The sequence below is a fragment of the Aeromonas popoffii genome (assembly GCF_037818705.1).
GTDB lineage: Bacteria > Pseudomonadota > Gammaproteobacteria > Enterobacterales > Aeromonadaceae > Aeromonas > Aeromonas popoffii.
In genome coordinates, this window is record NZ_CP149129.1 from 85,001 (window position 1) to 198,701 (window position 113,701).

At 59.2% G+C, this 113,701-nt stretch carries 102 protein-coding genes, 1 tRNA gene, 3 rRNA genes and 3 pseudogenes; 58 read left to right on the plus strand and 51 right to left on the minus strand.

Annotated features, from left to right (window positions below):
- Positions 1-117: 117 nt before the first annotated feature.
- The 8 genes and pseudogenes from WJM78_RS00420 (at position 118) to WJM78_RS00455 (ending at position 7,038) form a co-directional block, all read left to right on the plus strand.
- Positions 118-3,007, plus strand: a 23S ribosomal RNA gene (locus WJM78_RS00420).
- Between the two features lie 122 nt (positions 3,008-3,129).
- Positions 3,130-3,244, plus strand: a 5S ribosomal RNA gene (gene rrf / locus WJM78_RS00425).
- Between the two features lie 106 nt (positions 3,245-3,350).
- Positions 3,351-3,426, plus strand: a tRNA-Thr gene (locus WJM78_RS00430).
- Positions 3,427-3,453: 27 nt separating this feature from the next.
- Positions 3,454-3,568 (plus strand): 5S ribosomal RNA (gene rrf, locus WJM78_RS00435).
- Between the two features lie 170 nt (positions 3,569-3,738).
- The gene (gene ebgR, locus WJM78_RS00440; protein WP_339012548.1) at positions 3,739-4,704 is read left to right on the plus strand and encodes a transcriptional regulator EbgR; all 966 of its coding nucleotides are present in this window, start codon (positions 3,739-3,741) and stop codon (positions 4,702-4,704) included.
- Positions 4,705-4,763: 59 nt separating this feature from the next.
- A pseudogene (locus WJM78_RS00445) lies at positions 4,764-5,548 on the plus strand (glycoside hydrolase family 2 TIM barrel-domain containing protein); the annotation flags it as partial.
- A gap of 3 nt (positions 5,549-5,551) precedes the next feature.
- Positions 5,552-5,797, plus strand: a pseudogene (locus tag WJM78_RS00450) (YhcH/YjgK/YiaL family protein); the annotation flags it as partial.
- A gap of 290 nt (positions 5,798-6,087) precedes the next feature.
- Positions 6,088-7,038 (plus strand): bile acid:sodium symporter family protein, encoded by a 951-nt coding sequence (locus tag WJM78_RS00455; protein ID WP_339012551.1) that lies wholly within the window; start codon positions 6,088-6,090, stop codon positions 7,036-7,038.
- 79 nt (positions 7,039-7,117) lie between these two features.
- Here WJM78_RS00455 and ovoA read toward each other — a convergent pair whose 3' ends face one another.
- On the minus strand, positions 7,118-9,319 hold the full coding sequence (ovoA, locus tag WJM78_RS00460; protein ID WP_339012554.1) for a 5-histidylcysteine sulfoxide synthase: 2,202 nt from the start codon (positions 9,317-9,319) through the stop codon (positions 7,118-7,120).
- Between the two features lie 310 nt (positions 9,320-9,629).
- Between ovoA and WJM78_RS00465 the strand changes: the two genes are divergently transcribed.
- Positions 9,630-10,352 carry a head GIN domain-containing protein gene (locus WJM78_RS00465; protein ID WP_339012557.1) on the plus strand — a complete coding sequence of 241 codons (723 nt, stop codon included), beginning with the start codon at positions 9,630-9,632 and terminating at the stop codon, positions 10,350-10,352.
- A 66-nt stretch (positions 10,353-10,418) separates the two neighbouring features.
- Here the strand turns inward: WJM78_RS00465 and fghA are convergent, their stop codons facing one another.
- The gene (fghA, locus tag WJM78_RS00470) at positions 10,419-11,255 is read right to left on the minus strand and encodes an S-formylglutathione hydrolase (protein ID WP_212514058.1); all 837 of its coding nucleotides are present in this window, start codon (positions 11,253-11,255) and stop codon (positions 10,419-10,421) included.
- Positions 11,256-11,303: 48 nt separating this feature from the next.
- The gene (locus WJM78_RS00475) at positions 11,304-12,431 is read right to left on the minus strand and encodes an S-(hydroxymethyl)glutathione dehydrogenase/class III alcohol dehydrogenase (protein ID WP_339012566.1); all 1,128 of its coding nucleotides are present in this window, start codon (positions 12,429-12,431) and stop codon (positions 11,304-11,306) included.
- Between the two features lie 120 nt (positions 12,432-12,551).
- Between WJM78_RS00475 and WJM78_RS00480 the strand changes: the two genes are divergently transcribed.
- A complete protein-coding gene (locus WJM78_RS00480; protein WP_042033979.1) occupies positions 12,552-13,457 on the plus strand; it encodes a LysR substrate-binding domain-containing protein in 906 nt (301 codons plus the stop codon).
- 122 nt (positions 13,458-13,579) lie between these two features.
- On the plus strand, positions 13,580-14,020 hold the full coding sequence (locus tag WJM78_RS00485) for a TM2 domain-containing protein (RefSeq protein ID WP_339012570.1): 441 nt from the start codon (positions 13,580-13,582) through the stop codon (positions 14,018-14,020).
- A 162-nt stretch (positions 14,021-14,182) separates the two neighbouring features.
- Here WJM78_RS00485 and WJM78_RS00490 read toward each other — a convergent pair whose 3' ends face one another.
- The 4 genes from WJM78_RS00490 to WJM78_RS00505 form a co-directional block, all read right to left on the minus strand.
- Complete coding sequence (locus WJM78_RS00490; protein WP_042033977.1) at positions 14,183-15,148, minus strand: ABC transporter permease; 966 nt, start codon at positions 15,146-15,148, stop codon at positions 14,183-14,185.
- Between the two features lie 2 nt (positions 15,149-15,150).
- Complete coding sequence (locus tag WJM78_RS00495; protein ID WP_339012574.1) at positions 15,151-16,269, minus strand: ABC transporter permease; 1,119 nt, start codon at positions 16,267-16,269, stop codon at positions 15,151-15,153.
- Positions 16,266-17,852, minus strand: a complete 1,587-nt coding sequence (locus WJM78_RS00500) for an ABC transporter ATP-binding protein (RefSeq protein WP_339012577.1) — start codon at positions 17,850-17,852, stop codon at positions 16,266-16,268. The genes WJM78_RS00495 and WJM78_RS00500 overlap by 4 nt, the downstream gene beginning before the upstream one ends.
- Before the next feature lie 83 nt (positions 17,853-17,935).
- Positions 17,936-18,934, minus strand: coding sequence for a BMP family ABC transporter substrate-binding protein (locus WJM78_RS00505; protein ID WP_339012580.1), 999 nt, complete (start codon positions 18,932-18,934; stop codon positions 17,936-17,938).
- A gap of 432 nt (positions 18,935-19,366) precedes the next feature.
- Between WJM78_RS00505 and uvrD the strand changes: the two genes are divergently transcribed.
- Positions 19,367-21,538: a DNA helicase II gene (gene uvrD / locus WJM78_RS00510; protein WP_339012583.1), complete on the plus strand. Its 2,172-nt coding sequence runs from the start codon at positions 19,367-19,369 to the stop codon at positions 21,536-21,538.
- 123 nt (positions 21,539-21,661) lie between these two features.
- On the opposite strand, the gene WJM78_RS00515 is transcribed toward uvrD, so the two are convergent.
- The 4 genes from WJM78_RS00515 to WJM78_RS00530 all read right to left on the minus strand — a co-directional run bounded on the left by WJM78_RS00515 (position 21,662) and on the right by WJM78_RS00530 (position 24,387).
- Entirely contained in the window at positions 21,662-22,618 is a 957-nt protein-coding gene (locus WJM78_RS00515) for a hypothetical protein (RefSeq protein ID WP_339012586.1), read from the minus strand.
- Position 22,619: 1 nt separating this feature from the next.
- Entirely contained in the window at positions 22,620-23,594 is a 975-nt protein-coding gene (locus WJM78_RS00520) for a DGQHR domain-containing protein (RefSeq protein ID WP_339012589.1), read from the minus strand.
- A gap of 133 nt (positions 23,595-23,727) precedes the next feature.
- Positions 23,728-24,165 carry a DUF2846 domain-containing protein gene (locus tag WJM78_RS00525; RefSeq protein ID WP_339012592.1) on the minus strand — a complete coding sequence of 146 codons (438 nt, stop codon included), beginning with the start codon at positions 24,163-24,165 and terminating at the stop codon, positions 23,728-23,730.
- Between the two features lie 9 nt (positions 24,166-24,174).
- Complete coding sequence (locus tag WJM78_RS00530; protein WP_339012595.1) at positions 24,175-24,387, minus strand: hypothetical protein; 213 nt, start codon at positions 24,385-24,387, stop codon at positions 24,175-24,177.
- 188 nt (positions 24,388-24,575) lie between these two features.
- Here WJM78_RS00530 and WJM78_RS00535 point away from each other — a divergent pair, with 188 nt between their 5' ends.
- Positions 24,576-24,857: a hypothetical protein gene (locus WJM78_RS00535; RefSeq protein ID WP_339012597.1), complete on the plus strand. Its 282-nt coding sequence runs from the start codon at positions 24,576-24,578 to the stop codon at positions 24,855-24,857.
- A gap of 205 nt (positions 24,858-25,062) precedes the next feature.
- On the opposite strand, the gene WJM78_RS00540 is transcribed toward WJM78_RS00535, so the two are convergent.
- Positions 25,063-25,410, minus strand: a complete 348-nt coding sequence (locus WJM78_RS00540) for a NirD/YgiW/YdeI family stress tolerance protein (RefSeq protein WP_339012600.1) — start codon at positions 25,408-25,410, stop codon at positions 25,063-25,065.
- 153 nt (positions 25,411-25,563) lie between these two features.
- Here WJM78_RS00540 and WJM78_RS00545 point away from each other — a divergent pair, with 153 nt between their 5' ends.
- On the plus strand, positions 25,564-26,700 hold the full coding sequence (locus tag WJM78_RS00545; RefSeq protein ID WP_339009338.1) for an ISAs1-like element ISKpn31 family transposase: 1,137 nt from the start codon (positions 25,564-25,566) through the stop codon (positions 26,698-26,700).
- 116 nt (positions 26,701-26,816) lie between these two features.
- On the opposite strand, the gene WJM78_RS00550 is transcribed toward WJM78_RS00545, so the two are convergent.
- Positions 26,817-27,137, minus strand: a complete 321-nt coding sequence (locus WJM78_RS00550) for a hypothetical protein (RefSeq protein ID WP_339012603.1) — start codon at positions 27,135-27,137, stop codon at positions 26,817-26,819.
- On the opposite strand from WJM78_RS00550, the gene WJM78_RS00555 reads away from it, so the two are divergent.
- A complete protein-coding gene (locus WJM78_RS00555) occupies positions 27,138-28,397 on the plus strand; it encodes a DUF4397 domain-containing protein (protein WP_339012606.1) in 1,260 nt (419 codons plus the stop codon).
- A gap of 199 nt (positions 28,398-28,596) precedes the next feature.
- Here WJM78_RS00555 and ydfZ read toward each other — a convergent pair whose 3' ends face one another.
- Both ydfZ and WJM78_RS00565 read right to left on the minus strand, forming a co-directional pair.
- Positions 28,597-28,794, minus strand: a complete 198-nt coding sequence (ydfZ, locus tag WJM78_RS00560) for a putative selenium delivery protein YdfZ (RefSeq protein WP_042033966.1) — start codon at positions 28,792-28,794, stop codon at positions 28,597-28,599.
- A 293-nt stretch (positions 28,795-29,087) separates the two neighbouring features.
- Entirely contained in the window at positions 29,088-29,549 is a 462-nt protein-coding gene (locus tag WJM78_RS00565) for a hypothetical protein (protein WP_052449290.1), read from the minus strand.
- A gap of 380 nt (positions 29,550-29,929) precedes the next feature.
- Here WJM78_RS00565 and WJM78_RS00570 point away from each other — a divergent pair, with 380 nt between their 5' ends.
- Complete coding sequence (locus WJM78_RS00570) at positions 29,930-30,430, plus strand: DUF1993 domain-containing protein (protein WP_042033965.1); 501 nt, start codon at positions 29,930-29,932, stop codon at positions 30,428-30,430.
- A 95-nt stretch (positions 30,431-30,525) separates the two neighbouring features.
- Here the strand turns inward: WJM78_RS00570 and WJM78_RS00575 are convergent, their stop codons facing one another.
- Both WJM78_RS00575 and WJM78_RS00580 read right to left on the minus strand, forming a co-directional pair.
- The gene (locus tag WJM78_RS00575) at positions 30,526-30,975 is read right to left on the minus strand and encodes an SRPBCC family protein (protein WP_339012610.1); all 450 of its coding nucleotides are present in this window, start codon (positions 30,973-30,975) and stop codon (positions 30,526-30,528) included.
- 74 nt (positions 30,976-31,049) lie between these two features.
- Positions 31,050-31,427, minus strand: a pseudogene (locus tag WJM78_RS00580) (cupin domain-containing protein); the annotation flags it as partial.
- A gap of 171 nt (positions 31,428-31,598) precedes the next feature.
- Here WJM78_RS00580 and WJM78_RS00585 point away from each other — a divergent pair.
- A complete protein-coding gene (locus tag WJM78_RS00585) occupies positions 31,599-32,282 on the plus strand; it encodes a chromophore lyase CpcT/CpeT (RefSeq protein WP_181364842.1) in 684 nt (227 codons plus the stop codon).
- Between the two features lie 361 nt (positions 32,283-32,643).
- Here the strand turns inward: WJM78_RS00585 and WJM78_RS00590 are convergent, their stop codons facing one another.
- Positions 32,644-33,753 carry a YeeE/YedE thiosulfate transporter family protein gene (locus WJM78_RS00590; RefSeq protein WP_244462995.1) on the minus strand — a complete coding sequence of 370 codons (1,110 nt, stop codon included), beginning with the start codon at positions 33,751-33,753 and terminating at the stop codon, positions 32,644-32,646.
- Positions 33,754-33,877: 124 nt separating this feature from the next.
- The gene (locus WJM78_RS00595; protein WP_339012616.1) at positions 33,878-35,413 is read right to left on the minus strand and encodes a methyl-accepting chemotaxis protein; all 1,536 of its coding nucleotides are present in this window, start codon (positions 35,411-35,413) and stop codon (positions 33,878-33,880) included.
- Positions 35,414-36,804: 1,391 nt separating this feature from the next.
- On the opposite strand from WJM78_RS00595, the gene mgtA reads away from it, so the two are divergent.
- Positions 36,805-39,567, plus strand: a complete 2,763-nt coding sequence (gene mgtA, locus WJM78_RS00600; RefSeq protein ID WP_339012619.1) for a magnesium-translocating P-type ATPase — start codon at positions 36,805-36,807, stop codon at positions 39,565-39,567.
- A gap of 136 nt (positions 39,568-39,703) precedes the next feature.
- On the opposite strand, the gene WJM78_RS00605 is transcribed toward mgtA, so the two are convergent.
- From WJM78_RS00605 to WJM78_RS00630, 6 genes are all read right to left on the minus strand, one after another.
- Complete coding sequence (locus WJM78_RS00605; RefSeq protein ID WP_339012622.1) at positions 39,704-40,351, minus strand: LysE family translocator; 648 nt, start codon at positions 40,349-40,351, stop codon at positions 39,704-39,706.
- 116 nt (positions 40,352-40,467) lie between these two features.
- Positions 40,468-41,286 carry an AraC family transcriptional regulator gene (locus tag WJM78_RS00610; RefSeq protein WP_275929424.1) on the minus strand — a complete coding sequence of 273 codons (819 nt, stop codon included), beginning with the start codon at positions 41,284-41,286 and terminating at the stop codon, positions 40,468-40,470.
- A 67-nt stretch (positions 41,287-41,353) separates the two neighbouring features.
- Positions 41,354-42,256 carry an EamA family transporter RarD gene (gene rarD / locus WJM78_RS00615; protein ID WP_212514041.1) on the minus strand — a complete coding sequence of 301 codons (903 nt, stop codon included), beginning with the start codon at positions 42,254-42,256 and terminating at the stop codon, positions 41,354-41,356.
- Between the two features lie 125 nt (positions 42,257-42,381).
- Positions 42,382-42,555 carry a hypothetical protein gene (locus WJM78_RS00620; protein WP_209418464.1) on the minus strand — a complete coding sequence of 58 codons (174 nt, stop codon included), beginning with the start codon at positions 42,553-42,555 and terminating at the stop codon, positions 42,382-42,384.
- Positions 42,556-42,680: 125 nt separating this feature from the next.
- Entirely contained in the window at positions 42,681-44,177 is a 1,497-nt protein-coding gene (locus WJM78_RS00625) for an aldehyde dehydrogenase (RefSeq protein WP_339012628.1), read from the minus strand.
- Positions 44,178-44,379: 202 nt separating this feature from the next.
- Positions 44,380-44,922, minus strand: coding sequence for a cupin domain-containing protein (locus WJM78_RS00630; protein WP_042033953.1), 543 nt, complete (start codon positions 44,920-44,922; stop codon positions 44,380-44,382).
- 185 nt (positions 44,923-45,107) lie between these two features.
- On the opposite strand from WJM78_RS00630, the gene WJM78_RS00635 reads away from it, so the two are divergent.
- The 6 genes from WJM78_RS00635 (at position 45,108) to WJM78_RS00660 (ending at position 51,706) form a co-directional block, all read left to right on the plus strand.
- Positions 45,108-46,439: an aspartate aminotransferase family protein gene (locus WJM78_RS00635; protein WP_339012631.1), complete on the plus strand. Its 1,332-nt coding sequence runs from the start codon at positions 45,108-45,110 to the stop codon at positions 46,437-46,439.
- Positions 46,440-46,549: 110 nt separating this feature from the next.
- The gene (locus WJM78_RS00640; protein WP_339012634.1) at positions 46,550-48,046 is read left to right on the plus strand and encodes a CoA-acylating methylmalonate-semialdehyde dehydrogenase; all 1,497 of its coding nucleotides are present in this window, start codon (positions 46,550-46,552) and stop codon (positions 48,044-48,046) included.
- Between the two features lie 83 nt (positions 48,047-48,129).
- Positions 48,130-48,885: a glutamine amidotransferase-related protein gene (locus tag WJM78_RS00645; protein ID WP_108537366.1), complete on the plus strand. Its 756-nt coding sequence runs from the start codon at positions 48,130-48,132 to the stop codon at positions 48,883-48,885.
- On the plus strand, positions 48,882-49,997 hold the full coding sequence (gene ald / locus WJM78_RS00650) for an alanine dehydrogenase (protein ID WP_212514037.1): 1,116 nt from the start codon (positions 48,882-48,884) through the stop codon (positions 49,995-49,997). The genes WJM78_RS00645 and ald overlap by 4 nt, the downstream gene beginning before the upstream one ends.
- 118 nt (positions 49,998-50,115) lie before the next feature.
- Positions 50,116-50,955: a PfkB family carbohydrate kinase gene (locus WJM78_RS00655; RefSeq protein WP_042033942.1), complete on the plus strand. Its 840-nt coding sequence runs from the start codon at positions 50,116-50,118 to the stop codon at positions 50,953-50,955.
- Positions 50,956-51,253: 298 nt separating this feature from the next.
- On the plus strand, positions 51,254-51,706 hold the full coding sequence (locus tag WJM78_RS00660) for an Rrf2 family transcriptional regulator (protein WP_042033941.1): 453 nt from the start codon (positions 51,254-51,256) through the stop codon (positions 51,704-51,706).
- Positions 51,707-51,784: 78 nt separating this feature from the next.
- Here the strand turns inward: WJM78_RS00660 and WJM78_RS00665 are convergent, their stop codons facing one another.
- Positions 51,785-52,297 (minus strand): ferredoxin-type protein NapF, encoded by a 513-nt coding sequence (locus WJM78_RS00665; RefSeq protein WP_275929416.1) that lies wholly within the window; start codon positions 52,295-52,297, stop codon positions 51,785-51,787.
- A gap of 138 nt (positions 52,298-52,435) precedes the next feature.
- Here WJM78_RS00665 and WJM78_RS00670 point away from each other — a divergent pair, with 138 nt between their 5' ends.
- Positions 52,436-52,651 carry a hypothetical protein gene (locus WJM78_RS00670; RefSeq protein WP_042033938.1) on the plus strand — a complete coding sequence of 72 codons (216 nt, stop codon included), beginning with the start codon at positions 52,436-52,438 and terminating at the stop codon, positions 52,649-52,651.
- Entirely contained in the window at positions 52,648-53,988 is a 1,341-nt protein-coding gene (gene rmuC, locus WJM78_RS00675) for a DNA recombination protein RmuC (RefSeq protein WP_339012641.1), read from the plus strand. The genes WJM78_RS00670 and rmuC overlap by 4 nt, the downstream gene beginning before the upstream one ends.
- A 116-nt stretch (positions 53,989-54,104) precedes the next feature.
- On the opposite strand, the gene WJM78_RS00680 is transcribed toward rmuC, so the two are convergent.
- The 5 genes from WJM78_RS00680 to def form a co-directional block, all read right to left on the minus strand.
- Positions 54,105-55,547, minus strand: coding sequence for a TrkH family potassium uptake protein (locus WJM78_RS00680; RefSeq protein WP_339012644.1), 1,443 nt, complete (start codon positions 55,545-55,547; stop codon positions 54,105-54,107).
- A gap of 96 nt (positions 55,548-55,643) precedes the next feature.
- On the minus strand, positions 55,644-57,020 hold the full coding sequence (trkA, locus tag WJM78_RS00685) for a Trk system potassium transporter TrkA (RefSeq protein WP_042033934.1): 1,377 nt from the start codon (positions 57,018-57,020) through the stop codon (positions 55,644-55,646).
- A 157-nt stretch (positions 57,021-57,177) separates the two neighbouring features.
- Entirely contained in the window at positions 57,178-58,470 is a 1,293-nt protein-coding gene (gene rsmB / locus WJM78_RS00690; protein WP_339012648.1) for a 16S rRNA (cytosine(967)-C(5))-methyltransferase RsmB, read from the minus strand.
- A 45-nt stretch (positions 58,471-58,515) separates the two neighbouring features.
- Positions 58,516-59,460 carry a methionyl-tRNA formyltransferase gene (fmt, locus tag WJM78_RS00695; RefSeq protein WP_287145827.1) on the minus strand — a complete coding sequence of 315 codons (945 nt, stop codon included), beginning with the start codon at positions 59,458-59,460 and terminating at the stop codon, positions 58,516-58,518.
- Positions 59,461-59,472: 12 nt separating this feature from the next.
- The gene (def, locus tag WJM78_RS00700) at positions 59,473-59,985 is read right to left on the minus strand and encodes a peptide deformylase (RefSeq protein ID WP_339012653.1); all 513 of its coding nucleotides are present in this window, start codon (positions 59,983-59,985) and stop codon (positions 59,473-59,475) included.
- Between the two features lie 108 nt (positions 59,986-60,093).
- Between def and WJM78_RS00705 the strand changes: the two genes are divergently transcribed.
- From WJM78_RS00705 to WJM78_RS00745, 9 genes are all read left to right on the plus strand, one after another.
- Positions 60,094-61,143 (plus strand): LysM domain-containing protein, encoded by a 1,050-nt coding sequence (locus WJM78_RS00705; RefSeq protein WP_339012656.1) that lies wholly within the window; start codon positions 60,094-60,096, stop codon positions 61,141-61,143.
- A gap of 1 nt (position 61,144) precedes the next feature.
- The gene (dprA, locus tag WJM78_RS00710; protein ID WP_339012658.1) at positions 61,145-62,260 is read left to right on the plus strand and encodes a DNA-processing protein DprA; all 1,116 of its coding nucleotides are present in this window, start codon (positions 61,145-61,147) and stop codon (positions 62,258-62,260) included.
- Entirely contained in the window at positions 62,253-62,726 is a 474-nt protein-coding gene (locus WJM78_RS00715) for a DUF494 family protein (protein ID WP_040070089.1), read from the plus strand. The genes dprA and WJM78_RS00715 overlap by 8 nt, the downstream gene beginning before the upstream one ends.
- A 55-nt stretch (positions 62,727-62,781) precedes the next feature.
- Positions 62,782-63,339, plus strand: coding sequence for a DNA topoisomerase family protein (locus WJM78_RS00720; RefSeq protein ID WP_339012663.1), 558 nt, complete (start codon positions 62,782-62,784; stop codon positions 63,337-63,339).
- A 72-nt stretch (positions 63,340-63,411) separates the two neighbouring features.
- The gene (gene purE / locus WJM78_RS00725; protein ID WP_065403696.1) at positions 63,412-63,918 is read left to right on the plus strand and encodes a 5-(carboxyamino)imidazole ribonucleotide mutase; all 507 of its coding nucleotides are present in this window, start codon (positions 63,412-63,414) and stop codon (positions 63,916-63,918) included.
- A gap of 138 nt (positions 63,919-64,056) precedes the next feature.
- Positions 64,057-64,617, plus strand: a complete 561-nt coding sequence (locus WJM78_RS00730) for a Sua5/YciO/YrdC/YwlC family protein (protein WP_339012668.1) — start codon at positions 64,057-64,059, stop codon at positions 64,615-64,617.
- A gap of 110 nt (positions 64,618-64,727) precedes the next feature.
- Positions 64,728-65,636, plus strand: coding sequence for an oxygen-dependent coproporphyrinogen oxidase (gene hemF, locus WJM78_RS00735; RefSeq protein ID WP_339012671.1), 909 nt, complete (start codon positions 64,728-64,730; stop codon positions 65,634-65,636).
- 103 nt (positions 65,637-65,739) lie between these two features.
- Entirely contained in the window at positions 65,740-66,561 is an 822-nt protein-coding gene (gene aroE / locus WJM78_RS00740; protein WP_339012674.1) for a shikimate dehydrogenase, read from the plus strand.
- Entirely contained in the window at positions 66,558-66,818 is a 261-nt protein-coding gene (locus WJM78_RS00745) for a DUF1488 domain-containing protein (RefSeq protein WP_275929404.1), read from the plus strand. The genes aroE and WJM78_RS00745 overlap by 4 nt, the downstream gene beginning before the upstream one ends.
- Before the next feature lie 795 nt (positions 66,819-67,613).
- Here WJM78_RS00745 and yihA read toward each other — a convergent pair.
- On the minus strand, positions 67,614-68,267 hold the full coding sequence (gene yihA, locus WJM78_RS00750; protein ID WP_042033919.1) for a ribosome biogenesis GTP-binding protein YihA/YsxC: 654 nt from the start codon (positions 68,265-68,267) through the stop codon (positions 67,614-67,616).
- Positions 68,268-68,409: 142 nt separating this feature from the next.
- Between yihA and WJM78_RS00755 the strand changes: the two genes are divergently transcribed.
- The 4 genes from WJM78_RS00755 to hemN all read left to right on the plus strand — a co-directional run bounded on the left by WJM78_RS00755 (position 68,410) and on the right by hemN (position 72,285).
- A complete protein-coding gene (locus WJM78_RS00755) occupies positions 68,410-69,027 on the plus strand; it encodes a c-type cytochrome (protein ID WP_042033918.1) in 618 nt (205 codons plus the stop codon).
- A gap of 826 nt (positions 69,028-69,853) precedes the next feature.
- Positions 69,854-70,432 carry a Der GTPase-activating protein YihI gene (gene yihI / locus WJM78_RS00760; protein WP_275929403.1) on the plus strand — a complete coding sequence of 193 codons (579 nt, stop codon included), beginning with the start codon at positions 69,854-69,856 and terminating at the stop codon, positions 70,430-70,432.
- 11 nt (positions 70,433-70,443) lie between these two features.
- Positions 70,444-70,884, plus strand: a complete 441-nt coding sequence (locus WJM78_RS00765) for a DUF2489 domain-containing protein (RefSeq protein WP_108535466.1) — start codon at positions 70,444-70,446, stop codon at positions 70,882-70,884.
- A 27-nt stretch (positions 70,885-70,911) separates the two neighbouring features.
- Entirely contained in the window at positions 70,912-72,285 is a 1,374-nt protein-coding gene (gene hemN, locus WJM78_RS00770) for an oxygen-independent coproporphyrinogen III oxidase (protein WP_339012680.1), read from the plus strand.
- A gap of 77 nt (positions 72,286-72,362) precedes the next feature.
- On the opposite strand, the gene add is transcribed toward hemN, so the two are convergent.
- The 5 genes from add to glnA all read right to left on the minus strand — a co-directional run bounded on the left by add (position 72,363) and on the right by glnA (position 78,177).
- Positions 72,363-73,364 carry an adenosine deaminase gene (gene add / locus WJM78_RS00775; RefSeq protein ID WP_339012683.1) on the minus strand — a complete coding sequence of 334 codons (1,002 nt, stop codon included), beginning with the start codon at positions 73,362-73,364 and terminating at the stop codon, positions 72,363-72,365.
- Between the two features lie 141 nt (positions 73,365-73,505).
- Positions 73,506-74,924 (minus strand): nitrogen regulation protein NR(I), encoded by a 1,419-nt coding sequence (gene glnG, locus WJM78_RS00780; protein ID WP_339012686.1) that lies wholly within the window; start codon positions 74,922-74,924, stop codon positions 73,506-73,508.
- 9 nt (positions 74,925-74,933) lie between these two features.
- Positions 74,934-75,989 (minus strand): nitrogen regulation protein NR(II), encoded by a 1,056-nt coding sequence (glnL, locus tag WJM78_RS00785; RefSeq protein WP_212514022.1) that lies wholly within the window; start codon positions 75,987-75,989, stop codon positions 74,934-74,936.
- Between the two features lie 80 nt (positions 75,990-76,069).
- Complete coding sequence (locus WJM78_RS00790) at positions 76,070-76,651, minus strand: DUF4124 domain-containing protein (protein ID WP_275929399.1); 582 nt, start codon at positions 76,649-76,651, stop codon at positions 76,070-76,072.
- A gap of 116 nt (positions 76,652-76,767) precedes the next feature.
- Positions 76,768-78,177: a glutamate--ammonia ligase gene (gene glnA, locus WJM78_RS00795; protein WP_042866924.1), complete on the minus strand. Its 1,410-nt coding sequence runs from the start codon at positions 78,175-78,177 to the stop codon at positions 76,768-76,770.
- A gap of 351 nt (positions 78,178-78,528) precedes the next feature.
- Between glnA and typA the strand changes: the two genes are divergently transcribed.
- From typA to dtd, 3 genes are all read left to right on the plus strand, one after another.
- Positions 78,529-80,340 (plus strand): translational GTPase TypA, encoded by a 1,812-nt coding sequence (typA, locus tag WJM78_RS00800; protein WP_042033909.1) that lies wholly within the window; start codon positions 78,529-78,531, stop codon positions 80,338-80,340.
- A 173-nt stretch (positions 80,341-80,513) separates the two neighbouring features.
- The gene (locus WJM78_RS00805; protein WP_275929398.1) at positions 80,514-81,386 is read left to right on the plus strand and encodes a virulence factor BrkB family protein; all 873 of its coding nucleotides are present in this window, start codon (positions 80,514-80,516) and stop codon (positions 81,384-81,386) included.
- A 93-nt stretch (positions 81,387-81,479) separates the two neighbouring features.
- Positions 81,480-81,917, plus strand: a complete 438-nt coding sequence (gene dtd, locus WJM78_RS00810; protein ID WP_042033906.1) for a D-aminoacyl-tRNA deacylase — start codon at positions 81,480-81,482, stop codon at positions 81,915-81,917.
- 37 nt (positions 81,918-81,954) lie between these two features.
- Here dtd and WJM78_RS00815 read toward each other — a convergent pair whose 3' ends face one another.
- Positions 81,955-82,623, minus strand: a complete 669-nt coding sequence (locus tag WJM78_RS00815) for an SAM-dependent methyltransferase (RefSeq protein ID WP_339015709.1) — start codon at positions 82,621-82,623, stop codon at positions 81,955-81,957.
- Positions 82,624-82,796: 173 nt separating this feature from the next.
- Between WJM78_RS00815 and WJM78_RS00825 the strand changes: the two genes are divergently transcribed.
- On the plus strand, positions 82,797-83,711 hold the full coding sequence (locus tag WJM78_RS00825; RefSeq protein WP_339012695.1) for a bifunctional GNAT family N-acetyltransferase/hotdog fold thioesterase: 915 nt from the start codon (positions 82,797-82,799) through the stop codon (positions 83,709-83,711).
- 54 nt (positions 83,712-83,765) lie between these two features.
- Here WJM78_RS00825 and WJM78_RS00830 read toward each other — a convergent pair whose 3' ends face one another.
- The 4 genes from WJM78_RS00830 to gntU form a co-directional block, all read right to left on the minus strand.
- Entirely contained in the window at positions 83,766-85,835 is a 2,070-nt protein-coding gene (locus WJM78_RS00830; protein ID WP_339012698.1) for an AsmA family protein, read from the minus strand.
- A gap of 254 nt (positions 85,836-86,089) precedes the next feature.
- Positions 86,090-88,159 carry an ATP-dependent DNA helicase RecG gene (gene recG, locus WJM78_RS00835; RefSeq protein ID WP_042033900.1) on the minus strand — a complete coding sequence of 690 codons (2,070 nt, stop codon included), beginning with the start codon at positions 88,157-88,159 and terminating at the stop codon, positions 86,090-86,092.
- Positions 88,160-88,349: 190 nt separating this feature from the next.
- Positions 88,350-89,699 (minus strand): CDP-diacylglycerol--serine O-phosphatidyltransferase, encoded by a 1,350-nt coding sequence (pssA, locus tag WJM78_RS00840; protein WP_212514019.1) that lies wholly within the window; start codon positions 89,697-89,699, stop codon positions 88,350-88,352.
- 146 nt (positions 89,700-89,845) lie between these two features.
- Positions 89,846-91,186 (minus strand): gluconate transporter, encoded by a 1,341-nt coding sequence (gntU, locus tag WJM78_RS00845; protein ID WP_339012702.1) that lies wholly within the window; start codon positions 91,184-91,186, stop codon positions 89,846-89,848.
- Between the two features lie 245 nt (positions 91,187-91,431).
- On the opposite strand from gntU, the gene WJM78_RS00850 reads away from it, so the two are divergent.
- From WJM78_RS00850 to WJM78_RS00865, 4 genes are all read left to right on the plus strand, one after another.
- Positions 91,432-91,941, plus strand: coding sequence for a gluconokinase (locus WJM78_RS00850; protein WP_108536511.1), 510 nt, complete (start codon positions 91,432-91,434; stop codon positions 91,939-91,941).
- Positions 91,938-93,734 carry a phosphogluconate dehydratase gene (gene edd / locus WJM78_RS00855; protein WP_339012707.1) on the plus strand — a complete coding sequence of 599 codons (1,797 nt, stop codon included), beginning with the start codon at positions 91,938-91,940 and terminating at the stop codon, positions 93,732-93,734. The genes WJM78_RS00850 and edd overlap by 4 nt, the downstream gene beginning before the upstream one ends.
- A gap of 9 nt (positions 93,735-93,743) precedes the next feature.
- Positions 93,744-94,385, plus strand: a complete 642-nt coding sequence (locus WJM78_RS00860; protein WP_339012710.1) for a bifunctional 4-hydroxy-2-oxoglutarate aldolase/2-dehydro-3-deoxy-phosphogluconate aldolase — start codon at positions 93,744-93,746, stop codon at positions 94,383-94,385.
- A 139-nt stretch (positions 94,386-94,524) separates the two neighbouring features.
- Positions 94,525-95,217, plus strand: coding sequence for an AraC family transcriptional regulator (locus WJM78_RS00865; RefSeq protein ID WP_339012713.1), 693 nt, complete (start codon positions 94,525-94,527; stop codon positions 95,215-95,217).
- Here the strand turns inward: WJM78_RS00865 and WJM78_RS00870 are convergent.
- Positions 95,206-95,595, minus strand: a complete 390-nt coding sequence (locus WJM78_RS00870; RefSeq protein ID WP_339012715.1) for a nuclear transport factor 2 family protein — start codon at positions 95,593-95,595, stop codon at positions 95,206-95,208. The two genes, WJM78_RS00865 and WJM78_RS00870, sit on opposite strands and share 12 nt — an antisense overlap.
- A gap of 113 nt (positions 95,596-95,708) precedes the next feature.
- A complete protein-coding gene (locus WJM78_RS00875) occupies positions 95,709-96,716 on the minus strand; it encodes a substrate-binding domain-containing protein (RefSeq protein ID WP_339012718.1) in 1,008 nt (335 codons plus the stop codon).
- A gap of 89 nt (positions 96,717-96,805) precedes the next feature.
- On the opposite strand from WJM78_RS00875, the gene WJM78_RS00880 reads away from it, so the two are divergent.
- Positions 96,806-97,456, plus strand: a complete 651-nt coding sequence (locus WJM78_RS00880; RefSeq protein WP_108536507.1) for a Qnr family pentapeptide repeat protein — start codon at positions 96,806-96,808, stop codon at positions 97,454-97,456.
- Between the two features lie 114 nt (positions 97,457-97,570).
- Here WJM78_RS00880 and WJM78_RS00885 read toward each other — a convergent pair whose 3' ends face one another.
- Positions 97,571-98,971: a peptidoglycan DD-metalloendopeptidase family protein gene (locus WJM78_RS00885; protein WP_339012721.1), complete on the minus strand. Its 1,401-nt coding sequence runs from the start codon at positions 98,969-98,971 to the stop codon at positions 97,571-97,573.
- 9 nt (positions 98,972-98,980) lie between these two features.
- Positions 98,981-100,510 (minus strand): 2,3-bisphosphoglycerate-independent phosphoglycerate mutase, encoded by a 1,530-nt coding sequence (gpmM, locus tag WJM78_RS00890; RefSeq protein ID WP_275929387.1) that lies wholly within the window; start codon positions 100,508-100,510, stop codon positions 98,981-98,983.
- A gap of 324 nt (positions 100,511-100,834) precedes the next feature.
- Between gpmM and WJM78_RS00895 the strand changes: the two genes are divergently transcribed.
- Genes WJM78_RS00895 through gpsA form a run of 3 tightly spaced genes read left to right on the plus strand, consistent with a single transcriptional unit; the run spans position 100,835 to position 102,790 of the window.
- The gene (locus WJM78_RS00895) at positions 100,835-101,266 is read left to right on the plus strand and encodes a rhodanese-like domain-containing protein (protein WP_108536652.1); all 432 of its coding nucleotides are present in this window, start codon (positions 100,835-100,837) and stop codon (positions 101,264-101,266) included.
- Positions 101,267-101,312: 46 nt separating this feature from the next.
- Positions 101,313-101,783, plus strand: coding sequence for a protein-export chaperone SecB (secB, locus tag WJM78_RS00900; RefSeq protein WP_005319808.1), 471 nt, complete (start codon positions 101,313-101,315; stop codon positions 101,781-101,783).
- A 2-nt stretch (positions 101,784-101,785) separates the two neighbouring features.
- Entirely contained in the window at positions 101,786-102,790 is a 1,005-nt protein-coding gene (gene gpsA, locus WJM78_RS00905; RefSeq protein ID WP_275929386.1) for an NAD(P)H-dependent glycerol-3-phosphate dehydrogenase, read from the plus strand.
- A 107-nt stretch (positions 102,791-102,897) separates the two neighbouring features.
- On the opposite strand, the gene nfuA is transcribed toward gpsA, so the two are convergent.
- Entirely contained in the window at positions 102,898-103,476 is a 579-nt protein-coding gene (nfuA, locus tag WJM78_RS00910; protein WP_042033882.1) for a Fe-S biogenesis protein NfuA, read from the minus strand.
- 149 nt (positions 103,477-103,625) lie between these two features.
- Positions 103,626-104,354 carry a ComF family protein gene (locus WJM78_RS00915; RefSeq protein WP_275929385.1) on the minus strand — a complete coding sequence of 243 codons (729 nt, stop codon included), beginning with the start codon at positions 104,352-104,354 and terminating at the stop codon, positions 103,626-103,628.
- A gap of 38 nt (positions 104,355-104,392) precedes the next feature.
- On the opposite strand from WJM78_RS00915, the gene bioH reads away from it, so the two are divergent.
- The 4 genes from bioH to WJM78_RS00935 all read left to right on the plus strand — a co-directional run bounded on the left by bioH (position 104,393) and on the right by WJM78_RS00935 (position 106,638).
- Positions 104,393-105,157 carry a pimeloyl-ACP methyl ester esterase BioH gene (gene bioH, locus WJM78_RS00920; RefSeq protein WP_212514011.1) on the plus strand — a complete coding sequence of 255 codons (765 nt, stop codon included), beginning with the start codon at positions 104,393-104,395 and terminating at the stop codon, positions 105,155-105,157.
- A gap of 71 nt (positions 105,158-105,228) precedes the next feature.
- Entirely contained in the window at positions 105,229-105,462 is a 234-nt protein-coding gene (locus WJM78_RS00925) for a flagellar biosynthesis protein FlgE (RefSeq protein WP_275929384.1), read from the plus strand.
- 1 nt (position 105,463) lies between these two features.
- The gene (locus WJM78_RS00930; protein WP_339012729.1) at positions 105,464-106,264 is read left to right on the plus strand and encodes a putative metalloprotease CJM1_0395 family protein; all 801 of its coding nucleotides are present in this window, start codon (positions 105,464-105,466) and stop codon (positions 106,262-106,264) included.
- A gap of 95 nt (positions 106,265-106,359) precedes the next feature.
- Positions 106,360-106,638 carry a hypothetical protein gene (locus tag WJM78_RS00935; RefSeq protein ID WP_275929382.1) on the plus strand — a complete coding sequence of 93 codons (279 nt, stop codon included), beginning with the start codon at positions 106,360-106,362 and terminating at the stop codon, positions 106,636-106,638.
- A 56-nt stretch (positions 106,639-106,694) separates the two neighbouring features.
- Here the strand turns inward: WJM78_RS00935 and WJM78_RS00940 are convergent, their stop codons facing one another.
- Positions 106,695-109,007 (minus strand): Tex family protein, encoded by a 2,313-nt coding sequence (locus WJM78_RS00940; protein WP_339012732.1) that lies wholly within the window; start codon positions 109,005-109,007, stop codon positions 106,695-106,697.
- Positions 109,008-109,338: 331 nt separating this feature from the next.
- Positions 109,339-109,812: a transcription elongation factor GreB gene (greB, locus tag WJM78_RS00945; RefSeq protein WP_042033872.1), complete on the minus strand. Its 474-nt coding sequence runs from the start codon at positions 109,810-109,812 to the stop codon at positions 109,339-109,341.
- Between the two features lie 238 nt (positions 109,813-110,050).
- On the opposite strand from greB, the gene ompR reads away from it, so the two are divergent.
- Together ompR and envZ are read left to right on the plus strand one after the other, a co-directional pair.
- Positions 110,051-110,770: a two-component system response regulator OmpR gene (gene ompR, locus WJM78_RS00950; protein ID WP_042033870.1), complete on the plus strand. Its 720-nt coding sequence runs from the start codon at positions 110,051-110,053 to the stop codon at positions 110,768-110,770.
- The gene (gene envZ / locus WJM78_RS00955) at positions 110,767-112,077 is read left to right on the plus strand and encodes a two-component system sensor histidine kinase EnvZ (protein WP_339012734.1); all 1,311 of its coding nucleotides are present in this window, start codon (positions 110,767-110,769) and stop codon (positions 112,075-112,077) included. Before ompR ends, envZ begins: the two co-directional genes overlap by 4 nt.
- Before the next feature lie 37 nt (positions 112,078-112,114).
- Here the strand turns inward: envZ and WJM78_RS00960 are convergent, their stop codons facing one another.
- Complete coding sequence (locus tag WJM78_RS00960) at positions 112,115-113,029, minus strand: DMT family transporter (RefSeq protein ID WP_108536196.1); 915 nt, start codon at positions 113,027-113,029, stop codon at positions 112,115-112,117.
- Between the two features lie 355 nt (positions 113,030-113,384).
- Between WJM78_RS00960 and rpsJ the strand changes: the two genes are divergently transcribed.
- Positions 113,385-113,696 (plus strand): 30S ribosomal protein S10, encoded by a 312-nt coding sequence (rpsJ, locus tag WJM78_RS00965; protein ID WP_005307944.1) that lies wholly within the window; start codon positions 113,385-113,387, stop codon positions 113,694-113,696.
- Positions 113,697-113,701: the final 5 nt, after the last annotated feature.

The window sequence follows — 113,701 nt, forward strand, 5'->3', positions numbered from 1 at the left end:
TCTCAAACATTTGTTACAAGTGCTTTGGAAACTTCTTGGCGAAAACCAAAATTTATTTTGGTCCTTGTTGTACTTCAACAAGACGCGTTGTTTCGACGACACTTCTTGGGGTTGTATGGTTAAGTGACTAAGCGTACATGGTGGATGCCTTGGCAGTCAGAGGCGATGAAGGACGTACTAACCTGCGATAAGCTGTGAGAAGTCGGTAAGAGACGCTATTACTCACAGATTTCCGAATGGGGAAACCCACCCAGCATAAGCTGGGTATCTATTACTGAATACATAGGTAATAGAGGCGAACCGGGAGAACTGAAACATCTAAGTACCCCGAGGAAAAGAAATCAACCGAGATTCCCTCAGTAGCGGCGAGCGAACGGGGATTAGCCCTTAAGTTTCTTGGAAGTTAGTGGAATGGTCCTGGAAAGGCCAGCGATACAGGGTGATAGCCCCGTACATGAAAACGACCTTGAAGTGAAATCGAGTAGGGCGGGACACGTGACATCCTGTCTGAATATGGGGGGACCATCCTCCAAGGCTAAATACTCCTGACTGACCGATAGTGAACCAGTACCGTGAGGGAAAGGCGAAAAGAACCCCTGTGAGGGGAGTGAAATAGAACCTGAAACCGTGTACGTACAAGCAGTGGGAGCCCTTCGGGGTGACTGCGTACCTTTTGTATAATGGGTCAGCGACTTACATTTTGTAGCGAGGTTAACCGTATAGGGGAGCCGTAGGGAAACCGAGTCTTAACTGGGCGTCTAGTTGCAAGGTGTAGACCCGAAACCGGGTGATCTAGCCATGGGCAGGTTGAAGGTTGAGTAACATCAACTGGAGGACCGAACCCACTAACGTTGCAAAGTTAGGGGATGACCTGTGGCTGGGGGTGAAAGGCCAATCAAACTCGGAGATAGCTGGTTCTCCCCGAAAGCTATTTAGGTAGCGCCTCGGACGAATACTACTGGGGGTAGAGCACTGTTTGGACTAGGGGGTCATCCCGACTTACCAACTCCATGCAAACTCCGAATACCAGTAAGTAATATCCGGGAGACACACGGCGGGTGCTAACGTCCGTCGTGAAGAGGGAAACAACCCAGACCGCCGGCTAAGGTCCCAAAGTTCTGGTTAAGTGGGAAACGATGTGGGAAGGCTCAGACAGCTAGGATGTTGGCTTAGAAGCAGCCATCATTTAAAGAAAGCGTAATAGCTCACTAGTCGAGTCGGCCTGCGCGGAAGATGTAACGGGGCTCAAACCAGGCACCGAAGCCGCGGATTCACACTTATGTGTGAGTGGTAGGGGAGCGTTCTGTAAGTCTGCGAAGGTGTATCGAGAGGTATGCTGGAGATATCAGAAGTGCGAATGCTGACGTAAGTAACGATAAAGGGGGTGAAAAGCCTCCTCGCCGGAAGACCAAGGGTTCCTGTCCAACGTTAATCGGGGCAGGGTGAGTCGACCCCTAAGGTGAGGCCGAAAGGCGTAATCGATGGGAAGCAGGTTAATATTCCTGCACGACTTGTAATTGCGATGGGGGGACGGAGAAGGCTAGGTGGGCCAGGCGACGGTTGTCCTGGTGAAAGTGCGTAGGTGGTGTTTCTAGGCAAATCCGGAGACACAACACTGAGACACGAGACGAAGCCACTACGGTGGTGAAGCCATTGATGCCCTGCTTCCAGGAAAAGCCTCTAAGCTTCAGATTACAAGTCATCGTACCCCAAACCGACACAGGTGGTCGGGTAGAGAATACCAAGGCGCTTGAGAGAACTCGGGTGAAGGAACTAGGCAAAATAGAACCGTAACTTCGGGAGAAGGTTCGCTCCTGACAGTGAAGTCCCTTGCGGATGGAGCAGTTGGGAGTCGCAGTGACCAGATGGCTGGGACTGTTTATCAAAAACACAGCACTCTGCAAACACGAAAGTGGACGTATAGGGTGTGACACCTGCCCGGTGCCGGAAGGTTAATTGATGGGGTTAGCGCAAGCGAAGCTCTTGATCGAAGCCCCGGTAAACGGCGGCCGTAACTATAACGGTCCTAAGGTAGCGAAATTCCTTGTCGGGTAAGTTCCGACCTGCACGAATGGTGTAACCATGGCCATGCTGTCTCCACCCGAGACTCAGTGAAATCGAATTCGCCGTGAAGATGCGGTGTACCCGCGGCTAGACGGAAAGACCCCGTGAACCTTTACTACAGCTTGGCACTGAACATTGAACCTACATGTGTAGGATAGGTGGGAGGCTTTGAAGGCGTGACGCCAGTTGCGCTGGAGCCGTCCTTGAAATACCACCCTTGTATGTTTGATGTTCTAACGCAGGGCCCTGAATCGGGCTCGCGGACAGTGCCTGGTGGGTAGTTTGACTGGGGCGGTCTCCTCCCAAAGAGTAACGGAGGAGCACGAAGGTTGGCTAATCCTGGTCGGACATCAGGAGGTTAGTGCAATGGCATAAGCCAGCTTAACTGCGAGACGGACAGGTCGAGCAGGTACGAAAGTAGGTCATAGTGATCCGGTGGTTCTGAATGGAAGGGCCATCGCTCAACGGATAAAAGGTACTCCGGGGATAACAGGCTGATACCGCCCAAGAGTTCATATCGACGGCGGTGTTTGGCACCTCGATGTCGGCTCATCACATCCTGGGGCTGAAGTCGGTCCCAAGGGTATGGCTGTTCGCCATTTAAAGTGGTACGCGAGCTGGGTTCAGAACGTCGTGAGACAGTTCGGTCCCTATCTGCCGTGGGCGTTGGATGATTGAAGGGAGTTGCTCCTAGTACGAGAGGACCGGAGTGAACGAACCTCTGGTGTTCGGGTTGTCACGCCAGTGGCACTGCCCGGTAGCTAAGTTCGGAATCGATAACCGCTGAAAGCATCTAAGCGGGAAGCGAGCCCTGAGATGAGTCATCCCTGACCCCTTGAGGGTCCTAAAGGGCCGTTGGAGACCACAACGTTGATAGGTGGGGTGTGTAAGCGCAGTGATGTGTTGAGCTAACCCATACTAATTACCCGTGAGGCTTAACCATACAACACCCAAGAAGTGTTTCTGGCCTTGTAGCGAATGAACGAACTACTTACCTAATTCAGTGATAGTGATAAGCCAAGCGCAACATCATTACTCACGTCAGCTTTCTGGATTAAGAATTTGCCTGGCGGCCATAGCGCCGTGGAACCACCTGATCCCATGCCGAACTCAGAAGTGAAACGCGGTAGCGCCGATGGTAGTGTGGCATTCGCCATGCGAGAGTAGGACACTGCCAGGCTTCAATTAAGCAACTACAGCGATGTGGTTGGTCGCGATACAACGTCAGGTTGTGTTGGACAGAAGATTTAGATAACGCACGCAGTGCGGTCTTTACCGGTTAGTGTGCTGATATGGCTCAGTTGGTAGAGCGCATCCTTGGTAAGGATGAGGTCCCCAGTTCGACTCTGGGTATCAGCACCAGTTTTAAGTTAGTTTTAACGCTTTTTGCCTGACGGCAATAGCGCCGTGGAACCACCTGATCCCATGCCGAACTCAGAAGTGAAACGCGGTAGCGCCGATGGTAGTGTGGCATTCGCCATGCGAGAGTAGGACACTGTCAGGCTCCTATTTAGAAGAGGCCTCCCATTCGGGAGGCCTTTTTGCATTTGTGCGTTCCAGAATCTGCCTTGGCTCTGCTCCCGGCATTTTAGTAAAAATGCTGGGCTATCAAGGGATTGCCCGTTACTCTTTAGCCGTTACTGATTAACACGTGATGCTGCCAGAGAGGTATTGATGGCTACGTTGAAGGAAATTGCACAGGAGGCGGGGGTGTCGCTCGCTACGGTATCCCGGGTACTGAACGAGGATCCCAGCCTGAGCGTCAAGGAAGAGACCAAGCAGCGGATCTTCGAGATTGCCGAACGGCTGGAGTACAAGACCAGCAGTGCTCGCAAGGGGGTTCACAAGAGCAAGCTGCACTTTCTGGTGGTCTACTCCTATCCGCAGAGTACCGAGGTCAACGATCCCTACTATCTCGCCATTCGCTATGGCATCGAGACCCAGAGTGCCCGCCTCAATATCGAGCTGACTCACCTCTACAACAGTGGTGAAGGGCGCGAGCTGACCGAGGTGGACGGCATCCTGGTGGTGGGAAGCCTCTCTGCCGAGCGTCTGGCGCAGCTGCGAACCTGCTCTAACATGCTGGTCTTTGTCGATGGCCGGGCAATGGAGGAGTTCGACTCGGTCGACGTGGATCTCGCCCTGATCAGCCAGCAAGTGGTTGATTACTTTATTGCTCAGGGGCACCAGCGTATCGGCTATATCGGCGGACAGGATGAGAATCCGGACCTGCGTGAGCTGGCTTTCCGGGATTATGGCAAGCGACTGGGCGTGGTGCAGGAGAGCGATCTCTATCGCGGCGATTTCTCCAGTGCTTCCGGCTATCGGTTGGCAAAAGAGATGCTGGCAGGGGATTGGCCCAAGGCGTTGTTTGTCGCCTCCGACTCCATTGCCATCGGCGTGCTGCGTGCCATCCACGAGAGGGGATTGGCCATTCCCCAGCAGATCGAGCTGATCAGCGTCAACGATATTCCCACTGCAAAGTTCACCTTCCCGCCGCTCTCCACGGTGCGGATCCACTCCGAATTGATGGGCTCCCAGGGAGTCAATCTGCTGGTCGAACGGCTGCGTGACGAGCGTGATATTCCCCTCCGGGTACTGGTGCCGAGTCGCCTGACCCTGCGTGGCACTACACGCTAACTTTAGTAAAATAACGTCTGTTTTAGCGGCACCATCTCGCGGTGGTGCGGCACCTTTCCTTCACCATCCGCACCGCTCTGGCCGATGGCAATCAGATTGCCAGCCAGAGCGCCACTCTGAGCTGCGACATCCAGCTAGAAAATCTGGGGGCGGCTGCCGGTGATCACCGTCTGGTCTGGTCGCTGCTGGATCAGGACAGAGAGATCGCCAGCGGCTCTCTCGATCATCTTGCCATCGACAGCAAGTGCGACTGCCGCTTCACATTGGATCTGGCCAATCCCCATCTGTGGAGTGCCGAGGATCCTTACCTCTATCAGCTGCAACTCTCCCTCTACAACGGTCAGGGCGAGCTGCTGGAAGTGATCTTGCAGCGGGTCGGGTGCGTGAAATCAGGGTCAAAGATGGCCTCTTCTACGTCAACGGCCACTACCTCAAGCTGCACGGGGTGAACCGTCACGACAACGACCACCTCAAGAGCCGCGTGGTCGGTATGGACCGTGTTGAACGCGACATCGTGCTGATGAAGCAGCACAACCTCAACTCGGTGCGCACCGCCCACTACCCGAATGACCCGCGCTTCTACGAGCTGTGCGACCAGTACTGTCTGTTCGTGATGGCGGAGACCGACGTGGAGACCCACGGTTTCGCCAACGTCGGCGCTCTCAGCCGTATTACCGACGCCCCCTTCTGGGAGCCGGTGTTCGTGGATCGCATCGAGCGCCACGTGCACGCCCAGAAGAACCACCCCTCCATCATCATCTGGTCGCTGGGCAACGAGTCCGGCTACGGCTGCAACATCAGAGCCATGTACCCGCGCTGCAAGGCGATCGGCCCGACCCGGCTGCCCATCGCCCGTGGCAACCTCAAGCCCGGTATCTGCCACTCCATCGGTGATTCCCTCACCTACCGCTTGCAGGAGGGGGCCAGCCCGGCCACCTCATTGTTCGAGGGGCAGCGTCGTTACTTCGACGTTCACTACTACCTGGAAGGGGAAGAGACGGTGGAGTGGGCTGCCAAGAACGAGCTGCAGGTCGAGCAGGGCTACGACGACACCACAGACCGCGAGTGGCTGGTTGGCGAGGTGCGTGAGCGCATGTTGCTCTGCGCCGAGACCCCGGACGAGAGCCAGGGTGTGCTGTTGCAGCCCCGTGTGCCGATGGCGCCAGCTATTCTACCCGATCGTCAACATCAACCTATCGCAGGCCCCTGGTATCAAACGTTGATGAACAATTTACCAACGCTCAACGTTGCGCCTCTCTGTTATCGGGGTAAGCTCGAGGTTCGTTTCAACGGGGGGTGCCAGACACCTCCTGTTGTGTTTTTTGTCCTCCCCGCTCCTGACTTCCGCCACGGAGGCAGGATGCCCTCTGACGGAGACTCCCCGTGCGTCTGGATCCCTTTACTTCTGTGCTGATTGCGGTGGTCGCCCTGGCCTCCTTTTTTCCCTGCGAGGGGCAGGTGGCCGTCTGGTTTGGTCTGCTGACCAAGCTGGCGGTGGCGCTCTTGTTCTTCATGCACGGCGCCAAGCTGTCGCGCCAGAACCTGCTGGCGGGGCTGGGCCACTGGCGGCTGCATCTGGTGGTGATGCTCAGTACCTTTGTGCTGTTTCCGCTGCTCGGGTTGCTGCTCACTCCGCTGGTGCCACAGTGGTTGAGCCCCGCTATCTACCTTGGCTTCCTCTACCTCTGCGCCCTGCCTGCCACAGTGCAGTCGGCTATCGCCTTCACCTCGATGGCAGGGGGAAATGTGTCGGCGGCGGTATGCAGCGCCTCGGCCTCAAGCATCCTCGGCATCTTCCTCTCGCCGCTGCTGGTAGGGATGATGATCCATGTGCAGGGGGAGGGGATCGACACCTGGCACTCCATTCAGGCCATCATGATGCAGCTGATGCTGCCGTTTGTGGTGGGCCATTTGTCGCGCCCGCTCATCGGCGGCTGGGTCGACAGCCATCGTCCGCTGATTGGCAAGCTGGATCAGAGCTCCATCCTGCTGGTGGTCTATGTTGCCTTCAGCGAGGCGGTGGTGCAGGGGATTTGGCACAAAGTAGGCTGGTACGATCTGGCCAGTATCGTGCTGCTGAGCTGCGTCTTGCTGGCGCTGGTGCTCTGCTGGAATGTCTGGGTCAGCCGCCGGCTCGGTTTCGACAAGGCGGACGAAATCACCATCGTCTTCTGCGGCTCCAAGAAGAGTCTCGCCAACGGGGTGCCGATGGCCAACGTCATGTTCCCGGCTGCCAGCGTCGGCGTCATGGTGTTGCCGCTGATGATCTTCCACCAGATCCAGCTGATGGTGTGCGCCGTGCTGGCCCGCCGCTACCACGCGCAGGGGCGTTGATACACTCGCCGTTTTTGCAGCCATAACCAGAGGGAGGCCAGTTGGCCTCCCTCTTTTCATCTGCTTGCCTACGCGCGAGCTAGCGCTTACGCCAGACGGTCAGTTGCGCCACCGTATGCTGGTATTTGCGGGCTGTCTCGCGGATGACGAAGGGGACATCCCGGGGCGGGCAGAGCTCCTCGAACTCTGCCGCGAGCAGCCGTTGCAGCGCTTGATAGGTGCTGAGGGCCTCGCCATTTTCACGGATGCCACCGAGCCAGTTGGCCTTGGGGGTGTAGTCGGCCAGCCAAGTGTAAGGGCTGGTGAGTACCAGCAGGCCGCCGCTGCGCAGCCGGGGGGCTATGTCGCGCAGGAAGCGGGCCGGTTCGCGCAGCCGGTCGATCAGGTTGGCGGCGAGCACCAGATCGTAGTGGTCGTACTTGGGCTTGAGGTTGCAGGCATCCCCCTGACTGAAGTGGATGCGTTCGATCTCGCTCGCGCCCAGGCCATGGCTCGACAGGCGCGCCTCGCAATACTCCACCAGTTCGCCCTCCAGTGGTACCGCATAGCGGAAGCTGTCCTGGCTGGCGAGGGTGAGTGCCACGTCGATGAAGCGGGCCGAGTAGTCCACCCCGTCTACATGCTGGAAGTGGCGGGCCAGTTCGAAGCTGGCGCGGCCGGTGGCGCAGCCGATATCCAGCGCCCGCTGGTGGTTGCCGCACAGCTCACTGGCAAGATCGGCCAGGGTTTTGGCGTAGTTGGCGACCTCGAAGTGGGGCGGGCCGTACTGGAAGTCGAGGTATTGTGCTACGAGCGTGTCGGTTTCGTAAGGATTCACTATGACGGATTCCTGATAACGTGAGACCAGATAGCGGAAGCCCGCATGCTGGAAGAAGTGGCGGCGAAAGGCATAACGGGACGATTTGAGCGCTTCGTTGCCTGTGCTGATCCAGCTACCGCCCTTGATGAGGGTGTGTTTGCCATCAAAGGTCGGGGTGGAGAAATCATCGTAGAGCGGGTGGATGTGAAAGCCGTCGAAGCCATCGATGGCGGTGCTGGTCCACTGCCAGACGTTGCCTACCAGATCGAAGAAGTCACCCTGTGGACAGGTATCTACCGCACAGGGGGAGGCAAAGCGGGCCAGATTGATATTGCCGGGCGCATCGATCCAGTCCGGCTGATCCCCCGCCAGCTGATTGCGCAGCAGGGCCCACTCCCCCTCGCTCGGCAGCTGGATGGGCAGTCCGCTCTGGGCCGCTTTCCAGCGACAGAAGGCGGCGGCTTCCAGCTGATTGACCTCGGCGGGCCAATCCCAGGGCATGGCCACCCGCTCCGTCATCAGCCGCAGTTGCAGTTGCTCGGGCTCGGCGGGATCGCCGACCCAGAAGGTGGGCATACGTGCTTTGGCATACTGGCACCAGCCCCAACCTCCCTCATCCCACCACTGCTGCTGGTCATAACCCCCCGCCTGCACGAACGCGAAATACTCGGCATTGCTGACCAGCATGCGGCTGGCCTTGAAGGGGGGGATTTCTAGGTGGCGCTCACCATATTCATTGTCCCAACCATAGGTGGCATCTTGCTTGCCGAGGCGCACCTGACCCCCTGCCATGGGTATCAGGCTGTTGGCAGGCACGTCCGCCATCTGATGGCGTCCCCGGGGGCAGGCGGGCCAATAGGGGCGGGGTCGTACCCAGGCCAGTGGCAGCTGGCGGATCAGCACGCTGGAAGTTTCGAGGTGGATACGCTCGTGCTCTATCCCCATCAAGATGACCCAGGCCGGGCTCTGCCAGTCGATGGGCAGGCTTAGCGGCATACGATGAATGAAGTCAATGACACGGGCACGCACCTTGGCACGGTAGCTTCTTAGCTCGGCGACTTTGGGCCAGTCGTAGTGGGTCTCGTCCAGATCGTCCCAGCTCATCTCGTCCACCCCGATGGCGACCATGGCCTCGATGCGTGCATCAATACGACAGTCAATGAGTCGCGCGGCCAGCAGCTTGTTGATGCAGAAGGCGGCGGTGTGGCCGTAATAAAAGATGAGCGGATGGCGCAGCGGGATCGCCTTGTTGAACCAGGCGCGCTCGTCAGCCAGACAATCAAACAGCGAGTCATAGAGATCGAAGGTCTGGCAGAAGTAGCTGAGCAGTTCACGGCGCTTCTGCTCGGGATCGCTGCCGGTCAGCAGCGGAGTGCGAGTCGGCTCAGGCAGGCCGAGGGCGGTAGAAAACTGGGTGCTGACGTGGGGCACGCTGTGACTCCTTGCTGGCAGTGAAAACTGACAAGACAGTGGTAAATACATTACCGCGATGGAGAGTTCTATACGCACAAGGTATGACTATTGGCTCAACCGGTCGGTGAGGCAACTAACAATTTTATGGTCATCAGCTTGGCTGGCCCCGCATGCGAGCCACACATCGACGGGTATTTGTCTCTGTCGATATGGTTAACTTTACCAAGGTGTGGCCTGAATGACTCCTTTTATGTTTGTGTCAATAAATGAAATTCTATAAAATAGATAAAAATCATTAGCTTATATTGTTGCGCGATGTTTGCACACGCTTGGGTTCCAAAAGGGCTTTGTGTGCCAGGCCACAATCAGGATAGAGGTGATGACATTGATAATTGAAATGATATTGGCCGTCGGACTGAGTGGCTGCAGTTGGCTGGATGAGGCCAAGGTGACAGGGAAAGGGGCCGTTATCGAGCAGCATCAGCCCATGGACAAGCAGGTGACCCGGGTATTGGCGGGGGGGCCAGCCAATATTCATCTGGTGGTGGGGGAAGCGAGCGGTATTCATATCAAGGGACAGGAGAACCTGCTGCCCTATCTGGTGCTGACCGAGCGGGGCGACAAGCTGGAGATCGAGGTTAAGGAGGGTTATCGACTCGAACCGACCGAGCCGCTGGACCTCACTATCACCTTGCCCCAACTCCATGAACTGGCACTGACGGATTCTGGCAGCGGCGACCTGCAAGGTTTCAAGGGGGACAAGCTGGTATTGTCGGTGGCCGGCAGCGGCGACATAGTCGCCAGCAAGCTCGCGCTGAACAGGCTGGAAGGCAATATCTCGGGGTCCGGCAATCTGGATCTGGGTGATGGCTCGGCCACCGCCATGAAGCTGAACATCGCCGGTTCCGGGGATGTGCAGGGGGCCAATATCAAGGGTGAGAAGGTTGAGGTCAATATAGCGGGCAGCGGGAATGTGGAGGTGCGGGCCCGGGAGCGGCTCAAGGTCGGCATCGCCGGATCCGGTTCGGTCAGCTACTGGGGTGATCCCACGCTGGAGAGCAAGATCGCGGGCTCGGGTGACGTGACCCGCCAGGGCAGTTGAAGCCGCTGGCCTCAAGCCAATCATCGAACGTAGAAAAGAGACAGGCCCGTGGCGGGCCTGTCTCGATCAGAGATAGCGGGCGTGAAAGCGCAGGTGCGCCTCGATAAAGCTCGCCACGAAGTAGTAGCTGTGGTCATAGCCGGCATGACGGTTGAGCTCCAGCGGCCAGCCCTTGCTGGCAGCGGCTTCTGCCAGCGCATCGATGTGCAGCTGCTCGGCCAGGAAGGGGTCGTCCAGCCCCACATCCACCAGGGTTGGCAGTGGCGTGACTGGCTGGTGGCGCAGCAGCTGGCAGGCGTCCCACTCCTGCCATAGCAGCGGATTTTGGCCGAGATAGGCACCGAGCGCCTTCTGGCCCCAGGGGCAGCGGCTCGGGTGGCAGATCGGACTGAACGCCGAGACCGAACGATAGCGACCCGGCTCCCGCAATGCGGCGATCAGTGCGCCGTGACCGCCCATGGAGTGGCCGCTGATGGCGCGCCGGGTCGAGACCGGGAAGTGGGTCTCGATGAGCTCGGGCAGTGCGCGGGTGACGTAGTCATACATCTGGTAGTGATCGCGCCAGGGGCTCTGGCTGGCGTTGACATAAAAACCGGCGCCCATGCCGAGATCGTAAGCGGGATCGTCCGGGATCCCTTCGCCGCGCGGGCTGGTGTCCGGCGTCACCAGAGCTATGCCCAGCTCGGCGGCGATGCGGTGTGCCCCCGCCTTCTGCATGAAGTTTTCATCGGTGCAGGTGAGGCCGCTGAGCCAGTAGAGCACGGGCACCTTCTGGCCGGTGAGGGCCTGGGGCGGCAGATAGATAGAAAAATTCATCTCGCAGCCGAGCAGGCTGGCACTGTGGCGATAGCGCTTGTGCCAGCCGCCGACGCTCTTGTTGCTGCTGATAATCTCCAGATTCATCGAAGGACTCCTGCACCCCGCCCACGAAGGTGGGCGGGGTGATCATGCTCAGTAGTGGATGACGGTGCGGATGCTCTTGCCTTGGTGCATCAGATCGAAGGCGTCGTTGATCTGCTCCAGTGGCATGGTGTGGGTGATGAAGTCATCGAGGCGGAACTCACCCTGCATGTAGCGCTGCACATAGCTCGGCAGTTCGCTGCGACCACGCACCCCGCCAAAGGCGCTGCCGCGCCAGACCCGGCCCGTGACCAGCTGGAACGGACGGGTGCTGATCTCCTGACCGGCACCGGCCACACCTATGATGACCGACTCGCCCCAGCCCTTATGGCAGCACTCCAGCGCCGCCCGCATCACCTTGACGTTGCCGATGCACTCGAACGAGAAGTCGACGCCGCCATCGGTCAGCTCGACGATCACCTCCTGAATCGGTTTGTCGTAATCGTTCGGGTTGATGCAGTCGGTGGCGCCCAGTTTGCGGGCCAGCTCGAACTTGCTCTCGTTGATATCGATGGCGATGATCCGGCCAGCCTTGGCCAGACGGGCACCGATCACCGCGGAGAGGCCGATGCCCCCCAGCCCGAAGATGGCGACGCTCTCACCCTCTTTCACCTTGGCGGTGTTCATCACGGCACCGATGCCAGTGGTGACGCCGCAGCCGAGCAAGCAGACCTCTTCCAGCGGGGCGGCCGGATCCACCTTGGCGATGGAGATCTCGGGCAGTACCGTGTATTCGCTGAAGGTGGAGGTGCCCATGTAGTGGTAGATGGGCTGGCCATCTTTCGAGAAGCGGGTGGTGCCGTCCGGCATCAGTCCCTTGCCCTGGGTGGCGCGGATCTTCTGGCACAGGTTGGTCTTGCCGGATTTGCAGAATTTGCACTCGCCGCACTCGGGGGTGTAGAGCGGGATCACGTGATCGCCGACCTTGACGCTGGTCACCCCTTCGCCGATGGACTCGACGATGCCACCCCCCTCGTGGCCAAGGATGCAGGGGAAGACCCCTTCCGGATCCTCACCAGACAGCGTGAAGGCATCGGTGTGGCAGACGCCGGTGGCGACGATGCGTACCCTCACCTCACCAGCCTGGGGCGGCATGACCTCCACTTCTTCGATGGAGAGGGGCTGGCCCGGTCCCCAGGCGATGGCGGCTTTACACTTGATGCTTTGAACCTGTGCCATGAATGACATCCTTTTTATTGCGGTAGGTGAACAGAGATGAACTCAGGTATGCAGTGTAGTTTCCCTTCTATTTGGTGATAATAAGGCTAAATATCAAATCACTTTTACACACAGGTAATAATGCTCGGCTGGGAAGGGATCTGTGAATTTGTCAGCGTAGCGGAGCAGGGGGGCTTTACCCCGGCGGCGCGCAAGCTGGGGGTGTCGGTGGCCCAGGTCAGCCGTCAGGTGGCACAGCTGGAAGACAGGCTGCAGGCCAAGCTGCTGCTGCGCACCACCCGTCAGGTGCGGCTCACCGAGCTTGGCGAAATCTATTACCGCCACTGCCGTCAGCTGCTGGACAACCTCTATGAAGCCGAGCTGGCGGTGGGACGCCATCAGGCGGTGCCGCAAGGGTCGTTGCGCATCACGGCGCCTGTCTCCTACGGCGAGAGCCGCATCGCCCCGCTGGTGAACGACTTCATGGTGCGTTTTCCCCAGCTGGAGGTGATCCTCAACCTCACCAATCAGCTGCTGGATCTGGTGCACGAAGGCTACGATCTGGCGATCCGGCTCGGCCATCTCAAAGATTCGACGCTGGTGGCGCGCAAGCTGGCGCAGCGGGTGCCCTATGTCTGCGCCTCACCGGCCTACACCGCCTGCCACGGCATCCCCAACAGCCTCTCCGAGCTGGCTCGCCACCGCTGTCTGGTGGGCAACAGTGACGAGTGGTACTTCACCCTGGACGCTCACCCCCACAGCGTGCGGGTGCACGGCCTGCTGCAGTGCAACAGCGGTCACGCCCTGCTGGATGCTGCGCTCAAGGGAATAGGCATTATCCAGCTGCCGGATTACTACGTGAGCGATCATCTGGCGCGAGGGGAGCTTATCGAGCTGCTGCCCGAGCTGCGTGCTCCGGAGGAGGGGATCTGGGCCCTCTATCCCCACAACCGCCACCTCTCCCCCAAAGTGCGGCTGCTGGTGGACTATCTGGCCGAGCGGCTGAGTGCTCCCCATCAACCTGCACTGGTGAGGCCGGTTGGTTGACAGGCATGCCTGTACTGGCTGGTTTTTGTTTCAAATGAGCCTCTGTTGGTGTAGCCTGTCAACTGAATTAGACCCGTTCAGACGTGGTCTTTTTTCTTCTTCTTGCTAAAGGGCTGATAATAATGAAAGGCACGGTAATTAACTTTAATGAAACAGATCGCACTGGTTTTATTTCCGGGGATGACAGCAATAGATATCAGTTTGACATTATTGAATGGAAAGGCAGTCAACTGCCGAAGAATGGCTTGAAAGTGGATTTCTCTATTGAAGGTGAGCAGGCACAGGATATTTACGCCATCTCCTCCACGGTTGGCGCATCCAAAAAAGTGGCAGCAGCGTTGTTTGCATTTTTCCTGGGCGCCTTCGGTGCACACAAGTTTTATCTTGGTTACACCAAGCAGGGTGTGTTCATGCTGCTGATTTTCTTGTTTGGTTTTATTCTACTTGGTTTGCCCTCTGTCATTATCGGGCTTATTGCTTTCATCGAGTTTGTTATTTACATCTCTAAATCCGATGAAGAGTTTGAGCAAACTTACATCATCAATAAAAAGGCATGGTTCTAGCCAAAAACTGGCTCTGCTCATGCACACTGGGCTAAGACGTCTCGCCCATTATGAAATAACCCGCTCTTTGCAACAGAGCGGGTTATTTCTATTGGGTTAGTCGGCCTGGCGGGTATCAGTACACTGGGGCCCGCCAGAAGGGGCTTGCCGGCAGCAAGGAGATCACTCCCGCTCCTTGACGTAAGGGGTACCGAGCGCCTTGGGGGCCACCGCCTTGCCGATGAAGCCGGCCAGCAGGAATACCGTCAGTATGTAGGGCAAGGCCTCGATGGCCTGCACCGGAATGGCGAAGCTACCTATGCTGACACCTTGCAGGCGGATGGCGACAGCATCGAGGAAGCCGAACAGCAGACATGCCGCCAGCGCATTCCAGGGGCGCCACTTGCCGAACACCAGCGCTGCCAGTGCCATAAAGCCCTTGCCTGCACTCATGTTGGGGATGAACTGGGCCGTCTGGGCCACCGCCAGATAGGTGCCACCGATACCGGCCAGCAGACCACCTATGATGAGCGCGGTATAACGCATCCGCACCACGGAAATACCGGCGGTGTCGACCGCCGCTGGCGCCTCGCCCACGGCACGCAGACGCAGACCGAAGCGGGTGCGAAACATCACCCACCAGGCCAGGGGCACGGCGGCAAACGCCACGTATTCCAGCAGGGAGTGGCCGCTGAGCAGCTCGCTGTAGAGCTGGCCAATCACCGGCACATCCCACAGCTCCCTGGCGTAGGGCAGGTCGATGGGGGCGAAGCGGGCCGCACCGGACAGCGCCGGGGTCTGGCCACCCTGATCGAACCAGTAACGGCCCAGGGTGACGGTCAGACCGGCCGCCAGAATGTTGATGGCCATGCCGCTCACCACCTGATCACCCCTGTGGGTGATGGTGGCAAAGCCGTGCATCAGTGCGAACAGTATGGAGACGCCCATACCCGCACCCAGCCCAATCCAGGCAGAGCCGGAGACAGCCGCCGCCGCGCCGCTGGCGAACGCCGCCGCCAGCAATTTGCCTTCCAGCGCTATGTTGACCACACCGGAGCGTTCACAAAACATGCCCGCCATGGCGGCCAGGATCAGCGGTGGTGCGGTTCGTATGGTGGCATCCAGCATCAGGATCAGAGTTTCAAACATGATCAGGCTCCCTTGGCTTGCGCGGATGAGCGGTTGGCAAACGCCAGATAGAGCTGCTCGACGCGCGGACGCATCATGTGCTCAAGGGCGCCGCAGAACAGGATCACCAGACCCTGCAGCACCACCACTATGTTACGGTCGACCCCGAACTCGAAGCTGAGCTCGGCGCCCCCCTGATAGAGGAAGCCAAACAGCAGGCTGGCGATGATGACGCCGACCGGGTGGTTGCGCCCCATCAGCGCCACCGCGATACCGGTAAAGCCGAAGCCTTCCACGAAGTTGAGCTTGATCTGGTGCAGTTCACCCTGCAGCACGTTGAGGGCGAAGAAGCCCGACAGCATGCCGGAGATCACCATGGCCAGGATCACCACCTTGGGATAGGAGATGCCTGCGTAGGCGGAGGCGCTTTGGCTGGCCCCGACCGAGCGGATCTCGTAGCCCCAGCGGGTATGCCAGATAAAAACCCACACCAGGGCCGCACAGATCAGCGCCCAGAAGAAGCTGATGTTGAGCGGGCTGTTGGGTATCTCCATGCCGACACCGCTCGCCAGCTCGCTGACCTTGGGCAACCAGCTCGCCTCGGCAAACACCTTGCTCTCGGTCGCCATTGAGCCCGCCGGTTTGAACACTTCGACCAGCAGGTAGGCCATCAGGGAGGCGGCGATGAAGTTGAACATGATGGTGGTGATGACGATGTGGCTGCCGCGTTTGGCTTGCAGCCAGGCCGGAATAAAGGCCCAGGCCGCACCGAACAGGCCGCCAGCGATGATGGCCAGCGGCAACAGCAGCGCAAACGGCAGCGAGTCGCCGAGCAGCAGGCAGACCAGGCCGACGCCGAGGCCGCCGATATAGGCCTGACCTTCACCACCGATGTTGAACAGACCGGCGTGGAAGGCGACCGCCACCGACAGACCGGTGAAGATGAAACCGGTCGCGTAGTAGAGGGTGAAACCGACCCCTTCACCGGTGCCGAAGGCGCCGTACCACATGATCTGGGCGGCATCGACCGGGTTGATGTCGAGGTAGTAGAACAGGATGGCCGACACCAGGAAGGCCAGCAGTATGTTGAGCGCGGGCAGCACGCCCACGGAGATCCAGGCAGGGATACGTGTTTGGCTCATGAGCGAGCCTCCTTGGCTACGCCAGACAGAGCAGCAACGTCGTCCGGCACTATGTTCGCCATCATCAGTCCTATGGTGCGTTCATCCGCCTTGGCAGCCTCCAGCTCGCCAACGATGCGGCCATCGGCAATCACCAGGATCCGGTCAGACAGACTCATGATCTCATCCAGCTCCACCGACACCAGCAGCACGGCCTTGCCCTTGTCGCGCATGGCGATGATCTGCTGGTGGATGTACTCGATGGCGCCGATATCGACCCCGCGGGTCGGCTGGCCGATCAGCAGCACATCCGGGTTCTGCTCCACTTCCCGGGCGATCACCAGCTTCTGCTGGTTGCCACCGGAGAAGTTGGCCGTCTTGTGGTCGGGATGGGGCGGGCGCACGTCCCACTTGTCCATCTTGGCCTGACAATCCTGCAGGATCGCCTCCCTGTTCTGCAGCCAGCCCTTGTTGTACTGGGGACGGCGGTGATAACCCAGAATGAAGGCCTCTTGCGCCTCGAAGCGGTTGATCAGCCCCATCTTGTGCCTGTCTTCCGGCACATGGCCGAGGCCGTAGTTGCGCACCCGCTCGGGATCAGCCGGATGCGCCACGCTCACCTCGTGCGTCTGACCATTGCTTGTGATGGTAAAGCTGCCCTTGCTGGGCTTGATGATGCCGCCAAGCAGGCTAAGCAGCTCGGACTGGCCGTTGCCCGAGACGCCGGCGATGCCGACCACTTCCCCGGCCCGCACCTCGAAGCTGACGGATTTGACCCGCTCCACCTTGGCATCGTCGAAGTAACTGAGCCCGTTGACCTTGAGCTTGGCCTCGCCCGGCTGGGTCGGGCCCTTGTCGACCTTGAGGCGCACCTTGCGGCCCACCATGAGCTCGGCCAGCTGCTCCTTGTCGGTATCCTTGGTGGCGACGTGGGCCACCATCTCGCCCCGGCGCATGATGGAGACCTGATCGGTAATGGCCAGGATCTCCCTCAGCTTGTGGGTGATGAGGATGATGGTCGCGCCCTGATCCCGCAGCTTTTTCAGCACCTCGAACAGGTGATCCGCCTCTTGCGGGGTCAGTACCCCGGTCGGCTCATCGAGGATCAGGATGCGGGCACCGCGATAGAGCGCCTTGAGGATCTCGACCCGCTGTTGCAGGCCCACCGGCAGGTCTTCGACTTTCTCGTGCAACGGCACATCGAGACCATAGTCCCGCGCCAGCTCGCCGAGCAGCTTCTCGGCCGCTGCCAGGCTCTGGCCCAGGTGCCAGCCGTTTTCCGCGCCAAGGATGACGTTCTCCAGCACGGTGAAATTGTTCACCAGCATAAAGTGCTGGTGCACCATGCCCACGCCTGCGGTGATCGCATCTTGTGAGCCATGGGGTTTGAAAGGGTGGCCGTCGATGAACATTTCGCCGCTGTCGGCGTGGTAGAAACCGTAGATGATGCTCATCAGCGTCGATTTGCCGGCACCATTCTCGCCGACGATACCGTGAATACTGCCTTTTTGAACCTTAAGGTCGATCTGCTTGTTGGCGTACACGTCGCCGAACCGCTTATCGATACCCCTTAATTCGATGGCATAGCGATCTGTCTGGTCCATGATGCAGTCCTTGCGGGTCATGAAGAGAGACTAAAAACCGGCCCCTACGGGCCGGTCGTTGGGCTGAGAGTCGTAGCGGTTAATCAGTATTTGCAGCTGTTGTCGCTCATGTAGTCATGAACCTTGATCTTGCCGGAGATGATGTCGGCCTTGATGGCATCCACCTTGGCTTTCATCTCCGGAGTGATCAGCTTCTCGTTGTCTTTGTCGAGTGCCCAATCCACACCGCCCTCGGCCAGGCCCAGGTTCCTGATACCCGGTTTCCAGGTGCCCTTGGCGGCGTCATCCCAGGTCTGATAAGCGGCCAGCCCCACGGATTTGACCATGGAGGTCAGCATGGTACCCGGTTGCAGGTGGTTCTGGTTGGAATCCACGCCGATGGCGAACTTGCCTTCATCCTTGGCTGCCTGGTAAACACCGATACCGGTACCGCCGGCAGCGGCGTAAACCACGTCGACGCCCTTGGCGAACTGGGACTTGGCCAGCTCTGCCCCCTTGGCCGGGTCAGCAAACGCCGACGGGGTGGAGCCGGTCATGTTCTGGAACACTTCGATCTTCGGATTGACGTACTTGGCACCTTGCTCGTAGCCGCACTGGAACTTGCGGATCAGCGGGATATCCATGCCACCCACGAAGCCGACCTTGTCGCTCTTGGAGGCGATGGCTGCCAGCGCACCCACCAGGAAAGAGCCTTCATGCTCCTTGAAGATGAGGGACTGCACGTTTGGCTTGTCGACCACCATGTCGATGATGGTGAACTGGGTGTTCGGGAATTCGGTCGCGACTTTCTCGACGGCCGAGCCCATGTTGAAGCCGACGGCGACGATCGGGCCGTTGCCACGGCTGGCCAGACGACGCAAACCCTGCTCACGCTGTGCTTCGTTCTGGGGTTCGAACTCCTTGACCTTGACCCCTTTGTCCTTGTTATAGACTTCGACGCCGTTACGGAACACGGCTTCGTTGAATGACTTGTCGAATTTGCCTGCGGTGTCGTAGATGACGGCGGGTTGGGAAGCAGCCTGAGCAGAGAGAGCTGCGAGAGTGAGAGTGGCAACGGTGGCCAGCTTGAGCACTTTAGTCACGATCGTATCCTTGATTGTTATTAAGTGAGGGAACTTGCCTACTTGGGCAGGCTATCTAGCACGCAGGGTTACTCTAAGTCAGCCCCGATGCGGGTCAAGCAAATGATAAGGGAAAAACGTTTGCGGTAACGGTTTGAAAGATAAGCGGGTAAATTTATAAGTGGTTGTTTTAATACCTTTTTTCAGATTTAAATTCTGAAATGACTGGGTGTCAAATGACATTTATGTTTATATTCATATGGTTATAAGCAATCGTTTTCGTCATGCCGGCTAAGGGGCGGCTTCTATTGGGGCCTTTTTGTGTTCTGCGTCCATGTTGGCCCCTCCCGACGCAGGCCTGACATCCAGAGTCGCGCTGCTCGTTCACGCCGATTTGGTCTGCGGCGCCACAGGCCGTATAATCCCCGCCTGTATAAATAAACAGGAGTGGTGATGGACGTTTCAACCCTGCTCGACGGGCTCAACGACAAGCAAAGAGATGCCGTTGCGGCGCCCCGTAGCAATCTGCTGGTGCTGGCCGGTGCCGGTTCAGGCAAGACCCGGGTGCTGGTGCATCGTATTGCCTGGCTGATGCAGGTGGAACGCTGTTCACCCTTCTCCATCATCGCGGTCACCTTTACCAACAAGGCGGCGGCCGAGATGCGCGGCCGGGTCGAAAAAGTGTTAGGTAGCATGCAGCGTGGCATGTGGATTGGCACCTTCCACGGTATCGCCCACCGCCTGCTGCGCGCCCACCATCTGGATGCGGGACTGCCGCAGGATTTCCAGATCCTCGACTCCGACGACCAGTACCGTCTCATCCGCCGCGTCATCAAGGCGCTCAACCTCGATGAGAAGCACTGGGCCCCGCGCGCCGTGATGGGCTACATCAACGGCAAGAAGGACGAGGGGCTGCGCCCCGGCGACATCGACCTCTACGGCGACCCCGTCACCCGCACCTATCAGCAGATCTACAAGACCTATCAGGAGACCTGCGATCGCTCCGGTCTGGTGGATTTTGCCGAGCTCTTGCTGCGCGCCCACGAGCTGTGGCTGAACAAGCCGCACATCCTTGAGCACTACAGGGATCGCTTCCAGAACATACTGGTGGACGAGTTTCAGGATACCAACGGCATCCAGTACGCCTGGCTACGGATGCTGGCGGGCAACAGCGGCAAGGTGATGATCGTCGGCGACGATGACCAGTCCATCTACGGCTGGCGCGGCGCCAAGATTGAGAACATCCAGCGCTTCCTGACCGACTATGAGGGGGCCGAAACCATTCGCCTGGAGCAGAACTACCGCTCCACCGCCAATATCCTCAAAGCCGCCAACAGCGTTATCGCCAACAACGCCGAGCGTCTTGGCAAGGAGCTGTGGACCGAAGGGGCCGAAGGTGACCCGATTTCCCTCTACGCCGCCTTCAACGAGGTGGACGAAGCGCGCTTCGTGGTCGGCCGCCTCAAGGATTGGAAGGAAAAGGGCGGCCTCTTGGCCGACTGCGCCATCCTCTATCGCTCCAACGCCCAATCACGGGTGCTGGAAGAGGCGCTGATGCAAGACGCCATGCCCTATCGCATCTACGGCGGCCTGCGCTTCTTCGAGCGGCAAGAGATCAAAGACGCCATGGCCTACCTGCGTCTTATCAACAACCGTGGCGATGACGCCAGCTTCGAGCGGGTGGTCAACACCCCGACCCGTGGCATCGGCGATCGTACCCTCGAGATCCTGCGCGGCAACGCCCGGGATCAGGGGCAGAACCTGTGGCAATCAGCCAAGGGGCTACTCAACGACAAGGTGCTGACCGGTCGCGCCGGTAACGCGGTGCGCGGCTTTGTCGATCTCATCGACGCGCTGGAAGAGCAGGTTTCCATGCTGCCGCTGCACCAGCAGGCGGATATCGCCATCCAGCACTCCGGCCTCAAGGCGATGTATCTGGCGGAAAAGGGCGAGAAATCCCAGGCGCGGGTAGAGAACCTGGACGAACTGGTCACCGCCTGCCGCCAATACCAGCGCCCGGACGAGCTGGAGGATATGAGTGATCTCTCCGCCTTCCTCGCCCATGCTGCGCTGGAATCCGGCGAGAATCAGGCGGACGAATATGCCGACGCTGTGCAGCTGATGACACTGCACAGCGCCAAGGGGCTGGAGTTCCCGCTGGTGCTGCTGGTCGGTGTCGAGGAAGGGATGTTCCCCAGCCCGCAATCTGCCGAGGAGTCGGGCCGGTTGCAGGAAGAGCGGCGCCTCTGTTACGTGGGCATGACTCGTGCAATGGAGAAGCTCTACATCTGTTATGCCGAGAGCCGCCGCATCTATGGCCGCGAAATGCAGCACAGCGTGAGCCGCTTTATCCGCGAGATCCCCGCCGAGTGTCTGGAAGAGATCCGGCTGCGCACCCAGGTGAGCAGACCCACCCAGTACGGCCGCTTTAGCCAGAACGAGGTGCAGCAGAGCTTTGACGCCAGCGGCATCAAGCTCGGCCAGCGGGTGCTCCATCCGAAATTCGGGGAAGGGATAGTGCTCAACTTCGAAGGGGTCGGCCAGCAAAGCCGGGTGCAGATCCAGTTCGACGACGTCGGCGCCAAGTGGCTGGTGACGGCGTATGCCAGATTGGAAGCGCTCTGATTTTTCCCGCTTTTTGAAACAACCAACCCGGCTTAGGCCGGGTTGGTGTTTATCTCTGTGATCAAGGCAGCATTAATTACGCGATCGTCAGAATAAGCTCTTCTATTATGACCCACTGCCCTCTTATACCCCATCTAATTGGTTCGCAAGGCGCATTGCCCCATTTTTGAGGTAAACGTCTTTATTTAACTTGAAAATATCAGAGAGTAACGCATGACACAAAGATACAATAGACACACATGTACTAACAAAAAGTAGTTGATCACAACTTGATAACTCAGAATGAATTGTATCCTGGGTAGGTACCCTATTCCATGAGCGTGTGATACGAAACATTTTATCATGCTCATTGACTGAATTTTGGTAAGGATACCAAGCGCCCATAGAGTGAGTGTAGTTCACTTCATTTCTCACTTTAGATAACCAACTACCACTGGTTAGAGTATTTCTATGAGACAGTCCCTCTCTTAATTTAAATAAATACTGTATGACTGCATCCCTATCTTTTTTAAGAAAATCAGATGTAGAAACCTTCGTGGCAAGTTTCTCAAGAAGTTCATAAAATATCTTCCAGACATCTTGATGAGTGTTGTTTAAGTGTTTGCAATGCGCCTTCGATGTTAATACATCGTAAGTACACACGTAATAACCAGTTGAAGCAGTGTAGCCATTTTGAAGAGAGTAGATATTTGCAACATCAGTTACAGCTTTTGCTTCATTTGAATCAAATTGACTGCAGCTTATGCCAAAAATTCTTAAGATTGCTTGCATTGCAAAATATGAACTATAGTACGAACGTATTACTAGCCACCCGGTAGACTTTGGCAATCCATTATCGGGGGTAATTCCATGTATACTTTCAAATGCGGATGCGGCCATCCGGTTTATATCAAAAGCATACGGAAGTAGTATTTCATCATGACTATAAACGTCTAAAATGAACTCTTTGCTTTTGAATGGCAAGCTCATTCTATAGCTTTTTTTGGCTATCCAACCACGATACGTTAATTGAGGGATAGCCTCAATGCCTGTTAAACCAGGCATTATATGGGCTCGAAGAACATCGATTGCTATAGACATGTTACAGAGTGAAGCTACTGTTCATAGAGTTAGAAAGATGATTGGCCAATGTTTTATATGAATTACCCGGTTTTTTTATTTTTTGGAGGCTGATTTTGTTAAACATATCAGACATCACAGCATCATAATTATCGACAGAATAATCAGAGCCAAACCTATCTTTTACTTTTGAGGCAACCTCAGGGAACACAGAGAATAGAGCTCTGAATACTATCGAATTACAAATTTGATCTTCAATATCGTTTGCTTTAAAAAATCCATATATGAATGCTTTTAGATAGCAATTTAGAATCGCATATAACTCATCGGTATCTCTATCACCAAAGAATTGAGCTACAGGTGATATTGAACTATTGAATGTAACTCGACTTATTTTGCTTTTTGATTTGGCTGCTGGGCTTAGCTTTCCAATAAGTGCGCTATTAGGGTCACTATGGAATGTATCAAAAATATCTCGCATCAACCCCTCTGTTGAGTTTTCGTACTCGGCCATTCGTTTAATATCTAGTAATAGTTCAGATGGAACACCTTTTTGTTTAGAGTTAATATCGATGAATAGCCGAGACTCTTCTTTTCGTGACAAACCGACATAGATAATAACGGGTACTCTAAGTGTGGATTTGGCTTTAGAAAATCCATACACTCGATGTTGACCATCTAATATTAGAAAAGCTCTTGGGTCAGGTAAAAACTCTATGGTTCTACCTTTCCCTATAATTTCAACACCAGCAACATCTTGAGCTGACAATATGATGGCCGATGGAATGGTCCCTTGTTCATTGTCAATGTAATTCGCAATTTCCAGCGCTCGTTTTTCATCTAAAGTCCGTTGAAATCCTGCGACAGGATCTTCATCGCGGCTTGAAACAAAACAACACTTAGACAAAATATCAGTCGGCATCGTAAGTGAATAAAACTTAGTTTTATTCTGAATTACATTACTTGCTGTATATCTGACTCTTTCCAAGTTATTCACACCAATAATCCTCTTCTAGCTATATTTCATACTGAAAATTGAAAATCATCATAATATAGCGGTTTCGATTAGGGAACTGGCAAATTGGCAAATCCGATGCCCCACCTCGCTGAAGTAACGGGCTTCTATCCGCTCATTTAACCAACTTACTCTCCATCACCCCTTGTTTGCCCTCCTCTTCACTGACCTGACTCAGCTTGGATCGGGCCATCAGCAGGCCCATCTTGATCTCCTGCCAGACGTAGTAGTTTTTACCCGCCTCGGTGCTAAGGGTCAGGGTGGCATCGATCTCTGACTTGGAGGTGATGGTGTGACTGCCCGGCGTCACCTGCTTGAGGATATAGCTGTGGGCCACGGTATCGCCTACGGCAAAGCCATCCACCAGCACCGGCATCTTGACGGCAGTGCCGTAGGTCTCGTTGCGATAGATATAGAGGTTGGCCGCATCCTTGGGCGCAACAAACTGCTTGGCCTGGGTGTCAGCGGTGGCATCGGCCATGGGTACGGAAGCACAACCGGAAAGCAGCGCCGCCGACAGCAGGGCGGCACTCATCATTATTTGCCTGAACATAGTGTTTTTTTAGTGGGTTAACGGAAAAGAAAGGTTCGCATGAGGCTTTGTCGCCGGGCAACCACTTAAACCGCCGTCGATGTGACGGGATTCAATATTCCAATAATTAATCAGCAGGTGCGGCACTTTGACGGTGCGGCGAACCGCGGCATACTGCCCCGTCACCAGATGGGAGTCATTAATGTCTAAATGGTTGCCGACACCAAAATCTGGGACACCCATCTTTCTGGGTAAGCCGTAGCCAGATTGGGGATGTGGTGACGGATGGTTAGCTCGGGAGCAGGCTCGGGAGCAACAAGGTGATGGTTCTGGCCTTTAAAGCCTCTTGTTCATGCAACATCATGCTCGGCATCGGATGACATGCCGGGGTGTGATATGAAGTGGGGACTCGCGATTTAAAGAGGCGGCTGATGACATCGCCGCTGGCCGCAGTGCTGTGCGAACAGTTGGCAATGCTCCTTGTCACCCACAGCTCTGATGCCTTGCCGCCGAAACATCGTCACTTGTCGCAACCATTGCGCGGTATCAAGGCCAAGTCGTTGCAGGATGGGGGCAAGATGAGCCGCAATATGGCCCCGTTTGTCGGTTCTGATGGCTCGCCCTGTCCAGTCGACCAGCAAAAAGGTGGGTGTCCCAATATGACTGCCCGAATACGCTTCGCTATTCGAACCAATGGGTCTCCATTAGACTAACCGAGGTGAATAAGCTGCTTATCAGTTGATAACAACCTGAAGACAAGCCAAATATGTCGTACAAAATAAGGGGCCTGATAATATCGTTACTGGAAGCGATGACAAGGATTACAGCCACTATCTCAACCACGTCTAGCTAAGGAAGGTGCGACCCACTTGTTCGTACCTTCCTTAGGTGTTAATAGCCCCTGTCGGGGTGATGAATTCAGTTCACCACATCCAGTGATTTTACCCACAGATAACGCCCAGCTGGGCCGCTATCTATTTCACCAAACAATTTAACCCGGGTTTCTGGCCTAATATCTCTACCCCGCCAAACAGTATTACCTATCTCCACCCGCAAGGTTCCCGTATCATCTTGGAAGGTGAAATACTCCTCGCGTTGGTGAGATACAATATTCCCCGTTAGAGTGACATAACTCCCAACACGAGCACTCATTACCTGTTGAACCGTGCTGACCTGCCCTGTCACGCTGGGGCCAGTGAAATTAGCCGAAACATCAAGAGCAAAGAGCAAGCTTGCAAATAAAACAACTGGCAATATTTTCTTCATAGAATGTACCTTTTTTGGAGAATGATGCTTTAACCATGGAGGCACCCACAGTAGTACCCCAGGGCAAGATCGCGAACGTTTTTTGACCAAGAAAAACAGGTTTGACCCTGCGATCCAGCTGTGATCTTATGCTCCTTTTTCAGGAGTGCCTTCATGTCTATTGATGCTGTTTTTGCTCAGTTTTTCGATGATATTCCCGACCCTCGCCAGCATGCCAAGATTTATTATCCTTTCTACGATGTCCTGTTTCTCACCGTCTGCGCAGTGATCGGTGGCGCAGACGGCTGGGAAGATATTGAAGATTTCGGTGAGGTTCATCTTCCTTGGTTTCAATCCAAGGGGCTGTTTAAAAATGGTATTCCTGTCCATGACACCATCGCCAGGATCATCTCCGGTATCAAACCAGAGCCGTTTCAGGCCGCGTTCGTACGTTGGACTCAAGCCATCAACCAGCACACCGAAGGCGCCTTGGTCGCTATCGATGGCAAAACCCTGCGCAGTTCCTATAACCGTGAAGATCGAACGTCGACCATTCACATGGTAAGCGCCTATGCCGCCGCTAATAAACTGGTGCTCGGACAGATAAAAACCGACGCCAAGTCCAATGAAATCACCGCCATTCCCGACTTGTTGGCGTTGCTCGACATCAAAGGCTGCCTGGTATCCATCGATGCGATGGGGTGCCAAACCGAGATCGTCGAGACCATCCTCCAGCAAAGTGGCGATTACTTGTTGGCCGTCAAAGGCAACCAGCCCAAGTTGTTCGAGGCGGTCCGGCAAGCCCTGGCCCCGCTGGCGGCTACCCCATTATGCGCAGCAACGATGACACTTGATAAGGCTCATGGGCGCATCGATGGTCGTGAGTACCATATCATGGCGGCGGGTGAGTTAGCTGCCCAGTTTCCTCATTGGGAACAGTTGTGCAGCATTGGCGTGGCCATCTCTTATCGCATTGAAAAAATGGAAAAAATCACTCTTGAACAGCGTTATTACATCAGTTCCAAAGCGCTGACGCGGGATGAGTTTTCACGAGCGGTACGTGGGCACTGGGCCATCGAAAATAGCCTGCACTGGGTGCTGGACGTCACGATGGGCGAGGACGATTGCCCAATTTATCGCGGTGATGCCGCAGAGATCCTTGCGTGCATCCGGCACATGGGGCTGAACATGCTCAGGGCTGAAACTTCACGCAAAGCGAGCATCAGACGGAAGCAAAAGATTGCAGGAATGAGCAGTGAATACCTGGAAAAGGTACTCAATGCTGGCCTCAACAAATTGGGTGAATTTTAACAATATGTTCACGCTCTCGCCCTGAGTAGTACCCCGTCTTACATTATATATTAAGTAAATTTTTTCGACGTTTATTTGCCATAATAGGAAATATGGGGTACCCACCTTTCTGAGTATCACAACTCTAAGCGGGAAAAAGTTTCTGGATCTATGGGGTCAAATCCAGACCCTCCTTGCGGACAGGCCATCAGGAAATCTGCGACACCCACCTTTCTGAGCAAGGCGTCGCGGGCGATGGCAACATTGAGGCAACAAGCAGTGATCCAATCTCGCCGAACAGCCATATCTCCTTGGCCACTGAACAAAAGGAGATAGAACAGATGAAATGGATGCAGAGTTTGGCCGCCATTGCCATGGGGTTCGCTCTGGCAGCCTGCGGGAGTAGTGATAATGACAACAGCACGAGCAATACCAATACCGCCATCAGGATCAGCCATTTGGCCCCTGATGCCCCCAAGGTCGATGTGACGGTTGACGGCGCCGCTTTCCTGACGGCCGTTGATTATGGCTCCAGCAGCGGGCTAAAACCGCTCAAGGCTGGTAGCTACCGTGTCGCGGTAGATGGCATCTTGCCGGGCGGTACGACAACTGTCATCGGTCCGGTGTCGCTTGAGTTGAAACCCGACACTCAATATGACGTGCTGGCCGTCGGCAAACTGGCTGGTAGTGGTGATACCGCGTTTGGCCCGCTGGTGATTGAGCGGCCGAGCCAGACGCCAACGGGAGGCGATATTCGTGTGCAGGTGGTGCATGCCGCACCCGGTGCACCGGCAGTCGACATCCATGTCACGGCTCCGGGGGCCGCACTGACCAGCCCGACGCTGGCCAATATTCCCTTCAAGACCTACAGCGACCCCCTTTCCCTGCCCGCAGGTGAATATCAGGTCAGGCTGACCTTGCCTGGCAGTGTTACCGTTGTGTATGACTCCGGACCACTGACCCTCAGCGCGGGCAGCGACCTGCTGATTGCGGCCATCGATAACCTCGGGGCGGGGCCAAGTCCGGTACAACTGCTCGCTATCGGTAGTGATGGTGCCACGCCCATCTTGTCTGCAGATGAGCAGGCACAGCTGAGAGTGGTTCATGCCGTTGCGGATGCACCTGCCGTCGATATCTGGGTAAATGGTGCGGCGCCGACAGCAGCCCCGCTGCAAGGATTGGTCTATAAGGGCAACACCTCGTACCTGGGCCTGGCCGCCGCCGCGTATGACTTTGTGGTCACGCCAACCGGCTCAGCCACCCCGGAGGTGATCAATGCCAGCGATGTATCGCTCAAGGCGGGCGCTCGTTACTCCCTGTTTGCCGTGGGCCAGCTGCTGACCCCATCCGGCGAAACGATAGAGCCTCTGTTACTGACTGATACCGGGCGTTCGGTTGCTACCGAGGCTCAACTGCGGGTGCTTCATGCTGCCCCCACAGCCCCGGCCGTCGATATCTATCTGACCGCAGGTTCGGATATCACAGGTGCTTCACCGGCGCTCACCGCAGTGCCTTTCAAGGCATCCAGTGAGTACCTTGCCATTGCTGCCGGGGATTACTATGTGACCATCACGGCGACAGGTGACAAGACGCCGGTCATTGGCCCCTTGCCCGTCACCCTGGCTAATGGTCAGGTGTTAACAGCCGCAGCGCTGTCTGACAGTGTCGGTGGTGTGGAGCCGGAGTTGCTGATCCTGGATGACACCAGTAGCAACTGATGACCCCCGGTCATGCAATGGACTGATAATCAGACCCAAACCGATGCCTTCAGTTTGGGTCTTTTTATGGCTGGAAATCGGCATCCGCACGCTTGAGCGCGCTGAGCCAACAGGAAGGCAACACCGGAAGGGGAATCAGAAACCCGGCCGCCAGACGGAGCCGGGTGAATTGTAAAGAGTAGGGTGACAGGGGTAGGAGTCAGCCTAGTCTAATCAACTCGATGGGCGCATAACGCTCTTGAGTGTTTGCCAGCAGCACACACTTCTCATGCTCCGCCTGATAGGGGGTCATGTTGTCGGTGCGGGCCTCTTTCAGGCAATCGACGGCGCCAGTGGCGGCAATCATGACGCGCTGACCCAGGTTCAACACATTTCGGTTTCGGTCATAGATCTTCATTACATCCTCTTTTGCTTGGGTCCTGGTGGATACACTGGCTGGTGTCCAGGACAACGGCTTTCAGACTACGCCCCTGAAAAAGGTGATTTATGTCACAGATCAAAAAAGGGGCAAAGAGAGATTCATGAGATGTAAAAGCGGGCATGGCGGGTTGGTCACCTTCTGCCGGTCATCCAGCTCCCCGACATGTCTATGACTGGCTTGGGCTACGCTTGCCCCCATTGCTACGGCGCAGTTTTGGTAAAAAAGCCTGCGAGAATATCGCAGGCTCCCGATATAAAATAGGTGCTGGATTAATTGAAGTAATATCCAAGATATATGAATTTGCCTTTGGCGTCTTCATTCAGATCCTGAGCAAGTACCACTGCGCTACGGCCAAAATCGCAGAATGCACTCTCTACCGAATCACCATATCCAGATTGCAAGGTTGCGATATAGTCAGCATCAGCATTTTTCTGATAGCACAGATAGATATATTGACCGCCAGCACCGTCATTAAGATCAACATCCACTTTTTGCCAGCCAGTAGGAGCGGTCGCATCTTTGCCGGTAATAAAGCGCATGGCTGCGACCCCCTTGCCGCTGGTGCCAGTCTGATAATAGATATAAATATATTTCCCTTCCGCTCCCTGATTGAAATCCTGGGGGTCATTGTTTTTATTACTGACGACTTGCCAACCACTTCCTGCCGGCATTCCGTGAGTCCAGTCAGCGTTATCAAGTGCCCGTGCTGTCATTTCCACGATATAAGACATGCTTAACCCTCATTGGTATAAACAGGCGCATATAAAAAACTATCTCGCTACTGAATCAGGCAGCTAGATATGGTTGGCTACAAATATATTCTGCGCCTTACTCCTTAAATATATCCGTAGCAAACCCAATAAAACCATATCAGATGGCAAAAAACGCATCGGTCAAATTTAGGCGTAGATCTGACAGGGGCACGCACAATGAAAAGCATGAGACACTCGATATTTTATGTCGGCCAACTCCTGTCGCAGCAAGATCCAGACTTTATGGGGGAATGAGGGTTATCCGATGGAAAGTTGCGTTATATTGGTGGCCGATTAGCCAGTCTCATTCACTGTGGCCGCGCATCCGGGCCGCTGTTTCAACAAGATGGAGAGTGCTCATGAATCGCGACATTACCGCCCAGTTTATCAAGATGCTGACCAACCTTGACCAGTGCCTGGCCAAGGCCGTAGCGCATGCCGAGGTGAAGCTGTTCAGTGTGGAGAACTTCTTCGGCGATCGGCTGATCGTCGATATGCTGCCCTTCAGCAAGCAGGTGTTGATCTGCTGCGATTCGGCACGGGCCGTGGTGGCCACCGCCAGCCACAGCGAGTTGCCGGTGATGAGGGATGATCCCAAGACCATGGCGGATCTGCGCGCCCATATAGCCAGGACCATCGTCTATCTGCAGAGCAAGCTGGACGCGGACTACAGTCAGTATGCCAGCGCCCGCTACGTGCCCCACTGGGCCGGTGGCAAGGTGATGGATGGCCATACCTGCATTCATGAATACGGCATCCCCAACTTCTACTTCCACCTCACCATGGCCTACGCCCTGCTGCGCCGCGCCGGGGTCGATCTCGGCAAGCGGGACTATCTGGGCGGGTTGAACCTGCAATAAGGCCCAGGGCTGCCGGAATGAAGAGAGCCTGCCATGTGGCAGGCTCTCTTTTTTGGGCGGGCGGACCCGCGCAACCCGCTCGGGCCCGTGCCCGGCTACTCAGCCGGGATCTCGGGTTCGACCAGGGCGGCCAGCTGGGTCAGGGACTCCTGCCAGCCGAGATAGCACATCTCCACCGGGATAAGCTCGGGGATCCCGGCCTGCTCGATGGCAAGCTCGGTACCGCAGAGCACTCCGGTCAGGCTGATGGTGACGCGCATCTCTCCCGGCAGCCCGGGGTCGTCGAAGCTGTCGGTGTAGCGGATGCGCTTACTGGGTTCGAGCTCGAGATACTCGCCGCCGAAGGCGTGGCTGTGACCTGTACCGAAGTTGGTAAACGCCATCCGGAAGTGGCCGCCGACCCTGGCCTCCAACTGCGCCACCTGGCAGGTGAAGCCGTGTGGCGGCAGCCACTTTGCCAGCGCATCTGCCTCGATAAAGGCCCGATAGACCCGCATCGGCGGTGCCTTGAGCACCCGGTGCAGTCGTACTGTTCCCGTCGTCATGGTCAACGCCTTCTGGTTGAGATCCGCATCAAGGATAGTCGTCAGCGCGGGGCCATTCCGGTATGACCGCCAGATCAGAAGGGGCCGTTACTCTCGCGCAGCTTGTCTGGCAAGCCATCGTGATCCCCTGGTTCGCGCCGGGGCACATCATTCCAGTGCAGCTTGCCGAGGGTGATATTGCGTTCGGGATGGACAGCGTAGTGGATGCGGTTGCCTTCCCTAACCGTGTCGCCGATGCAGAGCAGCCGCACTGGTTGGTCGGTGTTGTTGATAAAGGTGTGGGCCAGCCCGTCACCGGCCTTGAAGCCCACCGAGTCACCCGGTTGCAGCCGATGGAGCACGCCATCGAGCCAGACATCGGGCGTGCCTTCCAGTACGTGGACGAACTCATCCTCGGTTTTTTCGGCGTGGGGCCAGCTGGTGCGATGGCCGGGCTCGACGATCTCGTGGTGACGCGCCTCAGTGCCGACAGGTGACTGGGCCATGGAACCCGGCGCTGCCGTCACTTCTGTTCGCTAACACTGTGCTTTTTCAATGTATTGGCAAGGATTTGATCAAGGTTGCGGTTATTTCGGCCATTCGCTCATATAATCGCCGCCATGAAAATGATTCGGAAGGATTCGATGGTCACGCTGATGGCGGCCCTGTGCGGGCTGCTCTGGACCTGCCTGGTATGGGCGGCGCCCACCCCCTTTGTCGCCATCCCGACCGGCCCGTCAGCGGCCAGGGCGACAACGGAACAGGTCAGTATGGAACCGCTGCTATCCTGGTTCTCCGGCGAGTTATCCAGCTGGGAGCAGGCCACTTATGACACCCGTTTCACCAGTGCCGAGCTGCGGTTGGTGGAGATCTGGCCCGGCTACAAGGGCTTTCGCTGGGTCTATGCCGAGCAGTTCCTGACCGAGCGGGCGGTGCGCCCGTTTCGCCAGCGTATCTACCGCTTTTCTCCCGTCCCTGATGGTCGCATCCTGATGGCCGAACTGACCATGCCCAGAGCCGTCGACTTCGCCGGGGCCTGGCGCGATCCCAGTCTGCTGAACTCCCTCACCCCGCAACAGCTCTCCCTGCGTCAGGGCTGCGAGATCTGGCTGACCCGCCAACCCTCGGGGGAGTACGCAGGTCACAGCAAGGTCGGCAGCTGCGCCACCAATTTTGGCGGCGCCAGCACCCTGGTGCAGTACCTCTGGATCGGCCCCGACAGCGTCAGGCTGCTGGACCGGGCTTATGACAACGAGGCCCATCAGCGTTGGGGCAGCCCGGGCGAGGGCTATGTCTATCTGCGCAAGGCGACGCTGCGCGGGGAGTAATCCCGGTCTGGCCTGCCTCTCATACGGGCAGATCCAGCTCATGACAGTGGTCGCTGGGGTAATCGATCCGCAACCGAGGCGCAGCGGCATGGACTCCCTGGCCGAATAGCGCAGGTTGACCGGGCGCGGGGTGGGCAGGGCATCTATCACCTGGACTTTGGTTGTCCCCTGGTGCCATTGCATTGCCACCGTATCGAGACCATGGCACCGGACTGACTCCGTATGCAAGGAGGGAAAAATGGCATTATTCCTGTCTTGGGCAGGGGGGCGCGAGCCTTTTGCCAACAGTGAAGGGGTCTGAGTGGGGGTTGCCAAGACACGAACGGGGGGCCTGGCCCCCCGTTGTTTATGCGATGCAGGATCAGAGCTTGAACAGCGGCCGCAGGCGAATGCCGATCAGGCTGCCGGCCAGGGCCATCAGCATCCAGACCCAGCCGTGCAGGCTGCCCGACGCCGTACCATCGAAGAAGCCACCCAGATTGCAGGCGCTGTACATGGCGCCCATCCCCATCAGCAGGCCACCGATGATAGATGCCAGGCTGTTGCCGAGCCGCATCGGGGCGAAGTTGCCGCCCCCGCTGATGCAGCGCGCCAGCATGGCCCCCAGGATGCCGAGCCAGAACATGCCGACCATGGGATTGATAAAGAGCGGTTGGGCCAGTTTCGGGTTTCCCTCGAACAGGCCGAACAGGGAGGCGCCCCGCAGCGCCATGTCATAGACGGCGCCCGTGATGGTCCATGCCGAGCCGTGCAGGGCCACCACGCTGGAGTTGAGCAGGGCGATGAGAATGCCGCCGGTCAGCACGGTGAAACGGCTGTCGCGCCAAAACAGGTTGCCACCGCTGAAGAGGGGCTTTAGCTCGCCGGTGCGTTTGAGTTCGCTGTTGCGAAACAGCAGGAAGAGCACGGCGACCAGCGCCAGGTTGAGCAGCATGCCGCTCCAGAGATTGCCGGTGAGGTCTTTGGCCAATACCACATGGCTTGTGAAGGTGGCATCCAGCGTGGGGCGGAACTGGTTGCTGATAAGGGTACCGATGCCGTAGCAGAGCAGCACCAGCCAGAAGCGGGGCTGCCCCTCGCCACAGCCGTAAAGGGTGCCGGTGGCGCAGACGCCCGCCAGCTGCATGCCGATGCCGAACAGGAAGGCGCCGACGATGAAGGGAATGCCGATGGCCATCACGTTGCCCACCATGGCATTGCCAAACAGGGCGTGACTAAAGGAGAGGAGGCCGGTGAACAGCAGGATCTCGATGGCGATGGTGAGCAGGTGAACCCGCACATAGTAACTGTTGCGCTTGGTCAGCATTTCGCGCCAACCGAACACGATGCCGAAGCGGCTGAAGGAGAGGGTGAAGCCGAAGCCGAATCCGATCAGGGCCATCAGGGCCCATTTCATACCAAAGGTGTTGCCGAGCCAGAGTAACGCTCCCCCCGCGAGTGCCACGATGGGGAGCGACCATTTTCGATTCATGTTGTTTCCTGTGCGTCATGAGTGAATAGAAGCCGTGCATCCTATTCCCACATTGAGTCCAATGCTATCGGTTTGGTTGATGGTAAGGATTGCGGGACACGGGGGCTAGCCGTGTCCCAGATGGTCAATTGCGGAGGTTGGCGGGGGTATCGAGGTGAAAATGCTGGGTCTGTTGGGTCAGGATTCGTGAATGTCGGGCCACGGTATCGGCTTCTTCCGCAGCCTGACGTGCGTTGTCGTTGACCTTGGTTGCGAGCTGTGACATTTCAATGATGCTGCCGCTGATCCCGTAGATCCGTGTTTTCTCTTCTCCCATCAGGGTGCTGACCTGGGTGATCCGCAGGCAGATTTCGCCACAGCTCTGCTCGATGCGGGTAATGCTCTGTTTGGCATCTGCAACATGCCCTACCGTCTGCTCGACCCGAGTCAGTTCGGTATCCATTTCACTCACAGCTCTCTGGCTGACATCCTGTATCTTGCCGATGATGGCGGTGATTTCAGTCGTTGCCTCGCCGGTGCGATTGGCCAGTGAACGTACCTCATCGGCAACCACGGCGAAGCCACGCCCCTGTTCGCCGGCGCGGGCCGCTTCGATGGCCGCGTTGAGCGCCAGCAGGTTGGTCTGTTCGGCGATGCCGTGGATTACCCCCGCCAAGCCGGATATCTGCTGGGATAACCCGGCCAGGTCTGCAATGGTGCCAGAGACCTGTTTCACTCCGTGAGCCTGGGCCTGGATCACTTGCTCCACCCCTTGTATGACCAGCCGGGTGGCACTGGCGTGAGCTTCTGACTGGGAAGTCAGGTTGCTGACCTGCTGCAGCTGTGCATCTCCCTCCTGGATCAGGGCATATAGCTGCTCGATGACCTGCTCAACCTGCTTGGCCGCCCCCACTTGGGTTTGGCTATCATCGACATGCTGGCGAGAGAGGGTGGTCAGGCTGGTGGCCTGGTCGTTCAGCGATCCTGCGCTCTGCTGCAGTGACGCCACCAGCGTTGAAAGCTGATCCCGCATGCTGCCAATCCGTTGGATCAGATCACCGATCGCATCGTTGCCAGGGTTTGGCATGGGGCAGTTCAGCGCACCGGCGGCAATGGCGGCGGTGGCCTTGCCTGCCTCCAGCAGGCGTTGCTGGGTTGGCCGTCCCAACCAGAAGACCAGAGTACATCCCATCAGGGCGGCGAGCAGCAGTAACCAATAGCTCATCCGGGTGGTCTGGGTGAGTTGTTCCAACTGTGCGGTCGCAAATTGGTTGCCATGGGTGACGGTGGCATCCACCCCGAGCCGGTGAGCCCTGTATATAGTGTGCAGTTCAGCCGCTATGGCGGTGGCGCGCTCCAGATTGCCCTGCTTGATGGCCGGAATGAACTGACCATTGAGGAGTTGCCAGAAGTGCTCGCCCTGTGTGCGCTGCTCACCAAGAAGGCTCCGCTTGAGATCTTCATCCAGTGCGCTTTCCTGCCAGAAGCGGTTGCGGGTGTTGAAATCCTGCTCCAGGCGGGCGAGGGATTGCAGCAGATTCTCCTGTTCATCTGCCGTGGCATGCAGCAGGGTGTAGACCAGTAGCTGGGACTCAATTAGATAGAGCGGGGGAGGCAATATATCGGCGACGACATCTTTCCCTTCCCCCATCTTGTCTGCTGCGTTTTTTACCGAGTGCATTCCAAAAAAACTGATTGATATCAATACGATGAATATCAATATGCCCAGCGCTTGACTGAAAAAAAGCGAGCGGTTGTGAATTGCCTTCAACATGTAACCTCCATTCGAATCCATATCATGGATAGCATAGCCCTATCCTGAGCCAACGCCCTGAAACCTCAGAGACGGCCCGGTCCGCGGTATTTGATGGCTTTTTCGGTAGTGGGGAAGGGCATGGATGGTAGACCAGGCTCAGTGAGAGGGAACGTATATGGGGAAAGGAACTGACTGGTTGACCAGCCTGATATTGCAGCCGGTCAGCGGCATCGTAATATTATTACATTGCTATTTTTAATTGATTTTTAAAAAAACGAATTTAAATTTTGCGCCCTCGAATGCTTTTGGGTAGAATCTCGGCGTGTTATCAACAGATGGAAGGATATTATGGAAAGCGACAGTTGTAGCCGATTGCAAATCGCGATGTGGGCTTGCCAGAGCTGAGGTTGATATCCTTTCTTCCCCCTCACTCTGATTGCTCAGAGTGCAGCATAGAGTGCAGCATCTATATGAGTCACCTTCGACTCTCACAACCGCTTAATCCCGGCCTTTATCAGGGATTGTCGTTGTAAATCTGGATTGTTCCGCTCACCTGCGAGCCATGCCGCCTCGCGACCCCTGCAATTGAACGCTTCATCATGCGCCCCGGGCGCTGCCCGTCAGGGCCGCCACAGCGTCGGAACTGTGCATCCGTGCCGTGGCCGGGAAGTGATAGAGCGTAAAATAACAAGATGGACAATACCATATTTAAAACAGATTCGTTTTCGATAGGACAGGTTGCGAAATAAAATAATTGACGTGATTGATAAATATATTCCGGTCGTGGCAAAGGTTGCGTCGTAATATTTCCATGGGGCGCGGTTTTCTCCGTTATCTTCACCCGCCCGGCATCGCTGACATTATTCTCTGACCGGCATCCAGTTATTTCAAGCCGTCGTTATCCTTATTTCCTTTATGGGTGTATGCCGCTCTGGTGGCGGGATCACCGGACTCGTCCGCCGATAATACAGACCCGCGGGTCATGCTCGCCAGCGACAGTGTATCTGGCTGTCAGTGGCCGTGTCCTGCTCTCTTTCCACCCCACTCGGAGGATATCGTATGACCGAAGAGCCCAAGCCTCGACCCTCGGGGTCCACGCCTCCCCACGCCTGATCCCCCTGCGGGTAGCAGGATGCGGAGTCCTGATCCCTGATAGCCCCTACCTGCTGGCAAGCTTGCCCGACAGACATACCGTCTGGCGGCGCCATGCTGCGCCTGCGCCAACCGGGGGCCCATTGCCTGTCTCACATTAGAACTGACGCCTGGCCTGGCCCGCGACAGGGCCTTGCTACAAGCGAAAATCAGGATAAAGAGTTATGAAGCAACAACATACCGCCAGCCGGCACAAGCAAAAGGGATTCGTCTCCCCTGGCCGTGCCAATGAGAAGCTCTCCTCACGGGTGCTCGACGAGGCCGACAAGTCCCTCGAATACACCCTCACTGCCGTGCGCGGCAATATCGACGGCCTGACTGCGACCGAGGCGGCCAACCGTCTGATCCAGTTCGGCCCCAACGAGGTGACCCACGACAAGCCGCCCCATCCGCTGCTCCAGCTGATGCAGGCGTTCAAGAACCCCTTCGTGATGGTGCTGATCGTGCTCGGACTGGTCAGCTGCGTGATGGACGTGCTGATGGCCGACCCGGGTGATGAGGATTGGGTCAAGGTGATCATCCTCGGCGTCATGGTCAGCCTGAGCGGCCTGCTCCGCTTCTGGCAGGAGTACCGCTCGGCCAAGGCGGCCGAAACCCTCAAGTCGCTGGTACGCAACACCGCCACTGTGCAGCGCCGACCTTCGCCGGGGGCCCCCTCCTTGCGCAAGGAGGTGGCGATGGTCGAGTTGGTGGCCGGTGACATAGTGCACCTGCAGGCGGGGGATATGATCCCGGCCGACATCAAGCTGATCGAATCCCGCGATCTCTTCATCAGTCAGGCGGTGCTGACCGGCGAAGCCCTGCCGGTGGAGAAGTACGACACCCTGGGGGCGGTTGCCGAGAAGTCGGCAGACGGCAGCAGCTCGGGGGAGGTGGGCCTGCTCGACCTGACCAACATCTGCTTCATGGGCACAAACGTGGTGAGCGGCACCGCCAAGGCGGTGGTGGTAGCGACCGGCAGCGACACCTACTTCGGTTCGCTGGCCCGCAACGTGGTGAGCCACAAGCGCATCGAAACCAGCTTCGATCGCGGCGTGAACAGCGTCACCCGGTTGCTGATCCGCTTCATGCTGGTGATGGTGCCCGTGGTCTTCATGCTGAGCGGCGTCAGCAGCGGTGACTGGATGTCGGCGCTGACCTTCGCGCTGGCGGTGGCGGTGGGGCTGACCCCGGAGATGCTGCCCATGATTGTCTCCGCCAACCTGGCACGGGGCGCCGTGGCCATGGCCAAACGCAAGGTGGTGGTCAAGCGGCTCAACTCGGTGCAGAACTTTGGTGCCATGGATGTGCTCTGCACCGACAAGACCGGCACCCTGACTCAGGACAAGATCATCCTGGAGCACCACTACGACGTCCGTGGCAATCGGGACGACAGGATCCTGCAGCTGGCCTGGCTCAACAGCTTTCACCAGAGCGGCATGAAGAACCTGATGGACATAGCCGTGATCGAACACGCCGATGCGCTGGGACCGGGCTGCAAGCCGGCTGGCTACCGCAAGGTGGATGAGCTGCCGTTCGACTTCGTGCGCCGCCGCCTGTCGGTGATAGTGCAGGATGAGGGTGGCCAGCAGCTGATGGTCTCCAAGGGGGCGGTCGAGGAGATGCTCTCCGTCTCCAGCCACATTGACGACGGCAAGCAGATCCGCGTGCTGGATGAGGTTGAGCGCCGTGCCCTGCTGCGCCAGAGCGAGGAGTACAACGCCGACGGTTATCGGGTGCTGATTGTGGCGACCCGCGATATCCCGGCCACCGAGTGCAAGCAGAGCTATCGCACCAGTGACGAGGTCAATCTGGTGGTGCGCGGCTTCCTCACCTTTTTCGATCCGCCCAAGGATTCGGCTGCACCGGCCATTCGCGCGCTGAACGACTATGGCGTGGCGGTCAAGGTGCTGACCGGCGACAACCCCATCATCACCAGCAAGGTGTGTCGCGATGTGGGGCTGGAGCCCGGTGTGCCGCTGCTCGGCAAGGATATCGAAGGAATGGATGACGTGGCGCTGTGCGAGGCGGTCAAGCAGACCACCATCTTCGCCAAGCTTACCCCGCTGCAGAAGTCGCGGGTGGTGAAGGCGCTGCAGGCCAACGGCAACACGGTCGGTTTCCTCGGTGACGGCATCAACGATGCACCGGCGCTGCGGGATGCGGACGTGGGCATCTCGGTGGACAGCGGCGCCGACATCGCCAAGGAGACGGCCGACATCATCTTGCTGGAGAAGAGCCTGATGGTGCTGGAAGAGGGGGTGGTCAAGGGACGCGAGACCTTCGGCAATATCCTCAAGTACCTCAACATGACCGCCAGCTCCAACTTCGGCAACGTCTTCTCCGTGCTGGTCGCTTCGGCCTGGTTGCCTTGGGCGCCCATGCTGGCGATGCAGATGCTGATCCAGAACCTGGTGTATGACGTCTCCCAGATGCTGCTGCCCTGGGACAAGATGGATCCCGAGTTCCTCAAGCGTCCGCGCAAGTGGGAAGCCAGCAACATCAAGCGCTTCATGCTGTGGCTCGGTCCGACCTCCTCCGTGTTCGACATCAGCACCTTCTGCCTGATGTGGTTCGTGTTCGGTGCCGGTGCCATGTATGCCACTGCCAACGGCAGCATGGATCCCCTGGTCAACGGTCAGGCCATCATGAACTCGGGCTGGTTCATCGAGGGGCTGGTCTCCCAGACGCTGGTGGTGCACATGCTGCGTACCCGCAAGATCCCCTTCCTGCAGAGTACGGCTACCCTGCCGGTGCTGTTGTCGACCTCCATCGCCATCGCCATCGGCTGCTACCTGCCGTTTTCGCCGCTGGCGGAGCACTTCGGTTTTATCACTCTGGAAGCGCCCAAGTACTTCATGTGGCTGGTGATCACCATGCTGGCCTACATGGGGCTGACTCAGGCGATCAAGACCATCTACATCAAGCGCCACGGTCAGTGGTTCTGACGGGATAAGCCTGGCCATCAAGCACCACCGTCGGTGGTGTTCGGTGTGAGCCAGATTGTGATGCGGGTCTTTATCCGTGTGAATGCAAAGAGGGATGGCTCAGGCCATCCCTCTTTTTCATGAAGCCAGGGGGAGATCAGTGCGGGACCAGAGCATATGCCTCGCCGGCCATACCGGTCAGGATGGAGAGGCTGACGGCGCCGAACAGCAGACCTGTGACCAGATTGAGCGGGCGCTGGATACGACCAAGCAGGCGTTGGGCCCGCGGGGTGGATAGGCTCCAGGCCAGCACGCCGAACCAGACCAAAGAGAGCAGGAACAGCTCCAGCACCAGCAGGCCGCGCGTCAGCCCGTCAACCTGCGGCGTCACCATGGCCGCCAGCAATCCCATGAAGAACAGCAGTGCCTTGGGATTGAGCAGATTGGTGGCGAGCCCGTTCCATACCCCCTTGCGCCAGCCCTGTTGCTCACCTCCCGCCTTGAAGGCCAGCGCTGCCGAACTGTGCCAGGCGGCCTTGATCGCCCCCCAACCGAGCCAGCCGAGATAAAGGGCGCCGACCACCTTCACCGCCATGAACAACCAGGGATGTTCGGCGATCAGCAGGCTGATGCCGGTCAGGCTGAGGGTGGCGTGTACCAGGATCGCCAGCGCTATGCCGAACGCGGCCCCCAGGGCCGTGGGTCTGTGCAGACTGGTGCGCAGGATCAGCGCGAAGTCCGGTCCCGGGCTCGCCAGGGCGACAAGATGGATGAGACCTATGGTCAGAAACAGGCTGGTGAACATGGCAAAACCTCAACGACAGTATGAGGGGGAAGCATGGGGGATCAGGGCTGGGGGAGATTGTAAAAGATTGCATCTGCTGACGGTCATCAGCTGGTTTGGGCTGTCATGGTACTTATCTAGCCGGGCTGGCCCGTAAAAGATTGCATCTGTTGGCGGTAGTCCGCCGGGGTGAGTCCGAATGCCTGTCGAAAACCGTGGTGAAAGTGGCTCTGGTCGAAGAAGCCGACCGCCAGTGCCACGTCGCTCACCGGCAGACCGCTGCCGAGCAGGCGCTTGCCCTGCTCCAGTCGCAGCCGTTTGAGCCAGGCATAGGGGGTCATGCCGGTCTTTTTCTTGAACTGGCGCAAGAAGGCGAAGCGATCCAGCCCGAACAGGGCGGCCAGATCTTCCAGACTGTGGCGTTCATCCAGGCGGGCCAGCAGATAGTCCCGCAGGTATCTGAGCTGTGGATCCGCCAGGGCGTGGCGCTCAGGTGCTATGTGCAGTAGCTCGCCGAGCAGACCGAGCAGCTGACTCTCCGCCAGCAGGCCGTCCGGTTGGGGATTATCCAGATACATGTGCAGCTGGGCGAAGCCCTGATAGAGGTCGGGGCGGCTCTGCAAGCCCTTGTCGAAGAAGGGTTCCGGGCTATCTGGCAGCCAACGTGCCAGCTGTTCGGGATCAATGGCAAACACCCGCACCTCGTACCCTTCTGGCTGCAGGCTGAGGCCGTCGTGCATTTCGTCCGGGTTGACGGTGGAGAGCTGGCCACGTACCAGATGGTGGCTGCTGCCCTTGTGGATGAATTTCTGGCCGCCCTGCTGCACCAGACCAATGTGATAGTCCAGGTGAACGTGGCGGCCATAGCTGAACTCCCTGTGGTGGGAGTGCGAGAGTTCAACCCCCGGCAACAGCCGGGATTGCCAGTAGTGGATGCGGGATGGGGGAGGGCTCATCGACTATTGATAACCTGAAATCCGAATGTTGGCTTGTAGATTATTGCAGCGTCGATGAGCCATGGCGTCAACTCTGGCTGGCCGCCCTGCGCCGTTTGCCGCTGCGCAACCCGTCCAGACTGAACAGTACAAGCGCACTCCAGATGCAGCCGAAGGTGATCAGCTTGTCCAGCGCCAGCTCTTCCCCGTAGAGAGTGACCGCCAGTATGAACATCAGGCTGGGGCCTATGTACTGGAAGAAACCCAGGGTGGAGAGTTTGAGCCGGGTGGCGGCGGCGGTGAAGCAGAGCAGGGGCGCCGTGGTGACTGCACCGGCGGCGATCAGCAGCAGGTTCAGTTGCCAGCCGTTTTCTGTCATGTGACTGGTGGGGCTGTCGGCGAATCCCCACAGGTAGATGGCGGCCGGCGGCAGCATGATCATGGTCTCGATCAGCAGGCCCGTGAGGGCATCGAGAGCCAGCTTCTTGCGGATGAGGCCGTAGATGGCAAAGCTGGAGGCCAGCACCAGCGCAATCCAGGGCAGGGAGCCGAAGGCGATGATCTGGACGGCGACACCGATCACCGCCAGTCCCACCGCCCACCACTGCAGGCGACGCAGCCGCTCGCTCAGGAACAGCATGCCGAGCAGCACGTTGAACAGCGGATTGATGTAGTAGCCGAGGCTGGCATCCAGCATGTGGCCGTTGTTGATGGCCCAGATAAAGAGCAGCCAGTTGCCGCCGACGGTGACTGAGGTAAAGGCCAGGGTGAGCAGCACTTTTGGCTGGCGCAGCACGGCCTGCACCTTGTGCCACTGGCGGCCTAGCAAGGTCAGCACCATCAGCAGGACGCAGGACCAGATCATGCGATGGGTCAGGATTTCGGGGGCCGGTACGGCTGAGATGGTCTTGAAATAGATGGGGGCGAGGCCCCAAAGGGTATAAGCGCACAAGGCATAGATGATGCCCTGACGCTGAGCTTGTTGCTGCATGCGGATAACCTTCACTGGAGAGTCGGATGCTGGAAAACATCGAAAAAAATCAGTGTAGCGATCCTTTTGGAGGGAAAGAAGTGAATAAATGATAATCAGCGGATTTTAACGACAGGCTTCTCTGCTCAGCGGCCCCCGCCGCGACGGATCTTCTCGACGTCCGCCAGCAACCACAGCATGAGTGCGATGGCGGAGATCCATGGACCCCAGGTCACATAGGCCTCACCCTGTCCCAGCAGGTAGAACAGCAGCGGCAGTCCTATCACCAGAAACAGTACACTTCCCAGAAAAAATAACATTTTTATCTTTATATTTAATGGCTTGTCTATTTGATGATTATATCGATTGAGGCGGGCGATGAAAGGGTAAAAATGAAAAAGGAGGATTTCTCCTCCTCTTTCGCGGATATCCGTCATTTCTGATGTTATTCGAGCTGGATCCAGGTGCTTTTCAGCTCGGTGTATTTCTCCAGCGCATGCAGCGACTTGTCGCGGCCATTGCCTGATTGCTTGAAGCCGCCAAATGGCATCGTCATGTCGCCGCCATCCCAGTTGTTGACGAACACTGTGCCGGCGCGCAGGGCGCGGGAGCCCTTGATCGCCGTGTTGAGATCCGCCGTCCAGATAGCCGCAGCCAGGCCGTAGTCGGTGTCGTTACCCAGCGCGATCGCCTCTTCCAGAGTATCGAAGCCGGTCACCGCCAGCACGGGGCCGAAGATCTCTTCGCGGAAGATGCGCATCTCGGGCGTCACCTCGTCGAAGATGGTGGGCTCGATATAGAAGCCGCCGCTCTCGGTGTTGGTGCGGTTGCCGCCCAGCAGCAGCTTGGCTCCCTCCTGTTTGCCAATCTCGATATAGCGCAACACCTGCTCCATCTGGATGTGGTCCACAATGGCGCCGATGCGGGTGGCAGGGTCGAGCGGGTCGGCCGAAATCCACTCCTTGGCATGGGCCAGCAGCCGCTCCATGAACTGTGGTTTGATGCTGTTTTGTACCAGCAGACGAGAGGCGGCGGTGCACACCTCGCCCTGGTTGTAGAAGATGGCGCCAGCGGCACTTTTGGCGGCGGCGTCCAGATCCGGCGCGTCCGCCAGTATGATGTTGGGGCTCTTGCCACCGCACTCCATAAAGGCACGCTTGAGGTTGGACTTGCCGGAGCACTCCACCAGATGTTTGCCGATCTTGGTGGAGCCGGTGAAGGTGATGCAATCCACGTCCATGTGCATGGCCAGTGCCTCGCCCACGGTATGGCCAAAGCCCGGCAACACGTTGAAGACCCCATCCGGAATGCCCGCCTCTTTCGCGAGCCCGGCGATGCGCAGGGCGGTGAGGGGGGACTTCTCTGAGGGTTTGAGGATGACGGAGTTACCGGTGGCCAGCGCCGGGCCCAGCTTCCAGCAGGCCATCACCAGCGGGAAGTTCCAGGGCACGATGGCGGCGACCACCCCGAGCGCCTCGCGGGTCACCAGTGCCAGTGCGGACTCTTCCACCGGGGCGACCTGATCGTAGATCTTGTCGATGGCCTCGGCGTTCCAGGCGATGCAGTTGGCAGCGGCGGGGGCGTCATACCCCATGGCATCGCCAATGGGCTTGCCCATGTCCAGTGACTCCAGCAGCGCCAGCTCCACCTTGTTCAGGCGCATCAGCTCGGCGAAGCGTTGCATGATCAGCTTGCGTTGTTTCGGGGCCAGCCCGCTCCAGCGTTTGTCACTGAAGGCGGTGCGGGCGGCTTGCACCGCCAGCTCGGCATCGGCGGCGTCGCAGGCGGCGACCTTGGTCAGCAGCTGGCCATTGGCCGGGTTGATGCAGTCGAAGGTGGCGCCATTGATGGCATCCCGGTAGCTGCCGTCAATGAAGGCTTGCGAGGGCAGGGTCAGATGGACGGCCTTGTGTTGCCACTGGGCCAGGGTCAGGTCACTCATGTTCACTCCTTGAACCGGCAAAGAATTGGTCTTTGCGTATCAATATGCTAAACATCTTGCCGCTTGTAAATCCATTCTGTAACAATTCATTAAACACTCATCCCTTTCTCCCCGGCAATGACGGCCATCCTTGTCACTCGCCATGAGCGAGAAACCGGCCGGGGCAAGGTACAGCGATCGGCGTGAACGCCGTTGAATGGCCTTAGAAACTGGCCGGGGTGTTGGCGGAGATCAGCTCGCACTCCTGCTCGCCCACATTGCGAAAACGGTGCGGGGTGCGGCTGTCGAAGTAGTAGCCATCACCCGCCGCCAGCTGGTGGATCTGCTCGCCGACGGTGATCTCGACCGTGCCGCGGATGACGATGCCGCACTCTTCTCCCTCATGGCTCAGCATGTCGTCACCCGTGTCGGCACCCGGCGGCAGTATCTCCTGCATCATGCCGATGGCACGGTTGGCGCGGCTGTGGCCAATCAGCCGGTAGCTGATGGGATGGGTGCCGAGATCCGGCATGTCGCTGGCGCGGAAGATCACCTCGGTGCCCATCTCGGTCTCCTCGGTGAAGAAGCTGGCGAGCGACATGGGGATACCTTCCAGCACCTTGCGCAGTGAGGATACCGAGGGGCTCACCTGATTTTTCTCGATCTGGGAGATAAAACCGTTGGTCACACCGGAGCGTTTGGCCAGCTCGCGCTGGGAGAGGGCCGCCTTGGTGCGAACCGCCTTGAGGCGGTGACCTATATCCATCAATAGACACTCCTTGACTGTTTACTATTATTAAAATTGTGTTAAATATCTTATACCACCCTGCTCATGCATCAGCCAAGGGTGGCACCGAATGGGGCTATTATGAGCCCCTTTTTAGGAATTTAGGTGTTTAATTTAATAGGCGTTAGCCGATAGTTACTAAACACCTTAAGGATGAGGTGACCATGAAACCGATCAGCGACATCAATACGCCCTCCGATATGTCCGCCTTCTGGATGCCGTTTACCGCCAACCAGCAATTCAAGGCGGCGCCGCGCATCCTGAAGTCGGCAGAGGGGATGTATTATCACTCAGAGGATGGCCGCAAGATACTGGATGGCACAGCCGGGCTCTGGTGTTGCAACGCGGGCCATGGTCGCCGCGAGATTGCCGAGGCGGTCTCCCAGCAGATTTCTCACCTCGACTTTGCCCCCACATTCCAGATGGGGCATCCCCTGCCGTTCGAGCTGGCCAACCGGCTGGTGGAGATAGCCCCCCAGGGGCTGGGCCATGTCTTCTATACCAACTCGGGCTCGGAAGCCGTGGACACGGCGCTCAAAATCGCGCTGGCCTGGCAGCGGGCGCGGGGTCAGGGTACCCGCACCCGGCTGATTGGCCGCGAGCGCGGCTATCACGGGGTCGGCTTCGGCGGCATCTCGGTGGGAGGGATTCCCGGTAACCGCAAGTGGTTCGGCTCCCTGCTGACCGGGGTGGATCATCTGCCTCATACCCTCAATATCGCCAAAAACGCCTTCACCAAGGGGCTGCCTGAAGAGGATGTGGCGCTGGCCGACGAGCTGGAAAGGATCGTCTTCCTGCACGATGCCAGTAACATAGCGGCTGTTATCGTCGAACCCATCGCCGGCAGTACCGGTGTCATCATGCCACCCAAGGGCTACCTCAAGCGACTGCGGGAGATCTGTACCAAACACGGCATCCTGCTGATCTTCGACGAGGTGATCACCGGCTTTGGCCGCCTCGGCTCCCCTTTCGCCGCTCAGGAGTTCGATGTCTTGCCCGACATGATCACCTGTGCCAAGGGGCTCACCAACGGCGCCATCCCCATGGGGGCCGTGCTGGTGAGCAATGGTATCTATGACGACATGATGGCCGCCGGCAAGGGCGCCATCGAACTGTTCCACGGCTACACCTACTCGGGTCACCCGGTGGCCGCCGCCGCCGCGCTGGCGACCCTCGAGATCTATCGCAACGAGAATCTGCTCACCCGCGCCGCCGATCTGGCGGGCTACTGGGAGGAGGCGGCCCATTCCCTCAAGGGCTGCAAGCATGTGAAGGATGTGCGCAACTACGGACTGGTGGCGGGCATAGAGCTCGAATCCCTGCCGGATGCACCGGGCAAGCGTGCCTACGAGGTGTTCGTACGCTGCTTCGAGAAGGGGGCGCTTGTCCGCGTCACCGGCGACATCATCGCCCTGTCGCCGCCCCTCATCATGGAGCGCCGCCAGATCGACGATCTCTTCACCCTGCTGCAGGACGTGTTGCAGACGCAGGCGTAACCCACTTTCACCTTGCACTGCATGGCGCCCCGGATGTGGGCGCCATCTCCCTGTGCCCGGCTCGCGTGAGACGGCGCAGGTAGAGACGGATGAGCCATCACGGAGGATTTATGACATATCGGGTCAGCAACTTTATCAACGGCGAGACGACGGAGAGTCGCAGCGAGCGCTTCGGCGCCATCTTCAACCCGGCCACCGGCCAGCAGCAGGGTCAGGTGGTGCTCAGTACCGCCGCCGAATGCGACGAGGCCATTGCCATCGCCGAGCGTGCCTTCGCTGACTGGTCGCAGACCCCGCCGCTGGTGCGGGCCCGGGTGCTGTTCCGCTTCAAGGAGCTGATGGAGCAGCACAGGGATGATCTGGCCCGGCTCATCAGCCGCGAGCACGGCAAGGTCTTCTCCGATGCCCAGGGCGAGCTGACTCGTGGTCTTGAGGTGGTGGAGTTTGCCTGTGGCATTCCCCACCTGCTCAAGGGGGAGCACTCTCTCAACGTGGGCCGGGGGGTCGACAGCTACTCCATGATGCAGCCGGTGGGGGTGTGCGCCGGCATCACGCCGTTCAACTTCCCGGCCATGGTGCCGCTCTGGATGTTCCCGGTGGCCATCGCCTGTGGCAACACCTTCATGCTCAAGCCTTCCGAGAAGGATCCCTCCCTCTCCCTGCGCATGGCCGAGCTGCTCAAGCAGGCCGGTCTGCCGGACGGCGTGCTCAACGTGGTGAACGGTGACAAGGAGGTGGTGGACGTGCTGCTGACCGACTCACGGGTCGGCGCCGTCTCCTTTGTCGGCTCTACCCCCATCGCCCAGTACATCTACGCCACCGCCTCGGCCCACGGCAAGCGGGTGCAGGCGCTGGGCGGCGCCAAGAACCACATGCTGGTGATGCCGGATGCGGATCTCGACCAGGCGGTCTCAGCCCTGATGGGGGCGGCCTATGGCGCTGCCGGTGAGCGCTGCATGGCGATCTCGGTGGCCGTGGTGGTGGGGGATGAGACAGCCGATGCGCTGGTGGCAAAACTTTCGCCACTGGTGGAAAAACTGCGAGTCGGCCCGGGGCTGGGTCAGACCCCGGAAAACGAGATGGGGCCCCTCATCAGTCGCGAGCATCTGGCCAAGGTGCGCGATTATGTGGATCAGGGGGTGGCCGAGGGGGCTCTGTTGCGGGTCGATGGTCGCGGCGTGAGTCATGGGGAAGGCTACTTTATCGGCGGCAGTTTGTTTGACGAGGTGACCCCCGACATGCGCATCTACCGGGAGGAGATCTTCGGTCCCGTGCTTGCCATAGTGCGGGCCCCGGATTACGAGACGGCGCTCAAGCTCATCAACGAACACGAGTACGGTAACGGCACCGCCATCTTTACTTGCGACGGTGATACGGCGCGGGACTTCACCGCCAGGGTTCAGGTCGGTATGGTAGGGGTGAACGTCCCTATTCCCGTGCCCATGGCGTTTCACAGCTTCGGTGGCTGGAAGCGGTCCATCTTCGGGCCGCTCAATATGCATGGGCCTGATGGGGTGCGCTTCTACACCCGGATGAAGACGGTGACGGCGCGCTGGCCACAGAGCCTGCGTGCTGGCGCGGAGTTCTCCATGCCGACCATGAAGTGACGCGCAGGCACGCTGACATGGCCTAACCTATTGCCCCCGCAGGCCATCGGTCTGCGGGGGTAACCTCTGTAAAGGAGTGACAGATGCGACTGGGAATTCTCGATTGTGACCGGCTGGATCCCGATTTGGCGGGTGATTTTGGCCCCGTTTACTCCGAGATGTTTATCAGGGGTTTTCGGGCTCTGGCCCCCGAGCTGGAGTTTCGGGTCTGGTCGGCGCTCGATGGTGAGCTGCCGGACGACCTGCACGAGTGTGATGCCTGGCTCATCACGGGCTCGCGCCACGATGCTTACAGCGATATCCCCTGGATCCAGGCGCTGCGGGCGTGGATCCGCCAGGCGCACGATGCCGACGTCAAGCTGGCCGGGGTCTGCTTCGGCCATCAGGTGATCGCCCAGGCGCTGGGTGGCGAAGTGGTGAAGTCTACCAAGGGGTGGGGGCTGGGGGTGTCAGTGCATCCCATGCTGGCGAGCGGAGCCTGGATGCAGCCCGGGCTGGATACGATCCGGATCCTGGCCAGCCACCAGGATCAGGTCGAGCAGCTGCCACCGGGCGCGATCCGGCTGGCGGGCAACGATTTTTGCCCCAACTTCATGTTCTTGCAGGGGGATCATATCGTCGCCATTCAGGGGCATCCGGAGTTTTCGGTGGAGTACAACCGGGCGTTGATCGAGCGGCGGCGGGACTTCCTGTCCGATGACCGCTATCAGCGCAGCCTCTCCTCGCTGGAGGGGGAGGTGGACTCGGCTACCATGATGCAGTGGCTGTTGCAATTTTTGGGCATACTGCCCGGTGGCGAAGGAGCGGCCGGCGGGATCACAGCAGGAGAGCGAGCATGATTATTGGCGTACCCAAGGAAATCAAAAACCATGAATACCGGGTCGGCATGACTCCCGCCGGAGTGCAGGAGCTGGCGGCCCGGGGACACAAGGTCCTGGTACAACAGCAGGGCGGTGAGGCGATCGGATTGTCTGATGCCGAGTACCAGGCGGCCGGGGCCGAGCTGGTGGCCAGCGCGGCGGAGATCTTCGCCCGGGCCGAGATGATAGTGAAGGTGAAGGAGCCCCAGCCCGAGGAGTGCGAACTGCTGCGCCCGGATCAGCTGCTGTTCACCTATCTGCACCTGGCGCCGGATCCGGTGCAGACCCAACTGCTGGTGCATTCGGGGGTGGTGGCCATCGCCTACGAGACGGTGACCGACGAGCGCGGCGGCTTGCCGCTGCTGGCACCCATGTCCGAGGTGGCGGGGAGGATGGCGATCCAGGCCGGGGCCCACAGCCTGGAGAAGGCGCAAGGGGGCAATGGCACCCTGCTCGGTGGCGTACCCGCAGTGGCGCCCGCCAAGGTAGTGGTGCTGGGCGGCGGGGTAGTCGGTGTCAACTCGGCGCGCATGGGGCTGGGGTTGGGGGCCGATGTCACTATCCTGGATCGTTCCCTGCCGCGGCTACGGGAGCTGGACAGTCTGTATGGCCCGGCCCTCAAGACCCTCTACTCCACCCGTACCAATATCGAGGCCTGCATCGCCCAGGCGGATCTGGTGATCGGCGCCGTGCTGATCCCGGGGGCGGCGGCGCCCAGGCTGCTGACCCGCGACATGCTCAAGCTGATGCGCAAGGGTTCTGTGCTGGTGGATGTGGCTATCGATCAGGGCGGCTGTTTCGAGACGTCCCACCCGACCACCCACGAGGAGCCCACCTATGTGGTGGACGGCATCATCCACTACTGTGTGGCCAACATGCCGGGTGGCGTGGCGCGTACCTCCACCTTCGCCCTGACCAATGCCACTTTGCCGTTCGTGCTGGCACTGGCCGACAAGGGCTATGTCCAGGCGCTCAGGGATGACAAGCACCTGCGGGCCGGTCTCAACGTGTTCAAAGGCAAGGTCACCCAGGCCGCGGTGGCCCAGGCGCTCGGCTACGAGTACGTCAGCGCCGAGTCCGTACTGGGCTGACACAGCGGCGTAAAGCCGGCCGGCAAACGTCGAGCGGGCTCACAAACCCCGCGATTTCAGGGAGGGCCGTCAGGGCCCTTTCTCATATACTGGGGTCCCTTGTCAGTGAGGTCTCTCCATGTCCCGTATTCTGCTGCTCGCCAATCTCAACTGTGATCATGTGCTCTCCCTCTCCGAACCTCTGGTGGCCGGAGCCCGGCTGCAATACGTGGATCAGGGCCGCCGGTTGGGCGGCGGCGCCGCCAACACCGGCATAGGGCTGGTGTGGGCGGGCCACGAGGTGACCATAGCCTCCCGCATCGGACTGGATGAGGCGGGCGACTGGCTGCTGGAGCAGGCGGCGGGTTACGGGTTGGACTGCTCTCATGTGGAGCGTTTCGGTGGCGAAACAGGCGAGCTGCTGATCCTGGTGGACGCCACCGGCGAGCGCACCATCCTCAGGCGGCCGCGTCGCCCCGATCTGCCCGGCGACTTGCCGGTGGAGGGGGTGGACTGCCTCTACGTGAACTATCCCGGCACCGCCATCATCGGCTACATGCGCCAGATGATCGGCAAGAGCTTCGTGGTGGCCCAGTATCCCAAGGGGGGTCAGGCGCGCCGCCCCTGCCATGTGCTGGTCGCTTCCCGCTCCGATCTCGGCGAGGTGGGCGACCCCTGGCAGCACGCCAGGCAGCTGGCGGGAGATCAGCTGGAGTGGCTGGTGCTGACCGAAGGCAAGGCGGGGGCCGTGGCCATTCACGGCGAGGAGCAGATCCGGGTGGCGGCGCGGCCGGTGTCCGTGGTCGATACCACGGGGGCGGGGGATGCGTTCGCCGGTGGCCTCATTCATGGTCTTGCCCGTGGCATGGCGATCCAGGATGCTTTGCAGTGTGCGGTGGATTGGGGGGCTTTTGCGGTCGCCTCCGAGAGTTCGATTCCCTCCAGTGCCTTGAAAAACTGGCTCAGGCAGCCCCACTGAATCCTGAAGCAAGGTGTCGTATGGAGTGGTCCGATCCCCTCGGGTGTTGAGGGAGGACAGGCGAATTTAGCCGCCAAAAATGCCCCAAACCTTGGACTAAGCCTGCAAGTTTGCGATCAATCAAAGAAAGTGTTGATTTATGTGCATCTTCATCGACACCCGCCTGAGCTGCTCTTAACCTTGTCACTCCACGACTCAGATTAAGATGCGTGCTCCGTGCCAGCGCAAGCGCGGCCCCGCCTCTTAGCTTTAGGTTGTCGTCCTGATTTCTGGCTTGTAGTAAGAGGCAAGTGCGACCATGCAACTGACACGATTTACCGACTATGCCCTGCGTACCCTGACTTTTTTGGCGGTTCAGCCGGGAGATCGCCTGTCGACCATCACAGAGGTGGCCGATACCTTTGCCATCTCCCGCAACCACGTGGTCAAGATAGTGCATCAGCTCGGCATCAAGGGCTACATAGAGACGGTACGTGGCAAGCATGGCGGCATCCGCCTCGGTCGCTCTGCCGTCTCCATCAACTTGCGCGATGTGGTGATGGACATGGAGCACGTGCTCTGCCCGGTTGATTGCAAGCGCGAGAACTGCCGCCTCTCCGGTGGCTGCCGCATTCAGGGCATTCTACGGCGCGCCATGAACGCTTTCCTCGAGGTGCTGGGGGAATATACCCTGGCCGATGCGGTGCGGGATCCGACCCGTCTCTGCCACTTGCTCGGTATCGAACAGGATTCCACTCTGGTCATGGCATAAACGCCGTGCCGGACTGACAAAGGGGCCTTGGTGCCCCTTTGTGCTTTCTGGCGTTTGAGACCTGGGTGGCGGATCGGGTCAGAGCTGGGGGATCAGGGTGATGGCACCATGGAAGCAGGCGAGACCGCAGGCACCGCAGCCATCGCACGCCGCCATGTTGACGCTGACGCCGTCGGCGGTGGCCTTGATCGCCAGCTGGGGGCAGGCATCTTCGCACAGCAGGCAGTAAAAGCCCTGTTTGGCCTGACAGCTCGCCTCTATCTGCACCCGGGTCTGCACTTGGCGTCCCCACTGCAGGTCGAGGGCTCCGGTCGGACAGGCTCTGGCGCAGCTGCCACAGTAGCTGCACTGGCCGCAGGCGAGATCCAGCACAGGGGTGCCGGCGATGGCAGTGCCCTCGTATTCGGATTGGCTTGCCGGTTTGAGCAGGCGGTTGGGACAGGCTTTGAAGCATTCACCGCAGCGGGTGCAGAGGGAGAGGTACTGGGACTCTTCGATGGCCCAGGGCGGGCGTGCCTCGTGACAAACCACGTCCGGTTTGCGGGAGCCCCCCAATGCGTGCATCAGCCATCGACAGAAAAAATGAGTCATGCCCACCCCTTATACCCATTAGGGGTTAATTTTATCCAAGTTTTCGCTGGCAAGCCAGAGAATAGCGCGGGGCAGGATCGCAAGCCGGGTTGCCCTTGTGTAAGCTAGGCGAGTCTTTTTGCGGGATTGAATGAACTCATGTGGTTATTTCTGTGGCGTGCGTCTCTGTTGTATATCTTCCCCCTGTTGATGTGGGCCTACTGCCGCATCAAGGATATCGGGTTCGCCGAGCTCGACACCGGGGTTAACAGTCACAAGTGGGTGGTACTGGCTGCCTACCTCCTCTATGTGCTGATCTGGCTATTGCTCAACCGTTACCTCGAGCTCTTCCTGCGTCAGCGGGGCCGTAAATGATCGACCTGGCGAGCTGGGTGCCGGCACTGCTGGTCGCCCTGATCGCCCTCGGGGTTGGCTGGCTGGCGGGGCGACGTGCCGCCAGCGCACAGGCGCAGGCGTTGTTGCTGAGCCAGGAACGTCACCAGGTGTTGCAGGATCGCTTCGACGAGCTGCAGGACGAGCGGATGCAGGGCCAGCAGAAGCTGGATCAGCAGCAGACCCTCCTCATCAAGCTCACCGCCCGCCTCAAGGATGCGGAAGCGACCCTGCGCAGCGAGCGGCTGGCAGCCGCCGAGAAGCTGCAACTGCAACAGGAGGCGGAACAGCGCCTCAGCCAGCAGTTCGAGAACCTTGCCAACCGGATCTTCGAACAAAACTCCGGTAACTTCCGTGAACTGAACCAGAACAGTCTCGATCTGCTGCTCACCCCGCTCAAAGAGCAGTTGGAGGGGTTTCGCCGTCAGGTGGGGGAGACCCACGCCCAGGAGACGGCCCAGCGCCACAGTCTCAAGTTCGAGCTGGAGCGCCTCGCCGAGCTCAATGCCCGCATGACCGAAGAGGCAGCGGCGCTGACCCGCGCTCTCAAGGGCGACAGCAAGCAGCAGGGCAACTGGGGTGAAGTGGTGCTGGCGCGGATCCTCAGCGAATGCGGCCTGCGCGAAGGCCACGAGTACCACACCCAGGTCAATATCGAGGTGGAGAAGGGCAAGCGCTATCAGCCTGACGTGATAGTCCACTTGCCGCAGGAAAAAGACATCATCATCGACGCCAAGGTGTCGCTGACCGCCTACGAGCGCTGGTACAACGCCGACGACGTGCTGGAGAAGGCAGTGGCGCTGAAAGAGCACGTTGCCTCGGTGCGCAACCATATCCGCGAGCTGGGCCGTAAGGATTACCAGCAACTGCCGGGGGTACGCACCCTCGACTATGTGCTGATGTTTGTGGCGGTGGAGCCGGCCTTCCTCACCGCGGTGGAGGCCGATCCCTCCCTGGTACGCTACGGCCTCGACAACAACATACTACTGGTGAGCCCCACCAACCTGATGGTGGCGCTGCGCACCATCGAAAACCTGTGGCGCTACGAGCGGCAGAACCAGAATGCTCGCCAGATTGCCGAGCGGGCCGGGCGCCTCTACGAAAAGCTGCGGCTGTTTGTCGAGGAGATGCAGCAGATGGGGGGTAGCCTGCACAAGGCGCAGGAGAGCTACGACAAGGCGATGGGACGGCTGGTCAACGGCCGTGGCAACCTGATCGCCCAGGCCGAGCGCTTTCGCGAGCTGGGGGTCGAGGTGACCAAGACGCTGCCCGAGCCGTTGGTCAACCGCGCACTGGAGCGGGAAGAGTCTGCCGAGTGAGGCAGAGGGTCCCGCACAGCATGAGATGAAGAAGGGCAGCCATTGGCTGCCCTTCTTGCATTTCCTCACCCGATCTGGAGTCTGGCCGGGCAGTGTCGCCGCCTTGATTGGCGGCGCTACTGCTTCCAGAAGGAGGGGAAGAAGATCACGGCCACAGTCAGGATCTCGAGCCGCCCCAGCAGCATGCCGAACGACAGTATCCACTTGGCCGAGTCCGGCAGGGTGGCAAAGTTTCCACTGGGACCTATGATGGGGCCCATGCCCGGGCCTACGTTGGCCACCGCCGTGATGGAGCCTGAGATGGCCGTCAGGGGATCCAGCCCGATGGCGGCGAGCAGGGCGGCGATAAGCAGTATGACGGCGAAGTAAGCCAGCACGAACGAGATCATGGAGCGGATGATGGCGTCGTTGACCTGGCGACCGTTGTACTTCTGCGGGAAGACGGCGGAGGGGTGCATCAACTGGCGCATCTGCTTCTTGAACAGGGCGAACGCCACCTGTACCCGGAATACCTTGAGGCCGCCGGCGGTGGAGCCGGAACAGGCGCCCAGTGCCAGCAAGATGATAAAGATGATGCTGGTGAGCGGCCCCCAGGTGCCAAAATCTCCGAGGCCATACCCAGTGGTGGTGAGCACAGAGACGATATTGAAGCTGCTGACGCGCAGGGCATTCATAAAGCCGTAAATGTCTCTGATCCACAGGTAGAGGGTGACCACGATCGTGACCCATACCACCAGCCAGAAGAAACCCTGAACCTGGGCATCCTTGAGCAGGCTGGTGTCACGGTGACTCAGGCTCTGCACATAGAGCAGGAAGGGCAGGCCGCCGAGGAACATGAAGAGGGTGCCGATCCAGTGTGCCGAGTTGGAGAAGTGCGACATGGATTGATCCGAGGTGGAATAGCCCCCGGTACTGAGAGTGGTCATGGTGTGGTTGACCGCCTCGAACAGCGTCATGCCGCTTACCCAGTAGGCGAGGAAGCAGCACATGGAGAGCACCAGATAGACCACCACTATGTTGTTGGCCACCGTCTTGGCGCGCGGTGCGCTCTTGTCCGACCAATCCGAGCTCTCGGTCTGGAACAGCTTCATGCCGCCCACGTTGAGGTAGGGCAGCACAGCCACCGCCATCACGATGAAGCCCACGCCCCCCAGCCACTGCAGTATTGATCGCCACAGCAAGATGCTGTGGGCCATGTCGTCGAGCCCTGACAGTACGGTGGAACCCGTGGTGGTGACGCCGGACATGGTCTCGAAGTAAGCGTCGGTGAAGTCGATGTGGTTGAAGAAGAAGAAGGGCAGAGCCCCGAAGATGCAGGCGACCACCCAGACAGAGGTGGTGAGCAGGAACATCTCGCGCACGCCGAGGTGAAACTCCGCCTTGCGACCGTGGTGCAGGCAGAGCAGGGCGGCACCGTGGGTGATCAGCACGGATTTGAGGAACTCGACGAAGCCCTCGGAGCCGGTGAGCAGCGCCAGCAGGGTGGGCAGCCACATGAACAGGGCCAACTTGGAGAGCACCAGCCCTAGGGTGAAGATGATGGGACGCAGCTTGATCATGCAGAATAACCTGATCGTTGATTGACAAAAGACCCGGACAATCCGTTTGGGAGGCTGTGCCGGGTCAGGTTTGCGTTGCCTGGGGGCATGGGCAGGTTACAGGAAGAAAGGACTTGGCTGAAACAGCCGTTCCACTTCCGGGATGTACTTCTTGTCCACCAGAAACATCACCACATGGTCATCCTGTTGGATCTGGGTGCGATCGTGGGCGATCAGCACCTCATCACCGCGCACTATGGCGCCTATGGTGGTGCCGGGCGGCAGCTTGAGCTCACCCACCGTCTTGCCCACCACCTTAGAGGTGTTTTCGTCACCGTGGGCGATGGCCTCGATGGCTTCGGCTGCACCGCGGCGCAGGCTGTAGACGTTGGCGATGTCGGCCCGGCGCACGTGGGTCAGCAGGGCCGAGATGGTGGCCTGCTGCGGCGAAATGGCGATGTCGATGGATCCACCCTGCACCAGATCCACGTAGGCGCTGCGCTGGATCAGCACCATAGTCTTCTTGGCGCCCATCTTCTTGGCGAGCAGGGCTGACATGATGTTGGCCTCATCCTCGTTGGTCACGGCGATGAAGACGTCGATCTGATCGATGTGCTCCTCGGCCAGCAGTTCTTGATCCGCCGCATCGCCGCAGAAGACGATGGTGTTTTCCAGCAGCTCCGACAGCTGTTCTGCCCGCTTCTGATTACGCTCGATCAGCTTGACGCTGTAGCGCTTCTCCAGCTGGTGCGCGAGGCCGGCGCCTATGTTGCCACCGCCGACGATCATGATGCGGCGATAGGGGCTCTCGAGCCGCTGCAGTTCTGACATCACAGCCCGGATATGGCCAGCGGCGGCGACGAAGAAGACCTCGTCATCCGCCTCTATGATGGTGGTGCCTTGCGGACGTATGGAGCGGTTCTGGCGGAAGATGGCGGCTACCCGGGTCTCTATGTTCGGCATGTGATCCCGCAGGGTGGAGAGGGCATTGCCCACCAGAGGGCCGCCGTAGTAGGCCTTGACCGCCACCAGACCCACCTTGCCACCGGCAAAGTCCACCACCTGAAGCGCACCCGGATACTCGATCAACCGGCGAACATAGTCGGTCACCAGCTGCTCGGGGGCGATCAGGTGATCCACCGGCACCGATTCCGGCAGGAACAGGCGATCCCGTTCCACCAGATAGGCCGGCGATCGAATGCGCGCTACCTTGTTCGGGGTGTTGAACAGGGAGTAGGCAACCTGGCAGGCGATCATGTTGGTCTCGTCACTGTTGGTGACCGCGACCAGCATGTCTGCATCCTGGGCACCCGCTTCGCGCAGCACCTTGGGGTGGGCGCCGTGACCGTTCACCACCCGCAGGTCGAACTTGTCCTGCAGCTCCCGCAGACGGTCGCTGTCGGTATCGACGATGGTGATGTCATTGTTCTCGCCGGCCAGGTTCTCGGCCAGGGTGCCACCGACCTGGCCGGCACCCAGAATGATGATCTTCATAGGAACCCCTCAGGGAACGAGGATGTGTTGCAACGGCTGCCAGTATGGTCAGGGTCAGTCATCAACATGATGATTTTCATAGGGAGAGCGTGCTCGATATTGCGCAGTAATGGGTGCCGTCAACCGGCACCCGTCATCTTCATGGCCACTGCCCTGCTTACCGTTTGAGCAGCTTGGCATAGTAGAAGCCATCCATTTCGGCTTCGCCCGGCAGGAACTGGCGGCCCGGACATGCCGGGGTGTCCTGTTCGTGCAGCGGCACCAGGGTGGCATCCGGGGTGGCTGCCAGGAAGGCACGGATCTGTTCGCGGTTCTCTTCCGGCAGCACTGAGCAAGTGGCGTAAAGCAGAGTACCGCCGCTTTTCAGTTTCGACCAGAGGGCGATCAGAATACGGCGTTGCAGCTCGGCCAGCTCACGGATGTCCTGATCCCGGCGCAGCCACTTGATGTCGGGATGGCGTCGTATGACGCCGGTTGCAGAGCAGGGGGCATCCAGCAGGATGCGATCGAACTGACCCTTTGGCCACCAGAGTTCCGGGGTGCTGGCATCACCGTGGATCACCTCGGCCTTGAGGCCGATGCGATCCAGGTTTTCCTGCACCCGCTTGAGGCGGTGCTCGTCGGCATCGACGGCCACCACGCCAGCCAGGGCGGGTTGACGTTCAAGCAGGTGAGCTGTCTTGCCACCGGGGGCGGCGCAGGCATCCAGCACCCACTCGCCCGGTTGCGGGTCGAGCAGTCGGGCGGCCTGTTGCGCCGCGCCATCCTGTACCGAGCAGTCACCTGCCTCGAAGCCGGGCAGCTTGGTTACGTCGCAAGGGCGTTCCAGCAGGATGCAATCTTCACCTTCCTCACCGGCCACCGCATTGATGCCCACTTCGGCCATGCGGGCCAGCATCTGCTCGCGGCTCTGGCGCTGGCTGTTGTTGCGGATCCACATGGGCGGGCGCTGGTTGTTGGCCTCCATGATGAATTCCCAATCTTCGGGATAGGCCTGGCGCAGGCGCTTGGTGAGCCACTCGGGGTGGCCTAGGCGAATGCTGGGGACGCGGTCGATGCGTAGCAGAATGACTTCGGCGCTGCGCTGGAAGTTGCGCAGCACACCATTGATGAGGCCGCGCAAGGAGGTACCCTTGAGCAGCTTGACGGCGTTGACTGTTTCGGCCACGGCGGCGTGTGCCGGAATGCGGGTGTAGATGAGCTGATAGAGACCGACCAGGATCAGATAGTGGAAGATGCGGCTCTTGTTCTTGAGCGGCTTGTCCATCATCTCGTTGACCGCTGCATCGAGGCGGGGCAGCCAGCGCAGGGTGCCGTAGCAGAGTTCTTGCAGGAGGGCGCGATCGCGGGGCGCAACCTTCTCCTGGGCAGCAGGCAGAACAGCGGAGAGAGATTGACCCTGATCCAGCACCTGTTGAATAACGAGAGCGGCCTGTGCACGTGTTTTCATAATGTTACCTTAGATGCGCAAGTCGGGGCCTGGGCCCCGCTTGGTTCAATTCAATTGCGTGCCGGGTTCAAACCAGTCGCGGCGAGAGTTGAGCAGATCCGAGACGGACATGGCCTTCTTGCCGGGTGGTTGCAGGGTCAGCAGGCGCAGCACGCCCTTGCCGGTGGCAATGTCGATCCCCTGCTTGTCGGCCTTGAGCAGGGTGCCTGCGGGTTGGCCATGGTTGCTATCCACTACTTCGGCTTGCCACACCTTGATGGTTTGGCCGGCGACCTCGAACCAGCTAATGGGCCAGGGATTGAAGGCGCGGATGCAGCGCTCGATGGCAACGGCCTCCATCGACCAGTCAATGCGGGCCTCTTCCTTGGAGAGCTTCTGGGCATAGTTGGCCAGAGAATCGTCCTGCTGCTCGGCCGCCGTGTCACCGGTCGCCATTGCATTCAGGGTATCGACCAGCGCCTGCGGGCCCAGCCCGGCCAGCTTGTCGTACAGGCTGGTAGAGGTTTCGTCGGCGGCGATAGGGCAGCTCACCTTGCGGATCATGGCGCCGGTATCCAGCCCCACATCCATCTGCATGATGGTGACGCCGGTCTCGGCATCGCCCGCCCAGATGGCGCGCTGGATCGGTGCCGCGCCGCGCCAGCGCGGCAGCAGGGAGCCGTGCACGTTGATGCAACCGAGACGGGGAGTATCGAGCACCACCTTGGGCAGGATCAGACCATAGGCCACTACCACCATGAGATCGGCACCAAGAGCTGCCAGTTCGGCCTGCGCCTCTTCATTGCGCAGCGAGGCGGGTTGGTAAACCGGCAGATTGTGGGTCAGGGCCAGCTCTTTGACCGGGCTGGCAGTGAGCTTCTGACCACGGCCGGCCGGTTTGTCAGGCTGGGTATAAACGGCAACGACCTCGTGGTCGGAAGACAACAACGCCGCCAGATGACGGGCGGCGAAGTCGGGAGTACCGGCAAAAATCAGTTTCAGCTTATTCAATGGGGCAGATCCTCAGAGGATTTTGCGATCTTCACGGGCCATCTTTTCCAGCTTCTGGCGAATGCGCTGGCGCTTGAGCGGGGACAAGTAGTCCACAAACAGCTTGCCGACCAGATGATCCATCTCATGCTGTATGCAGATAGCGAGCAGATCGTCTGTCGCCAGCTCGAACGGCTTGCCGTTGCGATCCAGCGCGCGGATTTTGACCTGTTCGGCGCGTGGTACCAGAGCGCGGTGCTCGGGCACGGAGAGGCAACCCTCTTCGATGCCGGTGCTGCCGGATTGCTCGAGGATCTCGGGGTTGATCAATACCAGAGGATCTTCACGGTTTTCAGAGACATCGATCACTATGATGCGCTGATGAATGTCGACCTGAGTGGCGGCAAGGCCTATGCCTTCCTCCGCGTACATGGTTTCGAACATATCATCTACAATCTGTTGTAACTCGGGTGTAAAGGTCTCGACAGGGGCTGCTACAGTGCGCAGACGTTCATCGGGAAAACGCAATACATCTAGAATGGCCATAGTTTTTTCTTTAGTTTCGTATAAATGCAGTCAATATTGGCGTAATTCTAGTCATTTACGCCGACAAAAAACAGCAACACTTTGCGCGCAGAAGTAACAGGGAGTGTTATGTATCTGAAGCAAACCATCCTCGCCTGCCTGCTGGCCACTCTGAGCCAGAGTGCCTTGGCCGATCAGTTGAAATTGCAAGTGGGTTATCCCGAGCGTCATACCGTTCAAAAAGGCGACACCCTCTTGGATATTGCTGGCCAGTATCTGGCAGAGACCGGGCTCTTGCACCGCCTGTGGAACGTCAATCCCCAGATTGCCAATCCGCACTGGAGCTACCCCCTGCTCGGCAAGGCGACAGAGGGGGGCAAGCAGGTAGTCCACCTCTCGCCCAAGAGCCGCGTCGAGAATAAGGCCAATCCGGTCCCGATGCTGCCGCTCAGCGAAATAGGTCCCTTCCTGCAAACCGACCACATTCTGGCCGACAACCAGCAAGCGAAACAGCTGCCCTATGTGCTCGGCAACAACGAGGCCCATATCGGTATGCTGGAGGGCGACACCCTCTATGTGCAGGGATCGCTGACGCCAGGTCAGGACTACGGCATCTATCATCCCGGTGTCGTTTATAAGGACAAGCAAACCGGTGAGCTGCTGGGGCAGGAGGCGGTCTTTGTCGGCACGGCCAGAGCCGAGGAGCGGCTGCCGAATGATCGCACCCGGGTTACCCTCAGTCACAATCAGCGAGAGGTGTATCAGGGAGACAAGGTGATACCTTTGCCGCCACAGGAAACTCTCTCTGCCGTGTTCACCCCGAAGGCGGCACCCGTGATTTCACCGGGTTACATAGTCGATCTGCCGAGCAAGGCCCGTGGTGGTGGCAAGTTTGATGTCGTGCTCATCAACAAAGGGCTGCGGGATCAGCTTGCCCCCGGCGATGTGCTGGAGGTCCGGCGTCCTGGCGCCACGCTGGTGGGCAAGAACGGCAAGGTGTCATACAAGGAGTACTCTTCCGTCTACAACAAGGCCTTCTACTCGACCGGCAAGCAACCCTTGCCTTCGGAAGCTGTGGCCCGAGTCATGTTGTTCAAGGTGTATGACAAGTTGAGCTACGGTCTCATCATGCAGAGCCAGGACATGGTCAGCTCCGGCTATCAGGTCAGTAACTTCTAACGTGCCACCTCCACTCGAGCGGGTCTCGCTGTGGTTGACGCTGGATGCCGTCACCGGTATCGGCCCAGTCACTGCCGCCCGCCTGCTTGCTCACTTTGGTGGCGATATTGCAGCCCTGTTTGAGAGTGATGATGGCCATTTACGGGTGCTTGGCCTGCACTCGGCCCAGATCCGGCAGCTCAGATGGCCACTACCTTCGGTTGATCAGGGGCTACGTTGGGCCACCGAGCCTGGCAACCACCTGATCTGCCCCGATGACCCCGCCTATCCTGACTTGTTGAAAGAGATCCCTGCCGCCCCCTTGCTGCTCTACTGTCGTGGCAATCTTGCCGCCTTGTCTGTTCCACAGCTGGCGATGGTCGGTACGCGTCACCCCACCTATGCCGGCAAGGATAATGCCGCCCGCCTGTGTGCGGAACTGGTGGCGTGCGGTCTGGCGATCACCTCGGGACTCGCGCTCGGTATCGATGGTGTCTGTCATCAGCAGGCCCTGGCGACCGGAGGTGTTACACTCGCCGTACTGGGTTCCGGTCTCGACTGCCTCTACCCCAAGCGTCATCAGGGGCTGGCTGGCCAGATCCTGGCGAACGCGGGTGTGCTCATCTCCGAGCTGGCGCCGGACAAGGGGCCGCTGGCCGAACATTTCCCTCGTCGCAATCGCATCATCAGCGGACTGGCGCGAGGGACGCTAGTGGTGGAGGCGGCCGAACAGAGTGGCTCACTCATCACGGCCCGTTACGCGCTGGAGCAGGGGCGCGAGGTATTTGCCGTTCCCGGTGCGCCGCAGAATGTGCAGGCGCTGGGCTGCAACAAATTAATCCAGCAGGGGGCCAAACTTGTGTTGAGCGCGGCCGATATAGTGGAAGAGTTTCCCGGATTGGTCAGCCTGGCACGGAAACCGGCTGAATTGCCTGAGCAACGGCATAATAGCGAATTGCCTTATGCCGATTTGTTGGATAACGTAGATTATGAGACCACGAGCGTGGATACCGTCGCCGAACGGGCCCAGCTTCCTGTCGAGGTGGTATTGGGCAGGTTGGTAGAGCTGGAGCTTTCCGGCGCAGTGATGGCGGTAGCCGGTGGATACGTCAGAGCGAGGAGGGCGAATCATGTTTGATGTATTGATGTACCTTTTCGAGACCTACATCCACAGCGATGCAGATGTGATGGTCGAGCAGGATGAGCTCACCGACGAGTTGAGCCGAGCCGGTTTCGATAAAGAAGAAATCGACAAGGCGCTCGACTGGCTGGAGCGACTGGCCAACCTGCACGATAGCGAGCGGGAGGTGTACGTCACCGCCAGCGCGCAAGGCTCGATGCGTATCTATGCCCCGCAAGAGCTGACTCGCCTCAGCACCGAATGCCGTGGCTTCCTGCTCTTCCTGGAACAGGCTCAGGTACTGAATGCCGAAACCCGCGAGATCTGCATCGAGCGCCTGCTCGAGCTGGACAAGCCGGATATCGAGCTGGATGACTTGAAGTGGGTCGTCATGATGGTGCTGTTCAACGTACCGGGCAGTGAAAATGCCTACCAGCAGATGGAAGAGCTGGTGTTTGATGAGTCAGACGGCGTCATTCACTGACAGTCCGGTGCCGCGCTGGTAGAATTCAGGCCATCTGGATTTCAAGGCGCGGCCCATGTCAAAAATCGATCATCATCTCTTTTCTGTCCACGAGCAGGCATTTGAGCGAGAGCCGTGCCCGCAGTGTGGTGCCGAGTTGCTGATCCGACAGGGCAAGCATGGTCCCTTCCTGGGCTGCGCTGCCTATCCTGCCTGTGACTATATCCGTTCCCTGACGCCATCCGGCCGCGACATCGAGAAAGTGCTTGAGGGCTCGGCCTGCCCGGATTGCGGCCAGCCGCTGGCGATCAAAAAGGGGCGTTATGGCCTGTTTGTGGGGTGCACCCAGTACCCGGCCTGCCAGCACATCGAATCCTTGCAGGAATGCGACAATACCCAGATCCTCTGTCCTGATTGTGGCAAGGGTCATCTGGTGAGTCGCACGTCACGCTACGGCAAGCAGTTTTACTCCTGCGATGGGTATCCACATTGTAAATATGTGGTGAACGACAAGCCTATCCCTATGTCTTGTCCCGAATGTGGCTGGGGCATCATGGTGGAGAAGAAAGTAAGGGGAAATCTGAGGTGGATCTGCCCGCAAAAGAAATGCGGCCATCAAAGTGAGCAGGTATAATCCCGCCGCCGTAACCAGATTGAAACGTTTTCGGCGAACTTCAACCCCATTTGGAGTAAGGAAATTCCCACCATGAATAAACCCTTTGTTGCCGTATTGATGGGCTCTGATTCTGATTTTCCCGTGATGCAATCTACCCTTGAGATCCTCAAGTCGTTTGATATCACAGTGGAAGTCAAGGTTACCTCTGCGCACCGTACCCCGGCTGCGACTCATCAGTATGTGACCGATGCCGAAGCCCGTGGCTGCAAGGTCTTTATCTGTGCTGCCGGTCTGGCGGCTCACTTGGCCGGTGCTGTTGCCGGTATCACCACCCGTCCCGTGATTGGGGTGCCCATTGATGGAGGCCCGCTCAAGGGATTGGATGCGCTGCTCTCTACCGTGCAGATGCCGGGTGGCGTGCCAGTGGCAACCGTAGCAATCGGCAAGGCCGGTGCCAAGAACGCGGGCTATCTGGCGGCTCAGATGCTGGCGGTCGGAAATGATGAACTGGCGGCCAAGGTACGTGCTGAACGCCAGAAGAATGCCGAAGAGGTGATGGCCAAGGATGCCGCCCTGCAGGCTCAACTGCTCAAATAAGTAATGAGGCGGCAGCCAGCCTGACCGGTCGTATTTTTCTGCGTTCCAGGGAAAATGCATCTGAACCGGCGGTTGTTGCTCCGCAGGCCCAACTTACAATCAGTGATGAGGCGGCAGCTTGGCTGCCGCATTTTTTCTATGCCCAATGAATTTGAACAAGCGCTTGCCGCTCTCCACAGTGAAGGGGTGATCGCCTATGCCACCGAGGCCGTGTTTGGCCTGGGTTGTGATCCCGATTCCGAATTGGCGGTGCAGCGTCTGCTGGCTATCAAGCAGCGTCCCGTGGAGAAGGGCTTGATCCTGATTGCTGCCGATCTGGCGCAGCTGCAAGAATATATCAATGTGAGCCAGCTCAGCGCCGAGCAGCAGGCCAGGGTAGAGGCCAGCTGGCCCGGCCCCTTTACCTGGATCATGCCTGCTCGTGCCACGACGCCAATCTGGCTGACAGGCCAGTTCGACACCTTGGCCGTGCGAGTGACGGCTCATCCTCAGGTGCAGGCCCTGTGCCGCGCCTTCGGCAAGCCACTGGTCTCTACCAGCGCCAACCTGACCGGCGAGGAGCCTGCTCGTCGGCTGGCTGATATCGGTGAGGCGCTGGCAAGCCAGCTGAGCTATATCCTGCCCGGAGAGGTGGGGGGCCAGGCCAATCCTTCCGAGATCAAGGACGCCCGAACCGGTGCGATTATTCGTCCCTCCTGAGCGGGAGGTCAGATCCTTTTTCGCCGCAATGCGCATGGGCGTTGAGCCCTGGGTGTGATATCACAATAAAATGGACAGGGCGTTCAAGATCCTGCCTGACTGGAGACAAGATGAGCAAACCGGACGTGGCCCAGGTCAAGGCCTTCCTGTTGCAGTTGCAGGACGAGATCTGCCGTGGCCTGGAGCAGGCCGATGGTACCGGGCACTTTGTGGAAGATGCCTGGTGTCGTGAGGGCGGCGGTGGTGGTCGTACCCGCGTGTTGCGCCATGGCTCCGTGATCGAACAGGGGGGCGTCAATTTTTCCCATGTCTATGGCGATGCCATGCCTGCATCGGCTACGGCCCATAGGCCCGAGCTGGCGGGTCGCAAGTTCGAAGCCATGGGGGTGTCGCTGGTGATCCATCCGCATAATCCTTATGTGCCGACCAGCCATGCCAACGTCCGTTTCTTCATTGCCGAGAAGGAAGGCGAAGATCCCATCTGGTGGTTCGGCGGTGGTTTCGATTTGACGCCCTTCTACCCATTTGCCGAGGATGTGCAGCACTGGCACCGGGTATCGCACGACCTCTGCCAACCCTTTGGCGAGCAGGTCTACCCCGAGTTCAAATCCTGGTGCGATCGCTACTTCTTCCTCAAGCATCGCAACGAGACACGCGGCGTGGGTGGCCTCTTCTTCGATGACCTGAATCGCTGGCCGTTTGCGGATTGTTTTGCCTTCATGCAGGCGGTCGGCAAGGGCTATCTCGATGCCTACCTGCCGATTGTCGAGCGGCGCAAGGCGCTGGCCTATGGCGAGCGGGAGCGGGAGTTCCAGCTCTATCGTCGCGGTCGTTATGTGGAGTTCAATCTGGTGTATGACCGGGGCACCCTGTTCGGGCTGCAGACCGGTGGACGTACCGAGTCGATCCTGATGTCGATGCCACCGCTGGCACGCTGGGAGTATGACTGGCAGCCGGAGGCGGGCAGCCCGGAGGCTTTGCTCTACACCGATTACCTCACGCCGCGGGAGTGGCTGTGACCCGAGGGGCCATGACGGCCCCTTTTTATTGGCCGATATTCGGCTTGTTCCTGAGTGCGAAAACCCGTTAAATCGGAATATTGCCCTCTGATGGAACTCTTTGATGGATCGTTATCTGGTTTTTGGCCACCCGGTGCGCCACAGCAAATCCCCCTTTATTCACACCCTGTTTGCCAGGCAGACCCAGCAAGAGTTGGAATATGGTCTGGCCGAGCCCGCCGTCGACGAGTTTGCCGATAGCCTGCGTAGCTTCTTTGCTCAGGGTGGCAAGGGTTGCAATGTCACAGTGCCATTCAAGGAGCAGGCGTTTGCGCTGGTTGACCGCTTGAGCCCGAGGGCCAAGCGGGCGGGGGCCGTCAATACCATCAAGCTGACCGATGATGGCGTGTTGCTGGGCGACAATACAGATGGTGCCGGTCTGGTGGCTGATCTTAAGGCCCACGGCGTGATCCTGACGGGCTGCCGGATCCTGCTGCTAGGCGCAGGAGGGGCGGCTCGTGGTGCGCTGGCACCGCTGCTGGCCGAGCTGCCGAGCGAATTGGTGATAGCCAACCGCACCCACGCCAAGGCGGAGCAACTGGCGGCCGAGTTTCACGATCTGGGGGGGGTCATGGCCCAGCGCTATGAGCTGCTGGAGGGGGTATTTGACCTCATCATCAATTCCACTTCTGCCAGCCTTCAAGGAGAGCTACCACCCCTCGCCCCCGCGCTGATCCACGCCGATATTGCCATCTACGACATGATGTATGGTACCTCGGATACCCCCTTCATCGGCTGGGCTAGACAGCAGGGGGCTTGCCAGGTCATGGATGGGCTGGGCATGCTGGTCGAGCAGGCGGCTGAGGCCTTTACCGTGTGGCGCGGCATCCGGCCAGGGACTAAACAGGTATTGAGAGAACTCAAACGAAATCTGGGGACCCTATGAACCAAGGCATACTGTTTCCCGAACTGGCGGACTGGCAACCGCACGAACAGCGGATCCATTTTCCGGCCCAGCAGAGAGGGGCTCTGGTCGATTGCTACATCAGTCGCCGGCGTCTGGAAAAGATGACTGGCCTCTCCCTCGTCAGGGAGGAGGGCATACTACGCGCCTTCGAGAGTGTGCGCTTCGACATTGAAGACTTGGCTGAGAAACTCATTGAAGAACAAGAGTTTGCAGAAGATGGGGCCATCTATCTCTAAGTTTTTTAGAGTTTTTTCTCAAAGCAGCGGAACTTGTGTGGAATACCGCTGACTAACTAGATAGTTGAGGAAGTGCTAGCTAGTCACCTTTATAACGCCCCGGTATTCGTACTGGGGATTTTTTTATCTATATGAAAAACAGAGTGTTTTTTGTAATTTATTTTACGTGAAACTAAATTACATAAATTACTTTCACTTTCTGCTGCTTTGCTATACAGTTAGCAACGTAGGGTACAGAGGTTAGATGTTCTATCTTTCAGACCTTTTATTTCACGTAATTGAATGTGGCTGAATAGCGACCCCGATGAGTATTCGTCGGGGTGTTTTTTTACGTGTGACAATTAGAGTAAAAGCTTTAAGCTTGCCACGTGTTTGTTAGAATGAAGGGGATTCTTGAGGAAAACCAGTTGCCTTTTGTTCTCAAGATTTAGCCTCTTCCCCATTTTTGAGCTGATTGTTGCAGGCCGATACCGCACCAGTGGTGCCGGTCTCATTTTTATCCCCCCTCTCCCTACCATCATGTAATAAAATTTCATTTCTGTACTTATTGAGTGATGTGCCTTCTGCTCCATGGCAGAAATATGAAAACGTTGCCATGAGGATGACAAGTTGATTTCTAATGGAAATTAACTTGTCACAAAACTGTTAAAAAGGGCTTTTATCAAATTTCTTGTGGGAGTGCATAGGCGGGTATTGAGGGTTGGCGGGACGTCATCCAACTGAAAGTTTTTCAATCAGCGGAGGGTCAACTCCGCCAATTGCAAGGAGGGAAGAGCAGAATGATGAAGGAATGCATTATTCCTCTATCTGCTCTTGTTCATCACCTTCGGCGATCTCGTCTGCCCCGGCCAGATACCAGCCAGACAGGGTCTGGGCCAGTTTTTCCACCCCGATATTGTTGAGGGAGGAGAAGGCTTCTACCTGTATCTGCGGGCCCAGGTCGGCAATGGCCTGACGAACCTTGATGACCTGATTGTTGCGGGGACCCGGGCTTAGCTTGTCCGCTTTGGTCAGCAGCAGCATAACCGGCAGTTCACGGTGGGAGCTCCACTCCAGCATGTTCATGTCGGTATCTTTGAGCGGGTGACGTATGTCCATCAGGATCACCAGGCCTTTCAATGACTCACGACGCTGCAGGTATTCTGCCAGTGACTTTTGCCACTTTAGCTTCATTTCCAGCGGTACTTGTGCATAACCATAGCCCGGCAGATCGACCAGACGCTTGCCCGGTTCCAGTTCAAACAGGTTGATCAGCTGGGTGCGGCCCGGGGTCTTACTGGTGCGAGCCAGGTTCTTGTGCTTGGTTAAGGTGTTCAATGCAGATGACTTACCGGCATTGGAACGGCCGGCAAACGCAATCTCGACACCCCCATCATTTGGCAGGTGACGGATGTCGGGTGCGCTGGTCACAAAATGCACCTTATTGAAATTTAGAGTTTGTGTATCCAACGTAAATTCCCCATAGAGATAGAGGGTTATAGAGTTACTTTTTTGTGAAATCGTGTAAAATGGCGCCGCTTAAACGCGTTTATTTTAACATGCCTTCAGCGGCATGGGATCTGGAAGCCTAATAACGAGAAGTTGGAACGCCATGAAGAACCTAGTCATTACTCTTGCTCTGATGGTTGGCGTAACGGGGATGGCACAAGCCAAGGGCGATGCCGCTGCGGGACAATCCAAGGCTGCCGTGTGTGCGGCTTGTCATGGACCGGACGGAAACAGCCTTGTCGATATGTACCCCAAGATTGCTGGTCAGCACGCATCATATATCAAAAAGCAATTAGTTGAACTGAAGGCTGCAGCTTCTGGCCAAATTGGTCGGGTTGCGCCCATTATGGGGCCTATGGCTCTCCCCTTGTCCGACCAGGACATGGAAGACCTCGCTGCCTACTTTTCCAGCCAGAAGGTAACACCGATTGCGGTGCCTGATGACGCTGTAGCAGCGGGTAAAGCGCTCTATATGGGTGGTGACATGAGCCGTGGTCTGGCTGCTTGTACCGCTTGTCATGGCCCACGGGGTTCGGGTGTCGAGCAGGCCAAATATCCGAGTCTGTCCGGCCAACATCCTGCTTATATCAAGGCCCAGCTCACCGCGTTTCGTGCGGCTGCCCGTGATAACGACCCGAACAGCATGATGCGGGACGTTGCCAAGAAGCTGACCGATCAGGATATAGAGGCCTTGTCCATATACGTGGCAGGCTTGCACTGATAGCGCATGATGATGCACCCCATTGATATTAACGAGGAGCTACCGGCTCCTCGTTTCTTTTTGGCCTTTAACTCCATTTGGCCAATTATTTCTCGCATTGTTGTAAGAGATCCCCCATTCATTGGTCTGGCCAGGGCTTAAACATTTTTCAATAATGTTGAGTAATTCATTAATTTCAATATGTTAAATGACAACAAGCGATTTATCTCCGTTTGAAAACGTTCTCGGTGGATTGAGTCATTTTATTAAGTTGATACAGTGGATGCATGGAGTGACCCACGGGGCGATTCACGACCGGGATGTTGTGAAGACAGGATGTCGATACGGCGGGATGCCACAGGAACAGGCAAGTGACAGGCAAGGGATTGAAATACCAGGATGGTGACTGCTCAGGAAGAGCGGGGCTGCGGGATGCAACCACCCCAGAATGACGGCCGGAGGCCATCTCCATGGGTTAAGCAAGCACACGCACATTCAGGAACGACCATTAAGGTCAGGACGACCATATACAAAGATATGATGCGCAGAGGTATCGCCACGGACAGGGTGATTTGCAGCCAGGGATGGGACTCGCATAAACATATCGAGGCAGCTTCGGCTGCCTTTTTTCTTTTGGGTCATTAACCCGATTAGCCATTCTGTGTCAAAATACCAGCAACATGCCCAGAGGATGCCGATCCTGCGGTGTTCAGACGCCAGAAATGGTCGGGTTGGTGCAGGATCCCGCTCTTGTTTCTGCTCCACTGTCCCCCGTGTCAGTATCCTCCCCGGATGGTTTCATCCCGGGAGCGGCTTCAATCCAGTTATTTGTCGGAGTCAGTCATTCATGTCGGCTAAACAACCCAATCGCAAGCCTACCGGTAAGCGCAAAGAATCAGATGCCAGTGCCCTGGAAGGCCGTGAGCGCAAACGCGCCGCCAAGCGTAAGGGCTTGAAGGCGGGCTCCCGCCAGCAGGCAGAACAGGCCAGCAACAAAAATGGCAAGCAGGCCAAGGATCCGCGTATCGGCTCCCGCAAGCCGGTCGCCCTGATAGTGGAAGAGAAGAGCGGCAAGCCGGTTGCGCCCAAGCCGTTGAAAGAGAAGAAGCTGGTGATGACGCCTGAGCAGGAGCTGGCCGCCATCGAGAATGATGATCGCCTGAACGATCTGCTGGATCGCCTCGATGCCGGCGAGACCCTGGAAGCGGCCGAGCAGACCTGGGTTGACCAGCGTGTCGATCGCTATCAGGAGCTGATGGATGAGCTTGGCATCATAGACAACGATGATGACGAAGACGACGATGGCTCCTTCGACGATGCCAGCTATGACGAGCCGAGCCAGCCAGCCTCCGAAGAGGAGCTGTGGGATCGCTTCACCCAGGTTGACTATCAGCCTGAGCCCAAGCCTGAGCCGAAGAAAAAGTGATGAGTGGATGGATGCTGGCCGCCCTGTTGGGCGGCCTGATTTTGCTGGGGCTGGCCGTGTATGCCGGTACCCTGCTGGCCCGACTCAAGCGCCAGCGTGATATGCAACGGCAGGCCATTGCGGCCCGCAATGAGCGCATTCTCGACAGCGTGCGAGTGATTGCCCATGCGGTGCGGGACGGTCAGTGCGACTATTCCGAAGGCGCCATCCGGCTGACCAATTTGCTGGATGCTTTGCAGATCAAGGGCGGCCGCGCCTTTGCCAGCGAATTTCCGGGTTTGTACGCTCTCTATGAGAAGGTGAAAGAGATGCCGACTCATGAGGCGAGACGTGCCCTCAAGCGTAATGAAGTGATGAAGATGGATCTCGAACGCAGTGGCTATGAGGCCGAGCTGGAGGCGCAGATCCTCAAGGATGTGGCCCAACTGAAGGATTTTCAGTTAAGCCGGTGAGCCGATAACAAAAAAGAGGAAGCAAGCGTGCAAGCAGAACAGATTGTGTGGGATCAGGCCCTGATCGAAAAATATAACTACAGCGGCCCGCGCTACACCTCCTATCCCACTGCGCTGGAGTTCAACGAGCGCTTCGGTTATCCGGACTTCGTCCACGCCGCAGGCCAGTATCCGGCGCGCAACCTGTCCCTCTACGTGCACATCCCCTTCTGTCACAAGCTCTGCTATTACTGCGGCTGCAACAAGGTGATCACCCGTCATCAGCACAAGGCCGATCAGTACCTCGACTATCTCGAGCAGGAGATCAAAGCGCAGGCCCCCCTGTTCAAACACCGGCTGGTGACTCAGTTGCACTGGGGTGGTGGCACGCCCACCTATCTGAACGAATCCCAGACTCGCCGCTTGATGGCCATGTTGCGTGAGCACTTCCAGTTCGCGGATGAAGGCGAGATAAGCATCGAAGTGGACCCGCGCGAGATCGAACTCACTATGCTGGATGTGCTGCGCGAAGTGGGGTTTAACCGCATCAGCCTCGGCGTGCAGGACTTCAACAAGGCGGTGCAGGTCGCGGTCAATCGCGAGCAGGATAACGACTTCATCCGCGCGATGCTGGAGCGTGCTCGCGAACTGGGCTTTCGCTCGACCAACCTGGACCTCATCTACGGCCTGCCACACCAGAATCGCGATAGCTTCCACCACACCCTGGAAGAAGTACTCAAGACGGATCCGGCCCGCCTTTCCATCTTCAACTATGCCCATCTGCCGAGCCGTTTCGCCGCCCAGCACAAGCTGAAAGAGGAAGACATGCCAGCCCCCCGGGAGAAGCTGGCCATGCTGCAGGACACCATCGGCTTCCTCACCGGTCAGGGTTACCAGTTCATTGGCATGGATCACTTCGCCAAGCCTGATGACGAGCTGGCGGTGGCGCAGCGGGAAGGCAAGTTGCACCGCAACTTCCAGGGCTACACCACCCAGGGGGATTGTGATCTGCTAGGGCTGGGGGTCTCCTCCATCAGCATGATCGGCGATGCCTATTCCCAGAACCAGAAAGAACTCAAGGCCTATTATGCTCAGGTAGAAACGCTGGGTCATGCCCAGTGGAAGGGGTGCTCCCTCAATCAGGACGATCTTATTCGCCGCGAGGTGATCAAGCGCCTCATCTGTGACTTTCGCTTGAACTTCGCCGCCGTCGAGCAGGCCCATGGTCTGGTCTTCAAGGAGTACTTCGCCGACGATCTCAAGCTGTTGCAGACCTTTATCGACGACGGTCTGGTACGCATGACTGACGAGGGGCTGGAAGTGGTCTCCACTGGTCAGCTGCTCATTCGCAACATCTGTATGTGTTTCGATGTCTACCTGCGCAACAAGGCGCGCCAGCAGCAGTTCTCCCGGGTGATCTGAACCGGCAGCGCTGCACTGAAGATAAAAAACCGCCGTTTCAGGCGGTTTTTTTATGGGGTAAGCAAAGGAGTCAAGGCTCAGCGGCTGGCGGCGCGGGCGCTCAGCTCGGCTTTCTCGCCATCGCTCAGGAAGGCGAGGGTCAGGCCGTTTTGCTGGGCGGTGCGGATCTCGCTGGCCGTCATGCCAGCGGCCGGGGCAGCCATTTCATATTCGTGGGGCAGGTCTATGCCTTCGACCGCCGGATCGTCGGTGTTGAGGCAGGCCAGCACACCGGCTGCCAGGAACTGGCGGATCGGGTGTTCGGTCAGGCTGGCGACCGTGGTGGTCTGGATATTGGAGGTGAGGCAGGATTCGATGCCGATGCGGTGCTCCGCCAGGTAGGCCATCAGGGCCGGATCCGCAATCGCCTTGACGCCGTGACCGATACGTTCGGCGCCCAGCTCGCGAATGGCTTGCCACATGCTTTCGGGGCCCGCCGCTTCGCCTGCGTGCACTGTGACGCGCATGCCTGCATCGCGCACCTTGCGGAAGTGGTCGATAAAGAGTTCACCCGGGAAGCCCAGCTCGTCACCGGCCAGATCGATGGCGACCAGCTTGTCACGGTGGGCCAGACAGGCGGCCAGCTCCTGATTACACTGCTCGGTGCCAAAGGTACGGCTCATGATGCCGATCAGGTTGGTCTTGATGCCGAAGTCGCGGCTGCCGGCAGCCACGCCGTCTATGATGGCTTCCACCACGCCCTGCGGGTGCAGCTTGTGGGCCATCGCCATGTAGGCCGGGCTGAAGCGCAGCTCGGCATAGTCGATACCGGCGCGCAGCAGATCTTCCACGTTTTCGTAGGCAACCCGGCGGCAGGCGTCATAGTCGGCCAGCACGGCAACACCCCAGTCCAGCTTCTTCAGGAAGGCGACCAGGCTCGGCTCGTTCTCGACAATTTGCACGTGAGGACGCAGCGCCTCCAGTTCATTGGCGGGCAGCGGGAGATTGTGCTGACGTCCCAGCTCGAGGATGGTCTGCGGACGAATGTTGCCGTCCAGATGACGGTGCAGGTCGGTCAGGGGGAGAGATCTGTCAATCATGGTGGCGCCTTCTTCGAGTCGGGTTTGAAAGCCTGTCATTCTAGGCAGGGCTCTCAAAAAAGATACCCCGTTTGAAATCAAACGGGGTCTTATTGGTCAGTGATGTGCCAAGGCGTGATGGGAATCGTTTTTCCAGAGGACTCAGGAGAGGTCGAGCTCCTTCAGCTTGCGGGTCAGGGTGTTGCGACCCCAGCCGAGCAGGCGGGCGGCTTCCTGTTTGTGGCCATGGGTGTGATCCAGCGCCGTCTCCAGCATGATCCGCTCGAACTGGGGCAGGGCGTCGGCCAGGATGTCGGTCTCCCCCAGTGCCAGTTTGCTGGCGACCCAATCCTGCAACTGCTGCTGCCAGCCGCCGGACAGGGCTGGCTGGCCCGGTTCGGCCGTGCTGGTGATGGGGGTCAGCAGTTCGGCGGGTAGATCCCCTACCAGCACCTCCTGACCCGAGGCCATCACGGTCAGCCAGCGGCAAACGTTCTCCAGCTGGCGTACGTTGCCCGGCCAGGTGAGACGGCTGATGTAGGCCTGGGTATCCGGGTGCAGGCTCTTGCTCTCCACGCTCAGCTCCTTGGCCGCCCGCAGTAAAAAGTGCTGGGCCAGTTGGGGTATGTCCTCGCGGCGCTCCTTGAGGGCCGGAATGTGGATGCGAATGACGTTGAGGCGGTGGAACAGATCCTCCCGGAATTCGCCATCGGCGACCCGCTTCTCCAGATTCTGGTGGGTGGCGGCGATGATCCGCACGTCCACCTGCACCGGTTGATGGCCACCGACCCGGTAGAATTGGCCATCGGCCAGCACCCGTAACAAGCGGGTCTGCACATCCAGCGGCATATCGCCTATCTCGTCGAGAAACAGGGTGCCGCCGTCAGCCTGCTCGAAGCGGCCGTGACGGATGTTGTTGGCGCCGGTGAAAGCCCCTTTCTCATGACCAAACAGCTCGGATTCGATGAGATCTTTCGGGATAGCCGCCATATTGAGGGCGATGAAGTGTTTGTGGGCACGCGGGCTGTGCTTGTGCAGCGCGTGGGCGACCAGCTCCTTGCCGGTGCCGCTCTGGCCGTTGATCAGCACAGAGATGCTGGAGCGCGACAGCCGGCCTATGGCGCGGAACACCTCCTGCATCGCCGGTGCCTCGCCGATGATTTCAGGGGTGGTGGTCGTCTCCTGCGGGCGCGTCTTGCGCTTGGTACGCTGCTCTTTCAGGTGATTCTCGGCGCGGCGCACCAGGGTCACTGCCTCGTCTATGTCGAACGGTTTGGGCAGGTACTCGAAGGCGCCGCGCTGGTAGGCGTTGACCGCGCTGTCCAGATCCGAGTGGGCGGTCATGATGATGATGGGCAGATCGGCCTGGCGGCGGTGGATCTGCTCCAGCAGGCTGAGGCCGTCTATGCCTGGCATGCGGATATCGGAGATGATCACATCCGGCGAGCGCATCTCGAGCGAGCTCAGCAGGGCCTCGCCGTCGGCGAAGCTCTCGCACTCGAAGCCTTCGCTGCCGAGGGTGCGTTCCAGCACCCAGCGGATAGAACTGTCGTCATCGACGATCCACACTTTTGCTGTCATGACGTTCCCTTATTTGCGAAGCGGTAGAAAGAGGGTGAATTCGGTGTGACCCGGCCAGCTGATACAGTCGATTCGCCCCTTGTGCTGATCGATCAGGTTCTGGGCGATGGAGAGGCCGAGCCCGGTGCCCCCCTCCTTGCCGGTGATCATGGGGTAAAAGAGGGTATCGCGGATGGCATCGGGGATGCCGGGGCCGTTGTCGATGATCTTGATCTCCGCTGCCAGCCGGTAGCGCTGGCCGTGGATGGTGATCTGGAAGGCGGTGCGGGTCTTGATGCGGATAAGGCCGGTCTGATCGCCCAGCGCTTCGGCGGCGTTGCGCACTATGTTGAGAAAGGCCTGCTGCAGCTGATCCGGCTCCATCTCGAATTCCGGAATGCTGGGGTCGTAATCCCGCTCGATACGTACCGAGGGTGGCAGTTCGAGCTCCACCAGACGGCGCACCTGCTCCAGCACTGAATGGACATTGTGCATCTGGTGGCGGCCGGGACGCTGGGGGCCGAGCAGTCGGTCGACCAGCACCCGCAGCCGGTCGGCCTGTTCGATGATTATGCCGGTGTATTCACGCAAGGCCGGATCCGGCAGCTCTTTTTGCAGCAGCTGAGCCGCGCCACGCAGGCCGCCCAGCGGGTTCTTGATCTCGTGAGCCAGACCGCGCACCAGCTCCTTGGCGGCCTGTTGCTGGGCATGTTGTTGCAGCTCCTGGCTGATCTTCTTCTGTTGATCTATCTTGCGCAGCTCCACCACCATCAGCCGTTGTTCATGGTCGGCGAGCGGGCTCACGCTCATCTCCACCAGTCTGGGTTCTCCTTCAACCACCAGGGTCACTTCGCTGTCGGTGAAGCCCTGCCCCGAGGTGAGGCATTGCTTGAGGCGCTGCAAATCGAGGGAAATGTGTTCCAGCAGATAGGGCAGCTCGATCCCGATCAGCCGGCGCTGGCTGAGGGAGAGCAGTTGTTCGGCCGCCGGGTTGACGAACTGGATGCAGAGCCGCTCATCCATCAGGATGACGGCGGTCAGCAAGTTATCGAGCAGTATCTTGGCTTGATCCGGGCGGGCTGGCACAGGTTTCTCCCTAAAACGGTGCTATACACCAGTAATGCACCAGTATGGTGCATTTAGTCTACCCGTATCGATGCACAGGATCACCCCCTGTTGGGGCGGGGGGTCACTTTTGGTGCCGGATTGAGGCTGGCTCGGTGCAGGTAGAAGGTGACTACCTTGGATTCAGCAAGGATCGTACCGTCTTTGGCCAACAACTCGAGTTGGGCCTGGTGGGCACCGCGATCCAGGTTCTCGACCCGCACGGCCAAGCCATTTTTGACTACGGGCGCCGCCTTGCCATTCAGGAGCAAGCGCACGTCATACTGGGCCGGTGCTTTCGGACTGATCTGCCCCTGGAACACCACGTTGCCCGTGTTGTCGCGCAGCGTGCTGCCCTGTTCTGGTGAGAGCAGTTCGATCGCCAGCTTGACAGCTTCCTTCTCCTTCTTGGTATCGACGCCGGTCAGGCTGTTGAAGTTCTCCACCTGCACCGAGCGCGGCGAGCTGCCAATGAGAGGGGCAACCCGCAGATCCACTTCTTTGGCTTTCTGGCCGGGGGGAGGGGCATCCGTGAAGTGGGTGACGCCATTGCTATCGACCCAGGAGTAGACCCTGGTCGCATCAACGCCGAACGAGGTTAGCAGCATGAGGGTGAGTATCCCTATGCCGTGCTTGTTGTTCATCCATCTCTCCTTAGACGGTAATTTGCTTAATCCTATCAGAGAAAAAACCCGCCAGATGGCGGGTTTTGTCACGATTAAGCAAGCTGACCGGATTTAAACGGGCAGTCTGTTCCGATTTAGACGGAGTAGTACAGTTCGAACTCCAGCGGGTGCGGGGTCATGCGCACGCGGTCAACATCCTGTTGTTTCAGTTCCAGGTAGGAGTTGATGAAGTCATCGCTGAACACGCCACCGCGGGTCAGGAACTCGCGATCGCTGTCCAGTGCGGCCAGCGCTTCGTCCAGAGAGCCGGCCACGGTCGGTACTTCAGCGGCCTCTTCCGGCGGCAGGTCATACAAGTTCTTGTCCATGGCATCGCCCGGATGGATCTTGTTGATGATGCCGTCCAGACCGGCCATCAGCTGTGCTGCGAACGCCAGGTACGGGTTGGCTGCCGGATCCGGGAAACGCACTTCGATACGACGAGCTTTCGGGCTCGGCACCACCGGAATACGGATGGAGGCAGAGCGGTTGCGGGCTGAGTAAGCCAGCATGACAGGGGCTTCATAACCCGGAACCAGACGCTTGTAGGAGTTGGTGGTTGGGTTGGCGAAGGCATTGATGGCCTTGGCGTGCTTGATGATACCGCCGATGTAGTGCAGTGCCATCTCGGACAGACCGCCGTACAGGTCGCCGGCGAACAGGTTGACGCCGTTCTTGGCCAGGGACTGGTGGCAGTGCATGCCGGAGCCGTTGTCACCGAACATGGGCTTCGGCATGAAGGTGACGGTCTTGTTGTAGGCGTGGGCCACGTTGTGGATCACGTACTTCAGAACCTGAACTTCATCTGCTTTCAGCGTGAGGGTGTTGAAACGGGTCGCGATCTCGTTCTGACCGGCGGTCGCCACTTCGTGGTGGTGAGCTTCAACGACCTGGCCCATCTCTTCCAGCACCAGACACATGGCGGCGCGGATGTCCTGGGAGGAGTCAACCGGTGCAACCGGGAAGTAACCGCCTTTCACGAACGGACGGTGGCCCTTGTTGCCGTGCTCGTACTCGGTACCCGAGTTCCAGGCGGCTTCTTCAGATTCGATTTTCACGAAGCTGTGGCCCATGGTGTTCGAGAAGGTGATGTTGTCGAACATGAAGAATTCCGGCTCCGGCCCGAACAGCACGGTGTCAGCGATGCCGCTGGCTTTCAGGAAATCTTCGGCACGCTTGGAGATGGAGCGGGGATCGCGGTCATAACCTTGCATGGTGGCCGGTTCCAGCACATCGCAGACGATGTTCAGGGTGGTCTCTTCGGTGAACGGATCCAGCTTGGCGGAGGCCGCATCCGGCATCAGCACCATGTCAGATTCGTTGATGCCCTTCCAGCCGCCGATGGAGGAGCCATCGAACATCTTGCCGTCTTCGAAGAAGTCTTCGTTGACCTGGTGGGAAGGGATGGATACGTGCTGCTCTTTACCTTTGGTGTCGGTAAAGCGCAGGTCAACAAACTTGACTTCGTGTTCCTGGATCAGGGCCAAAACGTTCTGGGCTGACATGCTAAGTAACCTCCGGTGTTAAAACTCTTAGGGTGAATGCGTCATCTTATTCACATAAGCCAGTATCGTGCCAAGTTTGTGACAGCTTGATTTCAGGGCATTTGCGACTATAACCCTGCCCCAAGACCCGCCATCTCAGCGCGTTACGCCTCAAAATAGTGCAAGAGTGGATCGTTTTGGTGCACTAAAATGGTGCGCAGTATACGGTCAGCCCCCATCTAAGCAGGCTTTGAGCGGAAGGTCTATGATCCCGAACCCCTGTTATACGAGATTGCACTGTAATTCTGCTAGGCAGATCACAAAGGCGAGAGTACAATTAGCGCCCAATTTTACCCGGTGATTGAGGCGAGAATGTTAGAGAATTTACGCAATATTGCGATTATTGCGCACGTAGACCACGGCAAAACTACCCTGGTTGATAAGCTGCTGCAGCAGTCTGGAACCCTGGACCGTACCACTGATGGTCAAGAGCGTCTGATGGATTCCAACGACCTGGAAAAGGAACGTGGTATTACCATTCTCGCCAAGAACACCGCGATCCGCTGGAAAGACTACCGTATCAACATCGTTGATACCCCGGGTCACGCTGACTTCGGTGGTGAAGTAGAGCGTGTCATGTCCATGGTCGACTCGGTGCTGCTGCTGGTTGATGCCGTTGACGGCCCGATGCCGCAGACTCGTTTCGTGACCCAGAAAGCCTTCGCCCAGGGTCTGAAGCCGATCGTGGTCATCAACAAGATTGACCGTCCGGGTGCTCGTCCTGACTGGGTAATGGATCAGGTATTCGACCTGTTTGACAACCTGGGTGCGACCGATGAGCAACTGGACTTCAAAGTTGTTTACGCTTCAGCACTGAACGGTTGGGCCACCATGGACCAAGGCGTTGAGTCCGACAACATGGAACCCCTGTTCCAGGCCATCGTCGACAACGTCGAGCAGCCGAAGGGTGACCCTGTCGGTGCTTTCCAGATGCAAATCTCCCAGCTGGACTACAACTCCTACGTCGGCGTTATCGGTATCGGCCGTATCAGCCGTGGTCGCGTCAAGACCAACCAGCAAGTCACCGTCGTCGGTGCCGATGGCAAAACCCGTACTGGCAAGGTCGGTCAGGTGCTTGGCTACCTAGGTCTGTCCCGTACCGAAGTTGTTGACGCGCAAGCGGGCGACATCATCGCCATCACAGGTCTGGGCGAGCTGAAAATCTCCGACACCATCTGTGATAACGGTGCTGTTGAAGCCCTGCCGCCGCTCTCCGTTGACGAGCCGACCGTGAACATGACCTTCCAGGTCAACACCTCACCGTTCGCTGGTAAAGAAGGCAAGTTCGTGACCTCCCGCAACATCATGGAGCGTCTGAACCAGGAGCTGGTCCACAACGTGGCCCTGCGTGTGGAAGAGACCGAAGATCCGGACAAGTTCCGCGTATCCGGTCGTGGTGAACTGCACCTCTCCATCCTGATCGAAAACATGCGTCGCGAAGGTTACGAGCTGGCAGTATCCCGTCCGGAAGTTATCCTGCGCACCGTGGATGGCGTTCTGCACGAACCGTTCGAAACCGTGACTGTCGACGTGGAAGAGATTCACCAGGGTTCCGTGATGGAGCAACTCGGCCTGCGTAAGGGCGAGATGACCAACATGACCCCGGATGGCAAGGGCCGTGTCCGTCTTGACTTCATGATCCCGAGTCGTGGCCTGATCGGCTTCCAGACCGAGTTCCTGACCATGACGTCCGGTACCGGTCTGCTGTACCACACCTTCGACCATTACGGTCCGCACAAGGGTGGCAGCATCGGCGAGCGTCAGAACGGCGTGTTGATCTCCAATGCTACCGGCAAGGCGCTGACCTTCGCCCTGTTCGGTCTGCAAGACCGTGGTCGTCTGTTCATCGGTCACGCTACCGAAGTGTACGAAGGCCAGGTGATCGGTATTCACTCCCGTTCCAACGACCTGACAGTGAACTGCCTGAAGGGCAAGCAGCTGACCAACATGCGTGCCTCCGGTACCGATGAGGCCCAGGTGCTGACTCCGCCGATCCGCATGACCCTGGAACAGGCTCTCGAGTTCATCGACAACGATGAGCTGGTAGAGATCACGCCCAAGGCTATTCGCGTGCGTAAGAAACTGCTGACCGAGATGGATCGCAAGCGCGCCGGTCGTGCTTGATATCTGTTCATCGACAGACAGAGAGAGGCCTTATGGCCTCTTTTTTTATGGTCGCCCGGCGGAGCATCGCTGGTCAGTATGTCCGAACAGATCGCATCTATCCGGCCCATGGGTGGCCAAATGACCATGCAATCTGACACAATGCCAGCATGATGAAGACATTGGGAATCACGATGCAGCAGAAATTCGGTGGCCGTCTCGGTCATGCCCTCTCTTTTTTACGCCACGATGGTGGTCACTTTGCCCAGTTTGTCTGGGGCCGTTTCCAGCAGGACAGGCTGACAGTGACTGCTGGCTATCTGGCCTATGTCACTCTGCTCTCCCTGGTGCCCATGATTGCCGTGGTGTTCGGCATGATGTCCGCTTTTCCCGTGTTCCAGACCCTGAAGCAGGCGATAGAGCAGTTCGTCTATCACAACTTCGTGCCCACTGCGGGTGAGATGCTCAAGGAGTACATAGATGGCTTCGTGGCGAATGCCACCAATACCACTGCCGTCGGCATAGGTGCCCTGATCGTGGTGGCGCTGATGCTGATCTTGGCCATCGACAAGAATCTCAACTACATCTGGCGTTCGACCCAGGGCCGACCGCTGGCACAGGCGTTTGCCATGTACTGGATGATACTGACGCTGGGCCCCGTGCTCATAGGTGCCAGCATCGCCATCTCCTCTTACATTTTCTCGCTGCGGCTGTTTGGGGCGGAGAGCCTGTTTGGTATCGGCTACCTGCTGCTGGGATGGTTGCCGTTCCTCTTCTCTGTGCTCACCTTCCTGCTGGTGTATACGGTGGTGCCCAACTGCAAGGTGCGGCTGATACACGCCTTCATCGGTGCCTTGGTGGCCGCAATCCTGTTCGAGTTGGCCAAGCGCGGATTTGCCATCTACATCACGAACTTCCCCTCCTATCAGGCTATCTATGGCGCTCTCGCGACCATTCCGATCCTGTTTGTTTGGGTCTATCTCAGCTGGCTGGTGGTCTTGCTTGGCGCAGAAACTACCGCTTGTCTCGGTGAATATGAGCGGCCAGCCTCAGAAGAGCTGGCTTGAGCCATCGTTTTGCCCGCTGCTTTATTGATAGCATCGACGACCGCCCCCGTTAGCAAGACGGAGGCGGTCGTTCTGTTTTGAGAGGAGAGGGATGTGATTGCATTGATCCAGCGGGTTTCCGAGGCCAGCGTGACAGTGGAGGGGGTCATCACCGGCGCCATAGCCAATGGTCTGCTGGTGCTGCTCGGGGTGGAGCAGGGGGATGATGAGGCCAGTGCCGACAAGCTGCTGCACAAGGTGAGCGGCTACCGGGTTTTCAGTGACGAGAATGGCAAGATGAACCTCAATGTGAGCCAGGCTGGCGGCAGCCTGCTGGTCGTCTCCCAGTTCACCCTGGCGGCGGATACCAAAAAAGGCATGAGACCCGGCTTCTCCGGCGGCGCCCATCCAGCCGAGGCCGAGCGGCTATACGACTACTTCGTGGCACAGGCAAAAGCCAGCGGCATGCCGACCGAGACCGGTCGTTTTGCCGCCGATATGAAGGTGGCACTGCTCAACGATGGCCCTGTGACCTTCTGGTTACAGGTCTGAGAGGGGGCGTCAGCTGCCATCACCGGGAGCCTCGTGTCTAGGCGACGTGGCGCGGAACTGTGTGCAGGATCACGTTGATGCAGCCGGGCACGGGGTGTGCCTGGGTGGGGCCAATCCACTCCTCGACCAACATGAGTGCCTGCTCCAGTTCCTTGTGGGTGCGTGGCAGCAGGTTGATGATGAGGGGACCGCGCAGACGGGCGGCCAGGGTCTGATAGAGGTGAGGCTGGAACAGCAGCAGGGGGTTGCCATCCTGGCTGAACAGGTCGAGCAGCGCGAAGTCATAGGTGTCGTCGTGGGCCAGCAGAAAGGCGAGGGCATCGGCGTGGTGCAGGTGCAACGCTCGGTCAGCGGGTTCCGTCGGGTGGCGGAAGAATGCCTGAAACAGGGTCAGCACCTCTTCATCCAGATCCACGCAGTCGTGCCGTGCCTCCGGCCAGCGAGCCCCCAGATGGCGGGTCAGATCGCCACCACCCAATCCCAGCTCCAGCACCCGGCTTGCGGTGGCGGGCAACAGGTCTGCGATGCACTGCTGATGGGGCAGACAGAGGTCAGCAGGTGCGGCGAGTGACATGGCCGATTGCACCACGCCGTCGATCTCCAGCCAGCGGTGATGGGCATTTTCCAGAATGGAGAGGCGCCGTTCCGGCTTGGCGCTCAGGTGCAATAAGTGGTCGGCTTGGTACGCTTGCAGATTGAAGTCCATGAATTTGCACGGCAAGATGGTTTTCGACCAGTGTAACTCAAGGATAGAACTATGTACCGGGTGGTCACTCCCCAGACGGCAGGTGAACTGGATGCTTATTATCAGTTGCGCTGGGAGGCATTGGTGCGCAAGCCCTTCAATCTGTCCATCGGCGCTAACTCAAGGATCGTTTTATGTACCGGGTAGTTACTCCTCAAACGGCAGCCGAGCTGGACGCTTACTACCAGCTGCGCTGGGAACTGTTGCGTAAACCCTTCAATCTGCCCGTTGGTTCCGAACGGGATGAATACGATACTGTCGCCATCCACCGCCTGATGCTGGCGCCTGACGGCACACCGATCGCCGTCGGCCGGCTGTTTGTCGGTGGCGACGAGGCCCAGATCCGCTTTATGGCGCTGCGCCCCGAGTTTCGTGGTCAGGGTCTGGGGGCTCGCATGGTGGAAGATCTCGAACAGCTGGCCCGTAGCGAGAAGGTGAAGCGGCTGGTGATGAACGCCCGCCAGGAGGCGGTGGAGTTTTATTGCAAGTGCGGCTTCCTCGAGGTGGGGGAAGGGCCCGTCTCTTTCGGCCGCATTCCGCACCGTCAGATGATCAAGTCCCTCAGCCCCTTGCAGACCATCCAGTACCGCCCCGAGTGGTGTCAGGATCTCACGACCCGCTGGGCGCGGGGCATTCCCATCAGCGAGAAGATGGGGGTACACATCACCCACTACGATGGCCAGACGTTCCATCTCAAGGCCAATCTGGCGGCCAACCTCAATGTGCACGACACCATGTTTGCCGGCAGCAGCTACAGCCAGTGCGTGCTGGCGGGCTGGGGCCTCATCTGGTTGCAGCTCAAGGAGGCGGGGCTGGTGGGGGATACTGTGCTGGCGGAGGGCAACATCAAGTATTACCGCCCGGTCAACGAGGAGCCGGAGGCGCGGGTGGCCCGTGAAGGAATGCCCGCTGTGCTGGCGCCGCTCAAGGCGGGAGAGTCGGCCAAATTCAGCCTCAAGATCAAGCTGTTCAGTGGTGACAAGCTGGCAGCCGAGTTCCTCGGCCACTACGTGGTGCAGCCCATCAAACGACCCGGTCAGCAGACCTGACGCTTTTTCTCTCGCAAGATTGCAACAAGGCCTCATGATGAGGCCTTGTTCATTTTACGGCTCGCTGGCCGACGTGGGCGCGTTGGCGGGCTGTGATGGTCGCCAGAGCGGGCTGTTGCGTCCCTGGGCCGGATAGCGCACCCCTACCTCCCAGCCACAGGATGCCTGCTTGGCCGGGAACTCCCAGCTCAGCTCAGGAGCATCGAGCGGGCCGCGCCAGTGGCTCAGCAGCTCGGCGCAGCGCTGGCCATTCAGGGCGCCGAGATCCAGCTGCCACTGTTCATTGACCAGATCTATGCCCCCCTGCAGGGCGAGCAGGTGAGTGATGGTGGAGGCGCCGGCTTGCTCTATTTGCAACTTGCCCTGCGCCACCTTGCCCTGCAGTTTGATGTGGTAGAAGGGCGTGTCGCCCCCCTGCATGGCCTGCCACAGCTGAGCCGGGGTGAGGGCGGGCGGGGTGGTGCCCTTGAACCACTCATCCAGCAGGGGATCTATCTGCACCTTGTCCCAGAAGGGGTCGCTGGCATCGAGGGCAAAGCTCCCCTGCAGGGTGCTGCGCCACTCACCTGGCGTGTTGCCGTGCCGGGCTTGCAGGTCGGCGCTCAGATCGGCCTTGCCAGCGAAGGAGATGGGGGAGTGCAGCAGTTTGCTCCACTGCACCAGATCCAGCTTCTCCCCCTTGAGCTGCAACCGGCTGGTCTGGCCCGGCTCCTTGCCCCACTGGCCACTCAGGCTGAGGGATCCTTCGTCGGGCAGCGAGCTGGTCAGCTTGTTGAGTCGCCAGGCGCTGGGGGTCAGTTCGCCATCCAGCGTGCCGTTGCGGGCACTGAGGCCATCCCACACCAGTTCGAACCACTGGCTCTCAATCCTGGCCCGGCCGAGCAGGGACACGGGCTGCTGGCCCCGCAGGCCGAGGTCGGTCAGATAGAACTGCCAGCCGGTCAGCGATAGCGGCAGGGCATCGTCGAACGAGAGCACCTTGAGCTTGTCGAATGCCAGCTTGCGGATGTCGATCTGCGGTGGCTGCCAACTTTGCCAATCCTGCCACCACCCCTGTGGCAGGCTGATGTCCATGCCGCTCAGGGCCATGTCTTTGAGGGTCAGCTTCTGCTGTTGGGTATCCAGTGCCAGCGCCAGATTGAATTCGCCTTCGTAGGCCTTGCCCTGCACCTCGGCGTCGATCTGCTGGGGCGAGAAGGAGACCCGTCCCTTGAGATCTTCCAACTGGAACAGGCCGCGGCCTAGATCGCCGAGGGCGCCAGAGAAGTAGCCGGTCGGCGTGCTGCCGGCCTGCCAGCTGAAGGCGGCGAGCTGGCCGTTGAAGTTGTTGAGGGAGATCTCCTGTTCGATGGCGCTGATGCTCACATCACGCACCTGTCCCACGTCCAGGCTGATGTGGCGCAGCGGCAGCTCCTTGTGTCCCGCTTTTACCCACTCGATCCGCATGCCCTGCGCCTTCAGATTGCTCAGCCGCAGGCTGCGGGCGGGCCAGTCCAGGGTCATGCCGGTTTCCAGCAGGCCCTCGAACAGGTTGGCTGTCAGCTTGCCGGTGCTCAGCACCTGACCTTCAAGTCGGCCCTTGAGATTGAGGCGAGAGAGGGCAAAGGTGGGGGTTGTCAGCTCATTGATGTTGAGGCTCAGGTTGGCCTGGGGTGGCCGCACCGGATTGAGTAACTGCCAGTCGTTGAGGGTGGCGTTGAGGCCGCTCAGGGTCAGTTCGTCACTTTGCAGGCTGAGCCGATCGATAGTGCTGTCGCGGATGGTGAGGGAGTGCAGTGGCAGGTTCGGCAGCTGGTTGGGCAGCGGCAGCCTGATGACGGGGCGGATCAGGTCGAGATGGGCGACGCGCACATCCCGGCTCAGCCAGTCGATGCTCTCTATCTCCAGATAGAGCTTGTCGAGGGTGACGGCGTCGCCATAGCTCACCTGCTCGGCCAGCAGGGTATAAGGGTGGAGCGGGTTGAACACCAGCCGCCCTATGGTGACGGGCACACCTGTCTGCTGGCTGATCCAGCTGGCAATGGGGTCCTTGGCCCGCTCTGCATCGAACAGGCCGAGGGCGACCCAGACAAACAGCAGCAGGAAGGCGAAGGGGTAGAGCAGGCCGCGTAACCAGGAATTCATGGGTCCTTTCCTCCTGTTTTGGGATGGTTGTCAGGCGTTGGAGTGGTGATCTCGCAGACCCAGCCAGCGGCGGATCAAGGGGTCTACGTGGGATCTGTGTCTGTCCATCAGGCAATGTGCCCATCTTCTGCATTTGCCTTGGTCAGGCATTGGAATAGTGATCCCGTAAACCGAGCCAGTGGCGGATCAAGGGGTCTACGTGGGAGCCGTGTCTGTCCATCAGGCAATGTGCCCATCCTCTGCATTTGCCTTGGTCAGGCATTGGAATAGTGATCCCGTAAACCGAGCCAGCGGCGGATCAAGGGGTCCACGTGAGAGCCGTGTCTGTCCATCAGGAAGCGCGCCATCTTCTGCACTTGCGGGATGAGCGACTGGTCGCGCACTAGGTCGGCGATCTTGAGATCGGCCAACCCGGTCTGGCGGGTGCCGAGCAGTTCCCCCGGGCCGCGTAGCTCGAGATCGCGCTGGGCGATCAGGAAGCCGTCATTGGTCTCCCGCAATACCCCGAGCCGGCTCTGGGCCGTCTTCGACAAGGGTGCATGATAAAGCAGCACGCAGTGGGAGGCCACAGAGCCGCGACCGACCCGGCCACGCAGCTGGTGCAGCTGGGCCAGCCCGAGCCGCTCCGGGTTTTCGATGATCATCAGGCTGGCGTTGGGCACGTCCACCCCCACTTCGATGACGGTGGTGGCGACCAGTAACTGCAGTATGCCCGCCTTGAACTCCTCCATTACCCGCTGCTTCTCGATAGGGCGCATCCGGCCGTGTACCAGCCCGATATGCAGGCCGGGCAGCTGGTTTTGCAGCTCGGCGGCAGTATCCTCGGCGGCCTGGCACTCCAGCACCTCGGACTCTTCGATCAGGGTACAGACCCAGTATGCCTGTTTGCCCTCTTCACAGGCCAGCTTGACTCGATCTATCACATCCTGGCGACGGCTGTCCGGCAGGGCGACCGTGGTGATGGGGGTGCGGCCTGGTGGCAGCTCGTCGATGATGGAGGTGTCGAGATCGGCATAGGCGGTCATTGCCAGGGTGCGGGGAATGGGGGTGGCAGTCATGATGAGCTGATGGGGATGGACGCCCTCCCGCTCCCCTTTCTCGCGCAGGGCGAGGCGCTGGTGCACCCCGAATCTGTGCTGTTCGTCGATGATGACCAGGGCAAGGCGCTGGAACACCACCTGCTCCTGGAAGATGGCGTGGGTGCCCACCACCATCTTGACGCTGCCATCGGCAATGGCGGCGAGCTGAGCTTCTCGCGCCTTGCCCTTCTGTTTGCCAGCCAGCCAGCCGACCCCGATGCCGAGCGGTGCCAGCCAGTTGCCGAAGTTGATGGCGTGTTGTTCGGCCAGCAGCTCGGTCGGTGCCATCAGTCCCACCTGGCAGCCGTTACCGATGGCTTGCAGCGCCGCCAATGCTGCGACCAGCGTCTTGCCTGAACCCACGTCGCCCTGTACCAGCCGCATCATGGGGTAGCTGCGTTGCAGGTCCTGGCCGATTTCCGCCACCACCCGGTTCTGGGCACCGGTGGGCGTGAATGGCAGGGCGCCGAGCAGTTGTTCGACCAGCGCTGGCGCCGGTTTGAGGACTCGAGCCAGCTGGGTTTGCGCCTGGGCGCGGACTTTCAGTACCGAGAGGTTGTGGGCCAGCAGCTCTTCCAGCACCAGTCGCTGCTGCGCCGGGTGCTGGCCGCTTTCGAGCAGCGCCAGCGCCACCGAGGGGGGCGGGCGATGGAGCAGACGCAGGGCGGCGGCCAGTTCGATCTGCTGGGGATAGAGTCCGGCGGGCAGCAGCTCTTCCACGCCATAGAGGTCGAGTTGAGCCAGCGCCTGATCGGTGAGGTTACGCAGGGTGAGCTGGCGCAGCCCTTCGGTAGTCGGGTAGACGGGGGTGAGCGCCTCTTCGGTCTGGCCAGCTTGTTCTTCGCCGAGCAGCTTGTACTCGGGGTGGGCCATCTCCAGCCCGTATTTGCCGGGGCGCACCTCGCCGAAGCAGCGGATCAAGCGGCCCTGGCCCAGGCTGTTTTTCTGGGCGGCGGTGAAGTTGAAGAAGCGCAGGGTGAGGGTGCCGGTGCCGTCGCTGATGCGGCAGACCAGCATGCGGCGACGCCCCATCACCAGCTGGGTATCCTGGATTTCGCCCTCGACGGCGCCGTGCAGCCCGGGTGGCAGATCGCCAATGGGCCACACCTGGGTACGGTCCTCGTAGCGCAGGGGGAGGTGGAACAGCAGATCCTGTACCGTCGCCAGCCCCAGTCGCTCGAGTTTCTCCTGCATCTTGCTGCCGACGCCCTTGAGGCTGTCGAGGGAGATTTTATCCAATTTCATCAATTAGATGCCCGAAAACACTGTAAATATGTCCAGATGATAGGGGGTGTTGATGGCTCGATGCAAGCCGCGTTGCAGTGAGCAGGGCGGTTGGGCGGCTGCAAAAAGGCGGTGGCCATATGTGACAAAGGCCTGCCGAAAAACGGGAGGCCTTTTTTGTCGCGGCTTGCGGGCGGGATGCGCCCCGGCGTCAGATGATGCGTTTGAGCAGGATATGAGCCTTGACCCTGTGGATCCGGGCCAGCAGCTTGCGCACCTGTTCCGGGTAGTCCTTGATCTGCTCAATCTGATCGAAGTGGCTGATCCGCTTGGTGTTGGAGAGTATGTTCTCCCGCTCCCCATTGAACTGGGCGCGGAGGTGATGGCGACGATCATACACCAGCAGGCCGTTCTCCAGATCCAGCGCCCAGGCACGGGGGTTGAGGTTGCTGCCGGTGAGCAGCGCCCACTCGTCATCCACGAAGATCCCCTTGAGGTGGTAGGAGTTGCGCTCGCAGCACCACAACATCAGGTTGAGACGGCCTGCATCGATGTGATGCTGGTTGCGCTCGGCAAACTTGCGCAGATTGGTCTCGTACAGATAGGGCAGGCCGCCTATGGTGGTGAACCTCTCCTCCGGTGGGATGAAGAAGTCGTTGGCCGTCTTGTCGCCCACCACTATGCTCACCTTGCAACCGCGTTTGAGCAGGGCTTCGATGTCCTTGTTCAACTCCTTGGGCGGGTTGAAATAGGGGGTGCAGATGAAGATCTCCCGCTCGGTGGCACGCACCAGGGTACGAATCATCTTGTTGAGCTGATTGCCCCGCTTGCCAAGCCCGGTCATCGGGGTGATGGCGATCTCCTGGCTGTTGACCGGCATGCTCTCGAAGCGGTACTGGCCCACTCGCAGGCTTTGCTTGAAGCGGCGGATCGGCCCCTTCAGCTGCTTGGCAGTGGGAATGTCGGTGCGATCGAGTCGCTGCACTGCTTCGCTCTTGAGGAAGAGATCGTCCACATAGTTGACCATGCAGCAGGTCAGCTCCGGGCTGGTGATCTGGTGATAACGGTCGAAACGGTAGCGATCCTGCTGATGCAGGTAGATGTCGTTGAGGCTGGCACCCGAGTAGAGCAGGGTGTCATCGAAGATAAAGCCCTTGAGGTGCAACACACCGAGCAGCTCGCGCCCCTTCACCGGCACGCCGTAGATGGCGATCTGGTGCTCGTGACGGGCAGCCATGTCCTGATACATCAGGTGGTTACCCCCCTGCTCGCCTTTGCCGATCAGACCGCGCTGGGCACGGTGGAAGTCGACGAAGAGCTTGATGTCCAGAGCCGGGTTGCGCTGCTTGGCGGCGTAGAGGGCGGACAGTATCTCCCGTCCCGCTTCGTCATCCTGCAGGTAGAGGGCCACCAGATAGATGCGGTGTGTCGCGCTGGCGATGAGCGAAAGGATCCGGCTCTTGAAGTCCCTGGCGCTATTGAGCACCTGAAACTGATCTGCGGCGACGGCGATCTGGGGCAGACGAGCCAACAGTTGTCGATAATGTGCCGATGAATGCATAGAGAAACCTGAAATCACTGCGTTAAGCGTTCCACTCGGAGCGATGGATAGGCGATTCTAGCAACCTCGACCTGTTAGCCAAAGAAAGAATCGTCATAAAGATGAAAAAGGCCTCACATCGGAGGCCTTTTTGACTGCGGTTATGTTCAAAGGAAGCTGTAGATGATCATCGCCATGACGCCGCCCGTGGTGCCTATGATGGTCTCCATCACTGTCCAGGTCTGCAGGGTCTGCTTCTCGGAGAGGCCAAGATAGCGGTTGGCCAGCCAGAAGCCGGAGTCGTTGACGTGGGAGAGGACGATGGCCCCGCCACCGATGGCGATGGTCACGGCGGCCAGCTGGGCACCGTTAAGCCCGAGCGGCTCCAGCATCGGCAGCACCAGACCGCAGGCGGTCAGCATGGCGACCGTGGCGGAACCCTGAATGACCCGCACCGCGGCCGCCAGGATAAAGGCCAGCGCGACGATGGGCAGGCCGGAATCTGCCAGCATGTTGCCGAGAGCTGAACCTACTCCGGAATCAACCAGCACCTGCTTGAACACGCCACCGGCGCCGGTCACCAGTATGATGACGCCGGCTGGCTGGATGGCGCTGTTGCAGACGCTCATCACTTCGTCACGGGACATGCCGCGACGCACCCCCAGCAGGTAGAAGGCGGCCAGACAGGCGACCATGATGGCAGTGAAGGGATGACCGATGAACTCCAGCCAGTTGTGCAGGGTGGATCCCGCCTCGACGAAGCGGCCGACGATGGTCTTGAGGCCTATCAGCAGCAGCGGCAGCCCGATCAGGCCCATGGCCAGCCCGAACGAGGGCAGGGTCTTGCAGTCGTCGTGGGCACTGTTCTGGGCATCTGCGGGCAGCGGCACATCCACCACCTTGCTGATCAGTTCCCCGAACAGTGGTCCCGCCAGGATCAGGGCTGGTACGGCGGCGATCAGACCGAACAGTATCATGTAGCCAAAATCGGCCCCCAGCTGAGATGCCACCAGAATGGGGCCCGGCGCCGGAATAAGGAACGCCTGGCAGGTTGCGATGCCTGCCAGCAGCGCTATGCCTATCTTCACCACGCTGCCGCCGCCACGGCGGACGATGGCAAAGGCCACCCCGATCAGCAGCACCACGGCCACGTCGAAGAAGAGCGGAAGGGCGCAGATGAAGCCGGTCAGTGACATGGCCCAGTTGGCGCGCTTGACGCCAAAGGTACCGAGCAGGGTATGGGCCACCCGGTCGAGGGCGCCGGTGACCTCCATCACCTTGCCGAACATGGCGCCCAGCGCCACCACCACGGCCACGAAACCTAGGGTGCCGCCCATCCCTTTCTGGATGGTGTTGGCGATCTCGGCCGGGTTCATGCCGGCGGCGAGGCCAGCCACCATGGAGACCAGAATGAGGGAGACGACCGCGTGCAGGCGGGCCTTCATCACCAGAAAGAGCAGCAGCACTATGGAGCCGGCGGCCGTCATGATCAGGGATAGGTCAGACATTGTTGTGCGTTCCTTGTTCCAGATTCAGTATCGACACCCTGCCGATCCGTTGGCAGACCATATCTTTATGATTTATTTAGATTTATGGCCAGGGCTCAAGCTTGCTTGCCCAGGTGACTGTGAGTTCGCTCAGTCTGTGGCAGACTTCACATTTCTTGTTGTTACCGGTAACATGTTACCGGTAACGTGATAAGTTAGAACCCATCAGCAGCACGATTTTTGAAAAATGGGATAGAGGTCAAACAATGGCGGGCAAGAGCATTATTGTGATGGGTGTGTGTGGTAGCGGCAAGTCCAGCGTTGGCCTCAAGGTGGCCCAGGCACTGGGGGCCAAGTTCATCGATGGTGATGATCTGCATCCCAAGGCCAACATCCAGAAGATGGCTGGCGGCAAGCCCCTCAACGACGAGGATCGCGCCCCCTGGCTGGAGCGGATCCGCGACGCGGCTTACAGCCTGGAGCAGAAGAACGAGGTGGGCGTCATCGTCTGCTCGGCCCTCAAGAAGCAGTACCGTGACCAGATCCGCGAGGGCAATGACTCAGTGCATTTCCTGTTTCTGGATGGTGATCAGCCGCTTATCCTCGAACGGATGCGGGCACGGAAGGGCCATTTCATGCGGGAAACCATGGTACAAAGTCAGTTCGATACCCTGGAGCGCCCGGATGGCGAGGCCGGTGTATTCCACATCGACATAGACGGCACCTTCGAACAGGTGGTTGATAGGGCCGTCACAGCATTGGAGCAAGCCCAATGATCCATCAGGTTATTTCCAGCGTCACCGCCCGCATTCGCGAGCGCAGTGCCGCCCGTCGCCAGGCTTTTCTGGCCCGTATCCAGCGTCAGGCAGAGCAGGGCAAGACCCGCGCCGCGCTGGCCTGTGGCAACCTGGCGCACGCCGTGGCTGCCTGCAGCAGTGACGAGAAGGGTCGCATCCTCGACATGACCCGCGCCAACGTCGGCATCGTCACTGCCTACAACGACATGCTGAGCGCCCATCAGCCCTATCAGGGCTACCCGGACATCATCAAGGCGGCACTGGCCGAACTGGGCCACAGCGCTCAGGTGGCGGGTGGCGTACCGGCCATGTGTGATGGTGTGACTCAGGGTCAGCCGGGGATGGACATGTCCCTGTTTTCCCGCGATCTCATTGCTCAGGCGACCGCGCTGTCGCTCTCTCACAACACCTTCGACGCCACCCTGCTGCTCGGCATCTGCGACAAGATAGCCCCGGGCCAGATCATGGGGGCGCTCTCCCACGCGCACCTGCCCACCGCCTTCGTGCCGGCGGGCCCCATGGCCAGCGGCATCAGCAATGATGACAAGGTGAAGGTGCGCCAGCAGTACGCCGCCGGTGAAGTGGGTCGCGACGCCCTGCTGGAGATGGAGTGCGGTGCCTACCATGCACCGGGCACCTGTACCTTCTACGGCACTGCCAACACCAACCAGCTGGTGTTCGAGGCCATGGGCCTGATGCTGCCGGGCTCTGCCTTCGTCCATCCTCACAGCGAGTTGCGCCACGCTCTCACCGAAGAGGCTGCCCGCCGCATCAGCGCCATGATCCCGGGCTCTCCCGCCTACCGCCCCTTGAGCGAGGTGCTGGACGAGCGTGCCCTGGTCAATGGTCTGGTGGCCCTGCTCGCCTCTGGCGGCAGCACCAACCACAGCATCCACATGGTGGCGTTGGCACGGGCCGCCGGCCTGCACCTGACCTGGGACGACATCAGCGATCTCTCGGACGTGGTGCCGCTGCTGGTGCGCATGTACCCGAACGGCCCGGCCGATGTGAACGCCTTCGAACAGGCGGGCGGCGTGCCCGGCCTGATGCGCCGTCTGGCGCAAGAGGGGCTGATCCACATGGATGCCACCCCGGTGTTTGGCGAGATGCAGGATTACCTCAGCCGTCCGGCGTTGTTCGATGGCAAGCTGGTGTGGCAGCCGGTGGGCGAAAGCAGCGATGCGAGCGTGCTCTCACCCTCTGGCAGCGTATTCCAAGCCACCGGAGGCACCAAGCTGCTGGCGGGCAATCTGGGTCGCGCCGTGGTCAAGGTCTCTGCCGTCGCCCCCGAGTATCGGGTGATTGAAGCCCCGGCCCGGGTCTTCTCCTCCCAGCATGCGGTGGAAGCGGCCTACAAGGCGGGTGATCTCAATCAGGACGCCGTTATCGTGGTGCGTCACAATGGCCCGGCCGCCAACGGCATGCCGGAGCTGCACAAGCTGATGCCGGTGCTCGGCAACCTGCAGAAGGCGGGTCACAAGGTGGCGCTGGTTACCGATGGCCGTCTCTCCGGTGCCTCCGGCAAGATCCCGGCCGCCATCCACGTCACCCCGGAAGCGCTGCACGGCGGGGCCATCGGCCTGTTGCAAGATGGCGATCTGCTGCGGGTGGACGCGGTGACTGGTTGTCTCGACTGCCTGACCGATTTGAGTGGCCGTACCCAGGCCGAGATTGACCTCACTCTGGAACAAGAGGGGTGGGGCCGTGAACTGTTCAGCGTGATGCGTCGCGCGGTATCGAGCGCCGAGTGCGGCGCCACCATCTTTGATTAAGGAAGAGTTATGCAGAACTGGAAAGTGACCCCTGCCGAGGTGTTTGCCGCCTCTCCGCTGGTGCCCGTGATGGTCATAAGCGACTTGGATCAGGCCCTGCCGATGGCCAAGGCGCTGCAGGCTGGCGGCATCTCGGTGTTCGAAATCACCCTGCGCACCTCGGTGGCGCTCGACGCCATCGCCCTCATCGCCAAGGCGATGCCGGACGCCATGGTCGGTGCCGGTACCGTGCTCAACTGCGCGCAGTTTGACGCTGCCGTCGCTGCCGGTGCCCGCTTCGTCATCTCCCCGGGTATGACTCCGGCGCTGCTGGCCTACGCGGCCAAGAGTACCGCGCCGCTGATCCCGGGTGTTGCCACGCCTTCCGAGGTGATGCAGGCGCTGGAAGCGGGCTACGACCACCTGAAGTTCTTCCCGGCTGAAGCGAACGGCGGCACCAAGGCGCTCTCCGCCATTGCCGCTCCGCTGCCCCAGGTGAAGTTCTGCCCCACCGGCGGTATCGGCCCGAAAAACGTGGCCGACTATCTGGCGCTCAAGTGCGTGGCCACCGTCGGCGGCTCCTGGATGCTGCCGGCCGATGCGGTCAAGAGCGGCAACTGGGAAGAGGTGACCCGCCTCTCCCGCGAAGCGGTTGAGCTGGTTAAACGTTAAGCCTCAGTTGTGCAGAAAACCAAACAGGCCACCCTCGGGTGGCCTGCTTCTTTTGGCCATTCTGACGGCGGAAAAGCCATTTACAGGGTGCCGTCTGCTCCCTTATGGTCGTGGTCGGTTTCTTATCCGGCTGGCCGATATGTCTTTTCTCCATCGCTTCTGCCCGCAAGGGCACTTCACTCCGCTGCACTGCCATCCACAGGCTCAGTATTGCTACATGCACGACGGTGGCGGCGTTATCACCGGCGGTGCTGCCAGCGAGCTGCTGGTTGCCGGCCAGCTCTGCTTTATTCCGGCAGGCTGGGAGCACGAATTTCGCGTGCTGCGCCACTCTCGCCTCTCGCTTATCTATACCCCATCGTCCGTATCAGCCCCTTTTGGCCTGCGGCAGGTGACACCGCTGCTGGCCGGCCTCTTTGCCCGCCTCGGCGAGCTGGAGGAGGGGGCCGAGCGGGAGGCCTATCTGACGGTGATTGGCCACGAGTTGGCGCGAGCTGCCCCGCAAGCGGCCCAGCCTGCGCTGGCGGCCAACCTCGACCCGCGCCTGCTGCGGGTGCTGGAGCGCTTCTGTCAGGCGCCCTCCATCAACACCACGCTTGCCGAGCTGGCCGTGGATTGCGGTGCTTCGCTGCGCACCCTCAACCGGCTTTTCCTCCAGCAACTGGGCTGTACCTTCCGCCAGTGGCGCGAGCAGGTGGTGATGGGGCGGGCCCGCCAGTTGCAGTATCAGGGATTCACATCGACGCAGATTGCCGACCTGCTCGGTTACGAAGATCCCGCCACCTTCTCCCGCGCGCTCCAGCGTTTCGCTGGGCGCGACTCAGCGTCGTGAACCTATGTCGGCATCCTGCTCGCTGCCGCTCAGCAGGCAGGTCACCTCGTCGGTCTGGCAGATCTTGCCGTCGCGAAAGGTGAAGAGACCGCTCACCTTGCAGACCAGCGGGGCGTCATCGTGGCGGGTGGCTCGTACCACATGGGTCGAGTGCACCCTGTCCCCTTGCGCGATGGTGGCGACAAACTCGATGGTGGCTTCGGCCAGATGATCTCTCAGCGTCGCAATGTGCTGGCGAAAGGCGGCGTAGTCGAGCTGCTCGCCATTCACCTGCTGGCTGTAATCCGGTGTGAACCACTGGTCGAGCTCGGCCAGGGTAAACCGAGGATCGCAGACAACGCGCTGCAGGCAGGCTTGCAATCGTTCGGTGTTGTTCATTTTATGCTCCTGAAATGTGGCTGTAATGCCGGGCCAGCATAGAGCAGAGGATGGTGATAAGAGGTTGCAGGATGCGCCATCATAGCGGTTAAACACGCCATGATGGCTGGGGGTCAGCCCAGACTTTCCCCGACATAGAGGGAGAAGCCGATATCCTTGCGGGTATCGGGTTGGGATTGGCCGTTGAGACGTGCCAGCAGCATGGTGGCCGCCTCCCGACCTATCGCTTCCCGCGGGGTGGCGATACTGGCCAGCTTGGGGGTCATGGCGTGGCCGATGTCGAGGGCGTTGCAACCGGCGATGGCGATCTGCTGGGGCACCGGGATCCACTTGGCCTGACACTGCAGCAGGGCGCCCACCGCCAGGTCATCGTTGGTACAGAAGAGACCGTCGAGGTCGGGATAGCGCACCAGCGCCTGATCCAGCAGCTGGCCACCCAGAGTGAAGCTGGAAGATTGCTCGGTTAGCAGATGCTGGCCGGTGAGGCCGACGTCGGTCATCGCCTGATAGTAACCCTCCATCCGCAGCTGGGTGCGCACGTCGAGCCGCGCGCCGAGATAGACCACCTTGCGTCGGCCCCGGCGCAGCATCTCTGTTACCATGGCCCGGGCGGCGGCTCTATGATCCATGCCGACCACCATGTCGATGGGGGCTTGCGGCAGATCCATGGTTTCCACTACCGGAATGCCGGCGGTGGCGATCATCTTGCGGGTGCGCTCGGTGTGCTGGCTGTCGGAGAGGATCAGGCCGTCCACGTGATAGGAGAGCAGGGAGGCCACCTGCTCCTCTTCCCGTTCCGGGCTGTAGCCGTAGTGAGCGAGCAGGGTCTGGTAGCCGGCAGGCCGGGTCACGGACTCAATGCCGTGCACCACGGCGGAAAAGACCTGGTTGGAGAGCGAGGGGATCAGGATGCCGATCGCCCTGCTGGTGGCGTTGGAAAGAATGTCCGGTGCCCGGTTGGGGATGTAGCCCTGTTCCTCCACCGCGGCGGCGATCCGCTCACGGGTGCCCTCGGCCACGGCCTGCGGATCGCGCAGGTAGCGGCTGACGGTCATCTTGGTGACCCCGGTCAGGTTGGCTATGTCCTGCAGGGTAGGGCGGCGCTTTCGGGTATCGTTCATCTCGGGATCCGGCAAAAATGTTACAGGTAACATTACCGTTTTTGTTTAACAAAGTCAGCATATGACGCCATCGGCAGGAGACTATTCGCATGATCAAGGGCAAGTGCTTCGAGGGGACGCGTTTCGAGCAGCAGGATGTGGCGGGAGAGTGTTTCACGGAGTGCCGCTTTATCGACTGCAACTTCTCTTGGTTGGATTTGAGCGAGAGCCGCTTCGTCGACTGCAGTTTTTACGAGCGGGAGCGCGAGCTGGGCTGCCAGCTGCAGGGCTGCGATCTGCGGGAGGCCAGTTTCCTTCGCTGTGATTTGACCCTGGCGGATCTTGGCCGCAGCCAGTGTCTGGGGCTGGAGATGCGTGACTGCCAGGCCATGGGCATCAACTTCGCCCGAGCCAGCTTCGCCAACCAGATCACCATCAAGAGCTACTTCTGCGAAGCGCATCTTACGGGCAATAACTTCAGCTACGCCAACTTCGATGGCTGTGTGCTGGAGCGCTGCGAGCTGACCGGCAATCGCTGGCAGGGAGCCAGCCTGCTGGGTGCTTCGCTGGCCGGCTCCGATCTGAGCGGCTCAGCGTTTGGCCAGATAGAGTGGACCAGTTTCAACCTGCAGGGCTGCGATTTGCGCCAGTGCGACCTGCCGGGGCTGGATCTGCGTCGGGTCAATCTGGACGGGGTGCAGATCAATGAAGAGCAGCAGCAGGGGTTGCTCGAACAACTCGGCCTCATCGTCTTCCCCTGATCCCAGCAGGCGAAAACGGGGTAAATTTCCGTCATTCTATGCCGCTGACAGGGCCGTCGGCGACGATCAAAAAAGCCTGCGTCATGCAGGCTTGTGGTCATCGAGTGTGCGGGGTCAGCGTTTGGCTAACCACTTGGTCGGGTTGATGGCTTCACCCTGATAGCGGATCTCGAAATAGAGGCCGGATCTGTCCTGGCCGCCACTGTCGCCGACCAGTGCCACGGGTTCGCCCTGTTCCACGCTCTGACCCACCTGACGCAGCAGCGACTGATTGTGACCGTAGAGGCTCATGTAGCCACGGCCGTGGTCGATCACCAGCAGCATGCCGAAGCCATCCAGCCAGTCGGCGTAAACCACCTGGCCCGGTGCGACCGCCTTGACCTGGGTCCCTTCGCTGGCACCGATCAGGGTGCCTTTCCACTTGAGCTCTGCGGTGCGGGGTGAGCCGTAGGAGATGAGGATCGGGCCCTGCACTGGCCAGCGCAGGCTGCCGTTGGTGCTGAGACCGCCGTAGCCGCCACTGCTTGGCTTGGTGCTCCGCGCGGCGGCTTGCTGCTCCGCTACCCTGTTCTGTTGTTCGGTGACTTTCTGCTGTTGGGCTGCGAGCCGTTGCTGCTCGCCGACTTTCTGCTGCTGTGCCGCGATCCGCTGTTGTTCGGCAATCCGCTTCTGTTCGGCGGCCAGGCGCTGTGCCTCCAGACGGCGCTGGCGCTCCTGCTCGGCTTTCAGCTTGGCCAGCCGCTCCCGCTCGGCCCGTTCACGGCGCTCCTGCTCTTCCCGCTGGCGACGCAGCTCTTCCAACCGGGCTTTCAGGGCTTTCTCTGCCTTGACCAGCTTGGTCAGCTTTTGTTCGTCGTTTTGTACCGATTGCTGCAGCTGGTTGCGTACTTTGGCGCGGCTCTGTTGACTGGCAAGCAGGGCCTGATGGTGCTCCTGCTGTTCGCTTAGCAGGGCTTGCAGCTTGCTCTCGGTCTCTTTGGTGGCCTGCTGGTTTTTGGCCAGCTTGGTGTGGGTCACACGCAGGGCGTCGATGGCCTCGATACGGGCCTTGTTGAGGTAGTCGTAGTAATCGAGAGAACGGCTCAGTTTGGCCGGGTCCTGCTGATTGAGTAGCAGTTTGAGGTAATCGTGGTTGCCCGCCTGGAAGGCGCTTTCAGCCTGCTTGGCCAGCAACTGTTTCTGATATTTTGCTTGTAGTTCCAGTGCCTGCTTGTCTTTTTGCAGGGTCGCCAGCTTCTGCTGGTTCTGTTTCAACTGCTGCTTGGTCTGGTTGAGTTTGGCGGCGGCCGCCGAGATGGCCTGCTCATCGGCCTTGAGCTGGGTGTTGAGTTTGGCCAGCTCCTGCTTGCTGAGCTTGATGCTCTTCTGTTGCTCTTTGATCTGGGACTGCATGGTGCCGAGCTGCTGATTGGCAGCCCAGGCGTTGCCCGCGATAAACCACAGGCAAAAAAACAGCGCGCCGGCCAACTGGCCGACGCGACTGGTTTTGTTTGAAATAACTTCGCATCCCCGCATGGGGAAGGATTATTTCAGAATCATCAGGGGCTTGCCAGTCATTTCCGGCGGGACAGGCAGACCCATCAGGGTCAGCATGGTCGGAGCCAGATCGGACAATTTGCCACCTTCAACCACCTCGGACTTGCGACCGAAATAGATGAGGGGAACCGGCAGGTTGGTGTGGGCTGTGTGCGCCTGACCTGTCTCTTCGTCCAGCATCTTCTCGGCGTTGCCGTGGTCGGCGGTGATCAGGCATTCGCCACCTACTTCGGCCAGGGCCTCGGTGACCCGACCAATGCAGTGATCAACCGCTTCACAGGCCTTGACGGCCGCATCGAACACACCGGTGTGGCCGACCATGTCGCCGTTCGGGTAGTTGCAGATGATGGTGTCGTACTTGCCGCTCTTGATGGCGGCCACCAGCTTGTCGGTCAGCTCTTCGGAGCTCATTTCCGGCTGCAGGTCATAGGTGGCCACTTTCGGGCTGGCAACGATCTCGCGATCTTCACCGGTGAAGCAGGACTCTTCGCCGCCGTTGAAGAAGAAGGTCACGTGAGCGTACTTCTCGGTTTCGGAGATGCGCAGCTGGGTCTTGCCCTGCTTGGCCAGCCACTCACCCAGGGTGTTCACCAGGGCGGTCGGCGGATAGGCACAGGCAGTTTTGATGTCGGCCGCGTATTCGGTCAGCATCACGAAGTTCAGCGCCGGGGTGGCGGCACGGGCGAAGCCGGTGAAGTCGCTGTCGACGAAGGCGCGGGTGATCTCACGGGCGCGGTCGGCACGGAAGTTCATGAAGATCAGGGCATCGCCATCCTGCATGGGGGCGGCGGCACCGATGCGGGTGGCCTTGACGAACTCGTCGTTCTCGTCGCGGGCATAGGCGGCGGCCAGGGCTTCGCTGGCGCTGTCGGCGGTGAACTCGCCCTTGCCTTGAGTCATCAGGTCATAGGCTTGCTGCACGCGATCCCAGCGGTTGTCACGGTCCATGGCGAAGTAGCGGCCGATCATGGAGGCGAAACGACCCTTGCCCAGACGGGCAAACAGGGCATCGAACTGTTCGATGGAAGACTGGGCAGAGCGCGGCGGTACGTCACGGCCATCCAGGAAGGCGTGGAAGTAGATCTGCTCGGCGCCACGTTTGGCGGCCATCTCGATCATGCCCATGATGTGCTCTTCGTGGCTGTGTACGCCACCCGGGGACATCAGACCCATGATGTGAACGGCCTTGCCCTTGGTCACGGCAGCATCAACAGCCTTGGCCAGTTCGACGTTCTGGAAGAAGTCGCCGTCTTTGATCTCTTTGGAGATGCGGGTCAGCTCTTGATAAACGATGCGACCGGCACCGATGTTGACGTGGCCCACTTCGGAGTTACCCATCTGGCCATCCGGCAGACCCACGTCCAGGCCGGAGCCGGAGATCAGGGTGCTGGTGTAGTCACGGGCGAGACGGTCGAGGTTGGGAGTCTTGGCGGCAGCGACGGCGTTGTGCTCTTGCTTGGTGCTGTAGCCCCAACCGTCCATGATGACGAGAACCAAAGGTTTCTTAGCTGTTGACATAAGGCTATGTCCTCTCGGATAGGAATGAATTGCGGGAAGTGAAACTAGCGTAATATTACTACATCTGCCGAAATAGTCACCTGATAGCCAAGCCTCGGCCACCGTCGCTCAAGGCTGTTGCCAGCCTGTTTCCCCTTTGTCGCCGGCTTGTCTCCCTGCTCGACGAATCCTCGCCCCAAAGCGTCGGACGCCATTTTTTATTCCGATCCTTTATCGCGCCCCTGCCCGATGGGAGCCCGCTCCCGCTTTGCCGCCAAGATGGCTGATCTTGGTGGGGTCCCCATGTATACTCGGGTCCTTGTCTTGGTCCCTGGATAGTAGAAGATGCAAGAGTATTTGGATTTTGCGGCCCGTAACCCGCTGCTGACCGCAGCTTGGTTCGGCCTGGCAGGCACCCTGGTTTACACCACTGTGCGTGCTCGTTTTTCTCCGGTTAAAACGGTAAGCAACCACACGGCTACCCTGCTGATCAACCGCGAAAATGCCACTGTGGTGGACATTCGCAGTCAGGAAGAGTTTACCAAGGGCCATCTGGCCGGTGCCAAGCACTTGCCGCTCAGCCAGATCCAGAGCAATAACCTGGGTCCAGTTGAAAAGCATCAAGATGCCCCCATCATAGTGGTGTGCGAGTCGGGGATGACCGCTGGTGGCGCAGGTCGCCAACTGAGCAAGGCCGGTTTCAAGCAGGTGTATGTGCTCAGCGGTGGCATGGCCCAGTGGCGTGCAGATAATCTGCCGGTGACCAAAAAACGCTGATTGAAGGGCCTGCGCCCACATATTTTCTTAAAAGGAATCAAACGAAATGGCTGACGAAATCAACAACCAGGAAGTACAACCGGAATTCCACATCCAGCGTGTTTACACCAAGGATGTCTCTTTCGAAGCCCCTAATACCCCGCACATCTTCCAGAAAGAGTGGCAGCCGGACGTCAAGCTGGACATGGACACCAAGACCAATATCCTGGCGGATGGCGTGTATGAGGTTGTGCTGACCCTGACCGTGACCTGCAAGCTGGAAACCGAAACGGCCTTCCTGTGCGAAGTACAGCAAGCCGGTATCTTCACCATAGGCAACCTGCCTGAGCCGCAACTGGCCCACTGCCTGGCAGCCTTCTGCCCGAACATCCTGTTCCCGTACGCCCGCGAAGCCGTGGCCAACATGGTGAGCAAGGGTTCCTTCCCGCAGCTGAACCTGGCACCGGTCAACTTCGATGCCCTGTTTGCCCAGCACATGGCGCAAGCACAGGCCCAGCAGGCGACAGCGGAAGCCTGATAATGGCTGACCAGATCGCTATCTCGGTCTTGGGGGCGGGGTCTTATGGCTCCGCCCTTGCCATTTCTCTGGCGCGCAACGGTCATCCGACCCTGCTGTGGGGTCACGACCCAGCCCATGTCGCCGAGCTGGAAAAAGAGCGCTGCAACAAGGCTTTTCTGCCGGATGTCCCTTTCCCTGCTGATCTGCAACTGACCGCCGATCTGCAGGCTGCGGTGCAAGCAGCTCCCGTGCTGCTGCTGGTGGTGCCGAGCCATGTGTTCGGTCAAGTGTTGGCTCAGGTCAAGCCCTTCCTGCGCCCCGATACCCGTATCGCCTGGGCCACCAAGGGGCTGGAACCAGACAGCGGCCGCCTGTTGCAAGATGTGGCACGTGAGGTGCTGGGTGAGGCGATCCCGCTGGCGGTGATCTCCGGCCCCACCTTTGCCAAGGAGTTGGCCGCCGGCCTGCCGACCGCCATCTCGGTGGCGTCGACTCACGATGACTTTGCTGATGATCTCTCGCTGTTGCTGCACTGCGGTCGCTCGTTCCGGGTCTATACCAATCCGGACTTCGTCGGTATGCAGCTCGGCGGCGCCGTCAAGAACGTCATCGCCATCGGTGCCGGTCTCTCCGACGGGCTGGGATTTGGCGCCAACGCCAGAACTGCGCTCATCACCCGGGGCTTGGTGGAGATGCAGCGTCTGGGAGCGGCCCTGGGTGCCGACGCCAAAACCTTCATGGGGATGGCTGGGCTCGGGGATCTGGTGCTCACCTGTACCGACAACCAGTCTCGCAACCGTCGCTTCGGTCTGGCCCTCGGGGCTGGCAAGAGCATGGATACCGCCATGGCCGAGATAGGTCAGGTGGTGGAAGGCTATCGCAACACCAAGGAGGTGCATCTGCTGGCGGCCCGTTGTGGCGTCGAGATGCCTATCTGCGAGCAGATCTTTCAGGTGCTCTATCAGGGCAAGAACCCGAAAGAGGCCGCCATCGCCCTGCTTAGCCGGGACAAGCGCGACGAATAAGCCATCCGCTGATGCTGGATAGCAAAAGGCCCCGCCAGATTGGCGGGGCCTTTTCATGTGTGGTCAGGGGGGATCAAGCTTGTCGGGTGATCGCCACTGGCATTCGATCAATAGTAGGAGTGATCGCCGCGCTGGTGCTCGGTGGCATCTTTGACGCCGTTGAGCTCGCCCGGGAATTTCTCCAGCAGCTGCTTCTCGATCCCCTCTTTCAGGGTGTAATCAACCATGGAGCAGCCGTTGCAACCGCCGCCAAACTGCAAAATGGCCAGCTTGTCTTCGGTCAGCTCAACCAGCGTGACCTTGCCACCGTGACCGGCCAGCATGGGGTTCACCTCGGACATCAGCACGTATTCTATGCGATCGATCAGCGGTGCATCGTCGTCCACCTTGCGCATTTTGGCATTGGGGGCTTTCAGCGTGAGCTGGGAGCCCATCTGATCGGTAACAAAGTCGATGGTGGCATCGACCAGGAAAGGGGTGCTCAGCGGATCGACCAGGCAGTCGAAGCCGCTGAAGGGCAGGTGTTGATCTTCCGGATCGACCGCGTCGGGTGGGCAATATGATACGCCGCACTCGGCATTCTGGGTTCCCGGATTGACCACAAACACCCGGATATTGGTGCCATCAGGCTGTTTTTCCAGCAGTTTACGGAAATGGGCCTGGGCGGTGTCGGAAATGCTGATCATCACTATCCTCATAAACCTGAGTGTACGACTAGGGTATTCATGATAACTCGCTTGGCAGTGCTTGGGTAGCATGCAGATGGTGCCGAGCATATGTCAAATATCCCTATGGCAGCCTGATGTGCCTGCGCTTGCGGGACAGATATCGAGTGTCATTTTATGTGTTTGAGCGTACGGCACATGGCCCACACGTCCACTTTTTCGATGCCGCTCTCGTGAAGCATGCGGGTGAGCTGACCCGCCGTCGCCCCCGTGGTCACCACATCGTCGAGCAGGACGACATGCCGATAGTGGTGAGGCTGGATGTGGAAGGCTCCGCGCAGATTCCGTCGCCGCTGAGCGGCACTGAGCCGGGTCTGCTGCGGAGTGGCTCGGATTCTGCGCAGCAGCCGGGTGTCGCAAGGGATGCCGGTGATCTCGCTGAGGGTGATGGCTATCTCTTCTGCCTGATTAAAGCCGCGCCACCACTGCCGCCACCAGTGCAGGGGAACCGGAATGATGGCTTCGGGGGGATCGTCTCTCTCCAGATGATCTGCCAGCAGACGGGCGAGCAGCGGTGCCAGCAGGATCTGGCCAGAATACTTCAACTGGGGAATGAGCATGGAGTAGGGGGGCTGGTAGTCGCCAATGACCTGCAACCGCTGCCAGGGCGGTGGCCTGCGCTGGCAGTGTCCGCAGACAGGTTCGGCTTCCCCGTCTGATTCCGGCAAGGGCGCCGCACACAATCTGCATTTGTGATAGGGCTGGTGGAGGGCCTGTTGGCACCAGCTGCAGAGCAGCGGCTGTTCATCGCAAGGCTGTTGGCAGAGCAGACAGTGGCCCTGCCAGTCGGCATGGTTGCCAAGGATCGGACTTGCTTTGGCGAGCAGTCGCTTTAACATGCTGACCCCAAGAGAATGAACAGGGATCTTGAGTCTAGATGAGCGTATCGGTAGAGCGATTTGGTCAGGGGCCCGACCTGGTGCTGTTGCACGGATGGGGCATGAATGGCGCAGTCTGGCATGGTATTGCCCAGCAGTTGGCGGCCCAGTATCGGATACATCTGGTGGACTTGCCCGGGTTTGGCAACAGTTCGCTGCTTGATGGGAGTGATTATTCCTTGCCCTGGCTGGCGGAGCAGGTCGCCGCTGTCTTGCCGCAGAAGTGCCATTTGCTCGGTTGGTCCCTCGGTGGTCTGGTGGCGAGCCAGTTGGCGCTAACCCAGCCTGAGCGATGCCTTTCGCTTATCACGGTAGCCAGCTCTCCCTGTTTCATGGCCCGTGACGACTGGCCGGGGATCGCCCCCAAGGTGCTGACCGGTTTCAATCAGATGCTGGCGGGGGATTTCAAGCAGACCATAGAACGATTCCTCGCTATCCAGGCCATGGGCAGCGAACATGCCCGGGATGATATCCGCCAGCTGCGCCACTGGTTGGCAGAGCGCCCGGCTCCCCAGCTTGCGGCGCTGGAGGCCGGACTCGGTTTGCTGGCGGAGGTCGACTTGCGCGATGAGCTGACCACGCTGAGCCTGCCCTGGTTGCGGGTCTATGGCCGGCTGGATTCGCTGGTGCCCAAGGCGGCCATACCGCTGCTGGACGAACGCTATCCGGCCAGTCACAGCCTGGTGCTGGAAAAGGCCTCGCACGCACCCTTTATTTCCCATCCGCAGCAGTTCGTTGAAATCATTCGACATTTTGTTGGTTGAAAAACAACCTATTTGCTTCATTAATCCTCTGGCGTGACGGATAATTAATCCAGCGTCAGAGGAGAGTCATCATGCGTATAGATTCTGCATTGAACAGCGGTGTACAAGGGTTTCAGCGAGCGGAACAGATTGCCGATAAGGCATCCAGCCAGATCGCTCGGCTCAACACCCCGAGCGGTGACCAGGTACAATTGCCTGATGAACTGGTCAACCTCAAGGTGGCCGAAATACAGGCCGGGGCGTCTGCCAAGGTGATCCAGACCGCCAGTGATGTTATGGGTACGCTGATCGATATCCGGGTGTGACATGAACATCAATGTCAGTCTGCCGACCATGATTCCTAATCAGCTGCAACCGCAGACGGAATCCGCACGCACTGACAATCGCCGTGCAGCCCTCATCCCCCAGACCCGCCAGAGCGAGGTATTTAATGCCGAGCCTGAAGTCGGCTCACAGAAAGACAAGTCCAAGGCCAGCCAGGCCAATCCCAACCAGAGTTCCCAGCAGACGCGGGAAGCTTCCCAGACCGGCAACCCGCAAACACCGGTTGATCACCGCGTCGTTGAGGCTACGGGGGAAGACGGGCAGCGCAACAAGCAACAGCAGGATCCCAGGCAGCAGGAGCAGCAACAGAAGCAGGAGCTGCAGGTCAAGGCGCTGGTAGACAGGGATCAGGAGGTGCGAGCCCACGAGCAGGCCCATCAGGCTACCGGTGGTCAGTATGCCGGTAGTCCGACCTATCAGTTCTCGATGGGACCGGATGGCAAGCGCTACGCCACCGGCGGGGGCGTCTCCATTGATATCGGGACCATTCCCGGCGATCCCAGGGCGACCATTGCCAAGATGCAACAGGTACGTGCCGCCGCCCTGGCCCCGGCGGATCCTTCCGCACAGGATCTGAGCGTGGCCAGAAGTGCCGCTGCCAAGGAGGCTCATGCCCGCAAGGCGCTGCTTTCATCCGATCCGGATACCGCCCTGGCGGCCGATGGCAGCGCCAAGAGAGGTGTATTGAGCGGCTACATGGAGCAGCGCAATCAGGTCATTGCCCAGCGTTATCAACAGGCGGTCAAGCCTGCTGCACAACAGGGTGTCAGTCTGAACGTCTGAGTGCCGCGCCGCCTCTTCCCCCTGACTTTTCGTTCACGCCCCGGGTATTTGCATCTAATCTGGGGGTAATCCCATTCATCCTCACAGGAGTCGTCATGCACTTTGATGAAGTCAAACCGGAAGACTTTGCCATCTTCTCCCGCGTTCCCCCTTCTCACCTTCAGATGGAACAATTTTTGATGCAGCTTGGTGGTGGCGGAACTGAAGGCACTCATTTCAAGAAGAAGGTCTTGTTGGCGGCCGGTTGGAGTCATACCGGCGTGGTTTCCTATGGCAAGTACCCGCAGGAGGCCAGCAAGGCATTCAATCGACTGCGAGAGGTGCTGGCCCGGCATCAGGACTCTGACACTATTCTGGCCGCCCTCACTCAATGAGCCTGGGCCTCTTGCAAAAAAAGCCCCTTTCGGGGCTTTTTTCATTTCTTGGCGGTTTATTTCTTTGCTTTGGAGAGGGCTGCCGCGAAGGCGTTGCCCATGGCGCCGCCCACTGGCGTACTTGGTTGCGGCGCTGGTCTCGGCTTGGCACTGCCAGCATTCACGTTGCGGGATTCCGCAGGTTTGCGAGCCGGCTGTCCGGCTTTTTCGTCCAGTCGCATGGTCAGGCTGATCCGCTTGCGCGGGGCATCCACCTCCAGCACCTTGACCCTCACTATGTCACCTGCCTTGACCACCTCGCGGGGATCCTTGACGAAGCGATCGGTCAGGGAGGAGATATGCACCAGTCCATCCTGATGGACGCCGATATCGACGAAGGCGCCGAAGTTGGTGACGTTGGTGACCACCCCCTCCAATATCATCTCGGGCACCAGGTCGCTTATCTTCTCCACCCCCTCCTTGAAAGTGGCGGTCTTGAACTCGGGTCGCGGGTCGCGGCCCGGTTTATCCAGCTCACCTATGATGTCGGTGACAGTGGGTAGACCGAACTGCTCATCGGTGTAGTCGGCCGGCTTCAGGCTGCGCAGCAGACTGCCGTTGCCAAGCAGGCTGGTGACGGTCTGCTCCAGCTTGGCGAGGATCCGCTCTACCACCGGATAGGACTCCGGGTGCACCGCCGAGCTGTCGAGGGGATTGCTGCCCCCGCGAATGCGCAGGAAGCCGGCACACTGTTCGAAGGCTTTGGGGCCGAGTCGGCTCACTTTCAGTAACTGCTGACGGCTCTTGAAGGCGCCGTTCTCATCCCGGTAGGCGACGATGTTCTGGGCCAGCGTCTGGGATAGACCTGAAACCCGATTCAGCAGGGCGACCGAGGCGGTATTCACATCCACACCGACCGCGTTCACGCAATCCTCGACCACGGCATCCAGTCGGCGGGCCAGCTGGCTCTGGCCGACGTCGTGTTGATATTGGCCCACGCCGATACTCTTGGGATCTATCTTGACCAGTTCGGCCAGGGGATCCTGCAGGCGGCGGGCGATGGAGACGGCGCCACGGATCGAGACGTCGAGATCCGGGAACTCCAGGGAGGCAAGCTCGGAGGCGGAATAGACAGATGCCCCCGCTTCGCTCACTACTATCTTCTGTGCTTTGGCTGCGGGGTAGCGCTCGAACAGATCGCTGACCAGCCGGTCGGTCTCTCGCGAAGCGGTACCGTTGCCGATACTGATGAGCTCGACCTTGTGCTTCTGGCACAGCTCGCTCAGGGTCTTGAGGCTTTGATCAATCTGGCGTTTTGGTTCGAACGGATAGATGGTTGCGTGATCGACCAGTTTGCCGGTGGCGTCGACCACGGCCACCTTGACCCCGGTGCGGATGCCCGGATCCAGCCCCATGGTGCAGCGCATGCCTGCCGGCGCCGCCATCAGCAGATCCTGAAGGTTCATGGCGAACACCTTGATGGCCTCGTCTTCTGCTGATTCGCGGATACGGCCGATCAGCTCGGTTTCCATCTGCAAGGAGAGCTTGATCTTCCAGGTCCAGCTCACCACCCCCTGCAGCCACTTGTCGGCCGGGCGGTTTTGCAGATTGAGCTTGAGGTGGTGGGCTATGATGCCTTCGCAGGGGCTGGTGCCCTCGTCGTCACCCGTGATCAGCGCCAGATTGAGGATGCCCTCGTTGCGACCGCGCAGCATGGCCAGCACACGGTGGGAAGGGGCCTTGTGCAGAGGCTCGTCGTGTTCGAAATAGTCCTTGAACTTGGCCCCTTCCTGCTCCTTGCCTGCTACCACGCGGGCGCGCAGGGTGGCATTCTGCCACAGGTAGTCACGCAGCTTCTCCAGCAGGTCGGCCTGCTCGGCGAAGCGCTCCATCAGGATATAGCGGGCGCCATCAAGAGCCGCTTTGCTGTCGGTAATGCCCTGTTCGGCATTGAGGAAGGCGGCCGCAGCTTGCTCGGGATCCTGCATCGGGTCGCTGAGCAGCAGGTTGGCCAGCGGCTCCAACCCGGCTTCGATCGCCATCTGCCCCTTGGTGCGGCGTTTGGGCTTGTAGGGGAGATAGAGATCTTCCAGCCGGGTCTTGCTGTCGGCGCCATTCAATTCGCGCATCAGCTCGGGGGTCAGCTTGCCCTGCTCTTCGATGGAGCGAATGATCACCTGACGGCGATCTTCCAGTTCACGCAGATAGCCGAGGCGGCTCTCCAGGGTACGCAGCTGGCTATCGTCCAGACCGCCAGTCACCTCCTTACGGTAACGGGCGATAAAGGGCACGGTCGAGCCTTCATCCAGCAGGCGCACGGCCGCCTGCACCTGTTCCGGACGGGCATTCAGCTCACCGGCAATCTGTCTCTCTATGATATGGCTGTGCATCTGGGATCTCTGTGGTCGCTTCTATCCAACTAGCCTGGGGGGCTCGACTTGCTGCGGCCGGGTATGCCGCTCGTCAGCTTGCTGCTTCTCTACATCATTAGGGGGCCGCATGGTGTGGATTGAGCGTCGCCGAGACAGGCCCGCACCCAAGGCGCTAAATGTGAGCACTATATGAGGTCGGGCGGCGCTATGCCACCCCGGTGACATGCATGGCCGTCGGGCCGAATGGCAGGAGAGGAGGCGGACGGCCCGGATCCCCGTCATGGAGGCTCGTTACGTGGACGGGAAGGGTATCAGCCGTTATCCATGGTGGGGAAGCGAGGGCTTCCCGTCACTTCGGATAACTGATCTCGGTGACATACCAGCAGGCGTCACCGATTGGCGTAGGCACTATGGCCTCATCCCCCACCTCTTTTTTGAGCAGGGCGCGGGCCATGGGGGCGTCGATGGAGATGTAATCCTTGCGGCCAAAGATCTCGTCATAACCGACGATGCGAAAGCGCTTGGTCTCGCCCTCGTCGTTCTCCACCTCGACCCAGGCGCCGAAGAACACCTTGCCTTCCTGGGCGGGGGCATAATCGACGATCCCCAGCTCCTCGAGGCATTTGCGCAGGTAGCGCACCCGCCTGTCGATCTCCCGCAGCCGCTTCTTGTTGTACTGGTAGTCGGCATTCTCGCTGCGATCGCCCAGGCTGGCGGCCCAGGCTACCTTGCGGGTTGTCTCGGGGCGCTCTTCACGCCACAGGAAATCGAGCTCTTCTTTCAGCTTGTTGTAGCCTTCGCGGGTGATCAGCTTGGTCTTCATGGATATCAAGTACCTGCGTCAATGTGGGCTGATGGGCCTCTTATGGCCCGGCCGATCTTATCCGCTGTTGCTTCGCTGTCGAGCAAAACCTGTGTTGTCATGGGGGGGACGGGGCCTGCAGGCGTAGCATGAGGGCCACAAGGCGGCTGCCATGGGCAATAACCAGTAACATATTTATGCTTTGCCGTTGGGAGCTCGAGCCCTAGTATTGGCAACATATCGAGAGGAGAGGCAAGCAATGAGTCAGCAATACAAGGTTCTGGTCGTCGACGATGATTTGAAATTACGTTCCCTGTTGGAGCGCTATCTGACCGAACAGGGATTCGTGGTTCGTGGCGTTGCCAATGGCGAACAGGCCGATCGCCTGCTGACTCGTGAAAATTTCAGCCTGATGGTACTGGACTTGATGCTGCCGGGGGAGGATGGCCTCTCCATCTGTCGTCGCCTGCGCGAGGCTGGCAACCAGATCCCGGTGCTGATGCTCACCGCCAAGGGCGATGAAGTGGATCGCATCGTCGGGCTCGAGATGGGGGCCGACGACTATCTGCCCAAGCCGTTCAACCCGCGTGAATTGCTGGCGCGGATCCGCGCCGTGCTGCGCCGTCATACAATCGAACTGCCCGGGGCTCCCTCGACCGCCGAGAAGATGGTGACCTTCGGCAACTATCAGCTCAAACTGGCGACGCGTGAACTCAGTCGTGATGGTGAGCCGGTGGCCCTGACCAGTGGCGAATTTGCCGTGCTCAAAGTGCTGGTCAGCCATCCCCGTGAGCCCCTCTCCCGCGACAAGCTGATGAACCTGGCCAGGGGCCGTGAATATACGGCGACCGAGCGCAGCATCGACGTGCAGGTTTCCCGTTTGCGCCGCCTGCTGGAGCAGGACCCGGCCCAACCCCGTTACTTGCAGACCGTCTGGGGGCTGGGTTACGTCTTCGTGCCGGACGGTGATGGCGCATGAAGAAAGTGAGCAGCATGTTTTCCCGCATGCTCTGGTTTCTGGCCGCTGTCCTGGTGGTCTATCAGTTTGTCTCCTATGCCACCTTCTACAACTATCTGCTGGCGCCGACTGTCAAGCAGATCAGCCACCTGTTGGCCAATCAGGTCAAACTCATCTTTCCGGTCGAAAGCAACCAGCTGGCGCTGAGCGAAGATGCCGAGGCGCTGGTCTATGTGGCGACCGGTAGCGACATCTATACCCAGACAGAGGCGGAGCAGCACGGGCTCAATGCCTCCAAGCCCTACGCCTATCTGGAAGAGAGCATCAGCCGCGAGCTGGGGGGCAAGACCAAGGTGCGGGTCGAGATCCAGGATCACTACATCATCTGGATCCAGCCGCCCCAGGCCAATCGGGTGTGGGTTCGCATCCCGCTGACCGAGATCGAGGATGACGACATAGAGCCGCTGCTCCTCTACATGAGTGTGTTGCTGGTGGTGACCCTGTTCGCGGCCTGGCGCTTTGCCCGCCAGCTGGTGCGTCCGCTGGAGGATCTGGAGGCCGGTGCCGTGGCCGTGGCCCGTGGCAACTTCCCCGATGCACTGGGGGAGCTCGGCTCGCGGGAGGTTCGCCGATTGACCCGCACCTTCAACCACATGTCGAGCTCGATCAAGGGGTTGATCGAGGAACGCAATCTGATGATGGCCGGGGTCTCCCACGATCTGCGCACCCCGTTGACCCGCATCCGGCTGGCGACTGAAATGATGTCTTCCGGGGATGAGTATCTCAAGGAGAGCATCAATGCGGACATTGACGAGTCCAACGGCATCATAGATCAGTTCATCGACTACATTCGGCCGGACGAGGGGCTGGATACCCAGCAAATCGACCTGACCCAGCTGATCCACGACGTGCTGTTGGTGCAGACCGATCAGGGGCTGGAGGTGGATCTCGAATTGCCGGAAGAGGCGGTGCGTGTGGCCTGCAATCCCATCAGCATCCGGCGCATCCTCAACAACTTGTCTGGTAACTCGTTGCGCTATGGTGCGAGCTGTTTGCAGGCCGAGCTGAAGGATGATGGCCACTGGGTGAGGCTACGGCTGTCAGACAATGGCCCCGGCATTCCGGAGCAGGACTACAACCGGGTGCTCAAGCCGTTTACCCAGGGCAACGAGGCCCGCACCGGCAGTGGCAGTGGCCTGGGGTTGGCCATAGTTGCCAAGATTGTCTCCCAGCACCATGGCACCATACGGCTGGGGCGCTCAGAACTGGGGGGCTTGCTGGTGGAGATCCGGCTACCCAAGAATCAGCCACTGGAGTGGATGGATTGAGAGAAGGGCGTATCCATGGATACGCCCTTTTGCATTGTCAGGCTTGCGGCTCGGCGCTCTTGCGGTAGCGCTTGCCGTATTTGAGCTGCTGGATCAGCAGGGCGGCCACGATCAGCCCAAGCCCTATTGGGGTGGCCGGGTGTATGGTTTCACCAATGAGCAGGTTGAGCAGCACCAGGGAGGCAAATGGCGAGATGAAGATGAGGTTGCTGATGGGGGCCGTGTTGGTGGCGTGGCGCAGGGCCATCAGCCAGAGCACGAAGCCGAAGCCCATCTCGAACAGGCCCACATAGATGGCGCCGACCCAGCCCTGCCAGGCGGTCATGGCAAAATCGGAGAGCAGCCAGGTCGCCGCGATGATGAAAGGAAGACTGATGATGAAGCCGATCAGCAGACTGACGATGGGGTCCCCCTGATTGCGGGTGTTGAGGATCCAGTAACTGGCCCAGATAAGGGTCGATACCAGCGCCAGCGTTACCCCGAGCGGGCTGTCGAATTGCAGGCCGAGCACATCTCCCCGGGTAGCGATCACCAGGGCGCCGAAGTAGCCCAGTACTATTGCGACCCCGTCGCGGCGGCGCAGCTTCTGGCCGAGAAAGGGAACGGCCAGCAGACTGAGGGTGATGGCCCAGGTGTAGTTGAGGGTCTGCGCCTGCTGCGCGGGCAGCAGGTCATAGGCCTTGAACAGCAACAGGTAATAGAGGAAGGGATTCAATACCCCCAGCGCCAGATAATAGAAGGGGCGAGCCTTGAGGTAACTCAGCAGCAGCGCCAGCTTGCCCTGTTTGGCTACGATAGCGCCGAGAGTCAGGGTCGAGGTGAAGGCGGCAACAAGCAGCAATTGCACAGGTTCGAAGTAGGCGAGGGAAATCTTGAAGGCGGTGGCAACCGTCGACCAGAGGGCAACGGCGCAGAGTCCATACTGATAGGCTTTCTTTTGATCTTTGAGCATTGGATGTCGTTCCACTGACGGAGGCAGGCGCAGAGTCTACCAGCCTGTTTGTAAGATTGTCGTTACCCCCGATTGGCAGGAAATGGTGTCACCGCCGGCGAGATCCATCTGCCACATAAAACTGCGCACAATCTGTTCGTTCTCCCTTGCGAAAATTTGAAAAATCCGTATAATCCCCTCCGCTTACCCATGAGGTAAGCCAGACGATATGTCTGCTGCTGAGTTCCTCGTTTACGAGAGCCAGCCATACAGTCCTCCCGATATGGGGGGAAACGTGAAAAATCACACCTCTGGCGGGATCGCTCCCGGTCGGGCGGTGTTGGTTTATGTTCTTTTATCTATTGGAGCTCTGTCAATGCAGAACCAAAGAATCCGTATCCGCCTGAAGGCTTTTGATCATCGCCTGATTGATCAATCCACTGCGGAAATCGTTGAAACTGCAAAGCGCACCGGCGCGCAGGTTCGCGGTCCTATTCCGCTGCCGACTCGCAAAGAGCGCTTCACCGTCCTGATCTCCCCGCACGTCAACAAAGATGCGCGTGATCAGTACGAGATCCGCACTCACAAGCGTCTGGTAGACATCGTTGAGCCGACTGACAAGACCGTGGACGCTCTGATGCGTCTGGATCTGGCAGCCGGTGTAGACGTCCAGATCAGCCTGGGTTAATTACG

Bases quoted from the DNA above. Each gene is read 5' to 3' on its own strand.
- rpsJ (WP_005307944.1), top strand. From the start codon at position 113,385: ATGCAGAACCAAAGAATCCGTATCCGCCTGAAGGCTTTTGATCATCGC.
- WJM78_RS00915 (WP_275929385.1), bottom strand. From the start codon at position 104,354: ATGTTAAAGCGACTGCTCGCCAAAGCAAGTCCGATCCTTGGCAACCAT.
- WJM78_RS00830 (WP_339012698.1), bottom strand. From the start codon at position 85,835: ATGAATTCCTGGTTACGCGGCCTGCTCTACCCCTTCGCCTTCCTGCTG.
- WJM78_RS00755 (WP_042033918.1), top strand. From the start codon at position 68,410: ATGAAGAACCTAGTCATTACTCTTGCTCTGATGGTTGGCGTAACGGGG.
- edd (WP_339012707.1), top strand. From the start codon at position 91,938: ATGATCCATCAGGTTATTTCCAGCGTCACCGCCCGCATTCGCGAGCGC.
- WJM78_RS00530 (WP_339012595.1), bottom strand. From the start codon at position 24,387: ATGGGTGTCCCAGATTTTGGTGTCGGCAACCATTTAGACATTAATGAC.
- WJM78_RS00935 (WP_275929382.1), top strand. From the start codon at position 106,360: ATGCACTTTGATGAAGTCAAACCGGAAGACTTTGCCATCTTCTCCCGC.
- WJM78_RS00645 (WP_108537366.1), top strand. From the start codon at position 48,130: ATGCGACTGGGAATTCTCGATTGTGACCGGCTGGATCCCGATTTGGCG.
- ebgR (WP_339012548.1), top strand. From the start codon at position 3,739: ATGGCTACGTTGAAGGAAATTGCACAGGAGGCGGGGGTGTCGCTCGCT.
- WJM78_RS00745 (WP_275929404.1), top strand. From the start codon at position 66,558: ATGAACCAAGGCATACTGTTTCCCGAACTGGCGGACTGGCAACCGCAC.
- WJM78_RS00885 (WP_339012721.1), bottom strand. From the start codon at position 98,971: ATGCGGGGATGCGAAGTTATTTCAAACAAAACCAGTCGCGTCGGCCAG.
- WJM78_RS00715 (WP_040070089.1), top strand. From the start codon at position 62,253: ATGTTTGATGTATTGATGTACCTTTTCGAGACCTACATCCACAGCGAT.
- gpmM (WP_275929387.1), bottom strand. From the start codon at position 100,510: ATGTCAACAGCTAAGAAACCTTTGGTTCTCGTCATCATGGACGGTTGG.
- WJM78_RS00655 (WP_042033942.1), top strand. From the start codon at position 50,116: ATGTCCCGTATTCTGCTGCTCGCCAATCTCAACTGTGATCATGTGCTC.
- WJM78_RS00930 (WP_339012729.1), top strand. From the start codon at position 105,464: ATGAACATCAATGTCAGTCTGCCGACCATGATTCCTAATCAGCTGCAA.
- WJM78_RS00860 (WP_339012710.1), top strand. From the start codon at position 93,744: ATGCAGAACTGGAAAGTGACCCCTGCCGAGGTGTTTGCCGCCTCTCCG.
- gntU (WP_339012702.1), bottom strand. From the start codon at position 91,186: ATGTCTGACCTATCCCTGATCATGACGGCCGCCGGCTCCATAGTGCTG.
- WJM78_RS00665 (WP_275929416.1), bottom strand. From the start codon at position 52,297: ATGACTCATTTTTTCTGTCGATGGCTGATGCACGCATTGGGGGGCTCC.
- gpsA (WP_275929386.1), top strand. From the start codon at position 101,786: ATGGCTGACCAGATCGCTATCTCGGTCTTGGGGGCGGGGTCTTATGGC.
- WJM78_RS00495 (WP_339012574.1), bottom strand. From the start codon at position 16,269: ATGAGCCAAACACGTATCCCTGCCTGGATCTCCGTGGGCGTGCTGCCC.
- WJM78_RS00875 (WP_339012718.1), bottom strand. From the start codon at position 96,716: ATGAACGATACCCGAAAGCGCCGCCCTACCCTGCAGGACATAGCCAAC.
- trkA (WP_042033934.1), bottom strand. From the start codon at position 57,020: ATGAAGATCATCATTCTGGGTGCCGGCCAGGTCGGTGGCACCCTGGCC.
- glnG (WP_339012686.1), bottom strand. From the start codon at position 74,924: ATGACAGCAAAAGTGTGGATCGTCGATGACGACAGTTCTATCCGCTGG.
- add (WP_339012683.1), bottom strand. From the start codon at position 73,364: ATGATTGACAGATCTCTCCCCCTGACCGACCTGCACCGTCATCTGGAC.
- WJM78_RS00870 (WP_339012715.1), bottom strand. From the start codon at position 95,595: ATGAACAACACCGAACGATTGCAAGCCTGCCTGCAGCGCGTTGTCTGC.
- WJM78_RS00630 (WP_042033953.1), bottom strand. From the start codon at position 44,922: ATGGATATAGGTCACCGCCTCAAGGCGGTTCGCACCAAGGCGGCCCTC.
- WJM78_RS00925 (WP_275929384.1), top strand. From the start codon at position 105,229: ATGCGTATAGATTCTGCATTGAACAGCGGTGTACAAGGGTTTCAGCGA.
- WJM78_RS00515 (WP_339012586.1), bottom strand. From the start codon at position 22,618: ATGTCTATAGCAATCGATGTTCTTCGAGCCCATATAATGCCTGGTTTA.
- fghA (WP_212514058.1), bottom strand. From the start codon at position 11,255: ATGAATCTGGAGATTATCAGCAGCAACAAGAGCGTCGGCGGCTGGCAC.
- WJM78_RS00940 (WP_339012732.1), bottom strand. From the start codon at position 109,007: ATGCACAGCCATATCATAGAGAGACAGATTGCCGGTGAGCTGAATGCC.
- typA (WP_042033909.1), top strand. From the start codon at position 78,529: ATGTTAGAGAATTTACGCAATATTGCGATTATTGCGCACGTAGACCAC.
- WJM78_RS00590 (WP_244462995.1), bottom strand. From the start codon at position 33,753: ATGAATCGAAAATGGTCGCTCCCCATCGTGGCACTCGCGGGGGGAGCG.
- WJM78_RS00595 (WP_339012616.1), bottom strand. From the start codon at position 35,413: ATGCACTCGGTAAAAAACGCAGCAGACAAGATGGGGGAAGGGAAAGAT.
- pssA (WP_212514019.1), bottom strand. From the start codon at position 89,699: ATGCATTCATCGGCACATTATCGACAACTGTTGGCTCGTCTGCCCCAG.
- WJM78_RS00625 (WP_339012628.1), bottom strand. From the start codon at position 44,177: ATGAGTGACCTGACCCTGGCCCAGTGGCAACACAAGGCCGTCCATCTG.
- WJM78_RS00765 (WP_108535466.1), top strand. From the start codon at position 70,444: ATGCTGGCCGCCCTGTTGGGCGGCCTGATTTTGCTGGGGCTGGCCGTG.
- def (WP_339012653.1), bottom strand. From the start codon at position 59,985: ATGGCCATTCTAGATGTATTGCGTTTTCCCGATGAACGTCTGCGCACT.
- envZ (WP_339012734.1), top strand. From the start codon at position 110,767: ATGAAGAAAGTGAGCAGCATGTTTTCCCGCATGCTCTGGTTTCTGGCC.
- WJM78_RS00500 (WP_339012577.1), bottom strand. From the start codon at position 17,852: ATGGACCAGACAGATCGCTATGCCATCGAATTAAGGGGTATCGATAAG.
- WJM78_RS00730 (WP_339012668.1), top strand. From the start codon at position 64,057: ATGCCCAATGAATTTGAACAAGCGCTTGCCGCTCTCCACAGTGAAGGG.
- WJM78_RS00545 (WP_339009338.1), top strand. From the start codon at position 25,564: ATGTCTATTGATGCTGTTTTTGCTCAGTTTTTCGATGATATTCCCGAC.
- ompR (WP_042033870.1), top strand. From the start codon at position 110,051: ATGAGTCAGCAATACAAGGTTCTGGTCGTCGACGATGATTTGAAATTA.
- yihI (WP_275929403.1), top strand. From the start codon at position 69,854: ATGTCGGCTAAACAACCCAATCGCAAGCCTACCGGTAAGCGCAAAGAA.
- WJM78_RS00825 (WP_339012695.1), top strand. From the start codon at position 82,797: ATGTACCGGGTAGTTACTCCTCAAACGGCAGCCGAGCTGGACGCTTAC.
- WJM78_RS00585 (WP_181364842.1), top strand. From the start codon at position 31,599: ATGGTCACGCTGATGGCGGCCCTGTGCGGGCTGCTCTGGACCTGCCTG.
- WJM78_RS00570 (WP_042033965.1), top strand. From the start codon at position 29,930: ATGAATCGCGACATTACCGCCCAGTTTATCAAGATGCTGACCAACCTT.
- WJM78_RS00540 (WP_339012600.1), bottom strand. From the start codon at position 25,410: ATGAAGAAAATATTGCCAGTTGTTTTATTTGCAAGCTTGCTCTTTGCT.
- WJM78_RS00670 (WP_042033938.1), top strand. From the start codon at position 52,436: ATGTGGTTATTTCTGTGGCGTGCGTCTCTGTTGTATATCTTCCCCCTG.
- WJM78_RS00620 (WP_209418464.1), bottom strand. From the start codon at position 42,555: ATGTTATTTTTTCTGGGAAGTGTACTGTTTCTGGTGATAGGACTGCCG.
- glnA (WP_042866924.1), bottom strand. From the start codon at position 78,177: ATGTCAGCCCAGAACGTTTTGGCCCTGATCCAGGAACACGAAGTCAAG.
- WJM78_RS00475 (WP_339012566.1), bottom strand. From the start codon at position 12,431: ATGGCACAGGTTCAAAGCATCAAGTGTAAAGCCGCCATCGCCTGGGGA.
- bioH (WP_212514011.1), top strand. From the start codon at position 104,393: ATGAGCGTATCGGTAGAGCGATTTGGTCAGGGGCCCGACCTGGTGCTG.
- WJM78_RS00640 (WP_339012634.1), top strand. From the start codon at position 46,550: ATGACATATCGGGTCAGCAACTTTATCAACGGCGAGACGACGGAGAGT.
- WJM78_RS00575 (WP_339012610.1), bottom strand. From the start codon at position 30,975: ATGACGACGGGAACAGTACGACTGCACCGGGTGCTCAAGGCACCGCCG.
- WJM78_RS00635 (WP_339012631.1), top strand. From the start codon at position 45,108: ATGAAACCGATCAGCGACATCAATACGCCCTCCGATATGTCCGCCTTC.
- rmuC (WP_339012641.1), top strand. From the start codon at position 52,648: ATGATCGACCTGGCGAGCTGGGTGCCGGCACTGCTGGTCGCCCTGATC.
- WJM78_RS00880 (WP_108536507.1), top strand. From the start codon at position 96,806: ATGATCAAGGGCAAGTGCTTCGAGGGGACGCGTTTCGAGCAGCAGGAT.
- mgtA (WP_339012619.1), top strand. From the start codon at position 36,805: ATGAAGCAACAACATACCGCCAGCCGGCACAAGCAAAAGGGATTCGTC.
- WJM78_RS00850 (WP_108536511.1), top strand. From the start codon at position 91,432: ATGGCGGGCAAGAGCATTATTGTGATGGGTGTGTGTGGTAGCGGCAAG.
- greB (WP_042033872.1), bottom strand. From the start codon at position 109,812: ATGAAGACCAAGCTGATCACCCGCGAAGGCTACAACAAGCTGAAAGAA.
- nfuA (WP_042033882.1), bottom strand. From the start codon at position 103,476: ATGATCAGCATTTCCGACACCGCCCAGGCCCATTTCCGTAAACTGCTG.
- WJM78_RS00720 (WP_339012663.1), top strand. From the start codon at position 62,782: ATGTCAAAAATCGATCATCATCTCTTTTCTGTCCACGAGCAGGCATTT.
- rarD (WP_212514041.1), bottom strand. From the start codon at position 42,256: ATGCAGCAACAAGCTCAGCGTCAGGGCATCATCTATGCCTTGTGCGCT.
- WJM78_RS00960 (WP_108536196.1), bottom strand. From the start codon at position 113,029: ATGCTCAAAGATCAAAAGAAAGCCTATCAGTATGGACTCTGCGCCGTT.
- WJM78_RS00485 (WP_339012570.1), top strand. From the start codon at position 13,580: ATGAAAGGCACGGTAATTAACTTTAATGAAACAGATCGCACTGGTTTT.
- WJM78_RS00550 (WP_339012603.1), bottom strand. From the start codon at position 27,137: ATGGCTGATCCTGATGGCGGTATTGGTATTGCTCGTGCTGTTGTCATT.
- purE (WP_065403696.1), top strand. From the start codon at position 63,412: ATGAATAAACCCTTTGTTGCCGTATTGATGGGCTCTGATTCTGATTTT.
- recG (WP_042033900.1), bottom strand. From the start codon at position 88,159: ATGAAATTGGATAAAATCTCCCTCGACAGCCTCAAGGGCGTCGGCAGC.
- WJM78_RS00680 (WP_339012644.1), bottom strand. From the start codon at position 55,547: ATGATCAAGCTGCGTCCCATCATCTTCACCCTAGGGCTGGTGCTCTCC.
- WJM78_RS00705 (WP_339012656.1), top strand. From the start codon at position 60,094: ATGTATCTGAAGCAAACCATCCTCGCCTGCCTGCTGGCCACTCTGAGC.
- rsmB (WP_339012648.1), bottom strand. From the start codon at position 58,470: ATGAAAACACGTGCACAGGCCGCTCTCGTTATTCAACAGGTGCTGGAT.
- WJM78_RS00865 (WP_339012713.1), top strand. From the start codon at position 94,525: ATGTCTTTTCTCCATCGCTTCTGCCCGCAAGGGCACTTCACTCCGCTG.
- WJM78_RS00790 (WP_275929399.1), bottom strand. From the start codon at position 76,651: ATGAACAACAAGCACGGCATAGGGATACTCACCCTCATGCTGCTAACC.
- WJM78_RS00525 (WP_339012592.1), bottom strand. From the start codon at position 24,165: ATGTTCAGGCAAATAATGATGAGTGCCGCCCTGCTGTCGGCGGCGCTG.
- WJM78_RS00605 (WP_339012622.1), bottom strand. From the start codon at position 40,351: ATGTTCACCAGCCTGTTTCTGACCATAGGTCTCATCCATCTTGTCGCC.
- WJM78_RS00565 (WP_052449290.1), bottom strand. From the start codon at position 29,549: ATGTCTTATATCGTGGAAATGACAGCACGGGCACTTGATAACGCTGAC.
- WJM78_RS00480 (WP_042033979.1), top strand. From the start codon at position 12,552: ATGCTCGGCTGGGAAGGGATCTGTGAATTTGTCAGCGTAGCGGAGCAG.
- WJM78_RS00610 (WP_275929424.1), bottom strand. From the start codon at position 41,286: ATGAGCCCTCCCCCATCCCGCATCCACTACTGGCAATCCCGGCTGTTG.
- WJM78_RS00895 (WP_108536652.1), top strand. From the start codon at position 100,835: ATGCAAGAGTATTTGGATTTTGCGGCCCGTAACCCGCTGCTGACCGCA.
- WJM78_RS00535 (WP_339012597.1), top strand. From the start codon at position 24,576: ATGACATCGCCGCTGGCCGCAGTGCTGTGCGAACAGTTGGCAATGCTC.
- WJM78_RS00805 (WP_275929398.1), top strand. From the start codon at position 80,514: ATGCAGCAGAAATTCGGTGGCCGTCTCGGTCATGCCCTCTCTTTTTTA.
- hemF (WP_339012671.1), top strand. From the start codon at position 64,728: ATGAGCAAACCGGACGTGGCCCAGGTCAAGGCCTTCCTGTTGCAGTTG.
- WJM78_RS00465 (WP_339012557.1), top strand. From the start codon at position 9,630: ATGACATTGATAATTGAAATGATATTGGCCGTCGGACTGAGTGGCTGC.
- secB (WP_005319808.1), top strand. From the start codon at position 101,313: ATGGCTGACGAAATCAACAACCAGGAAGTACAACCGGAATTCCACATC.
- ald (WP_212514037.1), top strand. From the start codon at position 48,882: ATGATTATTGGCGTACCCAAGGAAATCAAAAACCATGAATACCGGGTC.
- uvrD (WP_339012583.1), top strand. From the start codon at position 19,367: ATGGACGTTTCAACCCTGCTCGACGGGCTCAACGACAAGCAAAGAGAT.
- WJM78_RS00490 (WP_042033977.1), bottom strand. From the start codon at position 15,148: ATGTTTGAAACTCTGATCCTGATGCTGGATGCCACCATACGAACCGCA.
- aroE (WP_339012674.1), top strand. From the start codon at position 65,740: ATGGATCGTTATCTGGTTTTTGGCCACCCGGTGCGCCACAGCAAATCC.
- ydfZ (WP_042033966.1), bottom strand. From the start codon at position 28,794: ATGAAGATCTATGACCGAAACCGAAATGTGTTGAACCTGGGTCAGCGC.
- WJM78_RS00660 (WP_042033941.1), top strand. From the start codon at position 51,254: ATGCAACTGACACGATTTACCGACTATGCCCTGCGTACCCTGACTTTT.
- ovoA (WP_339012554.1), bottom strand. From the start codon at position 9,319: ATGTATTTACCACTGTCTTGTCAGTTTTCACTGCCAGCAAGGAGTCAC.
- WJM78_RS00815 (WP_339015709.1), bottom strand. From the start codon at position 82,623: ATGGACTTCAATCTGCAAGCGTACCAAGCCGACCACTTATTGCACCTG.